We start from the raw sequence: 114,753 nt of genomic DNA, 5'->3' as shown, positions 1-114,753 counted from the left end.
GGCCCCGATCACCGCGACGATCGTGAGACTGGTGGAGCTGAGCGTGAGCATCCGTCCTCCTTGACGACTGCTGGACCGGGGTCACCGGCTGGCCCTCCGGCACCCCCGGAGGATGCGCCCGAGTCTAGCCATGTGTGGCGTGCGTCACGAGACGTCGTGCGCGACGTCGCGGAGCGGGCGTCGAGCCGTCTCGTCGTGGGCTCGCACGTGACGTAGCATGTGGAGACGTTCCAAGATTGGAATCCTTCAACTTTAGCCCGGAGCGCGACGTGACCGACCTGATCGACACCACCGAGATGTATCTGAAGACGATCTATGAGCTGGACGAGGAGGGGATCGTCCCTCTGCGTGCGCGGATCGCGGAGCGGTTGGGTCATTCGGGTCCGACGGTCTCGCAGACGGTGGCGCGCATGGAGCGTGATGGTCTGGTCGTGGTGACGGGGGATCGTCATCTGGAGCTCACTGCTGAGGGTCATGCGAAGGCGCAGCGGGTGATGCGTAAGCACCGGTTGGCGGAGCGGTTGCTGACGGACGTGATCAAGCTCGACTGGGAGTTCGTGCACGTCGAGGCGTGCCGGTGGGAGCACGTGATGAGCGAGCTCGTGGAGAAGCGGTTGATCGGTCTGCTGGACCACCCGCACCACGACCCGTACGGCAACCCGATCCCGGGCCTGTCGGAGCTGGGCGAGGACATCGTGGAGATCGAGTACCTCGACGGGGTCGTGTCGCTGCCCGCGTACGTGGCCGCGGCCGACCGTGCCGGGCGCGCCCCCGGGGCGCTGCGCGTGGTCGTGCAGCGCATCGCCGAGCCCCTGCAGACCGACACGGACCTGCTCGCGCGCCTGGCGGCCGCGGGCATCCTGCCCCGCCAGGAGGTCACGATCACCCCCGAGGCCGGGTCGTACACGGTTTCCGCGCAGGGCGCCGAGACCGTCCTGGACCTGCCCGACGACGTCGCGCGCCACCTCTTCGTCACCGCCCCCTGACCACCACCCACCCCAGCACACCCCCACCGCCCCGCACCCCCCACCCGGGATGCGGGGCGACGTGCGTCACGCGCCGGACTTCACCCCCAACGATCCACGCGCACCACGCGTCATGATCAGTGACACCGCCCACCAAGGGCGGTCGGGCTGAGGACGAAGGGGGAACGGTGGCCGACTGGGACGACGAGCTCACCGCGCTGACCAGACAGCGTGGGACCGCGCTCGTGGGGTACGCCTACCTGCTCTGCGGGAACAGGCGCGACGCGGAGGACGTGGTGCAGGACGCACTCGTCAAGGTGTTCTCGAGGCTCCGCGGGAGGGGCGCGACGACGGAGGGGCGGACCGCTCCTGCCACACCTCCGGGCGGGACCCGGCTCTTCACGCTCGACGACACGGCTGCGCAGGGGGCCGACCGCCCCGTCGCCCACCTCGAGGGGTACGTGCGCCGCGCGATCCTCACGCTCTACCTCGACGGGTACCGCCGTCGACGGCACTGGCTCGGACTGCGCCATCTCGTCGGGCAGCGCGAGGGCGTGGCCGGACCGGAAGCCCCCGCCTCGGCCCGCGCCGACACGGCCAGGGCGCTCGCCGGCCTGACGCCGCGGCAGCGTGCGTGCGTCGTGCTCCGGTACTACGAGGACCTGACGGTGCCCCGCATCGCCGAGGAGCTCGGGTGCGCCGAAGGGACCGTCAAGCGTCACCTGTCCGACGCGATGACCGTCATGCAGCAGACCCTGGGCGCCGCTTCCCCGATCGCAGGGTCCACCGCGACGACAGCGACATCCCCCGCACCCACCGCCGGGCCCACCACCGACCCGGCGCCACCAGCCAAGGCGCCGCACACGACGAACGGGAGGAACATCGCGTGAGCACCATCGACAACGGACCCTCGAACCACGAGGACGACCTGGGCCGCGCGCTGCGAGACCTGGTCGACGACGCGTCCCTGCCCGGCCTCGACGCCCACCTCGACGTCGTCCGCGGACGGACGCGACGCCGTCGGGCAGCAAAGAAGGTCGCCCTCGGAGCGACGACCCTGTGCGTCGCCGGGGCCCTCGGCGTCGCCGCGCTCTCGATCCCGCAGGACGTGCGGCCCGAGCCGATCGCGCCTGCGGAGTCCCCGTCGCCGACGGCGACCCCCTCGCCGACACCCGAGCCGCCGCCGACGTTCCCGGCCGCGATCACCGCCACCGCCCTCGCCTGCCAGCAGCCCGCCCCGACCCCGACAGGTGACGACCTGCCCGCCCGTCTGAGCATCGACATCCCCGACCTTGCGACTCAGACCCCAGGTTCGGCGACCGCGCCGGTCCTCATGACGTTCGACGACAAGGTGCGGCTCCGCTACGACGACTCGGCCACGGGGGCCTACGTGGTCGTTCAGGACGGGGTCGTCGTGAGCTCCTCGCTCCCCGCTGCGGAGACCACGGGCGAGGCCACGCCTACCCCGGGGTCGTCGGCCGGCTGGGAGATGGAGGTCACGACGGTCCCGACGTGCGGTGCAGCCAGCGGTCAGCTCTCACGACTGCCGGCAGGAAGCTACGAGGTCTTCGCACTGCACCGGTTCCCCCTCACCGGCTACTCGGCCCAGCGACCGGACGGGACCTGGGGCGACGAGGCGACCGGGACGCTCTTCGACGGATGGCTCGTCTCGGAACCCGTCCCGTTGACGATCACGCCGGAGCCCCGGCCCGACCCGGTCGAGGTACGCGACGCGCTCTGGGACGACACGTCCATGGTCCTCGAGGCGCTCCGTAGAGCCTCGCGCACCGGGGCTCCGGCCGTGGTCGACCTCACCTTCGAGTCCGACAACTTCCAGGAGATCCAGATCGTCACCACGGGCGACGGGAAGCGGACGCTCACCGTGCACAAGAATTCTGACGTCGCACCTCGAGAACGGACCGCGAGCGACGACGGCTGGAGGCTCGAGCTCGAGGGCGGGGCCGTCTTCACCGACGCCGGCTTCTCGCGACTCATGGGGACCTACGCGGTCACCGAGAACTCCTCGGGGCAGGTGCCGACCTTCGCCCTTCGCGTCCTGGACGGTGGAACTCCGAAGGCGGCGCCCGCGACGACCGACCGGGAGACGTGCCGAGCCTTCAGGTCGACCGAGGACACGACGACGAGCGTGTACGAAGCCTTCAGCACGGACATCTACGCACTCGCGGCCGACCTGCGACCAGCCGTCTCGTCGCCGGAGTACCAGGAGATCCGGTCCAGGTGGCTCGACGCCCCTCGCTTCTGGTGGGCCGTCCAGGCGCACGGAAAGCTCGTCCGAGACAGTGAGCTGGGCGGAGACTTCGTCAACGGGGCGTGCGGCGAGTATTGGGAGTAGCCCCTCGGCGACGCCGAGCCCGCACCCACACGCCGACGGCCTGGGGCCTCGATCGCCAGGTGGTGATCGAGGCCCCAGGCCGTCGGCGCCTCGCCGCGGGTGTCCTGAGAACGGCCGCCGCCCGACGAGGACGTCGCTCTACCCCAACGTTTCGCCGCTGGTGTTCGTTGAGAGCGGTGACACGGCACGCTGATCGACGCAGGAGGACTTCATGGCCCGTTGGGAACAGGTGCTGGACGAGATCGTCCGCACCCGTCGGAGAGCGCTCGTGGGGTACGCGTACCTGCTGTGCGGCGATCTGCGGGAGGCCGAGGACCTCGTCCAGGAAGGACTCGTACGAACGTTCCGGCGCGGGCGTGCCGCGACCGACTTCCAGCTCGCCGAGAGCTACGTCCGCAAGGCGATCCTCACGACCTACCTCGACGGGTTCCGGCGACGACGCCACTGGGAGAACGTCCGGCACCTGCTCCACGACCCCGGCGGGACCGGAGAGACGGGACCGGGCACCCCGGCCGCCACGGACGACCGCGTCGACGTGCAGAAGGCACTCATGACGCTCTCGCCCCGTGAGCGTGCGTGCGTCGTCCTGCGCTTCTACTCCGACCTCACGGTCCGGCAGGTCGCCGACCAGCTCTCGCTCGGCGAAGGCACGGTCAAGCGCTACCTGAGCGATGCCAACAGCAAGCTCGCCGCCTGCCTCGGGCCGATCGACACCCCGTCCGACGACCTCGACGTCACTCCCCTGGGAGGAGCCCGATGAACGACAAGCAGCAGCCCTCGACTCCCCTGCACCTGGACGCCGCCTTCTCCGACATCGCCGCGAGCGCGGGCGCCGCCGCCACCGACGGAACCACCGGGACCGTCGAGGTCCACCGTCTCGTCAAGAGATCCCGACGCCGGCGCGCGGCCGCCTTCGGTACGGGCGGCTTCGTCCTCCTGGGCGTCGCGGGCATCGGGCTCTCCGGGCTCCTCGCCCCCGCGCCCGTCGAGATCCTGCCGGCTCCCCCGGTCCCGACGCCGACGCCGACCTCCGACGTCGTCGAGCCGCTCGGCGGCACGTTCGCCCCCGTCTGCGGGGACGACCTCTCGGAGCTCCTCGCGACGACCACCCCCCTGACGCTCGGCCCTGACCCGTCCGACGTCGCAGGTGAGACACCGCTCAAGGTCACGAACACCGGTGACGCCTCCCTCACCACGTCGTCGACGGGCTTCGTCGCCGTCTACCTGCTCGACGCCGAGGGTCAGGTGGTGTCGTCCTCGACGACCGGCGAGCCCCCTACCGAGGGCGCGAGGACGTCGCTCGACCTCGCTCCCGGTGAGTCCGGCCCGCTCGGGCTCGCGGGCATCGGGCGCTGCGGCGACGCCCCGCTTCCCACGGCTGGGACGTACACGGCCGTCGGGACGCTCGCGACCGAGCTCACGCCTGTCGGTGGCACGGCGGCCGCGAGCACCGTCGTCGGGGGCCCGTGGACCGTGGCGATCGACGACCAGGGGAGGGTCACCAGCCTCGACGGCCACGCGGTCGCCCTGCCCGTCGAGCCGGAGACGCCCCCCGAGGCCCCGGAGCCGCCGACCTTCCTGCCCGGCGCCTTCGACGGTGAGAAGGTCACCTTCCCCGCACCGCAGACGATGGACGTCACCTTCCAGTGCGGACAGCCCGCACCGGCGGCAACGGGCGACGAGCTGCTCGCGCGGCTCGAGGTCGTCGGTCCCGTGCCGGTGCTGGACGCCTCGTCCCGACCTGCGATCCCCGGGAGGGTCACGGTCAGCCCGCACGCCCGGCCCGACGTGGTCGACTTCTTCTTCCTCTACGAGTACGTGATCTCGCAGGACGGCGTGATCGTCTCGAGCCCCCAGACCCCTACCGACTCGTACGGCAACGTGGAGCTGGAACCAGGCAGGACGCTGGACAACCAGATCTCGCTGGTCCCGACCGCGACGTGCGGGAACGGTCCTGGCACCCCGGAACCGTTGGCCCCCGGCACGTACCAGCTGCACGCGACCCTCCCCTGGATGATCAACTCGTACGCGCTGCAGCAGACCGACGGCACGTGGGGAGGCACCCAGCAGGCGACCGGGGGACATCTGTTCAAGGGGACGCTCGTGTCCGCACCCGTCACGTTCACGGTGCAGTAGCGGTCTCCCCGCACCGTGCGCGGGTCCGCCCGACGAGTCGTCGGGACGACCCGCGCACGGCACGCGCCTGCGCGCACCCGCCGTGTTCCCCCGTCGTAAACCCCGCTCCTGCGCTTGAATGGTGGCACCGCCTGCCTCGAGGAGCACGTATGCCCCGCTCGACCTCCCTCTCTCGCACCTCCGCCCCACCCTGGGCGGAGACCGTCGCCTCGTGGGCGGGGAGGATCGTGCAGGCCGTGGCCTTCTGGCTCGTGCTCGCCCTGGTCCTGCTGCTGTTCGCCCCGGGCTTCGTCCGGACGGTGAGCGACTGGTTGGCGGTCCTGAACATCCCCACGTTCCCGAGCGTGTTCTCGGTGGTCCTGGTCGGCGTGATCGCGAGCGGCCTGCTGCGGCGCCAGCGCGCGGCGCTGTGGTTCGTGGTGGTGGTGTGGCAGTTCCCGGTCGCGGTGCTGGGGCTCGCCGTGGGCCTGCTGTGGGTCTTCGACGAGGACAAGCAGGCGCTGCGCGCGGACGGGCTGGTCCTGTCCCCCCTCGAGATCGCGTCGTGGGTCGTGGCCGTCGTGGCGGTGGTCCTGCTGATCGCGGCCCGGTCCGCGTTCCCGGCCCGGGTCAGCAAGGGTGCGTGGTGGCGGGCGATCCTCGTGCTCGTGGGCGGCGTGGCCGTCTCGGCGTTCCTCACGCTCCTGCTGCTCGAGGTCGTGCCGAACTCCCTGCACGGGATCCGCAACCGGGTGAACTGGAGCCTGTCCGTCGCGCTGGGTCTCAAGCCCAGCGACTACCCGTTGCACGCCGACGGCTCCGGTCCCGGGTGGCTCGCGCTCGTCGCGGGCCTGGTCTCGGCGCTCGCCCTGGTGCTCGCGATCGCGGTCTTCATGCGTTCGGCCCCGCACGACGCCAAGGTCGAGGCAGCCGACGAGCTCGCGGTGCGCAAGCTCCTGCTCGAGCACCCGAGCGACGACTCGCTCGAGTACTTCGCGACGCGCTGGGACCGGAGCGCGATCTTCTCCCAGGACCAGCGGGCGGCCGTGTCCTACCGGGTGATCTCCGGCGTGTGCCTCGCGGCGGGCGACCCGATCGGCGACAAGGCGAGCTGGCCCGACGCGATCGAGCAGTGGCGCGCGCACGCCCGCCGGTTCGGCTGGGTGCCTGCGGTCCTGTCGACGAGCGAGCTGGGGGCCAAGGCCTTCCAGGCCGTGGACCTGCACCCGATCGCCCTGGGCGACGAGGCCATCATCAACACGCGGACGTTCACGCTCGACGGCCCGGCGATGCGCTCGGTGCGGCACGCGGTCGCACGCCCCGAGCGCGAGGGCTACCGGGTCCTGGTGCGCCGCCAGGCCGAGATCCCGGCCGACGAGCTCGCTGCTCTGGTCGCCGCGGCCGACGAGTGGCGGCACGGCGAGGAGCGGGGCTTCTCGATGTCGTTGAGCCGCCTCGGGGACGCCGCCGACCCGCGCGAGATGATCGTCTCCGCGCACGACGCCGAGGGGAACCCCCGCGGGCTCCTGTCGTTCGTGCCGTGGGGCCGCCGCGGCCTGTCGCTCGACGTCATGCGCCGCCACCCGCAGGCCGTCAGCGGCGTCACCGAGCTCATGGTGACCGAGCTCGTCAAGGCCGGCCGCGGGGCGGGCGTCGACCGGATCTCGATGAACTTCGCGATGTTCCGCGGCTCGTTCGAGCAGGGCGCGCGCATCGGCGCGACCCCGATCCAGCGTTTCAACCGCCGGGTGCTGCTCATCGCGTCGCGGTTCTGGCAGCTCGACTCGCTGTACAAGTCGAACGAGAAGTACCTGCCGGACTGGAAGCCGCGACTGCTGTGCTTCCAGAACGCGGGCCAGCTCACGCAGGTCATCTTCGCGGTGGGCCAGGCCGAGGGCTTCCTGCCGAACACCCCGAACCTGTTCCACCGCCGCGACCGCTCGCCGGACCTGCACCGGCCCGAGGTCTCCGCGGCCTTCGCCGAGGCGGTGCGCGCCCAGGAGACCGCGCTGCTCACGGTCTCCGCCCCCACGCGTCGCCTGACCGAGCAGCAGGCCACGCGCCACGCGAAGCTCGGCGTGCTGCGCGCGGCGGGCATGGAGCCCTACCCCGTCTCCGTCCCGCGCACCGTCTCGATCGGCGAGGCGGTGCGCCGGGGCCACTCGATCGGGCAGACGCAGGGCGCGCCGGTGCCCGACGGCGCGGCACCGGCCGGGACGAGCACGTCGCCGGGCGACGTGGCCCCCCAGGGCGACGTGTCCGTCGTCGGGCGTGTGGTGCGCCTGCGCGACCACGGCGGCGTGATCTTCGCGGACCTGCGCGAGGGGACCGACGAGATCCAGGTCATGTTCACGGCCGACCGCCCCGGTCCCGACCTGGGGCTCTGGCGGCGCGCGGTCGACCTGGGCGACCAGGTGAGCGTCACGGGCGACCTGACCCGCAGCCGCCGCGGCGAGCTGTCGCTGCACGCGAGCGCGTGGCAGATGGCGTCCAAGGCCCTGACCTCGCCGCCCGACAAGCACCGCGGCCTCGCCGACGCCGAGGCCAAGGTCAGGCTCAAGCACATGGAGCTGGCCCTCGACACCCGGACCGCGCAGATCCTGCGCGGACGCAGCAAGGCCGTGAAGTCTCTGCGCGACTCGCTCGCGGCCCGCGACTTCATCGAGGTCGAGACCCCGATCCTGCAGCGCGTGCACGGCGGTGCGAACGCCCGACCCTTCACGACGCACATCAACGCGTACGACCTCGACCTGTACCTGCGCATCGCGCCCGAGCTGTTCCTCAAGCGGCTCGCGATCGGCGGCGTCGGTCGGGTCTTCGAGCTGGGCCGCAACTTCCGCAACGAGGGTGTCGACGCGACCCACAACCCCGAGTTCACGTCGCTCGAGGCGTACCAGGCGTACGGCGACTACACGACGATGCGCGAGCTCACACGCGACCTCATCGTCGAGGCCGCGGTCGCCGTGCACGGCGAACCGGTCTCCCGCCGGGCGGACGGGACCGTGGTCCGGCTCGACGGCGAGTGGCCCGTCCGTACCGTGCACGGGGCCGTGTCCCGTGCCGTGGGCCAGGAGGTCACGCCGGACACCCCGATGGCCACGCTCCAGGCGATCTGCGAGGAGAAGGGCGTCCACTTCACGCCCGACATGACGCACGGAGCGATCGTGACCGAGCTCTACGACGCGTTCGTCGAGGGGCAGACGGTCGAGCCGACCTTCTACACCGACTTCCCGCTCGAGACCTCTCCCCTGACCCGCACGCACCGCCGCGACCCGCGGCTCGCCGAGCGGTGGGACCTCGTGGCGTTCGGCGCCGAGCTGGGCACCGCCTACTCGGAGCTCATCGACCCCGTGGACCAGCGCAACCGGCTCACGCAGCAGTCGCTGCTCGCCGCGGCGGGCGACCCCGAGGCCATGGAGGTCGACGAGGAGTTCCTGTCCGCCCTCGAGTTCGCGATGCCGCCCACGGGCGGGCTCGGGATCGGGGTGGACCGCGTCTACATGATGCTCATCGGGGCGAGCATCCGCGAGACGCTCGCGTTCCCGTTCGTCCGCCCGTCGGGGCGGGGCTGACAGGCCGTGGGGCCGGCCGCCCGACCGGGCGACGGTCGACCCGCGCCAACCCTGACGTACCGGACACCCGTCGGCCGGCCGCGGAAGAGTACGCGGGCGGGATCGGACGAGTTTTCCGCACCATCGTGCGGCCCCGGTCACATCGGGGCCCGACGGGGTTCCGCGCATCGATAACGAACGAGTAACGTAGGCCGCGATCGGGTGCACGACGGACGGCAACGACCACTGGCTCCCGCACCACGAAGTCAGTACCGACCTCCTGCCGGAGGCCGTCCCAGAGCACAGGAGTCACGTCAGGTGGAAACGTCCGCACCGGTCCAGCAGCGCCCGCACGGCGCGGCGCCGACCCCCACGCGGCGTCAACGTCAGGCCGAGCTTCGCGCGCGAGAGCTCGCCGCGGCCGGACGCGAAGGACGCCCTCCCGCCGACCACCTGCAGGTCGAGCACCGGCACACCGCCATGACGCGTCCCGCGACGTTCGCCGTGCCGCAGGCCGCGCCCCACCCGGCCCCTCTCGTACCGTTCCCCGTGCCGACCGCAGCCACCCCGGTCGCCCCCGCTCCGCAGGTCGCCGTCACGGTAGCGCCTCGGACCGCTCCGTTCCCGCCGACCGGCATCCGGCGCGCGGCCCCTGAGGCCGTGGCACCGCTCCAGACCCCCTCGGGCGAGATCCCCGTCGTCATGGTCCCCGCGCCGACCCCTCTGCGCTCGGCTCCGACGCCGGTCGTCGCCGCCGGACCGGCAGACGCCTCCACGACGCCGGCGCTCGACGGCCCGGTCTTCCCGCCGCTGAGCCGGCGCGAGCGCAAGTCGGGTGCCCCCGCGACCGCGGCCACACCGGTGGCTCCCGCGACGCCGGCACGCGGCACGTTGTTCGGCTCGCGTCTCGTGGCGCGCGCCGCGACGGGCGCGGCGTTCGTCGGCGCCCTGGCGTGCGTGCCCATGATCATCCCCGGCACGGCGTCGGGCGACCTGGCCCCCGGCGGGCAGCAGGCGGACCTCGCCGACGACGAGGGGACGAACACCACGACCCTCGCTGCCGACGACGACATGATCGCCAAGGCGGAGGCTCTGCTGGCTCGCGCCGAGGCCTCCTCGACCCCCACCCATGAGCTCGAGACGGCGCGTGCCGAGCTCGTCGCGCTCAAGGAGTCGATCCTCGCCGAGCGCAGCGAGGGTTCGCAGCGGGCGTCGCGCTCGACCGAGCGCGCGTCGCTCGCGGACAGCGTCGAGGTCGCCGACACGACGGTCGCACAGGACGAGGTGGCGACAGGTCCGGTCACGACCGCAGACCTCGGCCAGGCGATGGACAAGATGGCCATGCAGCTCAACGACTTCGGCGAGACGTCCAAGTCGGTCGTCACCCCGGCCCCCGCGACCCCGGCAGAGCTCGCGGCCGAGCGCCGCGTCCGTGCGGCCACGCTGCTCGACCAGTGCGGCTCCGCCAACTTCGCGAACGGCAAGATCCCGGCGTCCGCACTCACGTCGTTGTCGTTCGCCCCGAGGCACTCGCTGCGCTGCGACGCGGCCGCGATGCTCGAGGAGCTGTCCGCCGCGTACGCGCAGCGGTTCGGTGCGGCCATCCCCATGACGGACTCGTACCGCTCCTTCTCGGAGCAGGTCTCGACCCGCGCCGCCAAGCCCGGCCTGGCGGCCGTCCCGGGGACGTCCAACCACGGCTGGGGTCTGGCGATCGACCTCGCCGCTCCGGCGTCGAGCCCGGGATCGGCACAGTACAAGTGGCTGCGCGCGAACGCCCCGCTGTACGGGTGGGACAACCCGGCGTGGGCTCGTCCCAACGGGTCGAAGCCCGAGCCCTGGCACTTCGAGTACGCGGCCGGCTGGTAGCCGCCCGCTCTACCGGAAGGCGGCGTCCGCGTCGGGTGCGAGCGCCCCGTCGGGGACCTCTCCACGCAGGACCTGCGCGACGACGTCGGGCCTCGTGAGCGGGAACAGGTGCCCCTCCCCCGGGAGGCCGTAGACCTGCGCGCCCAGGCGCGCCCCGAGCTCGCGCTCCTCCCGCAGGAACGGGCCCTGCCCGCGCGTCCCCCACCCGACGAGCTGGACGGGGCGTACCGCGAGCAGGTCGAGCGCGTCGGAGCGGTCGGCGAACAGCTCGGTGACACGCTCGGCCTGCGACCAGCTCTGCTCGTACTGCCCCACCAGCAGGCGCCAGGCCTCCGGCGTGCCGTAGCGGCGGGCGGCCTCGTCGTCGGGCATGGGGTCGGGGCGGTGCGTGCCGTCGTACCAGGCCCGACGGCGCAGCGCAGGCCCGCGCCTCGTCACCGCCCCGCAACGCGAGAGCAGGGTGCCGCCCGCGTGGACGAGCCTCTCGGCGAGCAGCGTCGCGCCGACCGGGGCGGGCCGCTCGGGACGTCGCGGCAGGAACGGAGCCGTCGGGTCGAGCAGGACCACGGCCCCGAGCTCCTCGGGGAACGACAGCGCCCACTCGATCGCGGCGAGACCGCCGACGCTGTGCCCCACGAGGCCGATGCTCGCGGACGCATGCCGACCGGCCAGGCCGAGCGACGCCCGGATCGCGGCGACGGGCGCGGTGACGGCGGTCTCCCACGAGTCGAGCACGAGCACGGTCGCGGCCGGGAACTGGTCCCGCACCACGCGCGCGAGCGGCTCCATGTCGGAGGGGGCCAGCAGGAGGCCGGGCAGGATGACCCACGTGGCGGGGGGCGGGGTCGCCGTCGTCATGGGGCCCAGTCCATCACGCGTCCCTGGGACCCGCCTCGGAGGAGGCTGTGGATGAGGCTGCGGGGATCCGCAGGACCTGCACCGCGAGGACCAGGACGACCGAGAACGCGACGATCTGGATGCGCTGCGCGATGCCCGTGCCGAGGGGCAGCGGGCTGCCGAACATGCCGATCGTGCCGGTCACGACGCCCAGGACGGGCCCCAGGGCGCCGGCGAGGCGGGCCGTGAACCCGAGGAGGGTGCGCCGTCGGGAACGCGCGAGCCACACGACGCCTGCGCTCGCGACGAACGAGCCGATCCCCGACGCGACGCTCGAGAACGTGTGCGCCTGGTGGGCCGGGCTCAGGACCCCTGCGTCCTCGCGCGCGGCGCAGCTCCCGACCGACAGGGCACAGTCGAGCGGCAGCAGGGCGTCGGCCATGGTGGCGAGCCCGAACACCACGAGCGCCCAGGCCGTCACCCGCTGCAGGAGGGTCGCCGCCGGGTGTCCGGCCGCACGCCGACGCCGGTACGCGACGCCCAGGACCGCGAGGCCCGTCACCACGAGGGCCCCGGCGGCGAGGTCGGTGCCCCGGAACAGCGCGGACGTCGGCTGGTCGAGCGCGGCGAGCTCGGACAGGTAGGAGCGGGCCGGGTCGAGGGGCCACCCGGCGGCAGCCTCCAGGACGACCCCGACGTAGAGGATCCCCGCGAGGGTCAGGAGGACCTGGGCGACCGTGACGAGCGGGCTGGTGCGTCCGGTCCGGAGGGCCTGCGCGGACCTCACGCGACCAGTGCCTGCACGCCCGCGACGATGCGGTCGATCCCGAACTCCAGCTCCGCCTCGGCCGAGTAGGCGGACTGCTGCGCCTCGCCGACCGTGGCACCCACCCTCCCGGCGACGGCGAACGTGCTCATCTCGCTGATCCGTTCGAGGAGCGGGGCGTTCACGGCCCACCACTCGTCGTCGGTCTGCCCGCTCTCCTCGTGCGCGAGCCGGGCCGCGCGCGCCCGCCGCGCCGCGGTGGTCGCCTGCCCGACGACGAGCGTCACGGTCGCGTCCATCGCGACGTCGTCGAGCCCGATGCCGTCGATCGCCCGCAGCTCGACGTCGTACTTGCGGGTCTCGCCCGGGCCGAGGACGGGGCGCGCGAGGTCGATGTCGAGGAGCCACGGGTGCCGCGCGAACAGGTCCCAGTTGGCGCGTGCCACCGAGCGCAGGCGATCCTGCCAGGTCGCTCCCGGGGCCTCCCCGTGCGGGTAGAGCTCGCCGTACGCACGGTCGACCACGAGGTCGACGAGGTCGTCCTTGTTCTGGACGTACGTGTAGAGGGACATGGTGCCGATCCCCAGCTCGGCGGCCACCTTGCGCATGGACAGGCCGGTGAGCGCCCCCTCGGCGTCCGCGAGCCCGACGGCGGCGCTCGCCACCTCGTCGGGCGTCCGGGACTGCTGGGGTCCGCGCGCGCCACGGTCCGCGTGCAGGCCCCACAGGAGGGCGAGGGTGCGCGCGGGGTCGCGCGGGGTCGTGGCGGGCGGTGCGGGAGCCGTCGGGGTCGGCACGGGCTGCCTCCTCGTGAGCGATCGGGGATCATCGAGGGGACCCGACGGATGCCCGACCTGTCGGGAATGATCTGCGTACATCGTACGTTGATCGCTCGGAAGACTGCCGTACGACGCACCAGGAAAGAGGTCCTGTGCCGCGACCAGCGCCACACCCGACCACCGGCTCGACCTCGGGCGGCGGGCACCCACCACGCGTCGACGCCCTGCTCGACGCCTGGGCGGCGGGAGACGGCAGCCCCGCCGAGGTGTTCTGGGGAGCAGTGTGCGCCGAGGCCCTGGGACACGTCGCGGCCGGTCGCCTCGTGCCCGCGGTCGCCGCAGGCTCCGCAGGGTGGCGGGTGGCCCCGCTCGACGGTGCCGCCCTCGACCGCGTGGACGCCCTTGCGGATGCCATGCCCGAGGGAGCCGAAGGGGCGCTGGTGGGCGAGATCGCCCCTCGCGCCGACCATGACGTCGACGGGTTCGTGCTCTGGGAAGGCTCCGACCGGGCGACGCGCGCCGACACCGTGCGGCGGATCATGGACGTGGTCGCGAGCACCTGGGTCCGACGCGCTGCGACGGCCGTCGGCGTGCCGCCGGGCCCGGCTGGGCAGCTGGTCGAGGCCGCCCCTGACGACCGACCTGCCGCGGAGGACGAGGCGCAGGACGGCCTCGCCGCCTGGGCCCGTGACGTCGCCGCGCTGCTCGACCCGCGGGTCACGGTGAGCCTCCGGCTCGACCCCCTGTCGAGCGACCGGCCCACCGCCGACGGCGACCTCGCGAGGAGCGACTGGCTCGCGACCGTCGTCACGCACGGTCGTGACGGTGCACGGACGGCCGACGAGCTGTGGACCGCCGCCCGCACGGACCCCGGCGCGCGCGACGCGCTCGGCGACGTCCTGGTCCGGCTGCGCGCGGGAGCCCATGCCTGGCCCCCGCTCGACGGGCTGCTCGACCAGCCCGTCCCCGGCGACCTCGTCCTCGCCCCGGCCGACGTGCGCGAGCTCCTCGCCGGGGGCGCTGCGGCACTCGCCGCGACGGGGATCGGCGTCGAGTGGCCCGCGAGCCTCGCCGGCCAGGTCCGGTCCGTCGCGGTCTTCTCGCCGACCGAGGCCCCCGACGCGGCCGGCGCCCTCCCCGCCCTGCTGCGTGCCGGGCCCGTCACGGACCGGTCAGGGGTCGCGTCGAGCCCCATGATGCTCACGCACGAGCTGACGCTCGACGGGGTCCGCCTCACTGCGGCCGAGCGCGAGCACCTGGCGCGCGTCCATGCCGAGGGGCGCTCCGCCGTCGTGCGCCTGCGGGGGCGGTGGGTCCTCGCCGACCCGGCCGCGGCGCACGCCGCGACGCGGCGCGCGGCCCAGCCCGTCTCAGCGCTCGACGCCGTCGCGGCAGCGCTCACGGGCGTGGCCCGCGTGGGAGAGCAGGACCTGGCCGTGACACCGACGCCGTGGCTCGACCGGCTCCGCGCCGAGCTCGAGGACCCGGCCCCGGCGCGCGACGTCGTCGTGCCGGACGGGCTGGACGCCTCGCTGCGCGACTACCAGCTCGACGGCCTGCGCTGGCTCGCGCGGCTGACCGGTCTGGGGCTCGGCGCGTGCCTCGCCGACGACATGGGCCTCGGCAAGACGATCACGCTCATCGCGCTGCACCTGCACCGCGCCCGGCCCGACGACGCCGCACCGCCGCAGGTGGGCGGCGCGGGCACGGGACCCACCCTGGTCGTGTGCCCGGCCTCCCTCCTGGGCAACTGGGAGCAGGAGATCCGCCGGTTCGCGCCCGGCGTCGCGGTGCGCCGATTCCACGGGGCGTCGCGCGACCTGCGTGGGGTCGACGACGGGTTCGTGCTGACGACCTACGGGACCGTCCTGTCCGACGCCTCCCGCACCACGCCCGTGCTGGGTGCGCACCGGTGGGGGCTCCTCGTCGCGGACGAGGCGCAGCACGTCAAGAACCCCGGGTCCGGCACCGCGAAGGCACTGCGCACGATCCCCGCCGAGGCGCGCGTCGCGCTGTCCGGGACCCCGGTGGAGAACAACCTCACCGAGCTGTGGGCCGTCATGGACTGGCTCAACCCGGGGCTCCTGGGCACGCGCGGGCAGTTCCGGCGACGTTGGGCAGACCCGATCGAGAGGACCCGCGACCCGGTCCTCGCCGAACGCCTCTCGCGCCTGGTGCGGCCGTTCCTGCTGCGGCGGCGCAAGTCCGACCCGGGGATCGCGCCCGAGCTGCCGCCCAAGACCGTGACCGACCAGGTGGTGCCGCTCACGGCCGAGCAGGTCGGGCTCTACGAGGGCGCGGTCCGGTCGGCCCTCGAGGAGATCGACCGGGCCGAGGGCATGGGGCGCCGCGCCATGATCGGCGGCCTGCTCACGCACCTCAAGCAGATCTGCAACCATCCGGCGCAGTACCTGCACGAGAAGGATCCCCGGTTGTCGGGGAGGTCGGGCAAGCTCGACGCGTTCATCGAGCTCGTCACGACGATCCGGGCCGAGGAGGGCGCGGTCCTCGTGTTCACGCAGTACGTCGCGATGGCCCGGCTGCTCGAGACGTACCTCGGCCGGCGCGGCGTGCCGACCATGCTGCTGCACGGCGGGACACCCGTGGCGCAGCGCGAGCAGATGGTCGCGCGCTTCCAGGCGACCGAGGAGATGCCGCCCGTGTTCCTGCTCTCGCTCAAGGCCGCCGGGACCGGTCTCAACCTCACCCGGGCCGACCACGTCATCCACTTCGACCGCTGGTGGAACCCCGCCGTCGAGGAGCAGGCGACCGACCGTGCCTACCGGATCGGGCAGACGCGACCCGTCCAGATGCACCGCCTGACCAGCGAGGGAACCATCGAGGAGCACATCGCCCGCATGATCGAGTCCAAGAGGGAGCTCGCCGACGCCGTGCTGGGCGCCGGGGGTGTCGAGGGAGCGATCTCGGAGCTCAGCACCGCGGCGCTCGCCGAGCTGGTGTCGCTGCGGAGCGACGAGAGGAGGCGCCCGTGAGCGCCGTGGGCTTCCCCGCGTTCCCTCCGACGGGTACTGCGGCCAAGGGTGCAGTCCGTCGGGGCCAGTCCTGGTGGGCGCGCGCCTGGGTCCGGGCGATGGAGGAGTTCGCCCTCGACGCGGGGCCGCTCAAGAAGGGTCGGGCCTACGCGCGGACGGGTCGCGTGGGTCCGATCACGGTCGGCCCGGGAGCCGTCCAGGCTCGCGTACAAGATGACGACGGCGAGATGTACCACACGGTCGTCTCGCTCGAACCGTTGACCGACGACGAGTGGGACCGGTTCCTGCACGCCCTCGCGTCCCGCTCGGGTCGGCTCGCGGCGCTGCTCGCGGGCGAGATGCCCCGCGACGTCGTCGCCGCCGCCGTCGACGCCGACGTCTCGCTGCTCCCCGGGATCGGCGACCTCGAACCCGAGTGCGACTGCCCCACCTGGGACCTGCCCTGCCTGCACGCGGCGGCGCTCAGCTACCAGGCGGGCTGGCTGCTCGACGCCGACCCGTTCGTGCTCTTCCTGCTGCGCGGGCGGACCCGCGAGCAGATCCTCGACGCGCTGCGCGACCTCTCGTCGCCGGGCCACGCGGCCGAGCAGGAGGCCATACGGGTCGACGCACCACCCGACCCGGCCGACACCCCGGCGAGCAGCACGAGGACGGGGCAAGCGCCGTCGGGCCCGCGGGTCGTCGGAGAGCTGCCCCCACCGCCCGACGTCCCCGAGCCCCTGGCCGCCGCCGACCTGCTCCCCGGCGTGCCGGACGAGACGGGCGACGGGACGCCCGTCGACCTCGCCGGCCTGCGGACCGTGCTCGCCGCCGCGGCCCGGTCCGCGGCCGAACGACTCACCGCGCTGGACCGCTGAGGGTGCGCTCGAGCAGGACCATGACCTCGTAGTGCGTGGTCTGCGGGAACATGTCCAGGACGCGGCCCCGCACGGGCCGCAGCGACGGCATGGCCGCGAGGTCGCGGGCCAGCGACACCGCGTTGCAGCTCGAGTAGACGACCTGCTGCACGGTCGAGGACTCGAGCCAGCCCGCGAGGTCGGCGCCGATCCCGCGCCGCGGCGGGTTCACGATCACGAGGTCGGGGACGCGCTGGGCCGCCAGGGCGAACGCCGTGGCGTCCCCGGCCCGGAAGGTCACGTCGTCGAGCCCCGCCTGGGCCGCGCTGCGCTCGGCGCTCACGATCGCCTCGCGGCTCGACTCGATCCCGACCACCTCTCGACCCGGCGTCGCGCAGTGGAGCGCGAAGCCGCCCACACCGCAGTACAGGTCCCAGACGCTGCCCGGCGCGGCCTCGTCGACCCATTCGCGGCCCTGGCGATACAGGGCCGCGGCGACCTCGGTGTTGGTCTGGAAGAAGCTCTGCTGGCGCAGGTGCATCTCGATGCCGTTGACGCGCATGGTCAGCGTGTCGGCCTCGGTCAGCAGGATCTCCTGCTCGCCCTCGAGCGCGGCCTTGTGCTCGGGCAGGATGTTGACCGACACCACGCGGGCCCGCGGCAGCGCGTCGAGCAGGGCCGGCAGGTGCTTGCGCAGGCGCGAGACCGGCTCCTGCGAGCGCAGCACGAAACGCACCATGAGCTCGCCGTCCGGGGACTGCGTGACCAGCACGTTCTTGAGCTCGCCGCGCCGTGTCGTCACGTCGTAGGGCGTGAGGCGTGCCCGGGTGACGAAGTGCGCGAGGACGGGGAAGACGGCCTGGAGGTCGGCCGGGTAGAGGCCGCAGTCCTGGAGGTCGACGCCGCGTCCGCCAGCGTCGAGGATGCCGAGCGTCGGGCGCTCGACCGTGCCGCCCACGACCATCTTGGCCTTGTTGCGGAAGCCCGACTCGCGGCTCGCGACCGGTCGCTCCCACCGCAGGTCGGTGTGTGCCGCGAGGAGCTCGCCCGCGTGCCGCTGCTTGTCGGCGAGCTGCGCGGCGTAGCCCTGGCCCATGAGGGTGCACGAACGGCACTCGTGGGCGTCGAAGTGGGGGCACTGCATTCCCCCGATCCTACGGGGCGGTCCTGCGAGGGACGGCCCCGCTCCGGGTGCTACGGCTTCTCGCCGATCACGACCGTCGCCCCGAGCTCGTCGTCGGTCTCGACGCGCGCGACGAGGCCCTCGCGTTCGAAGAGGCCGACCGCGACGGGCGCCTGCCGCTCGCTCGTCTCGATCAGGAGGTGGCCACCGGGGGCCAGCCAGCCCGCGGCCTCGGCGGCGACCCGTCGGTGCACGTCGAGGCCGTCGTGGCCGCCGTCGAGCGCGACGCGGGCCTCGTGGATCCTCGCCTCGGGCGGCATGGTCTCGATCGCGCCGGTCGGGACGTAGGGCGCGTTGACGACGAGGACGTCCACGATCCCGCGCAGGCGGGCCGGCAGGGCGTTGTACAAGTCCCCCTCATGCACCTGGCCATCGAGGTTCCGGCGGGCGCAGCGCACCGCGGCGGGGTCGACGTCCGCGGCGTGCAGGTCGATGCCCGGGTGCGCCGCGACCAGCACCGCACCCAGCGCGCCCGTACCGCAGCACAGGTCGACGACCGTCGCACGCTCCCCCGTGAGCCCGCTCGCGAGCGACGCGAGGAGCGCCGTGCGACGTCGCGGCACGAACACCGTGGGATCGACCAGGATGCGCAGCCCGCAGAACTCGGCCCACCCGACGACCTGCTCGAGGGGCAGCCCCGCCACCCGGCTCGCCACCATGGCGTCCAGCTCGGCCGGGGACGTCGCGGCCGCACGGAGGAGGTCCGCCTCCTCCTCGGCGAACACGCATCCCGCTGCGCGCAGGGTGGACACGACGTCTGACGGGCTCATGGCGGGACTCACGCTACTACCCGGCCCCGCGCACGGGCGGATAATGGACACGTGCCCGACGACGCAGCCCCCGCCCCCGCCCGTCCCACCACCCTCGTGGCCGCCACCCCACGGGGCCCGTCCCCGCAGGGGCGAGCCCACGCAGAGGACCTCGCGCGATTCGTCGAGGCCTCGCCCTCGTCGTTCCACGCGGCCCACGAGGTCGCGCGCCGCGCCGTCGAGGCAGGCTTCACGCTGCTCGACGAGGCCGACGCCTGGCCGCGCACGACCGCCGGAGGGCGCTACGTCGTCGTGCGGGACGGCGCCGTCATCGCGTGGGTCACGCCCGCCGGGGCGAGCCCCACGACGCCCTTCGCGATCCTCGGCGCGCACACCGACTCACCCGGCTTCAAGCTCAAGCCCCGGCCGACCACGGGCCGCGAAGGCTGGTGGCAGGCAGGCGTCGAGGTCTACGGCGGCCCGCTGCTCAACTCGTGGCTCGACCGCGAGCTCGAGCTCGCAGGACGGCTCGTGACGCTCGACGGCCGCAGCCACCTCGTGCGGACCGGACCCCTGCTGCGCATCCCGCAGCTCGCGATCCACCTCGACCGTGCCGCGAACGACGGCCTCACGCTCGACAAGCAGCGCCACACCCAGCCCGTGTGGGGCCTCGGCACGCTCGGTGCCCCCGACGCCGACCTGCTCGCGCTCCTCGCCGAGCACGCGGGCGTCCGGGCAGCGGAGGTCGGGGGGTACGACCTCGTCGTGGCCGACACGCAGGCGCCGCGGATCTTCGGCGCGCACGAAGAGCTGCTCGCCTCGGGACGGCTCGACAACCTGCTGTCGGTGCACGCCGGTCTCGTCGCGCTGCTGGAGGCGGCGGCCGGGACCCCGAGCGGCGAGACGCCGATCGCGGTCCTCGCGGCGTTCGACCACGAGGAGATCGGCAGCGAGACACGCTCGGGGGCCAGCGGCCCGTTCCTCGCGGACGTCCTGTCGCGCATCAGCGGCGGGCTCGGGGCGAGCGACGAGGACCGGCACCGCGCGCTCGCGGGGTCCCTGTGCGTGTCGAGCGACGTCGGGCACTCGGTCCACCCCAACTACCCGGAGCGCCACGACCCGGCGAACCGCCCCGTGGCGGGCGGCGGTCCGATCCTCAAGATCAACGCCAACCAGCGGTACGCGACCGACGCCCACGGTGCGGCGACCTGGGCCGCGGCCTGCGCGGCCGCCGGGGTGCCGAGCCAGGAGTTCGTCTCGGAGAACACCGTGCCGTGCGGGTCCACGATCGGGCCGTTGACCGCTACCCGCCTCGGCATCCGGACGGTCGACGTCGGCGCGCCCATCCTCTCGATGCACTCGGCGCGCGAGCTCACGGCCGTCGCGGACCCGTACTACCTGTCGCGCGCGATCGGGCAGGTCTTCGCGGGCTGAGACCGGCAGGCGTCCGTCACCAGGTCACCTGGTCACCTGGTCACCTGGTCACCGAGGTAGGACGTAGTGCGCGAGGTAGAACCCCTCGCGCACTACGTCGCGCAGAACGTTCTACCTCGCCGGCCGCAGGGGTAGCGCCCGCTCGACGGTTCGGCGCCCGCAAGCACCAGGTGGGAGACTCTGAGACGTGCCCAGCCCGTCGCGAACCCCGGAACCGGACGCCGCGTCGGACGACACGGCGGGCGTCGGCCGTCCGGGTGCGAGTCCCAGCGGCCAGCCCTTCTCCGACCGACCAGGCGCCCTCCTCGACGTCCTGCTCGCGGGCGGCCGCCGCACCGACCGGCTGACGCACGTCGAGCACCTGCCCGGTCGCCCCGGCCAGCAGGCGGACTGGCCAGGCTGGGCCGACGCGTCGCTCGTCGCGGGCTACCGCTCGCTGGGCGTCGAGCGCCCCTGGGCACACCAGGTCGAGGCCGCCGAGGCCGCCTGGTCGGGGCGGCACGTCGCGCTCGCGACGTCGACCGGCTCAGGAAAGTCCCTGGCGTTCTGGCTGCCCGCGCTCACCGCGGTGCGCGCCGACCGCGCCGCCGAGACCCTGGCCCCGGGCCGGATCGAGAGTGCCCGCACGCGCGGCACGGTCCTCTACCTGAGCCCGACCAAGGCCCTCGCGGCCGACCAGGTCAACGGCCTCCAACGCCTCCTCGACGCCTCGCGCGCGGGCGACGTCAAGGTCTCGACGTGCGACGGCGACACGTCGTTCGAGGAGCGCAAGTGGGTGCAGGAGTACGCGGACGTCGTGCTCACCAACCCCGACTTCCTGCACTTCGCGCTCATGCCCAACCACCGGCGCTGGGCGCGGTTCCTGCGCAACCTGCGCTACGTCGTCGTCGACGAGGGGCACTCCTACCGGGGGGTGTTCGGGGCGCACGTCGCGCTGGTGCTCCGGCGCCTCGCGCGGCTCGCGGCGCACTACGCGCCGGCGACACAGACGTCTCCCGGTGGGCTGTCAGACCCAGGGAGCCCTCAAGGTCACGCTGCGTCTGACAGCGCTGCGCCACGGAGGGGCCTCACGTTCGTCGTCGCGTCGGCCACCACGGCCGACCCTTCCGTGAGCGCAGGCCGTCTCATCGGGGTCCCGCCCGAGCAGATCGTCACGGTCGACGCCGACACGAGCCCCGCCGGGCGCAAGACGTTCGCGCTGTGGCAGCCGCCCGAGGTCCTGGGCTACGAGGCCGCGCAGGCCCGCGCCGCGGCAGCGAACGACCCGGCGGCAGATGCGGCCCTCGCGGAGTCCCTCCTGATCGACCCCACGGCCCACGACGAGCTGGGCCTGACGAGCGACCCCGACGAGCCCGCGACCCCGGGCGACTCCCCCGAGCGCCCGCGCCGGTCCGCGACGGCCGAGGCCGCGGACCTCCTCGCCGACCTCACGGCGGCAGGCGCGCGGACCCTCGCGTTCACGCGCTCGCGCCGCGGCGCCGAGGCCGTCGCGACCCAGACCCAGGACCACCTGCGCGTCGTCTCGCCCCAGCTCGCGCGCCGGGTCGCGGCCTACCGCGGCGGCTACCTCCCCGAGGAGCGCCGGGAGCTCGAGCAGGCGCTGCGCAGCGGCGCGATCCGGGCCCTCGCGACGACCAACGCGCTCGAGCTCGGGGTCGACATCTCGGGTCTCGACGCGGTGCTCATCGCGGGCTGGCCGGGCACCCGCATGTCGGTCTGGCAGCAGGCCGGGCGGGCGGGGCGGGCGGGCGCCGACGGCCTGGTCGCGTTCGTCGCACGCGAGGACCCGCTCGACACCTACCTCGTGCACCACCCCGAGGCGATCTTCGCGGCCCCCCTGGAGGCCACGGTCTTCGACCCCGCCAACCCGTACGTCCTCGCGCCGCACCTGTGCGCTGCGGCCGCCGAGGTCCCGCTCCGGCAGTCCGACCTGCCGCAGTTCGGCGACCCCGCCGCGGTGACCGAGCTCCTGGGCGTGCTGGTCGCGCGGGGTGCGCTGCGCCGTCGGGCCTCCGGGTGGTACTGGACGCACGCCCAGTCCGCGGCCGCGATGACGGACCTGCGCGGCTCGGGCGGTTCGCCCGTGCGCGTCGTGGAGGCGGGCACAGGACGCCTGCTCGGCACGGTCGACGCGGCGTCGGCCGACGGCTCGGTCCACGACGGCGCGGTCTACGTCCACCAAGGAGTGAGCTACGTCGTGGAGTCGCTCGACCTGCGCGACGGCGTCGCGCTCGTCGCACGCCGGGACGTCGACTTCGGGACGTGGTCGCGCTCCGTCACGGAGATCGCGATCCACGGCGTCCGTGACGAGGAGCCGGGCGCGGTCCCGGTGACGGTCCCCAACGACGCCACGCACCCAGCGATCCAGCGCTGGTGGGGGCCGATCGGTTGGGGGTTCGGGCCGGTCGAGGTCACGAGCCAGGTCGTGAGCTTCCAGCGCCGACGCCTGCCGGACCTGCAGATCCTGGGCACCGAGCCGCTCGACCTGCCCGAGCACACGCTCCCGACGACCGCCGTGTGGTGGACCGTCCCGGCCGAGGTCCTCGAGGCCGCCGGAATCGACGCCGACACCGCGCCGGGAGCGCTGCACGCGGCCGAGCACGCGTCGATCGGGCTCCTGCCGCTGCTCGCGACGTGCGACCGCTGGGACCTGGGCGGGGTCTCGACCGCGATGCACGTCGACACCGAGCAGGCGACGGTCTTCGTGTATGACGCGTACCCCGGCGGTGCGGGCTTCGCCGAGCGGGGGTTCCACCTGGGCGCGACGTGGCTCCGCGCGACGCGGGCAGCGATCTCGCGCTGCCCGTGCGCGGACGGCTGCCCCGCGTGCGTGCAGTCACCCAAGTGCGGCAACTTCAACAACCCGCTCGACAAGGCCGCGGCGGTCCGTCTGCTCGACGCGGTGCTCGCGTTCGCGCCGTCCGACTGACGGCTCGCCCCCTCACCGCGCCGACGCCGGTCCCGCGCGGGCTGCGGCCCGCGCGGTGCCCAGCACCCCGGCCCACCCCGTCGCCTCGCGCGTGACGTCGACCCGGACGACACCGGCCCCCTGCTCGTCGCAGGCCACGACCACGGCGCCGTTGCGCTCCGCGGTCTCCCGCGCCGTCGGGCAGGCGTCCCACCCTCGCTGGAGGGCGGTCGCCGCGGCGAGCGCTGCGAGGTCGGCCGCTGCCTGCGCCCGCCCACGGGCCCCCTGGGCCGAGGCGAGCGCCGCGAGGGCGAGCCCCAGCACCAGGGCGACCGCGATGAGGCCGAGCGCCAGCACGGTTCCGGAGCCGTGGTCACGGGGGCTCACGGCTCGCTCCACGCGACCGCCGCCCCGCGTGCCTGGAGCGGCGAGCGCGACAACCAGCCGCCGACCACGGGGTGGGAGACGCGCACCTCGACCCACGGGTCGCCGCGCGTGACGGTCACCGTGGCGTCGGGCCCGGCCACCCGCCCGACGACGGCACGCACCGCCGCGTCGTCCTCTCCGATCGCGACGGCCCGGGCCGCGGCGCGCGCGGCGTCGGCGGCCTGGAGCTGTGCGTTCGCCGCCGCAGCGAGCGTGAGGACGGCCACCAGCACGAGGACGACCGCGGGCAGCGCGAGCGCGAGCTCGGCGGTCACGGTGCCGCGCTCACGGTCGCGGAACCTGCGCCCGGGCCGCCACCGCGCGCTGGTGGCCGTCTCGCTCATCCGATCAACAGGGCGCGCTGGATGATGCCGAGCAGCATCTCGCGCACCTCGCCGCTCTTGAGGATCGCGATGAGCAGCCCGGCGAACCCGACCGCCGCGATGGTCGCCACCGCGTACTCGGCGGTCGCGAGACCGGCTTCCGGGTCTTCGCCGCGGACCCGGGCGAGCAGCCCCGCCCATCCCGCTCTCGCTCCGTGCACAGCCTTCATGGGTGTCTCCTCCTGGTCCGTGGCCCGCCCGTCGCGCGCCGTGCCGCCCACTGTGGCGGGCCGGAGCCCCGGTGCGCGGGGCCGAGGGACATCGCTGTGGAGCGAGGTCGCCGTGGGCGACCTGTGCACGGCCCCGTCCGGCGGGCCACGAACCGTCAGGTGGCGTCCTGCTGTTCCAGCCAGGCGAGGATCACTCGGTTCGTCTCCTCCGGCAGCTCCTGCTGGATCCAGTGACCGCAGTCCAGGTCGACCACGTCCACGCCGGGCACGAACTCCGCGAGCCGCTCCGACCGCGCGACCATGTCCCGTGCGCCGTAGATCATGAGGGCGGGCTGCTTGACGACCGGGTCCGCGTCCGCCAGCAGGTGCCAGTTGCGGTCGAGGTTCCGGTACCAGTTGATGCTGCCCGTGAACCCGGTCGACTCGAAGGCGGAGACGAGGACGGCCAGCTCACCGTCGCTCAGGACGGGGTCACCGAGCGGCGTCGTCGCTCTGGCGAGATCGATGAGCGCCATGCCCGGCCGGGGCTCGGCGGGGGGCTCGTTCTTCCGGTACAGGTTGCGCAGGAACTGGTGGGGGTTCTCGTCGAACACGGCGTCCGCGACGCCTGGGCGGCGGTTGAAGTGGACGAAGTAGAAGTCGGCGCCCAGCGCCGCCTCCATGCCCTCGATCCAGGGCCTCTCGCCGCGCTCCTGGTAGGGCAGGCTCAGGTTGATCACCCTGCTGACGCGCTCGGGGTGCAGCAGGGTCAGTCCCCAGACGACGAAGGCCCCCCAGTCGTGGCCGACGAACGTGGCGTCCTCGTAGCCGTAGTGGTCGAGGAGCCCGACGAGGTCGCCCGACAGGTGCTCGATGTCGTACTCCGTCACGTCGGTCGGCCGCGAGGAGCCGCCATAGCCGCGCTGGTTCGGGACGATGACGTGGTAGCCCGCTGCCGCCAGGGCGGACATCTGGTGGCGCCAGGAGATGGCGTGACCTGGCCAGCCGTGGCACAGCACGACGGGCCGCCCCGCGTTGTGCCTGCCTGCTTCGAAGACTTCGAGCTCCACGCCGTTGACGGCTACCAGGGTGGGCTCGGGGAAGTCGGGGGCACTGGGACGCATCGGTGGGTTCATGTCGCCATGATGCGCACCGGTACCGGTCAGCCCGTGGCCGGTTCTCCTCGCGTCCGCCACCTCTTCCCGTGAAACTGGTCGGCAGCGGCTGTCGATTCCGTCGGTGGTCACGCGTCATCGTGATGAAGGACCCACCACCCACTCATCTGGAGGAATCATGAGCACCGAGTACGCGATCCTCATCCACGCCCCGGAGGACGGCACGCCTGCCATGCGTCCGGACCTGGCCGCGGAGATCATGGCCCAGCACGACGAGTTCACGCGCCGCGTCGTCGCCGAGGGGCACCGCATCACGGGCGGCGTAGAGCTCGAAGCCGCCGGGACGGCGACCCTGGTCCGCCCGGGCGTCGGGACGACCGAGGGCCCGTTCACCGAGCTCGCCGAGCAGATCGGCGGCCTCTACCTGGTCGTGAGCGACGACCTGCCCGGGCTCGCGACGATCATCGACGAGGTGTTCGCGGGCGACGGCTGCACGTACGAGATCCGCCCCACGGTCGACCACGGCGGGACCGGCGACGCGACCGACCCCGAGGCTGCCGTCGCGTCGACCGCCGGCGCGGGGGCCTGACCCGTGAAGGTCATGTTCCTGCTGTACGAGGACGAGCAGGTCTGGGCCGCGGCCTCCGCCGACGAGCGGTCGCGGTACATGGTGCAGCACGACGAGTTCGCGGCGTTCCTGCGCGAGCGCGGGAGGTTGGAGGCCGCCGAGGCGTTGAGCACGGTCTCGGCGGCGACCACGGTCCGGCGCCGCGACGGCGACGTCGTCGTGACCGAGGGACCGTACGCCGAACTCACCGAGCAGCTCGGCGGGTTCTATCTCGCGGACCTGCCGAGCATCGACACCGCGATCGAGGCCGTCGCCCTCCTGCCGCAGTACACGGTCGAGCTCCGTCCGGTCGTGGACGTGGACGACCTATGACCTGGCGCCCCGGAGGCCACGGGTGACCGAGGCGGACGACGCGCTCTCGGCCGCCTGGCGGGAGCACTGGGCGCGGTTGCTCGCGATGCTCGTCGCGCGCTACCGCCGCCCGGACCTCGCGGAGGACGCGCTCGCGGACGCGTTCGCCGCTGCGGCCCGTACCTGGCCCGAGGACGGCGTGCCCGACTCCCCCGCCGCCTGGCTGCGCACCGCGGCCGGGCGGCGGGTCCTCGACCGCCTGCGCGCGGAGGCGGTCGCCGTCCAGAAGGTCCCGCTCATGATCGTGGAGGCACGGTCGGCGGCGGACGCCTCGGACGCGGTGCCCGGCCCGCCCGACGACGGCGCGCACCTGCCCGACGAACGGCTCCGGCTCGTCTTCTCGTGCTGCCACCCGGCGCTGTCGGTCGAGGCGCGCACGGCGCTGACGCTGCGGTTCGTCGCAGGTCTGCCGGTCGCGGACATCGCGCGCCTCTTCCTGGTCCAGGACTCGACCATGGCTGCTCGCCTGACGCGTGCGAAGAAGCGCTTGGTCGCGGCAGGCATCCCGTTCGAGGTCCCGCCGCCCGAGCGGCTGGGCGGACGGCTCGACGACGTCGCCTCGGTCCTGTACCTGATCTTCACCGCGGGCTATGCGCCGGGCACGGGGTCGGACGTCCTGCGGGTCGAGCTCGCGGGCGAGGCGATCCGCCTGGGGCGCCTGCTCGACGAGCTGGTGCCGGGGCGCCCGGTCGTGCGCGCGCTGCTGGCGCTCATGGTGCTCCAGCACTCGCGCCGGGACGCGCGGACGGCGGCGGACGGGTCGCTCGTGCTGCTCGCGGACCAGGACAGGTCGCGGTGGCACGGTGAGGAGATCGCGGCGGGCCTCGCGCTGCTCGCGTCCGTGCCCGACGACGTCACGGGCCTCGCGGACGAGTACCGCCTCCAGGCGTCGATCGCCGCCGCACACGCCGTCGCGGGACGCGCCACCGACACCGACTGGGGCGCGATCGCCGACCTGTACGCGGACCTGGAGGCGGCCACGGGCTCGGCGATGGTGCGCCTCGCGAGGTCGGTCGCGGTCGCCGAGGCCCGGGGGCCGCTCGCCGCCCTGGCCCTGATCGACGAGTTCGAAGGGATCGACGAGATCCTGCGGACGAACCATCGGCTGCCCGCGACGCGTGCCGAGCTGCTGTCGCGCGCCGACCGGCCGACGGAGGCCGCGGCGTCGTTCGAGGAGGCCGTGCGTCGCTGCGGGAACGCGGCCGAGCGAGAGCACCTGACGCGGCGGCTGGTCGAGGTGCGCGCTGCCGCGCGGCGGTGAGCTCCTTCGGCACGGCCGCCCAGCGGCTCAGTCCCCCAGCACCCCGCCGCCCAGCGACAGCAGGACGGGCAGCAGACCGATGAGGACGAAGGCCGGCAGGAAGCACACGCCGAGCGGCAGCACGAGGTGCACCGCGAGCCGCGCCGCGGCCTGGCGCGCGGCCGCCTGCTGGTCGCTGCGGAGCTGCTCGCCCGCCGCGCGCAGCGCCTCCCCGGGCGCGGCGCCCTGCTCCCACGCGAGACCCAGCGCCGACTGCACCACGGCCAACCGGGGCGGCGCACCGGCCCACGCCTCGACCCACCCGGCCCCGAGCACGACCGCAGCCCCTGCGCGGTGGAGCGCGGCGCCGTCGGGCCCTCCGATCGCCTGCCCCACGGCCTCGAGCGCACGCGGGACGCTCGTCCCCGCGCGGACCGCGGCCCCGAGCAGCTCGAGCAGGACACCGATCTCCACCGGTCCGACCGCCCCCGCCCCGCTCGCGACACGCACGCCTCGCGTGAGCCCGGCGAGCCGGGCACGCACCCCGGCCCGCGCGACCCACCACGGGCTCGTCGCGACGAGAGCCCCGCACGCGACGACGACGACCACGGACCAGTCGACACCCGTGGACCAGTCGCTCACGGCGGCGCCCCCACCGCGCGGGCTCGTGCCACGAGCCGCCCCGACCAGCGGCGACCGACCAGCAGGAGCACCGCACCGGCGAGCAGCCCGGCCGACCCCGCTCCCCCGCCGAGCGCCGTCGCGACCGGGTCCACCCCCAGCGCGACGCCGAGCAGCACCCCGACGAGCGGCAGCCACAGCAGCACGCGCGCCGTCGCGGCGGGCCCCGCGAGGGACGCCTCACGGTCGGCCCGGGCCTCGGACTCGGCCGCGAGCGCCCGCGCGATCGACTCCAGGACCTCGCCGAGCGGCGCGCCGACGTCGGCGGCCAGGCGGCTCGCCGCGACGACCGCCGCGACCTGCCCCTCGGCCTCGAGCGACCCGCGAGCACTCACCACGGCGAGCAGGTCGCCGCGGTCGGGCACCCCCTGCTGGTCGACGCGCACCCCGGCGGCCGAGACCCAGGCGGTGCCCGGCGCAGCACCGGCGCGCAGCAGCGAGGCGACGTGCGCGACGACCAGCCGCACCGAGGACCCCGTGCCCGTGCGCCGCCACGCGAGCAGCCGGACTCCTGGGGACCTGCGAGCCGGACGCCGCCCGGCGAGCTCCCTCGCCGGGCGCCCGGACGGCGCGACCGCACCCCACACCACGCACGCGACGAGCAGGCCGAGGATCACGCCCCGCCCCACCGGTCCACGAACGCGTCCCACCCGGCGCCGTAGACCGGGTCCTGCCCCCGGTCCCACGTCGCGACGGGGTCGACCACGAGCTCTCCGCGGGCGTCGCGCCGCACGACCCCGATCTCGGCGAGGTACCGCACGCGTCCGGACCGCCGCAGGTGGAGGACCACGTCGAGGGCCCCGGCGGCCTGGGCAGCGACGGCCTCGCGCGGCATGCCCGCGAGCGCGGCGAGCGCCTCCAGGCGGGCGGGGACCACGGCCGCCGCGTTGGCGTGGATGGTGGCGAGGCCGCCGTCGTGGCCCGTGTTGAGCGCCATGAGCACCTCGCGGACCTCCGCACCGCGGCACTCGCCCAGGACGATCCGGTCGGGCCGCATGCGCAGCGCGTTGCGGACGAGGTCCGCGAGGTCGACGGCCCCGGCCCCCTCGACGTTGGCGCGCCGCGCCGTGAGGGGCACGACGTGCGGGTGGTCGGGCACGAGCTCGCGGGCCTCCTCGACGCACACGACGCGCTCGTGCCCGGGGACGAGGGACAGGAGCGCGGCGAGCAGGGTCGTCTTGCCCGTCCCGGTGCCGCCCGAGACGAGCATGTTGGCGCGTTCGGCGACGAGGCGACGCAGCACGGGCGCCCAGCACCCGTGCAGGGCTCCCGTCTCGACGAGCTCGTCGAGCGTGAAGGCCCGGGACCGGAGCACGCGCAGCGAGATGACGGCGCCGGACTCGCACACGGGGGCGATCGCGGCGTGCAGGCGCGTGCCGTCGGGCAGCCTGGCGTCGACGAGCGGGCTCGCGTCGTCGAGCCGCTGCCCGCCCGCCGCGGCCAGCCGGACGGCGAGCGCCCGCACCTGCGCGGGGCTCCCCAGGTGCAGGGGGACCCGTTCGAGCCCGACGCCTCGGTCGACCCACACCTCCGCGGGAGAGTTGACCAGGACGTCGGTCACCTCGGGGTCGTCGAGCAGCGGTTGGAGCGGGCCCGCACCGTAGAGCTCGGCGCGGGCGCGCCGGGTCAGGTCCGCGAGCGCGTCGCTGCCGAGCACCCGGCCCGAGCCGCGCAGGGCGGCGTGGAGCTGGGCGTCGTCTGCCGGGGCGCCGCCGACGAGCTGCCCGCGCACCTCGGCGAGCAGCGCGTCGTCGAGCGCGTCGCCGCTCATGCTGCGCCCCGCGAGGCGGCCCCGGCGCCACCGACCGCGACGGCCAGCTCGGTCCCGGCGCGCCCGAGGGGGCGCCGGGGACGGACGTCCGGCCCTTGCCCGCGCTCGACGCGCGCGGCGTGCCCACGGTCCCAGGCGACGACCCCGGCGAGCGGCAGCCCGACGACGTCGCTCACGTCCCACGGGTCGAGGCGACCTGGTGCGGGTCGCCGCGCTACGAGTCGCAGGGCTCCGCCGGCGCCGTGCCGGGTCGCGAGCGCGGCGGTCGCGACGGCCCCGGCGACCGAGGGCAGGTCGAGCGGGGTCACGAGGAGGAGCGTGTCGCAGGCCCCCACGAGCGCGACGTGCTCCGTGCCACCGGAGCCGGCACGCTCGCCCGTGCTCTCCAGCACCGAGCGCGGCAGGTCGAGGACCAGGACGTCGCACGCGTCGGCGAGGGCCGAGCAGACGTCCACGACCACGCCGTCGTCGAGGGTCACGGGGTCGCTGCGGTGCGCGCTGAGGACCGGCACGTGCCGCCAGGCGGGCAGGAGCCCGGCGAGCGCGCGCCCGTCGACGGCGCCGCGCGCGTCGCGCAGGTCGGACCAGCGTGGTCCGTCCCGGTGGTCGACGCCTAGCAGCACGTCGATCCCGCCGCCTCGGGTCTCGAGGTCGACGAGCACCGTACGGCGTCCGGCCCGCCTCAACCCGTCCGCGAGCACGGCCGCGACCGTGCTCGTCCCTGCTCCGCCGCGTGCGCCGATCGCACCCACGACGGCTGCCACTGCCCTGCCCATGGACGTCCCCCCGTCTCCGGCCCGGGTCCGGGCCGGGTCCATCATGGGGCGAGATGCGAGCGCGCGGGGGCCTCGCCGTCGGGCCTGTGGAGAACCGGTGCCGCACCGCGCCTGTGGACGACGGCCGAGGGCGGTCCGGCCTCAGGGAGCGAGCGCGAGGTACTGGTGCGCGTACGCGATGACCATCCCGCCCTCGCCGACCCCCGCCGCGACCCGCTTGACCGAGCCCGAGCGCACGTCGCCGATCGCGAAGACGCCCGGCACGCTCGTCTCGAGCGCGAACGGCCGCCGGTCGGCCGTCCACCCTGGCGTGGCCGCCGCGTCCCCGCCCGTGAGGACGAACCCGTGCGCGTCCCGCGCGATCTCGGGCGCGAGCCAGCCCGTCACCGCGTCCGCGCCGATCATGACGAACACGACGGGCAGCGCACGCCGGGTCGTGGCCCCCGTCGAGGTGTCGAGCACGTCGAGGGACTCGAGCGCCCCGTCGCCGTGCAGGTCGGAGATCTGATGGCGCGTCTCGACGCGGATCCCGGGGTTCGCACCGATCTGGTCGATCAGGTATCGCGACATGCTCGCCCCGAGGGACGGCCCGCGCACCAGCATCGTGACCGACCGGGCGTGCCGCGAGAAGAAGATCGCGGCCTGCCCCGCGGAGTTGCCCGCGCCGACGATGCAGACGTCCTGCCCCTGCGCGAGCGCGGCGTCGCTGCGCGCGGCCCCGTAGTACAGGCCGTTGCCGAGGAAGCGGTCGACCGCGGGCAGCGCGAGCGAGCGCCACTCGACACCCGTCGCGACGATCACGACGGGAGCTCGCACCGTGTCGCCGCCGTCGAGCACGACCCGGTGCGCGCCCGGGTCGATCGCGCCGACCGTGCGCGTCACGACGATCTCCGCCCCCAGGCGCTGGGCCTGCGTGAGGGCGCGGCTCGCGAGGTCGTCCCCCGAGATGCCGTACGGGAAGCCCGTGTAGTTCTCGATGCGGGTCGAGGTCCCGGCCTGGCCGCCCGGCGCGAGGCTCTCGACGACGAGCGTGCGCAGCCCCTCCGCGGCCGCGTTGACCGCCGCGGTCAGCCCCGCGGGACCGGCCCCCAGGACGACGACGTCGTACTCGTCGTGCGCCGGTTCCACCGCGAGCCCCACCGCGCGGGCGACGTCCCGCATCGCGGGGTCGGCGAGCCGGGACCCGTCGCGGAGCTCGAGCACGGGGTGCACGACGTCAGCCGCGCCGTCGGGCTCGTCCTCCGGCTCGACCACGACCCGGTCGAACGGGACGTGGTTGCGCGTCAGGAACGTGGCGAGGTCCCGGACCCTCGCGTCGAACCGTGGGCCGATCACGCACGCCTGCGCGACGGGCTTCTCCGACGCGTGCGCCTGGAGCGCGTCGAGGTACGAGCGGGCGAGGCTCGCGACGTGGTCCGGCACGGAAGGGGCCATGGCCGCGAGCGTGTAGAACACGGGGGCCTCGAGCTTGATGACGCGCGACACCTCGGTCGCGCGACCGCTCGCCGGGAACGCAGTGCTCAACGTCATGGGGACCTCGCCGAAGAACGTGCCGGGCGTGCGCACCCCGATCACGCGTTCGGTGCCGGCCACCATCTTGGTGATCTCGGCCCGACCCTCGATCACGACGAAGAACGCGCGCTCGTCGCCCTCGTGCGCGAAGTACTCCCCCGGCAGGAGGCGGATGTCCTCGACGGCGCCCACGAGGAACTCGAGAGGCTCGGGCGGCAGGGGCTCGAACATCGCGACGGCGCGGAGCTCGGCGAGCGTGATCATGCGTGCCTCCAGCGGGCGGGCCACGGCGACGAAGGTCCGCGACCCCGGTGCCGCGGCGCTGTCCCCCGGTGAACGTACCGCGCGCGCGTGATCTCGACATCCGCTCGCGCGGGACCTCCCTGGAACCAGGACATACCGCCCCGCTGTCCGCCCGCAGCGGCTAGGCTCGCCGGGTGACCCATTCCCAGGACTCACCGCAGACCGGCCCTCGCCCCACGACCGGAGCCCGCGACGGGCGCCCGCGGAAGGTCGCCGCGTTCTTCGACCTGGACAAGACGATCATCGCGACGTCGTCGACCGCGGCCTTCTCCAAGCCCTTCTACGCGGGCGGCCTCATCAGCCGTGGCGACGTGCTGCGCAGCGCGTACGCGCACTTCCTCTACATGGTGGGCGGCGCGGACGCGGACCAGACCGAGCGCATGCGCGCGCACCTGAGCGCGCTCGTGACGGGCTGGGACGTGCGGACCGTGTCGCAGATCGTCGAGGAGACGTTGCACGAGTACATCGACCCGGTCGTCTACGCCGAGGCGGTCGACCTCATCGTGAGCCACCACGACCGGGGGCACGACGTCGTGATCGTGTCGGCGTCGGGGTCCGAGGTCGTCGAGCCCATCGCCGCGGTCCTGGGCGCCGACCACTACGTCGCGACCCGCATGGAGATCGTCGACGGACGGTACACGGGCGCGATCGACTTCTACGCGTACGGCGAGAACAAGGCGATCGCGATCCGCGAGCTCGCCGAGACCCACGGCTACGACCTCGACGCGTCCTACGCCTACTCGGACTCGATCACGGACGCCCCGATGCTCGCCGAGGTGGGCCACGGCTTCGCGGTCAACCCCGACCGGACGTTGCGGCGGCTGGCGGGCGAGAGCGGCTGGGGCACGCTGACGTTCACGCGCCCGGTCACGCTGCGCACGCAGCTCTCCCCTCCCCGGACCGCGGCCGTGGTCGGGGGGGCCGTGACGGTCGCGGTCGTCGCGTGGCTCGTGTGGCGGGCCGTGCGCCGGCGCACGGGCGGTGGGTCGCAGGAGGGCACCGCCGCGTAGCACGGCGCCCCTGGTCCGAGGGCGTCGGCGTTCGAACCGAGTCCTCGTTGTCCGGGTCCTCCCGGGTCGGGATCGAACACCCCGTGGAGGTTCGCGCGTTCGGCTCCCCACCCCTTGCGCCGCACCTGGGACAGGCGTATCACAGAGGGACAACAGCACCAGGGGCGGGCGGAACCCACGCGCGAGAAGTCCACGCATAGGACTGGCTGACCGGGCTTGACCCGTTGCAGCACTACCCTCGCAGCACGCCTGCTAACCCTCGCCCCGCTGGCGGGCACGGCGTCCCCCCGGGGGCGCCGTTCCCGTGTCCGGGCACGTGTGCATCGGCCCGGGGCCCGGGCGACCGCCCCGCCCGCCCGCGTGCAGCGGACGGTCCCTCGCGCCGAATACGCTGGCTCCATGACCTCAGCGCCGAGCGTGTCCTCGTCCATCACCGTCCGCCTCCAGGTCGAGGCCAGGCCCACCGCGGTCAGCGAGCTCACGACCGCGATCGAGCAGACCGGCGGGATCGTCTCGGCGCTCGACGTCACCGCGTCGGGCCACGAGCGCATCACGGTCGACGTCACGGTCGCGACGCGCGGCGAGTCGCACGCCGAGGAGATCGTCGCGGCGCTGCGCGCCCTGCACGGCGTGACGGTGGACCGGGTCTCGGACCGCACGTTCCTGCTGCACCTGGGCGGCAAGCTCCAGATCGAGTCCAAGGTCCCCATCCGCAACCGCGACGACCTGTCGATGATCTACACGCCGGGCGTCGCGCGGGTCTGCGAGGCCATCGCGGCCCACCCCGAGGACGCGCGCCGCCTGACGATCAAGCGCAACACGATCGCGGTCGTCACGGACGGGTCGGCGGTGCTGGGTCTCGGGGACATCGGTCCGCTCGCGTCCCTGCCCGTCATGGAGGGAAAGGCCGCGCTGTTCAAGCGGTTCGCGGACATCGACGCGTTCCCCATCGCGCTCGACACGCAGGACACCGACGAGATCGTGCGCACGGTCAAGGCCATCGCGCCCGTCTTCGCCGGGATCAACCTCGAGGACATCTCGGCACCGCGCTGCTTCGAGATCGAGCGTCGGCTGCGCGCCGAGCTCGACATCCCCGTGTTCCACGACGACCAGCACGGTACGGCGATCGTCGCGCTCGCCGCGCTGACGAACGCGCTCAAGGTCGTGGGCAAGGACCTGGCCGAGGTGCGGATCGTGCTGTCCGGGGCGGGGGCCGCGGGGACGGCGGTCCTCAAGCTGCTCCTGGCGGCGGGCGCGCACGACGTCGTGGTCGCCGACGTCGACGGCGTGGTCCACCCCGACCGCCCGGGCCTGTCGCCCGCGCTCGCGTGGACCGCGATCAGCACCAACCCGCGGCGCGTGAGCGGCACGCTCGTCGCGGCGCTCGTCGGGGCCGACGTCTTCATCGGCGTCTCCGCCCCGGACATCCTCACGGGCGACGACATCGCGACCATGGCGCCGGACTCGATCGTCTTCGCGATGGCCAACCCCACGCCCGAGGTGGACCCGGTCGAGGCCGCGCAGCACGCCGCGATCGTCGGCACCGGCCGCAGCGACTTCGCGAACCAGATCAACAACGTGCTCGCGTTCCCCGGGGTGTTCCGCGGTCTGCTCGACGCCCAGTCGCACAAGATCACCGACACCATGCTGCTCGCGGCGGCCCGCGCGCTCGCGTCGACGATCCACGAGGACCAGCTCAACCCGACGTACATCGTGCCGAGCGTGTTCAACCCCGAGGTCACGACCGTCGTGGCGGCTGCGGTCGAGGCCGCGGCCCGCGCGGAGGAGGCCACCGCGTCGTCCACCGTCTGAGCGGCGGCCTGCCTGGCTGGACCTCTCGACGAGGCGAGCTGCCCGACGGCGCCGCGCACCGCCGTCGGGCAGCGTGCGTCTTCCCTGGGGCCGGCCGGGCGGAGAGCCGGGGTTCAGCGCGGCGCCGGCGCCCGTCGCAGGTCCGCGAGCGCGTCGACCCGCGAGCAACACGCGGCGAGCAGCTCCTCGTCGTGGCTGATGAGGAGCACCCCCACACCCTGGCCGGCGGCCTCGGCCTCGACGAGGCGCACGAGCGTCGCGGTCGTCGCGGCGTCGAGCATCGCGGTCGCCTCGTCGCAGATCAGGTAGCGGGGCTGCTGCGCGAGCGCCCGGGCGAGGCACGCTCGCTGGAGCTGGCCGTCGGAGACCTGGTGGGGTCTGCGCACGAGGAGGTCCGGGGTCAGCCCCACGCGCGCGGCGACCCCCTCGACGTCGATCGGACGCCCGAGCACCTCGGCGGGCTGGGCGATGATCGAGCGCAACGTCAGCCGCGGGTCGGTCGACGCGCGGGGCGACTGGAACAGCATCGCCACGGACCCCCGCAGCTCCCGCTGGACCGCGAACCGCGTGCCCGTCGCGACCCGGTCGTCGATGCTCACGGTCCCCGCGCGCGGGGCGTCGAGCAGCGCCAGGACCCGCGCGAGCGTCGTCTTGCCCGTGCCCGAGGGGCCCGCCAGGCCCACGATCGTGCCCGCCGGGACGCTGATCGACACGTCCACGAGGACCGGGGGCTTGCGCCGGTAGCCGGCCACGACGCCGCGCGCCTCGAGGCTCATCAGGCCACCTCGTCGCGCAGCGTGCGGTACGAGCGGTCGCCGACCCGGACGAGGGTCGTCGGGCCGCCCGACTGCCGTGTCCCGGGGCGACGCAGGTGATAGACGCAGTCGTCGGGCAGGTCGGTGAGCTGCGGCGGCGACCCTGGCAGCGGGTGCAGCCCGCGCGAGGGCAGGGCGTCCAGGAGGTCGCGCGTGTAGTCGTGCCACGGGTCGTCGAACACCTCGGGCGCCGGACCCGTCTCCATGAGGCGCGAGGCGTACATGACCGCGAGCCGGTCGGCGACGCCCGTGCGGACCAGGGACGCGAGGTCGTGCGTGATGAGCAGGACCGCGGCGCCGTCGTCGGCGCACTCGCGCAGCAGCCCCAGGACCCTGTCAGTCAGCGCGCGGTCGAGGCTCGCGGTGGGCTCGTCCGCGACGATCACCGACGGGTCCCCCGCGAGCGCCCCGGCCACGGCGACGCGCTGCGCCATGCCGCCCGAGAGCTCGTGCGGGTAGCAGTCCAGGGCCGAGGGGTCGAGGCCCACGCGCACGGCCAGCTCGTCGCTGGTGCGCGCCGAGCCGAGTGCCGCGATCGTCTCGTCGAGCTGCGAGCGCGCGGTGCGCACAGGGGTCAGGTGCGTGGCCGCCGACTGCGGGACGAGGGCCGCGTGCCTCCCCCGGAAGGGTTCGCCCGCGAACACGTCGATGACCCCGTGCGGGGTGGTGACCCTAATCTCGCCGGTCCGGCGGGCCCCCACCGGGAGCTGGTCCATGACCGCCGAGGCCAGGATCGACTTGCCGCAGCCCGACTCCCCCACGAGCGCCGTGACGGTGCCGCGCGGGACGTCGAGGCTCACGTCGCTCGCGGCATGGACCACCGACCCGGACGGCAGCGGCAGGCGGACGGTGAGGTGCTCGACGCGCAGGCTCGAAGTGCTCGCAGTGCTCGAAGTGCTCATAGTCTCAGCTCCGAGGGCTGGGGCGGGGTGACGACCTTGCGCAGCGCCTGGCCCGCGAACGCGACCGCGAGCGTCACGACCACGAGCACCGCCGCCGGGAAGACGAGCGTCCACCACCCGCCCAGGAGCAGGGAGCTGCGCGCCTCCTCGAGGAGCGTGCCGAGGCTCGGCTCGTGCGGCGGGAGGCCGAAGCCCAGGAAGGACAGGGTGGACTCGTGCCACACCGCGTGCGGCAGCAGCAGCACGACCGCGATCAGCGCCTGCGGGGCCGTGGCCGGCACGAGGTGGCGCACCGCGACCTGTCGGCGGTTCGCTCCCGCCAGGACCGCGGCGTCGACGAACGGGCGCTGGCGCAGGCTGAGGATCTCCGAACGGACGATCCGCGCGACCTGCGTCCAGTGGGTCAGCGCGATCGACAGGACGATGGCCAGGAGACTCCCGCGGAACATCGCCACGATCACGATGCCGAGCAGCAGGTGCGGCAGGGCGTTGACCGCGTCGGTGCCCCGCATGATGATCCGGTCCGGCCACCCGCCCCAGAACCCGGCGGCCGTGCCGACCACGACCCCGATCACGGTCGCGAGCAGCGCGCACAGCAGCGCCACCAGGAGCGAGGTCCGGATGCCCGACGCGATGCGCACGAACAGGTCGCGGCCCGCCGAGTCGGTACCGAACAGGTGCTCGGACGACGGCGCCTGGCGGGCCTGCGCGAAGTCCGTGACCCGGTCGTCGACACCCGCGAGCCACGGGACCAGGACCGCGTAGAGCACCACGACCGCCAGGACCGCGCCCGCGACCACCAGGTGGCGCCTAGCCATCGGTGCTCACCCGGGGGTCCATCAGCGCGACGACCACGTCCGCGAGGAGGGACCCGAGCATGACGACGACCGTGGTCCCGATCGTCAGGAACGCCAGGAGCGCCATGTCGAGGTCCCGGGCCGACGTCACGATCGCGCCCGCCACCCCTGGCCAGCTGAAGACCTCCTCGACGAGGACCGCACCCACCACGAGCTCGGGCAGCCGCACCCCCACGATGTTGACGAACGGCGCGAGCGAGGTCGGCACGATGTGGCGGCGCGTGACCGCGCGCGTCGGGATGCCGCGCGAGACGGCCCCCGCGACGAAGTCCTCGCCCTTCGACGTCACGACGGACTCGCGCACCGCGAGCAGCAGCCACGGCACCTGCGCGACCGCGAGGACCACGACCGGCAGGACCAGGTGCCGCAGGACGCCACCGGCGGTGGGGTCGGCACCCGCGTCCGTGAGCCCCGCCGCGGGCAACCACCCCAGCGTGAGCGCGAAGACCGCGATCGCGGCGAGCGACAGGACGAACGGCGGCAACCCCTGCACCACGACGCACAGCGCCGTGACCGCCCGGTCCACGACCCCGCCGCTGCGCACGCCCGCCGTGATCCCCAGCAGGAGCGCGACCACGACCGCGAGCGCGAGCGCGGTACCCGCGAGCAGCAGCGTCCACGGCAGGCGTTCCGCGACGACCTGCGCGACCGGCTGGTTGAACGACCGCGACAGGCCCAGGTCCCCGCCGAACAGGTCCTGCAACCACCCCCAGTACGTCGAGTACCAGGGTCGGTCGAACCCGAGCTGCTCCGAGATGATCGCCTTGTCGGCCTCGGTCGTGGTCATGTACCGGGTGCCGAGGTAGCCGACGAGCGGGTCGAACGGCGAGTACTTCGCCGCCGCGAACAGGCCCGCGGAGACGGCCGCCGTGACGGGCAGGATGAACAGCAGGCGGCGCCCCACCATGGCCCAGACGTCGCGGTGGCGCCCGCGGCGCAGGTCCCGGACCGAGGGTGCGGCGTCCTCCCCGGGGCGGGAGGCGCCGTCGGGCTCGGCCGGCTCGGCCGGACGCTCCCCGCGCCCTGCCTGGACCGTGGTCACCGGTCTCTCGTCCAGGACTGCAGCGACCACCACGGTCCCCACGTCACGCCGTGCGCGTGCGGTTCGAGGACCGGGCCGGACATCGTCCACCCCGCGTCCTTCGAGACGTACGTGTGGTCGAGGAACACGAGGTACACGTAGCCCGGGTCGTCGATGTACGCGTCCTGGACCTGGCGGTAGGCCGCGTCGCGCTCGGCCTGGTCGAGGCTGCGGCGCCCTACCTCCAGTGCGGCGTCGACCGTCGCGTCCTGGTAGTCGCTGGGATTGTCGTAGATGCTGCCGACGTCGGGCTGGACGAACACCGAGCTCAGGGCGCCGTACGCCTGCGTGTCGGGGTCGAACGGCTCGTCACCGCCGCCCAGGAGCGTCGAGTCGGTGTTGATGCGCGGGTCGATCCGGTCCCAGGACAGCGCCTCGAGGTTCACCTCGACGCCGACCGCGAGCGCGTCGGACGCGAAGGCCTGCGCCAGGTCGCGGCGCACCGTGTCGACCGAGTTGTACATGAGCGCGATCTGCGCGCGCTGCCCGTCCTTGACGCGGATCCCGTCCGGGCCCACGACCCAGCCGGCCTCGGTGAGGATCTGCTCGGCCCGCGCCGGGTCGTACGCGAAGACCGCGCCGGGCTCGTACGCGTCGCCGTACACCTCGGGGATGGGGGTGGCGGCCACGCGCCCGTGGCCGCCCAGGACGTCGTCGATCATCGACTGCCGGTTCGCGGCCAGGTTGAGGGCCATGCGGACCGCGGGGTCGCCCGAGACGGGGTTGTCGGTGGGCAGGGACAGGCCGCGCCAGTCGGCCGAGGTGTGCGCGGTGACCGTCGTGCCGTCCTTGCCCTCGAACGTGTTCGCGAGCAGCGGCGGCAGGTTGGTGCCGTCGATCTCGCCCGAGGCCATGCGCTGCGCGCGCGTGTTGTCGTCGGGGACGTAGAGCAGCGTGAGCCTCTTGACCTCGGGCGCACCGTCCCAGTAGTCCTCGTTGGCCTCGAGGACCGCGCGGTCGGGGGACAGGTCGACGAGCGTGTACGGCCCGGTCCCGACCGGCGCGGTGTTGAGCGCGGAGTCGGCCGCGAGGCCGGGGGTCGCGACGGCCTCCGACGGCACGATGCCGATGAGCATCTTCGTCAGGAGCGGCGCGTACGAGTAGGCGAGGTGGAGCTCGACCGTGTCGTCGCCCACCTGGACGACCTCCTCGATCATGTCGAACGACGAGCGTGCCTCGGACGCGGACGCGGGGTCCAGGATGGCCTCGTACGTCGCGACGACGTCCTCGGGGCCGAACGTGCTGCCGTCGGAGAACGTGACGCCCGGGCGGATCTTCACGGTCCACACGGTCGCGTCCTCGTTGGCCGTGGGCAGCTCGGCGGCGAGCGCGGGCTCGAACCCCGGCATGCCCTCGCCCCCGGTGAGGCGGACCAGGCCGTCGTACATCTTGGCCTCGCCCGCGGCCCCGAAGCCCGCGACGGGGTTGTACCCCCCGAGCTCGTACCCGTCGGCGAGCACGATGCCCTCGGTGCTCCCGCCCGGGCTCGTGCCGTCAGCGCTCCCTCCCGGCGCGGTGCACGCGACCAGGGCCAGGACGCCGCTCAGGGCGACCACCGGAAGCACAGGACGTACTGCTCGAGACAGCGCCACGACGTTCCCTTCGCAGTGCGCAGCGCTGCGCACCTGGGTCAGTAGTTCGGGTTCCCGCCATCGTGGCACCGTTGCGACCGTGTCGCATGAGGAACCGGCCCGACGACGGCGCGCACCGTTTTGTCAGCACCCTCGCCATTTTCGAGAAGCAGTGACGCCGGTCACCCGTTGGGGTCTAGACTCGCCCAGTCGGGGCAGGACAGGCCCCGTCGCTCGACGTGTCTCGCACCCCTCCCACCACCTCGCGGGCGGAGGGGATCTCACGTCACGAGCCCCGCACCAGAGTCGATGCGCACCGGAGGTAAGAGTGCCTGAGAATGTGACCACCACGGAGAACCAGGTCGACGGGCAGCCCGAGTCGCCGGGTCTGGAGAACCTTCTCCACGAGGAGCGCAGCTTCCCGCCCAGCCCTGAGTTCGCCGCTCAGGCCAACGCCCAGCCGGCCCTGTACGAGGAGGCCAAGGCCGACCGTCTCGCGTTCTGGGCGCGTCAGGCCACCGAGCTTGTCTCGTGGCGGACGCCGTTCACCGAGACGCTCGACTGGTCGAACGCGCCCGTCGCGCGCTGGTTCGCCGACGGCACGCTCAACGCGGCGTACAACGCGGTGGACCGTCACGTCGAGGCGGGCAACGGCGACCGCGTCGCGATCCACTTCGAGGGCGAGCCGGGCGACACGCGCACCGTCACCTACGCGGACCTGCAGCGCGAGGTCTCGCGCGCGGCCAACGCACTGAACGCGCTCGGCGTGACCACGGGCGACCGCGTCGTCATCTACCTGCCCATGATCGTCGAGGCCGTCGTCGCGATGCTGGCCTGCGCCCGCATCGGTGCCCCGCACTCCGTGGTGTTCGGCGGGTTCTCGGCCGACGCGCTGCGCAGCCGCATCGCGGACGCCGAGGCCAAGGTCGTCATCACCGCGGACGGCGGCTACCGCCGTGGGTCCGCGTCGGCGCTCAAGCCCGCGGTCGACGAGGCCCTCGCTCCCAAGGAGGGTGCCGAGGCCACGACGGTCGAGCACGTCCTCGTGGTGCGACGCACCGGGCAGGACGTGGAGTGGACGCAGGGGCGCGACGTCTGGTGGCACGACGCCCTCGAGGCGGCCGACGTCCAGCACACGCCCGTGTGGGTCGAGGCCGAGCACCCGCTGTTCATCCTCTACACGTCGGGCACCACCGGGAAGCCCAAGGGCATCCTGCACACGACGGGCGGCTACCTGACGCAGGCGTCGTACACGCACAAGAACGTGTTCGACCTCAAGGCCGAGACCGACGTCTACTGGTGCACCGCGGACATCGGGTGGGTCACGGGCCACTCCTACGTGACGTACGGTCCGCTGCTCAACGGCGCGACGCAGGTCATCTACGAGGGCACGCCCGACTCCCCGCACCAGGGCCGCTGGTGGGAGATCATCGAGAAGTACAAGGTCTCGATCTTCTACACGGCGCCCACCGCGATCCGCGCGTGCATGAAGTGGGGCGAGGAGATCCCGAACAAGTTCGACCTCACGAGCCTGCGCGTCCTGGGCTCGGTCGGTGAGTCCATCAACCCCGAGGCGTGGATGTGGTACCGCCGCGTCATCGGCGGCGACAAGGCACCCATCGTCGACACGTGGTGGCAGACCGAGACGGGCGCGATCATGATCTCGCCCCTGCCGGGCGTGACCGCGACCAAGCCGGGCTCGGCCCAGGTGCCGCTGCCGGGCATCGTCGCGGACGTGGTCGACGACAACGCGCAGCCGGTGCCGAACGGAGGAGGCGGCTACCTCGTCCTGTCGGAGCCGTGGCCGTCCATGCTGCGCGGCATCTGGGGCGACCTCGAGCGCTTCAAGGACACCTACTGGTCCCGCTTCCCGGGCATCTACTTCGCGGGTGACGGCGCCAAGAAGGACGAGGACGGCGACATCTGGCTGCTCGGGCGCGTCGACGACGTCATGAACGTCTCGGGCCACCGCCTGTCGACCACGGAGATCGAGTCCGCGCTGGTGTCGAACCCGCTCGTGGCCGAGGCCGCGGTCGTGGGCGCCACGGACGAGCTGACCGGCCAGGCCGTGGTCGCGTTCGTCATCCTGCGCGGCGAGCACGCGGCCCGCGCGGCTGACCCGGAGGGGGCCGCGGCCGTCGAGCTCGAGCTGCGCAACCACGTGGCCAAGGAGATCGGGCCCATCGCGAAGCCCCGCAAGATCCTCGTGGTCCCCGAGCTGCCCAAGACGCGCTCGGGCAAGATCATGCGCCGCCTGCTGCGCGACGTGGCCGAGAACCGCACCGTCGGGGACGCGACGACCCTCGCGGACTCGTCCGTCATGACGCTCATCGCGTCGGGGCTGGCGAAGCCGGCGGGCTCGGAGGACTGAGGCGGGCCCGGCGCGCCGAGCTGTTCGGTGCGCCGGGCGACCGGCACCCGAGGCCCGACAGGCCTCGGGTGCGGACGCCGCACGTGGCGCGCTCCGCCGTCGGGCCTCGTGGCTTCCCCGGCCTGCCGGGGGGGCGCCCTACGCCGGCTCGGGAGCGGCGTCCTTCGACGGCCCGACGCCGTCGCTCGCCTCCCCCGCCTCGGCCGCCTCGTTCGCAGGGCTCGTCGCGAGGACCACGCAGCCCGCGAGCGCGACGAGCGCCGCGACGGCGACCGCCGGGTCCCAGCCCGAGCGGATCGTGTCACCCAGGACGGCGATGCCCACGGCCCCCGGGACGACGACCTCGACGACCGACAGGATCGCGGCGTTCGTCCCGACCTTGCCGTGCTCGAGCGAGCGCAGGTAGGCGAGCGCACCCACGACCCCGAACACGACGATCGCGATCGCGAGCGGCTGGAAGATCGTGTCCCAGATGTCCCCCGAGGCGTGCGCGCCTCGGGCTGCGACGGCCGCCCCCGAGTACCCGAGCGCCCCGATCAGCGCGAGCAGCACAGGGGTCCCGGCCTTGTAGAACACCAGCGCCAGGACCGCGAGCCCCACGGCCACCCCGATGAGCACGGGCGTGAACCAGTCCGGCGGGACAGGTGCGGGCTGCTCACCGCCCGCGATCCCGAGCACCACGAGCGCTGCCACAATGGCCGTCATGGCCGCGACGTCGATCCGCCGCATGGGCACGGACAAGAACATCCTGGCGAGCAGCACCGTGACGACGAGCGAGCTCGCGAGCACGGCCTGGACCACGAACAGCGGCAGGTGGTCGAGCGCGACGAGCGAGAACAGCCACGCGACGAGGTCGACCGTGAACGCGAGGATCACGAGCGGCTGCCGCACCACGGCGAGCCCCTGCGCGCGGCGGGCCGCGACGGCCTGCATGACGGTGCTGACGCCGTAGCCGATCGCGGCGGCGACGGCGGCGAGCAGGCTGAGGAGCACGGGACCAGTCTCCCCGGTGGGAGCGGGCGGCGCGCGGCGACGCGCCCCGGCCGGGTCGCCGCGACCAGCGAGGTCCAGGGGCCGCGCTCGCTCTGACCCGTCCGGGTGCGGGTTCTGTCACACGAGCCTCCCCTGCCGTTCACGGGGTCGAAACGCACCGTGGCTACGGTGACGGCCATGCGCATCGAACCCCTCACCTTCCCCGCGCCCGGTGGCGGCGCGCTCACCTCCCCGTCCCGCCACGGCGGGGCTACGGTCCGGTCGGGCCGTCCGGGGGGATCCGGCAGGCCCGGCCAGGACGGCCGCTCCGCCCCGGGCCGCCCGGGGCCGGCGAGCGCCCCGGCCGGGCTCTCGCTGCTCGACAGCCTCGCCGCCAGGACGGCCGACCTGTCGCACCTCGCCGACGTGCTGGTCGACTGCGTCCAGGGCGGCGCGAGCGTCGGCTGGGTCGAGGCACCGACCAAGGAGGCTGCGACGGCCTGGTGGTCCGCGTTCCTCGCAGACCCTGACCACCGCACGTGGGTCGGTCGTGACGAGTCGGGGAGGATCGTCGCGACCGCCTCGCTCGCCCTGACCTCGAAGGCCAACGGCACGCACCGCGCCGAGGTCGTCAAGCTCCTGGTCCACCGTCAGGCGCGCGGTCACAGGTTCGCACCGGGGCTCATGGCGACGATCGAACGCTTCGCACGCGCCGAGGGGCTCACGCTGCTGACGCTCGACACCGAGACGGGCAGCCTGGCCGAGTCCCTGTACCGGCGCTGGGGGTGGACAGAGGTCGGCGCCGTCCCCGGGTTCGCGAAGGTCGCGGGGGGCGCGCTCGTGTCGACGACGATCTTCTACAAGCTGCTCGGCGGACGCTGACGGCACACGCCCGGACGCCGCACACCGGACTCGCGCTACCCCTCCGCGAGGACCTCCAGGATCGCGGCGCCGTACCGCTCGCGCTTGGCGGCGCCGATCCCGCTGACGTCGGACAGGTCGTCGATCGAGGCGGGGTGGCGCTGCGCGAGCGCCCGCAGGGTCGCGTCGTGGAAGACGACGTAGGCCGGTACCCCGCTCTCCTTCGCGGTCGCGCTCCGCCAGGCGCGCAGCTTCTCCATGCGCGCCGCGGCGTCGGGGGTCAGCTCCGCGTCGGCGGCAGCGGCCGCGGGCTTGCGGGTGCGCGAGGCCTTGGTCCGCACGTCCCGGCGCAGCCGGACCTCCTGCGCGCCTCCGAGCACCGGGTCCGCGGCCTCGGTCAGGCTCAGGGTCCCGTAGCCCTCGCTGTCGACGCCGAGCAGGCCCTGCGCGAGGATCTGCCGGACGACCGTGCGCCACTCGGTGGCGCTGAGGTCCGCGCCGACCCCGAAGACGGGCAGCTGGTCGTGCCCGAGCGAGGTGACCCGCGGCGTCGACTTCCCGGTGAGGATGTCGACGACGTGCCCGGCGCCGTAGCGCTGCCCCTGACGTTCCAGGCGCAGGACGGTCGACAGGACCTTCTGCGCGGCGACGGTCCCGTCCCACGACTCGGGTGGGGTGAGGCACGTGTCGCAGTTCCCGCACGCGGGCCCGTCCTGGCCGAAGTACGCGAGGAGCTGGACCCTGCGGCACGTGACGGTCTCGCACAGGGCGAGCATCGCGTCGAGGTTCGCGCCCATCCGACGCTTGTGCGCCGCGTCGCCGTCGGACGTGTCGATCATGCGCCGCTGCTGGACGACGTCCTGGAGCCCGTACGCGAGCCACGCGGTCGAGGGCAGGCCGTCTCGTCCGGCGCGGCCCGTCTCCTGGTAGTAGCCCTCGACCGACTTGGGCAGGTCGAGGTGCGCGACGAACCGCACGTCGGGCTTGTCGATGCCCATGCCGAACGCGATGGTCGCGACCATGACGATGCCGTCCTCGCGCAGGAACCTCGACTGGTTGGCTGCGCGCAGGGTGGCGGGCATGCCCGCGTGGTAGGGCAGCGCCGGGATCCCGTGCGCGTTCAGGTGCTCGGCGGTGGTCTCGACCGAGGCGCGCGAGAGGCAGTAGACGATGCCCGCGTCCCCGGCGTGCTCGGCCCGGATCAGGTCGACGAGCTGGGTGCGCGGGGAGTCCTTGGGCGCGATGCGGTAGGTGATGTTGGGGCGGTCGAAGCTCGAGACGAAGGTGCGCGCGTCGTGCAGCTCGAGCCGTCGGACGATCTCGTCGGCCGTCTGCCGGGTCGCGGTCGCGGTGAGCGCGATCCTCGGGACGTCGGGCCACGTCTCGGCGAGCACCGTCAGCCGCAGGTAGTCGGGTCGGAAGTCGTGGCCCCAGGCCGAGACGCAGTGGGCCTCGTCGATCGCGAACAGGGACACCTTCCCCGCCTGCAGGAGACGCACGGTCTCGGGCACCCCGAGGCGTTCGGGGGCCAGGTACAGCAGGTCGAGCTCTCCGGCGAGGAAGGCCTCCTCGACCGCGCGGCGCTCGGGCAGCGACTGGGTCGAGTTGAGGAACCCGGCGCGTCCCCCGAGGGCGGACAGCGCGTCCACCTGGTCCTGCATGAGGGCGATGAGGGGCGAGACGACCACGCCTGTCCCTGGCCGCAGGAGCGCGGGGATCTGGTAGCACAGCGACTTGCCCCCACCTGTGGGCATGAGGACGAGCGCGTCCTGCCCGCGCAGGACGGTGTCGATGATCTCCGCCTGGTCGCCCCGGAAGCGGTCGTACCCGAAGACGGTCGTCAGGACGTCGAGCGCGGTGCGCGTCTCGGGCAGGGCGGATGCTGTCACGGGGTGGGTGCTTCCTTCACGCTCGGGTCGGCCGGTGTCCGGGGGATCGCGGCCCATCCTTCCTCAGGAGGCTGCCCGCGACCAGCACGAGGTAGGCGACGAGCAGCGCTGCGGCGCCCCAGGACAGCGCGGCGTAGGACGAGACCGCGATGACGATCCCGGCGAGCACCCCGCCGACTGCTCCGCCGAGGTTCATCGCGAAGTCGGACAGTCCCTGGACCTGGGTCCGGTCGGTCGCGGGCGTCGCGTCGATGAGCAGCGCCGACCCGGCCACGAGCCCGCACGACCAGCCCACGCCGAGCAGCACGAGCCCGACGGTCAGCCGCGCCGAGTCGTCGCTCGGCGCCCCGGCGACGATCACGGCCGAGGCGAGCAGGATCGCGCCGCCCACCACGAGCACGCGGGAGTGGCCGACCTTGTCCGCGGCCCACCCGATCACGGGGCTGAGCACGTACATGCCCGCGATGTGCGCGCTGATGACGATCCCGATGATCTGCAGGCTCGCTCCGCCGTGCCCCATGTGCACGGGCGTCATGGACATGAGCCCGACCATCACGAGGTGGCTCACGACGATCGCCGCGAGCGCGAGCTGCGCGGCGGCGGACGCGCGGATCACGGCCCACCCGGCGGCGAGCCCGGCGCGGAAGCCCGGGCGCGGCGGCGCCGGGGTGCCGGTGGGGCTCGGCACGTCCACGAGGCCCGACGGCGCCGCGTCGGCGGGTGCGCGGGCGGCGGTCCGGCTCGTGCCCGCCACCGCACGGGCCGCGGCCACGTGGAGCGGGTCGGGGCGCAGGAGCAGCCAGACGGAGGCTGCGGCCGCGGCGAACGCGAGGGAGGCGACGAGCAGCGGTGCGGCGGACGTGCCGTGCGCACCGTGCTCCCCGGCCGGGCCGGGCAGGAGGCCGAGCTTCTCGGTCGCTCCGGCGAGGTTCGGTCCGAGGACCGACCCGATGGTCGTCGCCCAGATCACGACCGAGAGGTCGGTGGCGCGGCGTTCGGGGCGGGCGAGGTCGGTCGCGGTGAAGCGGGACGCGAGGCCGGTCGCGGACCCTGCCCCGAACAGGAGCATCCCGGCGAGCAGGAGGGGCCAGGTCTGGAGGAGGGTCGCGGTCGCCGCAAGGAGCGCTCCCAGGAACGCGACGACGTACCCGGTGGTGAGCGACCGGCGTCGGCCGTGGCGTTCGGCGAGGCGTGAGAGCGGCAGGGCGACGATCGCAGCGCCGACGACGGCCGTGGTCTGGGCGAGGCCCGCGACGGCGTCGGAGCCCGAGAGCTCGGACGCGATGAGCGAGCTCACCGAGATACCGGTCGCGACCCCGATCCCACCGAAGACCTGGCTTGCGGCGAGGACGGAGACGGTCCGCCGCTGGACGCGGTCGACGGGCTGGTCGACGGTCGGGTCGGCAGGCTCGGGCAGGGGTTCGGGGGTCACCTCGGCAGCCTAGTGGCGGGCGCCACCACCGAGCTGTCAGTGCGAGCGTGACCTGGGTCCCTCGCTGGTACCGACATCTCCGTGTCGAGGACCCGCAGCACGGCCCGCACCGCCTCCCGCCCGGCCCGGTTCGCCCCGATGGTCGACGCGCTCGGCCCGTACCCGACGAGCTGGACGCGGCGGTCGGCGACCACGGTCGGCCCGTCCATCACGATCCCGCCCCCGGGGCCGCGCAGCCCCAGCGGCCCGAGGTGGTCGAGCGCGGCGCGGAAGCCCGTGGCCCACAGGATCACGTCCGCGCCCTGGTGCGTCACGCCGTCGGGACGGACGCCGGGGTCCCACGCGACGCCGTCGGGCACGACGCGGGAGAACATCGGCAGGCGCCGCAGGACGCCCGACGCGATGCCCGCCTCGTACGCGGGCGTGAGCGGCAGGCCCGTGACCGACACGACGCTCTCCGGCGCGAGACCCGCGCGCGTCCGCTCGTCGACGAGGGCCACGGCGTCGCGCCCCCGGTTCTCGTCGAACGGGCCACCGACCCACACGGGCTCGCGGCGCGTGACCCACGTGGTCGAGGACGCGTGGGGAGCGATCTGGAGCAGGAACTGGGTCGCGGACGCGCCGCCGCCCACGACGACCACGCGCTTGCCCGCGAAGTCCTCGGCGGCACCGAAGTCGTGCGTGTGGAGCTGCGTGCCCGCGAACGTCTCACGGCCCGGGTACCAGGGCCAGAACGGCTTGGTCCACGTCCCGGTCGCGTTGACGAGCGTCCGGGCGCGCCAGGCCACGGGCCCGTCGGGCGTGGTCGCCTCGACGAGCAGCGCCCCCGACGCGTCGTCGCGCACCTCGCGCACCGCGACGGGCCGCAGCACCCGCAGGTCGTTGACCTGCTCGTACGCGCCGAAGTACCGCCCGACGGCGGTGCTCGCGCTCTCCTGCGGGTCGCCCGCGTCGAGGGCCAGGCCGGGCAGGTCGTGCACCGCGTGCGTCTGCGCCATCGTGAGCGACGGCCAGCGGAACTGCCACGCACCCCCCGGGGCGGGCGAGGAGTCGAGCACCACGAAGGTGCGCGGGGCTCCCGCGGCCGCACCGTCGTCGGGTGCGCTCGACGGACGGCCGTCACGCCCGAGCGGGACGAAGCCCCGCCGCCGCAGGTGGAACGCGGCCGAGAGGCCGGCCTGTCCGGCGCCCACCACGAGGACGTCGACGTCGAAGGGCTGTGCCTGGGCGGACGAGGTGCTCACTCCCGTTCCAACCCCGCGCGCGCCGGGACTCATCCGGGACCGCCCGTGACGCGCCGCACAGCGGGCCGGGCATGCGCGCGCACCGCGGGGACGGCCCGTGAACGTCCGGTGGACCTTGGCGGCCGCCTGGGTGTCCGCCCGGTGCGACCTGTGCGCAGCGGGCACCCTGGAGGGGTGACCCCGTTCGACGTCCTTCCCGGCGCGCCCCTGCCGGGCGCCTCGCTGCTGTCCTCGTCCGTGCCGCTCCCCGAGCCCGAGACCGGCACGACCCTGCCCCCCGCGGTGCTGCGCGAGCTCGCGGGACGCAGCGACTGGGTGTCGTCGTGGTGGACGGTCGGGCTGCTCGCGGCTGCGGCGGTCCTGGTCGCGGTCCTCGTCGCGTGGGACCGGCGGCGGCGCGCTGCGGCGCGCCGCGCGGACCCCGGCGACGGCGCGGACGGCGGCGCCGACGGCGGCGCTCGCGGGCGCGGGCGCGGCGCGTGGCGCACCTGGGTGGGGACCGTCGCGTCGGGGCTCCTCGTGATCCTGGCGGTCACGGCCGCGGTCAACGCGTACGCGGGCTACGTGCCCAACGTCGCGGCCTTCCGGACCACGATGGCCGGGTGGGGGCTCGTCGACCCGCCGCCCAGCCACCGGGACGAGCCGTCGGAGCGCGCCGGTTCGTCGAAGGCGGGGTCGGTGACCTCGACCCCTGTCACGGCCCCCGACCTGCGCATGGCCGACGGCACGACCTGGGTCTACACGCCGCCCGGCTTCGACCCTGCGGCGGCCACGCGCTACCCCGTCGTCTACCTCTTCCACGGCAGCCCGGGGCAGCCGAGCGACTGGTTCGCCGCGGCCGACAGCGCGAACGTCATGGACACGCTGCTGGAGGCCCGCCTGGTCGAGCCCATGATCCTCGTCGCGGTCGACGTCAACGGGCAGGGCCCCTCGGCGCGGGACACCGAGTGCCTCGACTCGACCACGGGCGGCGCCCAGGTCGAGACGTACGTGACGGACGTGGTGATCCCCTGGGTCGACGAGAACTTCCCGACCGTGCCCGACCGCGCGCACCGCGCGATCGGCGGGATGTCCTCGGGCGGTTTCTGCGCGCTCAACCTGGGACTGCGACACCTCGACACGTTCGGCGCGATCATGGCGCTCGAACCGTACGGCGACCCGGGTGACGGCGGCCGCAAGATGCTCGCGACGCGGCAGGAGTTCGACGCCAACTCCCCCAGCCACTACCTCCCCACCATGGACTTCCCCGAGCCCGTCGCGGTGTTCCTCGACGGCGGCACCGAGTCGCCCCGCAAGGACCGCGAGGCCAACCGCCGGCTCGCCGCGGTGCTCACCGAACGCGGCCAGACCGTCGAGCTGCGCGAGGAGAAGGGCCAGGGGCACACGTGGGCCATGGTCCACGTGGGCCTGCCGTACGGGTTGATGTTCCTCTCCGAGCACCTGGCGCAGCCCTGAACCGGACGCTCGACGACCCGCCGACGACTCGGTGACCGCGCGCCCGACGTGATGGGATGGAGCCATGCGCTCCCCCCTCGAGATCGGCCCGCTCGACCCGGCCACCGCGGACGAGGTCCGCGCCCTGGCCGCGGCCGCCCAGCAGTCCGACGGCGTCGCCCCCCTCTCCGAGCAGCCCCTCCTGCGCCTGGGCGTCGACGACGAGGACCTCACGCACGTCGTCGCGTACGACGACGAGGGAACGGTCACCGGATACGCCCAGGTCGACCGCGGCGGCGACGTCGCGAGCGCCGAGCTCGTGGTGCACCCGGCCGCGCGCCGCCGTCGGACCGGGCGCATGCTGCTGCGCACCGCGCAGCGCGACGCGACCCTGCCCGCGCGCTCGGGCGAGCCGGGCCAGCACGGCGGCGTCCTGCACGTGTGGGCGCACGGCGACCTCCCCGCCGCGCGGGCGTTCGCAGCCGACGCGGGGCTCGTCGTCGTGCGCGAGCTGTGGAAGATGGGGCTCGACCTGCGGTCCGGGACGTGGGAGCGCCCCGAGGTGCCCGCGGGCCTGAGCCTGCGCACGTTCCGCCCCGGTCCCGACGACGCAGCGTGGCTCCGCGTCAACGCGCGCGCCTTCGCGCACCACCCCGAGCAGGGCCGCCTCGACCAGGCCGACCTCGACGCCCGCGTCGCCGAGGACTGGTTCGACCCCGAGGGCTTCTTCCTCCTCGAGCGCGCGGACGGCTCGCTCGCCGGTTCGCTGTGGACCAAGGTGCCCACCGACCAGACCGGAGACGTGCGCGAGGGCGAGATCTACGTCGTCGGCGTCGACCCCGACGCCCAGGGCCAGGGGCTCGGGAAGGTGCTGACCGCCGTGGGGCTCGCGCACCTCGCCGCGCGCGGGCTCGACCGCGCCGTCCTCTACGTCGACGGCGACAACGCCGCCGCGACGAGGACCTACCTCGGGGCGGGGTTCGGCAAGGACACGGTCGACGTCCAGTACGGCCCGCCGGCAGTGAATCCCGTCACCCAAAGTTCACCGAGTGATGCCACCATGAAGTCATGACCGACTCCACCGTCCGTCCCGGCGTCCGCACCCCCGCGCGCCCGGACCAGCAGCCGGAAGCCGTCCGGGCGTCCAGCCCGCGAGCCGTCCTCGACCCCGAGCTCGCGGCGCACATCGCCGAGCACATCGCCGAGGAGGAACCGGTCACGGGCACGATCGACGTGGAGGTGCTCGACGCCGCGCCCCTGCCTGCCGACCGCTTCGCCGATCGCGAGCTGAGCTGGCTCTCGTTCAACCAGCGCGTGCTCGAGCTCGCGGAGGACGAGTCGCAGCCGCTGCTGGAACGCGTGCGGTACCTCGCGATCTTCGCGTCGAACCTCGACGAGTTCTTCATGGTCCGCGTCGCAGGCCTCAAGCGACGCATCGCGACGGGCCTCGCGGTCACGGCCGCGTCCGGGCTGACCCCGCGCCAGGTCCTCGACGCGATCAGCGAGCGCGCGCACGAGCTCATGTCCCGCCACGCCGCGGTGTTCTCCGACCAGGTGCAGCCCGCGCTCGCGACCGAGGGCATCTCGCTGCTGCGCTGGGAAGAGCTCGACACGCGCGAGCAGGAGCGCCTGCACAAGTTCTTCCGCAAGCAGATCTTTCCCGTCCTCACGCCGCTCGCGGTGGACCCCGCGCACCCCTTCCCGTACATCTCGGGGCTCTCGCTCAACCTCGCGGTCGTCGTGGTCAACCCGACGACGGGCAAGGAGCACTTCGCGCGCGTCAAGGTGCCGCCGCTGCTGCCGCGCTTCATCGCGGTCGACTCGCGCGGGCGCCCGTCCGCACCCAGCTCGCAGGCCGCCGACCCGGACAAGGGCCCCACGTCGTTCGTGCCGCTCGAGGACGTCATCTCGCAGCACCTCGACCACCTGTTCCCCGGCATGGAGGTGCGCGAGCACCACACGTTCCGCGTGACGCGCAACGAGGACGTCGAGGTCGAGGAGGACGACGCCGAGAACCTGCTCCAGGCCATGGAGAAGGAGCTGCTGCGCCGCCGGTTCGGCCCGCCCGTGCGCCTCGAGATCGCCGACGGGATCAGCCCTCGCATCCGTCAGCTCCTCGTGCGAGAGCTCGACGTCGCCGACGACGAGGTCTTCAAGCTCACCGCGCCGCTCGACCTCACGGGGCTCAACCTCATCGCGGACCTCGACCGCGCGGACCTGCACTACCCGCGCTTCGTGCCGACGACGCACCGCTTCCTCGCGGAGGTCGAGAGCGCGAGCCCGACCGACGTGTTCGCCGCGATCCGCGACCGCGACATCCTGCTGCACCACCCGTACGACTCGTTCTCGACGTCGGTCCAGACGTTCCTGCAGCAGGCCGCGGCCGACCCGAACGTGCTCGCGATCAAGCAGACGCTGTACCGGACGTCGGGCGACTCGCCCATCGTCGACGCCCTGATCGACGCGGCCGAGGCCGGCAAGCAGGTCCTCGCGCTCGTCGAGATCAAGGCCCGCTTCGACGAGCAGGCCAACATCTCCTGGGCCCGCAAGCTCGAGCAGGCGGGCGTGCACGTCGTGTACGGGATCGTCGGGCTCAAGACCCACTGCAAGCTCTCGCTCGTGGTCCGCCAGGAGCCCGAGGGCCTCGTGCGCTACTGCCACGTCGGCACGGGCAACTACAACCCCAAGACCGCACGCCTGTACACGGACCTCGGGCTGCTCACCGCGGACCCCGAGGTCGGCCAGGACCTCACGCGGCTGTTCAACCAGCTCTCCGGCTACGCACCCCAGTCCCGGTTCCACCGGCTCCTCGTCGCGCCCCGCTCGGTGCGCTCGGGGCTCGTCGAGCGGATCGAGCGCGAAGCCGTCGCGGCTCGCGAGGGGCGCGACGCGTGGGTCAAGTTCAAGGTCAACTCGGTCGTCGACGAGACCATCATCGACGCCCTGTACCGGGCCTCGCAGGCCGGTGTGAAGGTCGACCTCGTGGTGCGCGGGATCTGCGCGATCCGCCCCGGGGTCCCCGGACTGAGCGAGAACATCCGGGTCCGGTCCATCCTGGGCCGGTTCCTGGAGCACTCGCGGATCTTCGCGTTCGCCAACTCGGGCGGGCCCGCGATCGCTGACGGCCCCGAGTCCGGGCCCGAGGTCTTCATCGGGTCGGCCGACCTGATGCACCGCAACCTCGACCGCCGCGTCGAGACCCTGGTGCGGCTCGTGGACCCCCAGCAGGTCTCGGACCTGATCGACCTCATCGACGTCTCGATGGACGACGGCACGGCCTCGTGGCACCTGCAGAGCGACGGGTCGTGGGAGCGGCACGCGGTCGGCCCCGACGGTCCGCTCATGGACATCCAGTCGACCCTGATCACCCGACAACGCCGGCGGCTGGGCATGGGTCGATGAGCTCGTCCTCGTTCGCCCCGCTCGTGGACATGCTCGGCCCCACGCACGTCCCCCACGCCCCCGTGATCGAGTCCGCGGGCGGGCTCGTGTGGCGGGTGCGCGACGGTGAGCTCCAGGTCAAGCTGGTGCACCGGCCGCGCTACGACGACTGGTCGTGGCCCAAGGGCAAGCTCGACCCGGGCGAGGCCTTCCAGACGGCCGCGGTGCGCGAGGTCGCGGAAGAGACGGGCAGGCCCGTCGTCCTCGGCGTACCGCTGCCGGGGCTCCAGTACCTCACGCCCGAGGGCCGTGTGAAGCGCGTGCACTACTGGGCCGCGCGGCAGGCCAAGCGGGTCCGCGACGCGGGCCCCCTCGCCGCGCGTGCGCCCGTGCCCCCGGTGTCCGTCGACGAGATCGACGACTCCGTGTGGCTCGGCGTCGAGGACGCGGCCCGGCGCGTGACCCGCAAGGCGGACCGCGGGCCGCTCGCGGCGCTGGCCGAGGAGTTCGCCCAGGACCGGCTCGCGACCCGCGTGGTCGTGATCGCCCGCCACGGCAAGGCCGTGACCCGCGCGGCGTGGCACGGCGCCGAGGAGGACCGGCCCCTCACGCCCGCGGGGCACGCGCAGTCGGCCGCCCTGGTGCCCGTGCTCGCGGCGTACGGCGTCAATGCCGTGGTCACGAGCCGGTGGAACCGCTGCGAGCAGACCATCTCTCCGTACGCCGAGGCCGCGCGCCTGGACCGGATCTCGATCGACCACCTGTCCGAGGCCCAGCACGAGCGGTCGCCGTCGCGCGTCGCACGCACGGTGCGCGAGCTCCTCGAGTCCGAGCGGTCGACCGTGCTGTGCACCCACCGGCCCGTGCTGCCCACGGTGCTCGACGTCCTGGGCCAGCACTCGCGACGACCGGTCGCGAACGCGCTGCCGAGCAGGGACCCGTTCCTGGAGCCGGGCGAGATGCTGGTCGCGCACGTCGCGGACACGGCCAAGGGCCCGAGGGTGCTCGCGGCGGAGAAGGTCGCACCGCCGCTGCACTGACGTGGCGGGTGCCAGAGCGGGCCGACAACCGTCGTCACGCGCCGCGCAGGGCCTGCGTCGGCGAGAGCTTGGCCGCACGCGACGCCGGGTAGGCGCCGGCTGCTGCACCGACGAGCACCGCCAGGACGATCCCCACCACGCCCGCCCACAGGTCGACCTTCGGCGACATGCCGGTGGCGATCCCGTAGCCGAGCGTCACGAGCACACCGATCACCGACCCCGCCACACCGCCGACCAACCCGAGCAGCGCCGCCTCGACGACGAACTGGAGCCGCACCTGCCCGGACCGGGCGCCGACGGCGCGGCGCAGGCCGATCTCTCCGCGCCGCTCGAGCACGGCGATGACCATCGTGTTCACGATGCCGATCGCGCCGACCAGGAGCGCGATGGTCGCGAGCCCGAGCGCGAGCGCCCGATACGAGCCGTCGACAGCGGTCTGCGCCTTCTCCAGCCGGGACGGCGCCCCCACCTTCACGGCGAACGGTGCGGCGGGGTTCGCCGTGGCGGGGATCACGGGTCGGACCGTGGTCGCCTCACCGCTGCGCGTGCGGACGTAGATCGTGGTGATCGCCGCCTCGTCGACGTTGGCCAGGGCCCACCGGTCACCGATCAGGGCCTTCGTGTCGAGCTGGGGCGCGAGCTGCGAGGGCGAGAGGATCCCCAGCACCCCGTACCAGGCGTCGCCGATCCAGACCCGCTGCCCGATGCTGGACACCCCGAGCAGTCGGGCGGTCGAGGACCCGAGGACGACGGCCGGCAGCGCCGAGGTCGACTCGTCGAACCACCTGCCGTCGGCAACAGTCAGGTCCATCGTGACCGCGAGCTCCGGCTCGACGGCCGCGACCGTGAGCCCGTTGCCCATGGTCCCGGGGACGAGGTCCGTACGGTACGCGTGCAGGCCTTTGAGGTCCCGGGTCGCTGCGGCGCCCTCGACGGGTCCGATCCGGCGGATCATCTCCGAGGCGGTGTCGGGGAGCGGGACGACCCCGTCCGGGCCGTCGCCGGGCGCGACCTCGAGCACGTTGGACCCGAGGGCCTCGAGCTGTGCCCGCGTGTGCGCCTGGTTGGTTCCGGCGATTCCCATGACCGCGACGAGCGTGGCGATCCCGATCCCGATCCCGAGGATCGACAGGAGGGCTCGCAGGGGACGCGACCTCGGGCCGAGCGTCGCTGTGCCGACCATGTCGGCGAAGGACAGGCGCGTCGTCATGCGAGCGTCCCCTGGCGGACGTCCTGCTCGATCCGCCCGTCGCGCACGCGGACGAGCCGGGGCAACGACGCGGCGATCGTCTCGTCGTGCGTGATGACGACGAGCGCCGTCCCGCTGAGGCCCCGCAGGAGCTCCATGACGGACGCCCCCGTCGCCTGGTCAAGGGCGCCGGTCGGCTCGTCGGCGAACACCACCTGTGGGTCGTGCGCGAGTGCTCGGGCCACGGCCACACGCTGCTGCTCACCGCCCGAGAGCTGCCCCGGTCGGTGGTCGGTGCGGGAGCCGAGCCCCACGCGATCGAGGGCGTGCCGTGCTCGTTCGTGACGTTCCTTGGGCGCGAACCCGGCGTACAGCAGGCCCAGCTCGACGTTCCGGGTGGCGTTCACGTGTCCGATGAGGTGGAACTGCTGGAAGACGAACCCGAAGGCCCGCGACCGCAGGGCCGCCTTGTCGCCGTCTGTCATCGTCGCGGTCGATCGACCGCCCACGACGACGTCTCCCGTGGTCGGGCTCTCGAGGGTGCCCATGATGGACAGGAGCGTCGACTTCCCGGACCCCGACGGCCCGACGACCGCGACGTGCTCGGACGGGCCGATCTCGAGGTCGATCCCGTGGAGCACACGCAAGGTTCCGCCCCCTGTGGGGAACTCCTTGGTGACGTCACGGATCGCGATGGCCGGGGCGCCGTCCGTCGTCACGGGATCTGCACCCGGTCGCCCGCCTCGAGCGCGTCCGAGGAGACCTGGACCCGTGCCTCCGCGATGAGCCCGAGCTCCACGGCGACGAGCTCCACACGATCGCCTTTCGTCACGCGCTCGACGGCGTAGCCCCCTTCGGCGAGCGCGAGCAACGCGGTCACCGGGACGATGAGCGCGTCCTCCGCGACGTCGGTCGACACCTCGATCGTGACCGCGGACCCCGCGAGCGGGGCAGCTGCCGCCTGGTCGGCGATGTCCACCCGCAGGACCGTCTTGCCCCCTGCGCCGTCCCCGCCCGTCCCCGCTGCGCCTCCACCGCCGTCGCCCTCCTCGCCGTCACCGGCGTCGGCGTCCGCCGAGGCACCGGGCGCCGAGCCTACGGCCGCGATGGTCCCCTCGAGGACGTCTCCGGAGGGGACACGGACCTGGACGACGCCGCCGATCGAGAGCGCGGCCTGCTGGGACGCCGTCACGGGCGCCTCGACGAAGGTCGTCATGCCCGTCCACTGCGCGATCTCGGCGTTGGCCGCCCCTCCGAGGCGGCCCGCGACCTTCTCGACCCGGATGGAGGGAGAGCTCAGCACGGTCACCTGGCCAGGCCCCACCGACTGCGCACGAGCGACCGCGAGCGTGTTCTTCGCTGCCACGACCTGCTGCTCGGCGTCCTTGACGGCTTGCTTCTGCCCGGTCAGGTCGGGCGGCGCGTCGAGTGCCTTGCGCGCCTTCTTCGCGGCATCGAGCTGCGCCTGCGGGAGCGTGGTGCTCGCGCCGCTCGCGGCCGCCTCGTCGAGCGCCGTCGCGGCGTCTGCCACAGCGGCGTCCGCCTGGGCGATGGTGAGCGCATCAGGCCGGACGTCCCCGGCGAAGAGCGCCTTCTTCGCGGTCACGACCCCCTGGTTGGCGGCGACCAGTCCGGCCTGCGCGTCATCGACGGACTTCTTGCCCTCGCTCGTCTCCGAGGGTGGCGTCTTGCCGGCGGCACGGTAGAGGGCCGCGACGGCGTCCGAGGTCTTGGTGTCGTAGACGTCGGAGGAGGCATCGCCGACGTCGTGGCCGAGGGCCGCGAGCGAGGACTTGAGGATGAGCACGTCCGGGCCGGCGTCCCCGAGCTTGAGCGCCCGCCACAGGGGGGTCGTCCCGGTCAGGAGGAAGACCGGCCTCCCGTCCACCTCGTAGAGCACCTGCCCGGCCGCGATCTCCGCCCCGGCCGCGGGGAGGGCCGTGAGGACGCCCTCCCCGGAGCCGGACAGCTGCGTGACCGCCCCGCGGGTCAGGTTCCCCGTCAGCCGCATGCCCGCCGAGAGCGCACCGCGTTCGACGACGGCGGTGCGCACCTCGGTCGACGCCTTCTTCTCGTCCTCGTCCGCCCCGGCGAGCCACGTCCCGCCGAGCGTCGCCGCGCCGATCACGCCGAGCGTGCTGAAGGCGATGACGAGCTTGGCGATCCGCTTCACGGGGCCTCCGTGCCGCCGTCGGACGGCGCTCCCCCGCTCGGAGGTCCCCCACTCGTGACGTTCGCGTAGATCGGTCCCTCGATCGCCTTCATGTACGGTGCGATGTCCAGCCCGCCGCCCTCGACCTTCACGGCGGCCTGGTAGTCGAAGTGGGGCGTGGGGTCGCCCGCGTCGGCGATCGGCTTCGAGCACGCGCTGCCGAGCTGCTGCGCCTGCTCGACCGTGAGCCCCTCGGGGATGACCACCATGTCCACGACGGGGTCGGCGATCATCGCGAACCCGGCGTCGCGGGCACACTGTGCCCACGCCCGGCTCGCCGCGGCCACGTCGTCGTCGACGAGCGTGTCCTCGACGGGGAGGTCGACCGTGGTGGACGCGTCGAGCAGGTCCTTGGCGCCGGAGAACTCGGCACGGCACTTCTTGATGTCCGCGTCCCGGTCCTCCCCGTCGACTCCGATCGGCGAGGTGTCCGTGTCTCCGAGGATCTGGGCTCCCTCGATCACGAGGAACCCCTTGAACGAGCCCTCGGTCTCGGCGTGCACGCTCAACCCGACGTCCGTCAGGCAGTCCGCGTAGTCCGCCGTCTTCTCGTCGGCGTACCCCCCGCGCACGGCGCCGCCGCCCTCTTCCTCCAACGAGGCGACCCCGTCCGAGGTCGAGGAGCAGGCGCTCAGCAGCAGCACGAGCCCCAGGGTCCCGACGAGGCCCGACCGGGCCGCGGCACGACCGCGCGCGCCCGCCCTCACTTCTGCCCCTCGAGCACGTAGTGGTCAATCGCCAGCTGGATCTCGTTCATCGAGTCCTCCACCCCTTCGAGTACTTCTCCATGCTCGGTGACGAGGCGTTCCTGCGCCTCACCGACGGCCGAGAAGAACGCCTTGTCATAACCTGACTGCTGCCTGCACCCCACGTCGATCCTCGCCGCCTCGACCTCGTCGACGGGCGCCGGCCGCATGTGGGAGTCACCGGTTCCCGCCCAGCCCTCACGGGCGTCCACGGTCTTCAGCACCGAGACCCGAAAGTCGAGGGGCGTGCCGCCCGCGTCGCCGACCGGCGGATCCGCCTTCACGACGCACTCACGCCACCGCTCGACGCTCGTCGTGATGCGGATGCGCTGGTCCTCCAGGGCCATGTCCTGACTCTTGGCGTTGAGCTGCAGCAGCACGTTGGCGGGGGACGCGATGTCCGGCACGGGCCCGCGGGACTCCTCCGTGCACGCCTGCTGTGCTTTCGCGTATCTCTCTTCCTCACCGGGTGGAATGCTCCCGGAAAGATCAGCCGGCGGCTCGATCAAACGCGGGTCCCTCGGCGCCCGATAGCCGAATTCTTCGACAACGTCCCGCTCGAGGTTCGGATATCCCAGAGCGCTGAACGCGTGCACCGCGGGCTGATTCACGTCCCATGTCCCCACCGTGTATTCCAGCCCGGACTCCGCCATGCATTCAGCCATGAATGCGTCGACCGCAGCACCGTAGAGCGCGAGGTCGACGAAACGACTCTCGAGCGGGAGGGCGAAGGGTGAGTCGAACCGGCCGGACGCGGCCTCGCCGCCTGCCGCCGCTCCGGAGCACCCGGAGAGCAGCAGGACGGCGAGGGCGCACCCGGCCGTGAGTCGCACAGACCTCACGGAACCGTCGCGTCTCAGATAAACCGTGCCGACGTGATCGAGTCCTGGAGCCACGAGCCGGCCAGGTCCGACGACACGTAGCCACGGTTCAGGACCCAGGTCCTACCGGTGTAGTTGAGGTCCTGGGACCAGGCGGCGTTGGACGTGCGTCCACTGTTCTTGAGCGAGCTGGCCATGTCGTCGAACCCGAAGTTCCGCATGTCGGGGATCCCGTACTGGAACGACACCTTCTTGCCGACGTTGCCCGGGTTGTAGTTCGCGTGCTCCCATGCACACGCATACCCGGCGGCACAGTCGGACGAGGCCGAGGCGGGCGCGGCGGCGACGACGCCACCCCCTCCGATGGCGGCAGCGACTGCTGCTGCGGCCACGAGCTTGCTGATCTTGCGCATACGATATCCCCCAAATGTATCGAGTGAACAAAAGATCTCCGAGAGCGATCCGGCACGTCAACTGTGCCGGCGGGCGTTCGGAGAAGTCCCAATAATGACCGACCGGTAGTTAAGTTTCGGAGCCATTCGTTGGCGACCTCGGGAAGCCTATTGGGCCCCTTCAGAGCGTGTCAAGACACATTCTGCTTCACTTCGTCACGGAGAAACTCGCACCTACCACGAGCATGGTCCGGAGCAAGAAGAATTGCCGTCCGACCACCTGGGACACGGCGACGAGCGGAAGAGGGCGTCGCACGGCGCGGCCCGCGGGCCCCGCGGCGCGGCGACGGGGGGGGCACGACGGGGCATTCGGGCGGCACGGCGCGACACCGGGCGACACCGCTGCCCAGGGGGCTCTTTACGGGGAGACACGTCCCGGGCGTGCCCTCGGCTCGCGATACGGGAAGGGTGCACGCCGACGTGAGCGACGCGCGGCCGGGCCGGGCCCTGCGTCCGGCGTCGTCGTTCAGGGGCGGCCGCTCTGGACCTGGTCGCCGAGCGTCGCGCTCCCGGTCGCGCGGACCGCGACGCACCGCCCGGCGACCTGGTCGGTTCAGAGCAGGATCGGCGACAGGATCCAGTACATGATCGCGGCCACGAGCGCGGCGGCGGGGATCGTCAGGACCCACGCGATGCCGATGTTCTTGGCGACGCCCCACCGCACGGCCGACAGGCGCTTGGTCGCGCCGACGCCCATGATCGCGGACGTGATGGTGTGCGTCGTGGAGACCGGGGCGTGCAGCGCGAACGCGTTGACGTAGAGCACGATCGCGGAGACGGACTCGGCGACGAACCCGCGCGCCGGGTCCAGCTCGATGATCTTGCGGCCGAGGGTCCGCATGATGCGCCAGCCGCCCGAGTAGGTCCCGGCGGAGATCGCGGCGGCCGCGGCGAGCTTGACCCACAGCGGGATGCCCTCGTCGGGGCTCGCCCAGCCGACCGTCAGGAGCGCCATGAAGATGACGCCCATGGTCTTCTGCGCGTCCTGCAGGCCGTGGCCCAGGGCCATGGCCGCGGCGGACACGGTCTGCGCGAGGCGGAAGCGGCGCGTGGTCTTGGAGGGGGCCGCGCGGCGGAACGCCCACAGCAGGCCGACCATGACGATGAACGCGAGGCCGAAGCCCACGAGCGGGGAGAAGATCATCGGCAGGACGACCTTGTCGACGATCGAGGCGCCGTAGATCGCGAGCCCGCCCGCGAGCCCGGCGCCCACGAGGCCGCCGATGAGCGCGTGCGTCGAGGACGACGGGAGCCCGAACCACCACGTGATGAGGTTCCACACGATCGCGCCGACCAGGGCGCACAGCACCACGACGAGTGCCGTGTGCGGTGGCACGTCCTCGAGGTCGACGATCGAGGTCGCGATGGTCTCGGCGACCTCGGTCCCCAGGAGTGCGCCGGCGAAGTTCATGACTGCCGCCATGATGAGCGCGGCGCGCGGCGTGAGGGCCCTCGTCGAGACGGATGTGGCGATCGCGTTGGCCGCGTCGTGGAATCCGTTCGTGTAGTCGAAGCTCAGCGCGAGCGCGACGACGAGGACGACCAGAGCGAATTCCACGGGGCTCAGGACTCCTTGAGCGCGATGGTCTCGACCATGTTCGCGACCTTCTCGAACGCGTCGGCGGCCTGCTCGAGGATCTCGATGACCTCCTTGAGCTTGATGAGGAGGATCGGGTCGGAGACGTTGTCGAAGAGCTCGGCGAGGAGCTTGCGGTGGATCTTGTCGGCCTGGTTCTCGAGGCGGTTGACCTCGACCCAGTACTCGGCGAGGTCGTTGAGCGAGCGCAGGCGCGGCATCGCCTCGGCGGTCAGCTCGGCCGCGCGCTGCAGGACCTGGACCTGCTCGCCGACGCGGGCGGGCAGCTCCTCGATCTTGTACAGGACGATGAGGTCCGCGGCCTCTTCCATGTAGTCCATGCAGTCGTCGAGCGCGGAGGCCAGCCCGTAGATGTCGTCGCGGTCGAACGGCGTGACGAAGGTCTGGTTGAGGCGTCGCATGATGGTGTGCGTCGCGTCGTCGGCCAGGTGCTCGGTCTCCGCGAGCTTCTTGGCGAGCTCCTTGCGGGTCGGGCGGTCTGCGCCGAGCAGCTCGGCCAGGAGGTTCGCCCCGGTGACCAGGTGCTGAGCGGAGTCGGCGAGGAGGTCGAAGAACGAGGTATCGCGCGGGGTGAGGCGCAAGCGCACGGGAGGCTCCGAAAGGGCTGGACGCTGGTGGGTTTTCACAGGCAGATGACGACCGCACGAAGCGATCGTCACCCGGATGTCACAGGTGTTCTGTTGGAAGGTGACGCTGTGGTGAGTTGCGCCGAGAGGGCGCGTTAACGCATCTCTAACGCTCGTCAAATGTAACCGAACTGTCGCCTGAACGTTCAATCGCTCGCGGCGACCGGCGGGAGCCGCCGAGGGCCTCGAAAGGGCAGGCCGGACGGTGCTCACGTCGTGGTGGGAGCGACGCCGGGCCGGGAGCGCCTGTCGGCGCGAAGGCCGCTCGAAGCGGCTGATGTTGGAGCCCGGGGCTACCGCGACCCGACGTCGTGAACCATCGTACGCCCGCGTCCCGGAGGCTTCGAACCCGCAGGTCACAGGGCCCGTCGAGCCGTGGAGCGGACCTCGGGGTCCCGACGCTCGGGGAACGCGGAGCAGCCCGACGGCGCCGCGTCAGTCGAGCTTGTCGGCCCGCCACAGCGCGGCGGAGTGCTCGAGCTCCTCGGCCGTGCGCAGCAGCGACGAGGCGCCGCGCGTCATGCGCAGCGCGGAGTCGGGGTCGCCGGCCTCGCGCGCGTCGGCGTCGAACGCGGCGCCCGTGGCGAGGATGCGGCAGAACGCGGCGGCTCGTTCGAGGGCCACGGCGAGGTCGCCGGCGAAGACGCCCGAGAGCACGGCGTCGGCGAGGTCGCGCACGTCCTCGGGTCCGGGCGGGCTGACGACGCCGGCGACGACCTCCTGGACGGGGGCCGCGTCGACGCCGAGACGGTAGCGCAGCGCCACGGTCTGCGGGTCACGGCGCACCCACTCGCGCAGGACGTACAGGCGCCAGAGCGCGCCGGGGAGGGTCGCGGGGGCCGAGTCGGCCCAGAGGCCGGACACGACGTCGAGGCCTTCGGTCTCGACGAGGCGGATGAGGCGGTCGACGACCCGGGGGTCCTCGGCGGCGCGCGCGCCGTGCACGATCGCGGCGGCGGTCGTGTGGGCGATCTGGTCCCGCAGCGCGGGGTCGAGGTCGCCGGGGAGCTCGTCGGCCTCGCGCGGGTCGAGCATCGCGGGGCGGCGCGGACGGTGACTGGGTGTCGGTTGTTCGCTCACCTCTCGATCGTACGCAGGGTGCCCGACGGCGGAGCGCGGGGCGGGTGCGCAGGTGACTGGTCGTCGCCGGGCCGTGGTCGACGGCCGACCCGACCCTCGCTCCGGTACAAGCGTCCCAACAACATGCTCGCTGCAACTATTGCCTTCAGCAACCATCTGGGTTTATGGTTGCTTGCAGCAACTAAGGAGATCTCTCGCGTGCCCCTCTCCCCCACCCCCTCCCTCGACACCCCCGCCGCCCTGACGGCCGACCCCTCGACGGCCCCGAGCGCCCCCCACAGCCACGTCCTCGACCTGCCCGTCAAGGAGCTCACGGTCGCCCTCGAGGAGCTCAACCGCGCCCAGCGCGAGGTCTCGGCCCGCCTCGCGCGCGAGCTGGACTTCCCCCGGGCGTCGCTCGGTGCGCTGCGCCTCCTGCAGCGCTGCGGCCCCCTCCAGGTCACCGAGCTCGCGCACCACCTCAAGGTCGACCTGTCGGTCGCGAGCCGACAGGTGACGCACCTCGTCGACGCAGGACTGGTCGAGCGGACGGCGTGCGACGACGACCGACGTGCCCGCAGCGTGACGCTCACGCCCGAGGGCAGGGAGAAGGTCGACGAGACGTTCCGCCTCCTCATGAGCCGCACGGCCGAGACGTTCGCCGGCTGGACCGCCGAGGACCTGCGCGCCTCGATCGACCAGCTCGGACGCCTCACCGAGGCGCTCTCGCGCGCCTGACGACCCGCCCCCTCGCGCCTCGCGCCCCAGAACTACCGCCCAGGGCGACCCGCCCACCCGTCCCGGCCTCCGCCGTCGGGCACCGCTATGACGTCTCGACGACAAAGCACGACCTATGAATGTGAGTCCCGTATGAGCGCAACCACCACCATGACCCGCAGAGAGGTGCTGGAATCACTGTCCGGCATCCTCCTCGGGATGTTCGTCTCGATCCTCGCGACCTCCGTGGTCTCGAGCTCGCTGCCCAAGATCATCAACGACCTGAACGGGTCGCAGTCGTCGTTCACCTGGGTCGTCACCGCGACCCTGCTGACGACCACCATCTCGACCCCCATCTGGGGCAAGCTCGCCGACCTGACGAACCGCAAGGTCCTCATCCAGCTCGCGCTGGTCGTCTCGGTCGTCGCGTCGGCCCTCGCGGGCCTGTCGCAGAACGTCGGCACCCTCATCGCGTTCCGCGCCCTCCAGGGCATCGGTGCCGGTGGGCTCATGGCGCTCGCCATGGTCCTCATCTCCGACATCATCTCCCCGCGCGAGCGCGGCAAGTACATGGGCCTCATGGGCGCGATCATGGCCGTGAGCCAGATCGGCGGCCCCCTCCTCGGCGGTGTCCTGACCGACACCGTGAGCTGGCGCCTCAACTTCTTCGTGGGCCTGCCGTTCGCGATCGCCGCGATCGTCGTGCTGCAGCGCACGCTGCACCTGCCGCCCATCCCCCGCCGCGTCGTGAAGATCGACTACTGGGGTGCGCTGCTCATCAGCGTCGGCGTCTCGACCCTGCTGCTGTGGGTCACGTTCGCGGGCAACAACTTCGAGTGGGTCTCGTGGCAGAGCGCCGTCATGGTGATCGGGTCGCTGCTCGCCCTGGTCGCGGCCGTCCTCGTCGAGAAGAGCGCGGTCGAGCCCATCATCCCGCTGCACCTGTTCAAGAACCGCACGTTCGTCCTCGCGGTCCTCGCGAGCGTCGCGGTCGGCGTCGCGATGTTCGGCACCGCGGTCTTCCTCAGCCAGTACATGCAGGTCGCGCGCGGCAAGACGGCGACCGAGTCGGGTCTGCTGACCATCCCGATGATCGTCGGGACGTTCATCGCCTCGACCCTGATCGGGCAGCTCATCACGCGCACCGGCCGCTACAAGGCCTTCATGGTCACGGGCGGCGTGCTGCTCGTCGGGTCGCTGTTCGCGCTGTCGACGATCGACTACCACACGAGCTTCGTGCTCATCAGCGTCTACCTGTTCTTCCTGGGCGCGAGCATGGGCATGCTCATGCAGAACCTCGTGCTCGCGGTCCAGAACACCCTGGACGTCTCGGAGATGGGCGCCGGCACCTCGACCGTCGCGTTCTTCCGCACGCTCGGCGGAGCGATCGGCGTTTCCGTCCTGGGTGCGGTCCTCGCGAGCAAGGTCACGAGCTCCATCCAGGAGGGCCTGGCCAAGATGGGCGTGCCGAGCGACGGGACGGGCGGCACCGTGCCGGACGTCTCGACGCTCCCCGCCCCGATGCGCGACCTCGTCGAGCGCTCGTACGGCGAGGGCATCGCGGAGATCTTCCTCGTGGCCGTGCCCCTCGCGGTCATCGGCCTGATCTGCGTGCTGTTCCTCAAGGAGGTCCCGCTCGGCACCAAGTCCGGTCTCGACGAGCGCCTCGAGCGCGAGCTCGCGGCCGGCCTGCCCGACCTGACCGACGAGATCGAGCAGGAGCACGAGGGCGACTTCGCGGCCGCCGAGGGCTCGGTCCTCACGGGGGCCGGGGACAGCCCCGCTCGTGGGGGCAGCACCTCGCGCTGACCTCCTTCTCGCAGGACCTCACCCGGGGCCGTCGTGGATGCGTGTTCCACGGCGGCCCCGCCGCACGCCATGATGGGGCGTGTGATCCCGCCCTCGCCGACCGACCAGCCGGAGCCGACTGTGTCCTCAACGCCCACCCCGCCCCCCGCCGACGAGTCGCCGCTCTACGCGCTCGAACGCGAGCTCCGCGTCCTGACGCGCCGAGCGGGCTCGTCCGCGAACGCGATGGCCAAGCGCATCCACCCCGACCTCGACGCGAGCGCGTACCCGCTGCTCGCCCACATCTGGGCCAACCCGGGCGTGCGCGGGTCGGACCTCGCGCAGCAGTTCGGGGTGGGGCGCGCGACGATCTCGCGGCAGCTCGCCCGGCTCGAGTCGGTCGGGATGGTGGACCGCGAGGTCGACCCCGAGGACTCCCGCGGCCAGATCATCACGCTCACCGAGGCCGGGGAGACGCTGCTGCGGACCACGCACGAGCGTCGCGTCGACTCGATCTCCCAGGCCCTGAGCGACTGGTCGCCCGACGACGTCGCGGCCCTCGCCGCCCTGCTCCACCGGTACTCGGAGGACGTCGTGCGCTGGCAGGCGTCGCGCTGACATGACGTCGGGTGACGCGCCGACGGGGCGGCCGGGCGTCGCGCCCCCGGCGTGGTCTGCCCGACGGCGCAGCCGCCTGCGCGTCCTGGCCGTCCTCGCGGCCGTGGTCGCGCTGGGCCTCGTGGTGACGAAGCAGGTCCCCGACCCCGTCGGTGACGTGGTCGGGGACCTGCTGTACGCCGTCGCGGTCTATGTGGCGCTCGTGCTCGTGGCCCCTCGGCTGCGGCCGTGGGTGGCCGGGACCGTGGCGCTCGCGTGGTGCTGGCTCGTCGAGGTCCTGCAGGCGACGCCTGTCGTGGCGGCCGTGCTGGACGTCGTGCCCGCGGCCGCGTGGGTGCTCGGGAGCACCTTCAACGCGCGCGACCTGGTGCTCTACCTCGTGGGCGTGCTGCTCGCGGTCGGCCTCGACACCCTCGTAGGTGTCAGGACGTCGGAGGTGTCAGAACGAGCGTGACCTCGAGGTCACGCTCGTTCTGACAGGTGCTGCAGTGCCGCGGGCTCAGGCGCCGGCGTCCTCGAACGTCAGGCTGAGGCTGTTCATGCAGAACCGGTCGCCCGTCGGGGTCTGCGGCGCGTCGTCGAACACGTGACCCAGGTGCGAGCCGCAGTTGGCGCACCGCACCTCGGTACGGACCATGCCGTGGCTCCGGTCCTGGATCAGCTCGACCGCGTCCGACTCCTTGGGCGCGTAGAAGCTCGGCCACCCGCAGTGCGAGTCGAACTTGGTGTCCGACCGGAACAGCTCGTGCCCGCAGGCCCGGCACCGGTAGACGCCCTCGCGCTTCTCGTCGAGGAGTTCGCCGGTCCAGGGGCGCTCGGTGCCGGCCTGCCGGAGCACCGCGTACTCGTCAGGAGCCAGCTCCTCTCGCCACTGGGCGTCGGGCTTGGCCACCGGATACACCTTCTGCGAGAACAGGCTTCCGGTCGTGTCGTGGGTCTCGTTGGTCATGCTCCACCTCCGACAGCGACAACCGTGCCGGGTCTCCGGCTGTTCCCGGACGGTCCTGCCGCCGAGGGTGACGGGGCGCTTCCGCCGGGACGCAGAGGACCCCGGTGATGATCCGAAGATCACCACCGGGGTCCTCAAGCACGTCGTCACCCTCGGCGACGGAACCCGTCACGCTCGGCGGGCGAGCGGACGAGCGCGTCCGTCAGTACGACGACGACGAGTACACCGTCGCCGAGCCGCCACCGCGCTGCGCGCGACCGCGACCGCCACGACGACGAGCCTGCGCACCAGCGCCTCCCTCGCCGCCCTGCGCCGACTGGCCGCGACCACCCTGGGCGCGCTGCGCCGTCGGGCCTGCGGACTTGGCCGGGGCCGACGTCCGCGTCGCACGCGTCCCACCGTTGCGCGACGGCGTGCCACGACGGGCCTGCGTCTGCGGCGGCGTGATGTCCGCGGGGCGCACGTACTCGGCGACCTCGCCGACGAGCGACGTGATCGCCGCGTCACCGGGGGCGACGGGCTGCGGCTGCGCCGTGATCTTCGCCTTGCGGGTCAGGTCCTTCACGTCGCTGCGCTGCTCGGGGAGCATGACGGTCACGACGACGCCCTCGGAGCCGGCGCGAGCCGTACGGCCCGAGCGGTGCAGGTACGCCTTGTGCTCGGCCGGCGGGTCGACGTGCACGACCAGCTCGATCTCGTCGACGTGGATGCCGCGCGCCGCGATGTCGGTCGCGACGAGCACGCGGACGGACCCGTTCGAGAACGCCTCGAGGTTGCGCTCACGCGCGCCCTGGCCGAGGTTCCCGTGCAGGTCGACCGACGGGATGCCCTGGGCCGTGAGCTGCTTCGCGAGCTTCTTCGCCTGGTGCTTGGTGCGCGTGAACAGGACACGACGGCCCGTGCCCGACGCGAGCTGCTGCACGACGTCCTTCTTCGCGTCCGCGTCACGGACCGCGAAGATGTGGTGCGTCATGTTGGAGACGGGCGACTCGGCCGAGTCGACCGAGTGGCTCACCGGGTTGCTCAGGTACCGCTTGACGAGCTGGTCCACGCCGTTGTCGAGCGTCGCGGAGAACAGCAGGCGCTGGCCGCGCGTCGGGGTCTTGTCCATGATGCGCTTGACGCCGGGCAGGAAGCCCAGGTCGGCCATGTGGTCGGCCTCGTCGAGGACCGTGATCTCGATGCCGTCGAGCGACAGGACGCGCTGGTTGAGGAGGTCCTCGAGGCGGCCCGGGCACGCGATGACGATGTCGACGCCCGCGTTCAGGGCGCTGACCTGGCGGCTCTGCGCGACGCCACCGAAGATGGTCGTCGTGTTCAGGCCCAGGGCCTTCGCGAGCGGCTCCATCGTGGCGTTGATCTGGTTGGCGAGCTCACGCGTCGGGCACAGGACCAGGGCGCGGGGGCGACGAGCGGCACGGCGCGTGTCCGACTGGGACAGGCGCGTGACGACGGGCAGCGAGAACGCGAGGGTCTTGCCCGAGCCCGTGCGGCCACGGCCCAGGACGTCGCGGCCCTTGAGCGTGTCCGGCAGCGAGGCCACCTGGATGGGGAACGGCGACTCGATGCCCTGGCTCGAGAGCTCACGGACCACCGTGGTCGGGATCGCGAAGTCGGCGAACGTCAGGCCCTCGGGCACGACGGTCGGGACCGACGAACGCTCCACGGCGGGACGCTGCTCGCGCTGCTCGCGGGGAGCGCGCTGCTCACGGTTGCCACCGGCAGGGCGGCCCTGGCCGGCGCCGCGGCCGTCGCGCGAGTCGCGCTCACGGACCGGGCGACCGTCACGGGTCACCTTGGCGGGACGCGAGTCGCGGTTGTCGCGCTCGTCGCGGGAGTCGCGGGCCGGACGGGCCCGGTCGTCGCGAGCGGGGCGGTTGGTGTCGCGGGACTGCTGTCCCTGCGACGCGTTGGTACGGGGGGCTGCGGCGTTCGGGCGCACGGCAGCACGAATGGGGTTGTTCAAGGGTTTGCCTCTCGGGCGTAGGGTCGGGGTTCGCCGCAAGAAATCCAGGGAACTCCACGACGCTGGGCGCGCAGAGATGCGCAGCCACGGTCCCCACTCTCTCACGACTGGGGCGCACGTGCGTCGATGGTGATCGACGTCTCCACATCCCTCACCGATCCCTCACCTCCCCGGCGGCTCGCCCAGGAGCTCGCCCGGACCTCGCACGTCCCGCCCATGCGGGCGTGGTGGAATGTCGCCCGTGGACTTCATGAGCTCCGTGGGCGACGTCATCGGTCAGATCTGGTCGGCGGCCACGACCCCCGTGCCCGCACCGGCCTCCGCGGTCGTGCTGTCGATGTCGCTCGTCGCGCTGATCGTCGTGGTGTTCACGCCCGTGTGGCGGGTCGCCCGGCACGTCGTGACGATCGCGCACGAGGGTGCGCACGCCATCGCGGCCCTGCTCACCGGAAGGCGGTTGACGGGTATCCGCCTGCACTCCGACACATCGGGCCTGACGGTCTCCTACGGCAAGCCGCGCGGCTTCGGCATGGTCCTCACGGCCTTCATGGGCTACGTCGGCCCGGGCCTCGTGGGGCTCGGGGCGGCCGCGCTGCTGCGGGCGGGCTACGCCGTCGGGCTCCTGTGGCTCCTCGTGCTGCTGCTGACCCTGATGCTGCTGCAGATCCGCAACTGGTTCGGCCTGTGGTCCGTGCTGGTGAGCGGCGTGGCGCTCGTCGTCGTGTCGTGGGCCGCGACGCCGCCCGTGCAGAGCGCCGTCGCGTACGCCGTGACGTGGTTCCTGCTGCTGGGCGCGATCCGGCCCGTCCTGGAGCTGCAGATCTCCCGCAGCCGCGGCAAGGCCCGCCAGTCCGACGCCGACATGCTCGCGCGGCTCACCGGCATCCCCGGGCTCGTGTGGGTCGGGGTGTTCCTGCTCGTGACCGTCGGAGCCGCTGTGCTGGGCGGGTACTGGATCGTGTCGCCGGCGGCCCCGTGAGCCTGCCGGCCCACCGCAGCGGGTGACGGCCCCAGGGCGAGCCTCACCCACCCTGCCTAGCATCGGGACATGGCTCTCTCCCCCGCGTCCTCCGCCGTCTCGCTCGCGGCACTGCTCGGCTCGTCCGGCGTCGTGCACCTGGTGCGTCCGCAGGTCTTTGAGCCCCTGATCCCCGACGCTCTCGGGGACCCGCGCCCGTGGGTCACGTGGAGCGGCGTGGCCGAGCTGGCGTGCGCGACGGCGCTGCTCGTCCCGGCCACGCGTCGCGCCGGGGGCCTCGCGAGCGCCGCGCTGCTGGTGGGCGTCTTCCCCGGGAACGTGAAGATGGCGCTCGACTCGCACCCCGGCGCCCGGTCGTGGGCCCGCAGGCCCGTGGTGGCGTGGGGACGCCTGCCGGTCCAGGTGCCGCTCGTGGCGTGGGCGCTGGGGGTCGCGCGGCACGGCTGAGCGACCTTCGCCGTCGACGTCGTCAGAGCGCACGACGACGGGCCGCCCGCTGTTCGCGGACGGCCCGTCGTGGTGATCGGGTGCGTAGCCCTGGCCGGGCCGGGAACCTTCCGAGGAGGAGGGGGGTCGGCTCCCGGGACGGGCGGGCCGCGCAACCGGTCGAGACGTGGTGCGGGCTGTCAGGCCCCGCAGGTGGTGCCGGGCCGGTCAGGCCTGCGGCGTGAGGACGAACCCGGGGCCCTCGGTCGCACGAGGGTCCGTGTCCAGCGTGAGGTTCGCGAGCGCGATCGAGGTGGTCGGCTCGACGAAGACTCGTGCGTCGCCGCTCTCGACGACCGTGTCGTCGGGCTGCGGGCTCGGGACGAGGGCCAGCTCGAAGTCGCCGGACTGCGGCGCCGACTCGGCGATCCGGAGTCCGCCACCGTCGGGCACTCCGGCCCGCGTGGTGAGGTCCTGGACTGCATCGCGGGCGTTGTCGGTCAGGGTGAGCATGGAAGCTCCTCTCGGTTGCCTGGGGACGCACGGGCAGTCTTGCGACGAACCCTCGGCGTGCGCCTTTCGGTTGCCTCCAACCAAACAAGGATCGGGCCCGATCGCAAGGCCAGGGACTGATTCACGGCGTGTCTCTCAAAAAATGGGATCGGGCGCGACAAGCCCTCGCGGATCGGGTTAGGGTCCGCGCCCGCGGGAGGCGCGGGCCCCCCGCGGCCGCCGCCGCTGGGCCCGCCACCGGCCGCCGCTGGAACGCCGTTGAGTGCGGAGTAGTTGTCGTGCATCGTGCCGTTTCACGACAACTACTCCGCACTCAACCCCGGCCGGCAGGCGCCGGTGGGAGCATGGCGCCCATGACCGCGCTTCACTCACCGGACCACTGGGCCGTCTACAACGCCGCCCAGCCGGGCCGCGGCGTCCGGGCTCTGTGCCGCGAGGTGCTGGCGCTCGCAGGCCCGGGAGCGGGCAGGCAGGCGGTCGACCTGGGGTGCGGCGCGGGCGTCGAGTCCGCCGCGCTGCTGGCTGCGGGGTGGCGTGTCCACGCGGTCGACGGCGAACCGGCCACCCCGTCGCTCGTGCGGGCCACCGCGGGCGGCGAGGGGGGAGACGCGCTGAGCGTCGCCGTCGTGCCGTTCGCCGACCTGGTGCTGCCACCCGCCGACCTCCTCTATGCCGGGTACTCGCTGCCGTACGCGTCGCCCGACGACTTCCCACGCGTCTGGACCGAGATCCGCCGCGCGCTGCGCCCTGGCGCGTGGCTGGCGATGAACCTGTTCGACGTGCACGACTCGTTCGCGGGGACGATCGACGGGACCTTCCTGACGCGCCCCGAGGCCGAGGCCCTGTTCGACGGGCTCGACGTCGTCGAGGTCCGCGAGGAGGACGAGGACGGCGAGTCGTTCAGCGGCCCCAAGCACTGGCACGTCTTCGACGTCCTCGCGCGCGTCCCGCGCTGAGGCTCCGCCGGGGCTTCCCCGGCCCGACGACGCCGCCCACCACCCGTGGTCGGGTCGCCGTGGGCAGGGGCTCGGCGCGTAGACTCTGCGCGGGCCTTGGTGCCGCCTCGGACGAGGCGCGCGCACGGTGCCCGGGCCTCTAGCTCAATGGCAGAGCTGCGGACTTTTAATCCGTAGGTTGTGGGTTCGAGTCCCACGGGGCCCACCGTCCTGATCTCACCGCACGGGCCGCTTCCCCTCGAAGAACCGGTCGAGGTCGGCCCGCCGCATCGCGCCCTCGTCCCCGCCGACGGTGAGCTCGGCGACGAGCCGCCGGGACAGGTCGCGCAGCGGTTCGTTGTTCACGCTCGAGTGGTGGCACATGAGGTCGAACGCCTCGTCGGCGGGCAGCCCGTAGATCGCCATGACGGCACCCTTGGCCTGCTCGATCGTCGAGCGGCTCGCGGAGGACGCCCGGATCGCGGCCGTGGCCTCGCGCTGGGCGAGCTCGCGCTGTGTCGTCGTGAGGTCGATGAAGTAGCCCGAGACGTGCGTCGTCTCGCCCGTGCGGCGGTCGAGGCGCCCGCGCCCCACCACGCCGAGCGTCCGGGTGCGTCCCAGCGCGTCGACGATGCGGTGGACCGAGCTGAAGGGGTCACCGGTGGTGACGGCGGCGAGCAGGACGTCCTCGACCCGTTCGCGGTCCTCGGGGTGCTTGTGCGCGAGCATGAGCGCGGTCGTGGGCATGATCTCGCCGGGCCGGAAGCCGTGCATGGCGTACAGCTCGTCGGACCACCACCAGCTCTGGTCGGACAGGTCGAGGATGAACTGGCCGACGATCTGCGGTGCGCCGCGCAGCAGGGCCTCGGCGAGCTCGGGGTCGAACCGGCGAGACGGGTTGTACGAAGTGGTCAAGTAGGCCCCCAGGGCATGGGAAAGGAGCGGGCCTACTTCCAGACTCCTCGGTGATACTAGCCCGGATCCGTTGCCTCACCAGCGAGGACAGCGCCCCGACGGCGGAGCGCCCGCGCGTGGGCCGGCTCGCGGTCGTGCGGGTCGGGGAACGACGAAGCCCCCGTCGGCCGGGGCCGGACGGGGGCTTCGTGAACGTTAGGTGGTGGCGCGATGCAGGGGGTACTTCGCGCCACCGAGGAAGACATTACCCCCAACCGGCGCGGGTTGACGAACCGCGTTCGGATGGCGGGCGATCGGACGCACTCCTGCCGATCTCACCCGCTCCCCGCTCCCCGCTCACCGCTCAACCGGGCAGGCAGCCCGGCTCTCCTGCCGTCGCCTAGGGCAGCACGATCTCGAACGAGGGGTCGACGGTGTCGAGGAATCCGAGGAGCCGACCCCATGCCCCCGCGTCACCGTCGACCTCGACGGTCCCCGCAGCCGTCAGGTCACCCAACGTCTGTGGCGCGACGACGGCCTGGAGGAAGCCCGGCTTGGCGGCCGTGAACGTCGCCTCGGGGGCCGTCGCGTCCTCCGCGCCCGGGACCTGGTGCGTGAGCACACCGTTCGCGAGGCGCACGCGGTGCCGCTCACCGTCGACCACCCAGTCCAGGAGCACCGTCGCGTCCCACGCGCGCGGCCCGTCGATCCGGATCGCGATCGAGTCGAGCGCCTGCTCGACGGAGAGCGCCGCCAGGATGTCGGGCGCGGCCGACGCGGTGGGCGTCCCGAAGTTCCCGTCCCGGAGCTCGACGGCCCCGGAGAGGAAGAAGTTGCGCCAGGTGCCGTTCTCGCTGCCGTACCCGAGCTGTGTGTAGGCCTGCACCTGGAGCTCGCGCGCCTCGGTGTGCGCCGGGTCTGCGAACAGGACGTGGTTGAGGACGGTGACGACCCAGCGCAGGTCGCCGGCCTCGAACGACTCGCGCGCCTTCGCGACCGTCGCGTCCGCGCCACCCATGAACTCGACGTAGCGCCGCGCCTCCTCGACGGGCGGGTGCTCCCAGAGGTGCGCGGGGTTGCCGTCGAACCACCCCATGTACCGCTGGTAGACCGCCTTGACGTTGTGGCTCACGCTGCCGTAGTAACCGCGGGCGTTCCACGCGCGCTCGAGAGCGGGCGGAAGGACGATCTGCTCGGCGATCTCCTTGCCCACGAGGCCCTGGTTGAGCAGGCGAAGCGTCTGGTCGTGCAGGTAGGCGTAGAGGTCCCTCTGGGTCGAGAGGAAGCCGACGAGCTCGTCCCGACCCCACGTGGGCCAGTGGTGCGAGGCGAACACGACGTCGGAGCGGTGCCCGAACAGGCGGATCGCCTCGGTGAGGTACTCGGCCCACACGTGCGGGTCGCGCACGAGCGCTCCTCGCAGCGTGAGCGTGTTGTGGAGCGTGTGGGTCGCGTTCTCCGCCATGCACAGGGCCGAGCGCTCGGGGAAGAAGAAGTTCATCTCGCTGGGGGCCTCGGTGCCGGGCGTGAGCTGGAAGTCGATCGTGACGCCGTCGACCACCTCGCGCTGCCCCGTCTCGGTGACGTAGAGCGAGGGGAGGATGAGCGAGACCGTGCCCGTGCTCGTCGTCTGCCCCAGACCGGCCCCCACCTGGCCGCTCGGACCCTTGGCGAGCGCCGCCCCGTACATGTACCCGGCGCGCCGTGCCATGGCGGTGCCCGCGTAGACGTTCTCGGACACGGCGTGCTCGACGAAGCCCGACGGCGCGATGACCGGCACGGTCCCCGCGTCGACGTCCTCCTGCGTGGTGACGCCCTTGACGCCGCCGAAGTGGTCGACGTGCGAGTGCGAGTAGATCACCGCGGTCACGGGGCGCTCGCCCCGTTCGCCGCGGTAGAGGGCGAGGGCGGCCGCTGCCGTCTCGGTCGAGATGAGCGGGTCGATCACGATGACACCGCGGTCCCCCTCGACGAAGGTGATGTTCGACAGGTCGAAGCCTCGGACCTGGTAGATCCCCGGCACGACCTCGAAGAGCCCTGCCTTCGCGACGAGCCCGCTCTGCCGCCACAGGCTGGGATGGACCGTGCCCGGGGCCGGCCCGTCGAGGAACCCGTACCCGGTGGTGTCCCAGACGACCCGACCGGCGTCGTCGAGCACCTGCGGCCGGGAGGACTCGGCCAGCAGGCCACGCGCCGCCGCCTCGACGTCGCGCGTGTCGTCGAACGGCAGGGTCTCCTGGGCGGTACGGAACGACGCCGCGACGCTCTCGACGACAGGATCGGACATGGAGGCTCCTCGGACGACGCGGGGCCGCTCCCCGTCGAGCGGCATCTCCCACGCTAGGCCCGAGGCGCGAGGGGCGCGCGGGCTGGTCCCGGACAGGCGCCGTGCGCGTGTGACGACTGACCTGCACGTCCCATGCATAGACGTGGTGTCGTCCCACTCAGTGAGCGCCGCCAGCATTCCCAGGATCGACACCTAGGGTTTGAACGACGGCCCGCCCCCTGTGTGGCAGAAAACACCACGTACCAGGAGGTTCTTCGAATTGCGGGCAGCGGCCTCCTACATGCAGAGTGGGACAATGGTATGGGTTACGGTAGGGCTGGTTCTCGTGGTGCTCGGCGTGCTCCTCGCCGCCCGCGCCGCGTGGGCCGTGCGTGCCGGTGAGCAGCGCGGGCGTCCTAGCACCGGCGGTCACGGCATGGGCATCGCCCTCGGCGCAGGCATCGCCTTCTGGGGAGCGGTGATCACCACGATCGCCCTCATCGTCGGCTGACCTCAGAATCAGCTGACCACGCCCTGCCCCCACCTGTCAGGATCGGACGCATGAAGCGATCCTTCGACGACCTCGTCTCCGAAGCGGCCACCGTCTCCGTCGACGGCTGGGACTTCTCCTGGCTCGACGGTCGTGCGACCGAGCAGCGGCCCTCCTGGGGCTACGCCCGTTCGATGGGCGAACGGATGGCTACGGCGAGCGCAGCCCTCGACCTCCAGACGGGCGGCGGCGAGGTCCTCGCCTCGGTCCCCCGGCTCCCGCGGCTGACCGTGGCGACCGAGGGCTGGCCCCCGAACGTCACCAAGGCCACGCGGCTCCTGCACCCGCTCGGCGTCGCGGTCGTCGCCGATGCGGACGAGCCACCCCTGCCGTTCGCGGACGAGGCCTTCGACCTCGTGGTCAGCCGCCACCCGGTGAAGCCGTGGTGGTCGGAGATCGCACGCGTCCTCGCCCCCGGCGGCACGTACTTCGCGCAGCACGTGGGCCCGTACAGCGTCTTCGAGCTCGTCGAGCACTTCCTGGGCCCGCAGCCCGAGGAGGTCCGCAACGGCCGCCACCCCGACGCCGACCGCGCCGCGGCCGAGGCTGCCGGGCTCGAGGTCGTCGACCTGCGGTTCGAGGAGCTGCGTACCGAGTTCTTCGACATCGGCGCGGTCGTCTACTTCTTGCGCAAGGTCGTGTGGATGGTCCCCGGGTTCACGGTCGAGGAGTACCGCCCGCAGCTCGCCGCGCTGCACGAGCAGATCGAGGCCGAGGGGCCCTTCGTCGCGACGACGACGCGCTTCCTGGTCGACGCACGCAAGCCGGGCTGAGCGCCCGGACGGTCGCGGCGCCGTCGGGCACGGGGGGAGGTGTCTCCGTTGACACCCCGGCCGAGCCGCCGGCGTCGGCGCCGACGCGGCCGAGCGGGTCTCAGCCGCCGAGCCCAGCATGCCCCCGCGTGAGGTCACCGAGGGCTGCGAGCGCCCGGCGCTTGCGGTCCGCGGGGTCGATCGTGCGTTCGTCCCCCGGGTTGGCGCGGCGCACGGGCTTGCCCGCCCGGTCGGCGGACTCCACGACGCGAGGCATGCCGGGGGCGCCTGCCGCCCGTGTCGACCGGGAGCGCCGGTGCGGGGTGCTCGGGGCGAGGAAGTAGGGGCGTTGCGTGCTCATGGGCTCTCCTCCGGTCGTCGCCGCCCCGCTGCCGGGGCCGTCAGGTCGATCGTGAAGCACTGTCGTTTCGTCCGTGTTGCGGGCGCAGGACGTCGACGTGTCGTCCGTGGGTTCGTGCGGCACACCCGGTGCCTACCGACCAGTAGCCTCCTCGCATGACGACGCACGAGCGCGAGATCACGTCCCCGGTCGACCTGTGCCTGCCGGACGGCCGGCTGAACCCGGACGCGGTCGGGTGGACGCGCACCGCGCTGCACCGTGCGAACCTGCGCGGCTGGGGGCGGACCAAGCGCTGGGAGTACTGGGGCGTGGTCACGCCGACCCACGTGGTCGGGATCGTCGCGTCCTCGATCGACTACGCGGGAGTCCACGGCCTGTACGTCCTGGACCGGACGACGGGCGAGGAGACGGTGACCGACGTCGTCGTGCCCCTGGCCCGGGGCGTGGTCATGCCCGAGCGCAGCGGATCCGGTCGCGTCGAGGCGCGCGCGAAGAGGCTCGCGATCGTGATCGACCAGGCCCCCGAGGCCACCCGCATCCGGGCGGCCTCGCGCGACGTGAGCCTCGACCTGACCGTCCCGCTCCCGCCGGGGCACGAGTCGCTGGGGGTCGTCGTCCCGTGGGGCGACCGGCTGTTCCAGTACACGGTCAAGGACGTGGCCCGCCCTGTCCACGGCTCGCTCACGGTGCGCGGCACCCGGCACGAGGTCAGCGCCGACGACTCGTTCGCGGTGCTGGACCACGGGCGCGGCCGGTGGCCCTACGCCATGACGTGGAACTGGGCCGCGGGCAGCGGGCACGGCCGCGGCATCCAGCTCGGCGGCGGATGGACGGACGGCACGGGCTCGACCGAGAACGCGCTCCTGGTGGACGGGCGGATCCACAAGATCGGTACGGAGCTGGACTGGACGTACGACCGCACGGACTGGCTCGCGCCGTGGCGCGTCTCGGGGGACGGGGTCGAGGCGCTGTTCACGCCCTTCCACGAGCGGGTCGCGCGCACCGAGCTGCTCGTCGTGGGCAGCGAGACGCACCAGTGCTTCGGCACGTGGTCGGGCCGCGCCCGCACGGACGAGGGCGCGTGGGTGGACCTGGACGGCATGGTCGGCTGGGCCGAGGAGGCACGGCAGCGCTGGTAGCCGCGCCGTTCTCAGCAGGCCCGACGGCGCCGCTCGTCTCACATACGGACCGCGCCTCGGCGCGGCGCGCTCCCGGTGCCAGACTGCCGCCCATGGCGACCGTCCACGACGAGATCACTCCCCGGCTCTCCCGCTTCGTGCTGTCCCAGCCCGTGTTCTTCGTGGGCACGGCCCCCCTCGCGGGGGACGGGCACGTCAACGTCTCCCCCAAGGGCATGGGAGGCACGTTCGTCGTGCTCGACCCGCACCGGGTCGCCTACCTCGACTACACGGGCTCGGGGGCGGAGGTCGCGGCACACCTGCAGGAGAACGGGCGCATCGTGGTCATGTTCTGCGCGTTCGAGGGGCCGCCGAACATCGTGCGCTTCCACGGCCGGGGCCGGTACGTCCTCGCCCGCACCCCCGAGTTCGACGCGCTGCGTCCGCTGTTCGCCAAGGAGCGCGAGTCGGGTCAGCGCGGCATCGTCGTGGTCGAGGTGGACCGGGTCTCGGACTCGTGCGGGTTCTCGGTGCCGCTCATGGACTTCGTGGCGGACCGTGACGTCCTGGACCGCGCGCACGACCGGCGAGAGCCCGAGTACTTCGACGCGTACTGGCAGAAGAAGAACGCGACGAGCATCGACGGACTGCCGGGCGTGGACATCGCGCCGCTGGGCTGAGGGGCGCGAGCGCTACGTCGCGTCGAGGTACGCCCGACCGCGCGGCGAGATGCGGTAGCCCACGGCCAGGCTCTCGGTGAGGCCGAGCTCCTTGAGCCGCCGGACCCGGATCTTGAAGTAGTCGCGCTCGACGCCGATCGAGGTCGCGAGCTCGCGTGCCACGACCTCGGGCCGGGCGACGATCAGGTCGAGGTAGTCCCGTGTCCACGGCGCGGGCGCCGCCCGGTCCATGCGGGCGAGCCGTGCGCGGAGCGCCTCGACCTCCTCGGCGGACAGGTCGGCGTCCTGCCGCAGCGCGACGCGCGGGTCCTCCCCCACGCGCCGCAGCCCGATCCGGTACAGGTCTCCCTCGCCCTTGGCGGCGACCCAGGCGAGCGCCGCGTCGGCCGAGCGGAACCCGGCGGCGCGCGCGTCGTCGTCGGGCAGGTCGGGGACCCCGTCCACCTCCGGGACCCGGTCGATCGACGTGACCTCCACGACCCCGATCCGCGTCCTCATCCGGCTGCCTGCCCGCACGCGCGGCGCGAGCCAGCGGCGGTACGCGAGGGACACCGTGCCGTCCTCGAGCCCGCTGAGCGTCTGCCGGGTGAGCAGCATGTCCCCAGCGTACGAAGGCACGTCCGACGGCGCAGCACCGCTCCCCGGCCCTCGCCCCGACGATCGGGGAACGCCGTGCCGTCAGGTGGGCTCGGCGTCCGGCCCCTTCGGCCGACGCGTCCCGGCCGGGGCCGCCCCGCGCAGGAGCTCGACGCGCACGACCGCTCCCCCGCCGGGCCGGGCCACGACCAGCAGCCTGCCGCGGTGCGCCTCGACGATCTTGGCCACGATCGCGAGCCCCAGGCCGTTGCTGCTGCGGTCGGGCCGCGCGTCGTGCTGGGCGGTCCGCGCGTGCGCGAGCCGGTCCACCTGCCGGGCGAACGGTTCGAGCGCGATGCGCAGGCCGTCCTCGGTGAGCGGGCGACCGCTGTTCTCGACGGTCAGGACGACGGGCGCGGTGTCCTCGAGACGGATCGTGACCCAGCCGCCGTGCGGCAGGTTGTGCCGGATCGCGTTGCGCAGGAGGTTGTCGACGACCCGGGCCAGGAGGATCTCGTCGCCCGGCACGATCGCGGGCGTGCTCTCGACCGCGATCCGGACCCCGCGGTCGGTGGCCTCGCGCGCGACGTCGTCGACCGCGTCCTCGACCACGACGTCGAGATCGACCGGCGCACGGGCGACCGGTGCCCGGTCGAGGGCCGCGAGCTGCAGGAGGGCCGCGACGAGGTCGCTCGCCCTCCTGTTGGTCACGTCGAGGCGTTCGAGCAGGCGCGGGAGGTCGACGGCGTCGGGGTCGGCTCGCGCGACGTCGAGCATGGTCTGGGTGACCGCGAGCGGCGTCCGCAGCTCGTGCGACGCGTTGGCCGCGAACCGCTGCTGGGCCGCGAACGACCGCTCGAGGCGTTCGAGCATCGTGTCGAACGTGTCGGCCAGGTCGGTGAACTCGTCCCGCCCCCGCCTCGTGTCGCGGGCCGAGATGCGGTGCGACAGGTCGCCCGACGCCGCGACCTGCGCCGCGGTGTTGAGGTCCGCGAGGGGGCGCAGCACCCTCCCGGCGACGAGCCATCCACCCGCCGTCCCGACAACGGCGAGCACGCCCATCGCCACGGTGCAGGCCTGGATCAACGCGTCGAGGATCTGCCCCCGCGACGCGATGAACAGGTGGGCGTCCGACGGGTTCGCCGCCGTAAGCGGGTAGTTCGGCACGAAGCGCATGACGGCGTACACGATGACGGACATCGCGAGCCCGGCGGCGAGCAGGAACGCCACGTAGCTCAGGGTCAGGCGGAGCCGGGCGGTCTGGCGCAGGATCCTCACTGCGTCTCGACGCTCGGCGCCCCGACGCGGTAGCCCACGCCCGGCACGGTGTGCACGACCCAGGGGTCGCCCAGGCGCTTGCGGAGCGTCGAGACGGTCACCCTGACGGCGTTGGTGAAGGGGTCGGCGTTCGCGTCCCACGCGCGTTCGAGCAGGTCCTCGGTGCTCACCACGCCACCGTCGGCCGCCAGCAGGACCTCCAGCACCGCGAACTGCTTGCGGCTCAGGCGCACGTGCTCACCGTCGCGGTACACCTCCCGGCGGAACGGGTCCAGCCGCACCCCGGCAGCCTCCAGCACGGGTGGGAGCGGGGCCGGGCGGCGTCCCAGGGCCCGCACGCGCAGGATCAGCTCGGGCAGCAGGAACGGCTTGGTCAGGTAGTCGTCGGCGCCGATCCCGAAGCCACGGGTCTTGTCGTCGAGCGTGCCCGCCGCGGTGAGCATGAGGACCCGGGTCGGCAGGCCTCGGGCCACGATCGACCGGCACACCTCGTCGCCGTGGACCCCGGGCAGGTCGCGGTCGAGCACCACGACGTCGTACGCGGTGTGGCTCAGGTTCTCGAGCGCCTGCTCTCCGTCGAGCGCGACGTCGGCCGCGACGGCCTCGCGCCGCAGCCCGGTCTGCACGGCCTCGGCCAGGAACGGCTCGTCCTCGACGACCAGCACCCGCATCGATCCTCCACCCGCTCGTCGGCCCGGCCCCTCCGACGGCGGGCCTGCCCCGCCAGTCTAGGAACGAGGAGGTGTCGAAAACGTCTGCAAAAAGTGAGACGTCCGCACAACATCCTCCTGGGTTCAGTGGACCGCATGGAAACACGCAACCCACCGACGACCTTCTCCCCCGTACCGCCCCCGGTCGCTCCCGCAGGGGGCCCGCGCAGGCGCGCGAGAAGACGACGGACCGTCGCACTCGTCGCGGCCGCCGCGATCCTGGTCGCCCTCGCATGGGCGTTCCTGCCGAGCGCCGACCGCGGCCTGCGGACCGTGGTCACGGAGACGTTCGGCGACGAGGCGTCGACCTCGGAGGTGGCTGCTGGCGGCACGTCGGACCTCCCCGCGCAGGACGACCCGCGCCAGGAGGACGACACGATCGACCCGTTCGACGAGACCCACCCCGCGATCTCGGGCCTCGACGACGACCTGCGCGCCGCGCTCCAGGCCGCCGCGCAGGACGCCCGGGCCGCAGGCGTCGACTTCTGGGTCACCTCCGGGTGGCGCAGCACCGGCTACCAGCAGAGCCTGCTCGACCGGGCGGTCGACCGCTACGGCTCGCTCGACGAGGCCCGCAGGTTCGTCAAGACGCCCGAGACGTCGGAGCACGTCTCCGGCCAGGCCGTCGACATCGGTCCGACCGACGGCGCCGACTGGACGATCCGCAAGGGTGCGCGCTACGGCCTGTGCCAGACGTTCGCCAACGAGATGTGGCACTTCGAGCTGGCGACCTCGCCCGGTGGCGAGTGCCCGCAGCCGCTCCCGGACGCGGCGGGCTGACCGGGCTCAGCCCAGCCGCAGCTCGGCGTTGACCGCCCGCACCAGGTCGGCAGGGAGCTTCGCGACCTCCCGGTCGTACGTCAGCAGCCCGTTGGTCTCGTCCTCGACGTCGGAGAGCTGGGTGTAGACGGTCGCGGACAGTCCGCGGGCGATCGCGGGCACGACCTGCTCGCGGTGCAGCGCCTCGAACGCGGCGCCGAGCGCGCCTGGGTCGGCGTACGTCGCGTACCCGAAGTCCTTCTCCCCGGCGACGTGCCCCTCGACCCGCAGGCTGTAGCCGCCGTACTCGGAGAGCACGAGCGCCCGCCGGTCACGCCGCGACGGCACGCGGAACGGCTTGAAGTACACGTGCAGGCTCCGCAGGTTCCCTGCGCCCTGGTCGTGCCAGCCGCTCGCGTGGTCCACCGACCGCGTGGGGTCGAGAGCCTTGACGCGGGCCGCGACCTTGACCGCGTCGAACTGACCCCAGGCCTCGTTGAACGGCACCCAGACCGCGAGGCTCACGACGTCGCGCAGGTGCTCGACCGTCGCGTCGACCTCGCGGAGGAACTCCTCGCGCCCCTCGGCGTCGCCCCGGCCGAACAGGGCGTGGAACCGGTCGCTCAGGCGCAGCGGCAGGAGCACGGGCGCCTTGACGACCGCGGGACGGTACGGGCCGCCCCCGTTGACCATGTCCTGCCACACGAGCATCCCGAGCCGGTCGCAGTGGTGGTACCAGCGCAGGGGCTCGATCTTGATGTGCTTGCGCAGCATCGTGAACCCGAGGTCCTTCATGGTCGCGATGTCGTGGACCATGGCCTCGTCCGACGGCGCGGTGAGCAGCCCGTCGGACCAGTACCCCTGGTCCAGGACCCCGGCGTGGAAGTACGGCTCGCCGTTGAGCAGCAGGCGCGGCACCCCCTGCGCGTCGGGTCCGACGCCGAACGACCGGAGCCCCGCGTAGCTGTGCACCTCGTCGTCGCCGAGGGTCACGGTCACGTCGTACAGGTGCGGGTCCTCGGGCGTCCACAGGTGCGGGTCGGGCACGGGGACGCGGGCGACCACGCCCACGGGCGCGTCGACCTGCGCGACGAGCGTGGCGCCGTCGTGCACCTGGATGCACGCCACGGGCGCGTCCTGCCCGACGGCGCCGCTCGCCCCCGCGGACCCCTCGCCCGCGTGGACGGTCACGTCGAGGCGGCTGCCCGGGAGGTCGGGCACGAGCGTGAGCCGGGCGACGTGCAGGGCGGGCACGGCCTCGACCCACACCGTCTGCCAGATGCCCGACTGCGCCGTGTACCAGATGCCGCCCCGCGCGAGGTTCTGCTTGCCGCGCGCGTGGAAGCTGGTGTCGCTGACGTCGGTGACCTCTACGAGGAGCTCGTGCGCCTCGCCGGGCGCACCGGCGAGGGCGTCCGTGACGTCGCACGCGAACGGCAGGTAGCCGCCGGTGTGCCGCCCCACCTCGACGCCGTCGACCAGGACGCGGCACGACTGGTCGACCGCGCCGAAGTGCAGCAGGACGCGGCCGCCGCCGGGCACGAACCCGTCCGGGAGCGACAGGTCGCGGCGGTACCAGAGCGCCTCGTCGGGCTGGACCTGGCGCCCCACCCCGGACAGCGGCGACTCGGGTGAGAACGGCACGACGATCTCGCCGTCGAACACCTCGGGCGCGGTGCCGCCCAGCGAGCCCACCGGACCGGGACACTGCGCCGTGACGGCGTACTCCCAGACCCCGTTGAGGTTCAGGTAGCTGTCGCGGGCGAGCTGCGGGCGCGGGTACTCGGGCAGCGGCGCGGCACGGTCGAGCGTGGCGGTCCAGCGCGTGGGCAGGGTCGCGCCCCCGCCGCTACCCCCGGCCACGGGCCGCGTCCAGCACGGGCCGGCGCGCGACCGTCAGCACGTGCGTGTCGGGCCACTCGACCGTCTCGCCCGTCGCGGCGTCCGTCAGCGTCGCCACGGGCGCGAACGAGTGCTCGACGAGCCACTCGTTGCGCCACGCACCGCTCTCGGGCCCCAGCTCGAAGCCGGCCCCCGCCAGCAGGTCGGCCCACGCGTCGCCGTCCAGGTCGCAGAACCGCTCGTGGCACTCGGACAGCCAGTTGTCGGCGTAGTCCTTGGTCGTGAGGAACTCCATGGCGTCGCGCAGCGTGAGCCGGAACGTCGCGGGCGCGACCTCCTCGACCGCGAACGACGCACCGGACAGGCGCGGGAAGTCGTGCGCGAACTGGCGCATGCGCGAGGCCGTCGACAGCCCGCGGACGTGCGCGGCGACGTCGGGCCGCGCCCACGCGTCGAGGTCCGTCACGACGCCCGGGCGCGCGCCGTCGTCGTCCCGGAGGGTCAGGTGCACCACGCGGTCGCCGTCCGCCGGACCGCACACGTCGCTGTTGATCCACACCCCACCCGGGCGGGTGTGGACGAACGTGCGCTGGGCGAACCGTCCGACGTCGGGGACGCCCTCGCCGTACGAGGAGATCTCGTGCGTGAGCGCGATCGTGACGGTCGTGTCGACGCTGCGCTCGGGCATGACCTCACCGCGCAGGATGTTGGCCTGCACGAACCACACGTTGGGGTTCGCGAACACGCCCTGCGTCTTCTTGTGCTCGGCCTCGGCCACGAGGTGGCGTGCGACGTCGACCCCGAACAGGTCCGACTCGTGCAGGCGCGGCTCGGCCGCGACGAGCTCGAGCAGGCCGCCCGTCGCGCACCCGATGTCGACGATCCGCCCGGGGAGCACGTACGGGCGCACCTGCTCCCACTTGCGGCGCGAGGCGTCCTCGAACGCCGCGGCGTACGTCCGGTAGTCGCGCGTCGCGGTCAGGTCGCCGTCGCCCGAGACGACGGGGTCGGCGAAGACCTGGGCGATCTGCGCCTCGAGCCCGTAGCGCCGGAAGAAGCCCGGCACGACGGGGTGCGCGACGTCGGTCCACGTCGGGTCGCCCGCAGCCAGGCGCCCGACGGCGTCCCACGGGCGGGCCGGGCCGTCGCCCTGGGCGTCGGTCGCGTCGAGCTCGACACCCACGACGCGGTACCCGAGCTCCTGGTAGGCCGCGATGACCTCCGGGGTCGAGCAGGCCACGACCGTGTCGTGCGGGTCGAGCGTCACGGCGTGACCGGTCGCCGTCTCGACCGTGGTCGCCACGAGGTGCGCGAACCGCGGGTGCGGCGCCACGTCCGGCACCGGGACCACGAGGCTCGGCAGGTGCTCGACCGCCGTCACGTGCTCGATGAGCGCCTCGCGCCGGTGCCCCGGGACCGGGTTGCGGCGCGTGCCCGCGTGGTTCGCGGACGTCACGGCCCACACGACCACCGCGTCCGGGGAGCAGCGGACGGGGACGCCGTCGAGGTCGCTCACCAGCCCGGCGCGCAGCGCCCGCAGGTAGTCGACCTGGAAGCGGGTCACGAGGTGGTGGCGCCCCGGGAAGAGGACATGACGGACGAGCGGGGCTGAAGGCACCCGCGTACCTTCGCTCGCCGACGGGGTCCATCGCAAGCGGGACGCCTCCCCTCGTCACCGTCGGCGTTCCGTGCCATCGTGGAAGTGGCGCCGACGACGCCACCCCCTGTGGATCTGCCGTGGACAAGGAGCACCCGATGGTCTCGACGACGAACGCATTCAGCAGCTTCTCGGTGAACGACCTGGACGCCGCGCGGGCGTTCTACGCCGACGTCGTGGGCGTCGAGGTCGACCAGACCCCCATGGGCCTCGACCTGCGCCTCGGGTCGGGCGGGCACGTGTTCGTCTACCCCAAGAAGAACCACGTCGCGGCATCGTTCACGGTGCTCAACTTCGGGGTCGACGACGTCGAGGCCGCGGTCGACGAGCTCATCGCGAAGGGCGTCGAGTTCGAGCGCTACGTCGGGTTCGACCAAGATGCCAAGGGCATCGCCCGCGGTCCCGAGGGACCGGCGATCGCCTGGTTCAAGGACCCGGCGCGCAACGTCCTCGCGATCCTGAGCAACCCGTGAGCACCGCGGTCTCGTCGCACGAGCACCTCCTGGCGGCGCACGGCGACGCCATCGGGGCGTTCGACCACCTGGTCCGGCGGGTCCAGGACGACCAGTGGGACCTGCCCACGCCCGACGACGAGTGGAGCGTCCACGACCTCGTCAACCACCTGGTCTCCGAGCAGCTCTGGGCTCCCGAGCTGCTCGCGGGCCGGACGGTCGCCGACGTCGGCACGGTCTTCGACGGCGACGTCCTGGGGGACGACCCGGTCGACGCGTGGATCGACGCGTCGACCCAGTCGCGCGAGGCGTTCCTGGCCCCCGGCGCCCTGGACCGTGCGGTGCACCTGTCGTACGGCGACGCCCCGGCGACCGAGTACGCGCACCAGATGACGTTCGACCTCACGGTCCACGCGTGGGACCTCGCGCAGGGCATCGGCCTCGACGCGGACCTCGGCCCGCAGCTCGTGTCGTTCGTCCTGGGCTACGCCCAGCGTCGCAAGGGCATGTTCGCGGCGAGCCGTCTGTTCGCGGGCCCGCTCCCCGTGCCCGACGACGCACCCGACCTCACGAGGCTGCTCGCCCTGGCCGGACGTCAGGCCTGAGAGTCGCCGGCCGCCTCGGTGCTGGTGGCCGCCACGGTGCTGGTGGCTTCCTCGGTCTGGCGGCGGGCGATGCGGATCATGTCCTCGCGGGGCACGACCTTGATACGCTCGCGCCCGTGCGGCTCCCCGAGGGTGCGCTCGTGGGCGTCCAGGACCTCCCAGTCGGCCCACTGGACGAGGTCGACGCCGCGCTCGGTCAGGAACTCGACGACGCTCTCCGGCTCGGGGTGGGCGGCCGTGCGGGAGTCGGCGAGGTCCTCGACGAGGTGGCGGACGGTCTCGGACGCGTCGGACTTGGTGTGCCCGATCAGCCCGACCGGGCCACGCTTGATCCACCCCGTGGCATACACCCCCGGGATCTGCGCACCATCGATGTCGATGACCCGACCCTCACGGTTGGGAATCACACCCTTGAGGTCGTCGAACGGGATCTCGGGCAACGGCGACCCGAAGTACCCCACCGCCCGATACACCGCCTGCACCGGCCACTCGAAGAACTCCCCCGTCCCGCTGACCGTCCCGTCCCCGTTCAACCGGGTCCGCTCGGTACGCAACCCCTCGACCCTGCCCTCGCCCAGCACCGCGACCGGCGCATGCAAGAAATGCAGGTGCAACCGCCGCGAAGCCGTGAACTGCGACGGGTCCTTGAGCGTCCAGTCCGTCAACGTCTTGACGACCTGCTTGGTCTGGTTCGAGGAATTGATCGCGGCCATCGACCCCTCGTCGAACTCGAAGTCCTCCGGATACACGATCACGTCCACATCCGGCACGTGCCCCAGCTCACGCAGCTCCAACGGGGAGAACTTCGCCTGCGCCGGACCACGACGCGCGAACACGTGCACGTCCGTCACCGGCGACTCCTTCAACCCCTGGTACACGTTCTCCGGGATCTCCGTGGGCAACAAGTCGTCCGCATGCTTGGCCAGCACCCGCGCCACGTCCAGCGCCACGTTCCCCGCCCCCAGCACCGCGACCTGCTCGGCCTCCAACGGCCACGTGCGCGCCACATCCGGATGCCCGTCGTACCACGACACGAAATCCGCCGCACCGAACGACCCCGGCAGATCGATCCCCTCGATCGCCAACGCCGCATCCCGGATCGAACCCGTCGAGAAGATCACCGCGTCATAGAACTGCCGCAGATCATCCAGCTTCAGATCCACCCCGTACTCCACATTGGCGAGCAGGCGCACATCACCCCGGGCCAACACCTTGTGCAACGCCACGATGATCGCCTTGATCCGCGGATGATCCGGCGCCACCCCGTACCGCACCAACCCGAACGGCGCCGGAAGACGCTCGAACAAGTCGATACTCACCTCGACGCCCGTCTTCGACAGAATGTCCGCCGCATAGATACCAGCAGGACCAGCGCCAACAATGGCGACACGCAACGGACGAGAGCTGCTCACAGGAAAGAACGCCTTCCGGTCGAGGAGGGGAGGTGCGGTCCACGCCGGGGTCGGCAGCCGCACGCTTCGACGGTACGTCCTCAACCACGGTTGAGGTCAAGGTGCACGGTGGAGGCGGCGGGGAAGCCCCTGGACTGTCAGGGCTCGTAGCCCTCGACGAAGCCTCGGATCTCCTTGCGCAGCACGTCCTCGCCCAAGGGCTGCCGGGTCGACGTCGCGATCGTGAACCCGTAGCCATCGATCGGACCGTTCGTCCAGGAGAAGTCGTACACCCCCGGGTCGTGGGGCCTGTCGACGACCGTGAAGGCCTGACCGTCGACCGTCATGTGCCACACCTGATTGGCCCTCTGCGGTGCAGCGCTGACCCGGCTCTGCAGCCGCTCGATCCGCGGTCTCAGGAGCGTGTCCATCGCCGCCGGGTCCTCCCACGTCTCGACGCTCACGAGCATCCGGTGCGGGCCGAGGTCCCGGTGCCACGCGCCGCCCACGGGAACGAGCTCGACGTCGTAGACCACCGGGACGTCCGGGTCGCCGATCGGCTCCGGGACGTAGCCAGGGGGAAGATCGGCCTCCGAGAAGAAGAAGTTCGGTCGCACCATCTGCTCGGCCCACGACCGGGCCTCGTCCACGAGGGCGTCGACCACCGTCGCCAGCCTCTCCGACGCGGGCCTGACGTCGCGCCCGGTGGGCACCTCGGTCAATCGGTCCCACCACGCGCGCCACCCGTCCGCGAGCGCCGCGGCCTCGTCGCCCGGCAGGGCCTCGACGGCGAGGCGGGGGACCAGCGCCGGGACGTCGTCAGCCACGGGCAGCGCCAGACGGTCGCGGACGAACAGGGCCACCGTGAAGCCGGTGCCGCGCCCCACGTTGATGTTCCGCAGGTCCTGTCGTTCGTGCGTCATCGCTCACCTCGTCGTCGGGCCCGGCAGGAGTGCTGGCCGGACCGCCCATGCTAGGCCGTCATCGACGCGCCGACCTGGCCTCGGGGGCGAGGTGCGGTCGCCTGCGGCTTCGGCTTCGCACGCCGCACGTGCGCCCCGCAGATGACCTCCCGGCATCCCCGATGACCTCGCGCCGAGGCCCCGATGAACGCCTCGGGAACGTTCGGGGAACGGAGCCGCTGAGGCCACTTCTCGGACACTTCGCCCTCCTAGGGTGACGGCGTCCACCCGCTCGTGACTGGAGCCCCACCCCATGACCTCCGTGTCAGCCCCCGTGCGCCCCGCGCCACCCGCACGCCCTCGGACGATCCCCGGGCGGGCCCCGACGGCCCGGTCCCGCTTCACGCGCCCCACCCCGCGCGCCCTGCGCACCTGGCTCGCGTTCCTGCTGCTCGCGGGGCCCAACGTGGTCCTGCTGCTCGTGTTCGTCTACCGCCCGCTGCTGCAGAGCTTCTACTACTCGACCCTGCAGTGGAACATGGGCTCCCCCACGGCCCGCTCGGTCGGACTCGGCAACTACGTCGAGTGGTTCCAGGACCCGACGACGGCCGACGTCATGGTCACGACGGGCGTCTTCACGGTCGCGACCGTGGGCGGCTCGCTGGTCCTGGGACTCGGCCTGGCCCTGCTGCTGAACCGGCGCCTCAAGGGTCGCGGGCTCGCGCGGACCGTCGCGTTCGCTCCCTACGTCCTGTCGGGCGTCGCGGTCGGCATGCTGTGGCTGTTCATCTTCGACCCCCGCTACGGCCTGCTCTCGGCGGGCCTGCGCGCGATCGGGCTCGAGTCCCCCGACTGGTACACGACCTCACCCTGGGCGCTCGTCATGATCATCGTCGTCTACCTGTGGAAGAACGTCGGGTACGTCGCCCTGATCTTCCTGGCCGGCCTCCAGGCCGTCCCGCAGGAGCTCAAGCAGGCCGCCGCCCTCGACGGAGCGTCCTCGGCCCGCACGTTCCGCTCGATCGTCCTGCCGCTGCTCGCGCCCACGACCTTCTTCCTCACGGTCACGACGCTCCTGAGCTCGCTCCAGTCGTTCGACATCATCCAGGCCATGACCAAGGGCGGCCCCCTGGGCTCGACCACGACCCTCATGTACCAGATCTACGAGGAGGGCTTCGTGACCGGCCGCGCCGGCTACGCGTCGGCCGTCGCGACGATCCTCTTCCTCCTGCTGCTGGTCGTCACGGTCGTCCAGCTGCGCTTCGTCGAGAAGAAGGTGCACTACGCATGAGCGTCCAGAACCCGGTCCGGGACGTCCCCACCACCGCACCTCGCACGACCTCGGGCGCGCCCAGCGCTCAGCACCCCGGGTCACCCGTGGACGCACCACCGGCCCCCGGCGGTGCGAGCCACCGCCCGAGCGGCGCCCGGGCGCCGGAGCGCGCGCGCCGTCGTCGGCCTCTGCACCTGGGCTCGTACGCGACCCTGCTGGTCGCGACCGTCGTCATGGCGCTGCCGCTCGTGTGGATGGTGCTCGCGAGCTTCAAGCGCCCTGACGAGCTGTACTCGATCCCGCTCCAGTGGCTCCCACAGGACCTCGACCTCGCGAACTACGTCCAGACGACGCAGAGCATCCCCGTCGGGCAGCTCTTCCTCAACAGCGTGGGCCTGACGGTCGTCGGCTCGACGCTCAAGCTGCTGCTGGGCCTGTGCTGCGCGTACGCGCTCGTGTTCCTGGACTTCCCGTTCAAGCGCGCGCTGTTCGTCCTGGTCCTGTTCACGCTGCTCATCCCGCAGCAGATCACGATCATCCCCAACTACACGTTCGTCGCACAGCTCGGGTGGCTCAACACCTACCAGGGCATCCTCGTGCCGGGCCTGGCGAGCGCGTTCGGGACCTTCCTGTTCCGCCAGCACTTCCTGTCGCTGCCGATCTCGATCCTCGAGGCCGCCGAGCTCGACGGTGCGGGCCACTGGCGCAAGCTGTGGCGGTTCGTCGTGCCGCTGTCCTACCCCACGATCGCGGCCGTGGCGCTCGTGTCCGTCGTCGCCGAGTGGAACGACTACCTGTGGCCGTTCCTCGTGACCGACGACGCCGAGAAGATGACGCTCCCCGTGGGACTCACGCTCCTGCAGAGCGTCGACGGCATGAACAACTGGGGCGTCCTCATGGCCGCGACCGTGCTCGTGACCCTCCCGATCCTCGTCGTCTTCCTGCTCCTCCAGCGCCGGCTCGTCGCCGGGCTCACCGCCGGAGCCGTGACCGGCTGACGTGCCGGTCTCCCCCTGTCCCCCGGCACCTGCCGGATCGCTGTTCCCCACCCCAAGGAGCATCACGTGAACCAGCCCCTGCCCGCCCAGTGGACCCCGTCGCGACGCGACGTGCTGCGCCTCGGCGGCCTCGGCGCCCTCGCCCTCTCCCTCGCCGCGTGCGCGGGACCCACCGTCGGCGGCGGCACGTCCGCCCCGTCCGCCTCCGCGGGCACCGACTGGACCACGATCAAGCCCGCCTCGCAGATCACGTGGTGGAGCAACCACCCCGGCGCCTCAAAGGCCATCGAGGAGGAGCTGATCCGCCGCTTCAACACGAAGCACCCCGACATCGCGGTCAAGCTCGTGACCGCGGGCGCCGGGTACGACGAGGTCGCGCAGCGCTTCCAGGCCGCGTCGTCGTCGAACAACCTCCCCGACCTCGTCATCGCGAGCGACGTGTGGTGGTTCCGCTACTACCTCAACGGCCAGGTCATGCCGCTCGACGACGTGTTCGCGCACCTCGACGTCGACGTCACCGACTACAACCCGACGCTGTACGGCGACTACGCGTACGACACCCGGCACTGGGCGGTGCCGTACGCGCGCTCGACGCCGCTCTTCTACTACAACAAGACCATGTGGGCCGCAGCCGGCCTGCCCGACCGCGGGCCCGCGACGTGGGCAGAGCTCGCCGAGTGGGCCCCCGCGCTGCGCGCCCAGGTCCCGGCCGACGGCGCCCCGCTGGGCCTCGCGACCGGCACCTCGTGGGCCGCGTGGTGGTTCGAGAACATGCTGTGGGGCCAGGGTGGGCAGTACAGCGACGAGTTCACCGTCACGCTCGACACCCCGCAGGCCCTGGCCGCGGGCGACTTCCTGCACGACCTGTTCCACGGGTCCAAGGTCGCGGGCGTCGGGACCGACGCCGGGGCCGACTTCGCCGCCGGCATCTTCGCCTCGACCATCGGGTCCACGGGCAGCCTCACGGGGCTCCTCGACGCCGCGTCGTTCGAGCTCGGCACGGCCTACCTGCCCGACGGCCCGAGCGGCTCCGGGACGCCCACTGGTGGCACGGGTCTGGCCATCCCGGCCTCGCGCACGCCCGAGCAGCAGCTCGCCGCCGCGATGTTCCTCGCCTTCATCACGGACCCGGAGAACACCGCATACTTCTCCCAGAACACCGGGTACATGCCGGTGCGTACGTCCGCGGTCGAGGGAGAGACCATGAGCAGCATCTACGCGGCCACGCCGCAGTTCCGCACGGCGGTCGACCAGCTCGCCGAGAAGTCCCGCTCGCAGGACTGGGTCCGGGTCTTCGTGCCTGGTGGCGACCAGATCCTCACCGACGGGATCGAGCAGATCGTCCTCAAGGGCACGCCCGCCGCCGAGGCGTTCGCGTCGATCACGCCGCGCCTCGAGAAGGCGTACCAGGAGAACGTGGAGCCGTACCTGTGACGGGCGCGTTCCGGGTCGTCGCGCACCGGGGGAACTCGTCGGTGGCCCCGCAGAACACGCTCGCGGCGTTCGAGGCCGCGTGGCGCGCGGGCGCGGACAGCATCGAGCTCGACGTGCAGCTCACCGCGGACGGCGAGGTGGTCGTGATCCACGACGACACCCTCGACGCCACGACCGACGCGACCGGTCGCGTCGACGCGCTCCCGCTCGCGGAGGTCCGCGCCGTGGACGCGGGTTCGTGGTTCGCCCCCGCCTACGCCGGGCAGCGGGTCCCGACGTTCACGGAGCTCGTGGACTTCCTCGTGACGCACCCAGGCATCGACCTCCTGCTGGAGATCAAGGGCGACTGGGGGCCCGACGACGTCCGCAGGGTCACCGAGCCCGTCCTGCGCGCCGGGCTCGCCGACCGCGTGATCGGGCAGAGCTTCTGGACCTCGACGGTCGCGGCCCTGGCGAAGGTGGCCCCGGACCTGCGCCGCGGGCTGCTGATCGGCGAGCTGTCCGACGACCTGCTCGCGACGTGCGCCGACCTGGGCGTCATGACGTGCAACCCGGCGGGGCACCTGCTCGTCGAGCGGCCCGGTCTGGTCGACGAGCTGCACGCGGCGGGGCTCGAGGTCATGGTGTGGACCTTGAACGAGCCCGCGCAGTGGACCCTGGCCCGGTTGGCCGGTGTCGACGCGGTCATCACCGACCGTCCTGACCGGCTGCGAGGGTGGCTCGCGGGACGCTGATCCCGCCCGCTGCCCCGCGCGCCCCGCCGAGAAGTGAGTAGATGCCCCGGGATCCCGCGATCCTGGGGCATCTACTCACTTCTCGGCGGGGCGTGAGGCTCCCCTCGGCCCGGTTGCCGGTTCTCCGACATCGGCCGACGATGGCGTATCGGCCACTGGCGACCGCAGGCGACGTATCGGGGGCGGGCATGCGCACAGCGTTGGACGGACGGGACGGCGCTCGCCGGTGGCGGCGCGCCGCTGCGGCGATCGGCGTCGCCGCCCTGCTCGGCGCGGGTGTGGTCACGGTCGCCCCCGTGACCGCTCCCGCGCAGGCCGCCTCGCCGCCCGACACCGTCGACACCGGTGACCCCGCACCGCCCGCCGACCCGACGACGCCGGGCGGCCTCGAGGAGCCGGCGCCCGTGCCGGACGAGACCGTCGTCGAGGTGACCCCGACGGCCCCCGGCGTCGTGCCGAACGCCAACACCCTGCCGGTGGCCTGGGTCGGCACGCCGGACCAGCGCCCGGGCACCCCCGCCCTGCTCACGCTCCAGGCGGCGATCAACGCCGCCCCGGCCGGCGGGACCGTCTCGTTCGACCAGAACGACTACGCGTTCACCGGCACGATCACCGTCCCTCGGGCCGTGACCCTCGACGCCAGCGGCCCCTCGACGCTCTACACCCGGTTCACGGTCAGCGGAGGGGGCCTGACGCTCGACGACGACGTGACGATCGGTGCGGCCAACACGGGCGCGATCGTCTCGGTCACCGCGTCGGACGTCGTGCTGTCCAACCTCACGATCCGCAACCCGACCCCGGTGGCCCGCCCCACGGGGGTACAGCTCGGCGCGAACCTCACGGGCGTCGTGATCGACGGGCTCGACATGGACGGCGCGGGCGAGGCTTCGTCGTACGGGGTCAACCTCACGACGGGGGCCGCGACGATCACCAGTCCCGCCATCTCGGGCGTCGCCACGGGCATCACCGCGGCCGCGGCCTCGACCGCCGGGGGCGTCGTGATCTCCGGCGGCACGATCAGCGCCGCGACGTCGGGCATCTCGCTGGGCACGACGACCACGCCCAGCGTGTCGGGCGTCAGCGTGACCAGCGCACAGACCAGCACGGGCACCGGGATCGACCTGTCGAGCTCGTCCGGTGCCCGGGTCGACGCGGTCACCGTGACCGGCTTCGCGCGCGGGATCGGCACGGCGCCTGCGAACCCTCGCACCGGCCCCACGATCACGGGCGCGGTCGTCACGGGCAGCTCCCGGGAGGGCATCTCGCTCGGCGCGACGACCGGTGCGAGAGTCTCGGACGCCCGGATCACGCTGGCGGGAGCCAACCAGACGACGGGCATCCTCACGCTGCTCGCCACCGGCGTCGTGATCGAGCGGCCGACGATCAGGGGCGCCATGTACGGGATCACCACGAGCGCGGCCAACACGGGCACGGGTCCGACGATCACCAGCCCCGTGATCACCGCGTTCGGCGGCATCACCCTGGGCTCGACCCAGAACGCCGTGGTCACGGGCGCGGTGCTCGACGCCGGCACGTGGGGGCCCGCCGGCACCGGCATCAACCTCGTCAACGCCGGGCGCGTCACGGTCTCGGACGTGTCCGCCACCGGGTTCCTCTACGCGATCGGCGCGCAGTCCAACTTCGACGAAGACACCTCGGACCGCGTCGACATCTCGATCTCGGACATCGACGTGGTCGGAGCGCCCGACGCGTCGAGCGGCGTGTACCTGCTGGGCGCGCGCAACGCGACGATCTCCCGCGTCACCGCGAACCTCACGGGCGCCGCGCTCGTCATCCACCAGTCGATCGGGGTCACGGCCCAGGACATCACCGTGACGGGGAACGAGGGGCCGACCTCGGTCACGGGAGCCGCGATCCTGCGCGCCTACGGGTCGCAGGACGTCGACGTCGACCGCTCCTCGATCGACGCCGGGTCGTACGGGTTCTTCTACTCCGCGACCGACGGGTCGACCGTGACCAATGCGACCGTCGCGAACCTCGTCGAGTACGGGGTGTACGGGCGCAGCGTCGCGAACCTCGACGTCAGCGCGACGACGTTCACGGGCAACTCCGGGGTCGGCCTGTTCGTCGTCACGACTCCCGCGAACGGGATCAGCCACGACATCGCCGTGCACGACAGCACCATGACCGACAACGACGGCGGGATCCGTGCGCTCCAGGGCACGACCGGCGTGCAGGTCGTGCGCAACACCGTGAGCGGCCAGCCCGACGTCGTGTCCGCGGGGCCGGCCCACGACCTCCTCGTCGCCGACAACACGATCTCCCAGACGGGCGGCGACGGGCTCGCCGCGATCAGCGTCGCCCCGTCGTGGGCCGACGGCGCGCTCCCGGACTCGTACTCGTCGTCCGACGTCCGGGTCACGGGCAACGCCTTCACGGGCGGGGGCACCTGGATCCAGGTCGGTACGGCAGACCCCACGTCGCCCGAGGCCGCCCGGCGCACGCTGCGCGACGACGTGCTCGTCACGGGCAACTCCTTCCCGGCGGCCAGCGCGGCGATCCGCACGTACGCGAACGCGGTCGTCGGCGAGGACTCCGCGCCCGCCCTCGCCCGCGCGCTGCCGGTCGACGGCCCGGTCGCCGTGGACGCCCGGGACCACGGCACCCCCAACGACTGGGGGTCGGCGTGCCGGGCGACGGGCTTCCTCGACGGCATCCCGTACTACGACGGCGGCGGCGCCGAGGTGCACGAGCTCACCGAGGCCCCCGTGCTCTACCCGATGAGCTGCATCGACCTGTCCCTCAAGCAGACGCTCGCCGTGGACCCCGACGACCCCCAGCGCGCCGGGGACCTGGTCTCCTGGACGCTGACCCCGCACAACGACGGCCCGCGCGTCGCCCCGGCCGGGTGGACGATCACCCAGCTCCTGCCCGACGGCGCCACGCTCGTCTCGATGGCGGGCGACGGCTACACGGTCGACGGCGCCACGGCGACCTCCACGGGCGACCTCCCCCTGGGCGCAGACGGTCCGCCGCTGACCGTGACCGCGCGCGTGGTCTCCCCCGCCCCCGGTGCGGGCAGCATGCGCGACGTCGCCTACGTGGCCCCGGCCCCGGACACCGACCTCGACGAGGACGGCTTCGTGGACCCGGTCGTAGAACGGTTCAGCCCTCTCGTCGTGCCCACGATCGACACAGACACCGACGCCTCCCCGACCGACAACGACGCCCAGGGCGTGTGGTCGACCGTGGGCGACACCGTGCCCGGACGAGGCGGCGCAAGCACGCTCCCCACCACCGGGGCGGACGCGGCCCTCGCTGCTCTCGCCGCGCTCCTCCTGCTCGGCACCGGAATCGCTGTCACGACCCTGTCGCGCCGGCCGCAGCGCCTCGCCGAGAAGTGAGTACACGCCCCTGCATCTCGTGATTCAGGGGCGTGTACTCACTTCTCGGCGTTCGGGTCCGTCGGGCTCAGCTCCGCGCGTCGACCATCCGGGCCCCCGACACGACCCCCGACACCCCGCGCCGGTCGCGCGTGAACAGGACCGAGACGACCGCCACGAAGGCGACGAGAGAACCGAGGGGCGCTGCGACGTCGGGCAGGAGACCACCACCCGGGACCTCCGCCAGGACCAGGCACACCCCCCAGAGGCCGCCCGACACGAAGCCACGCACCACGCGACGCACCGTGGTCCCACGCCCCAGGCCGTCCGCACCGACCGGGCCCTGCGCGACGTCGGCCGTCCAGCGCGGCTCGAGCCACATGGCCCGCTGCCCCCACGACGCCCCGCTCCCCAGGAACGGCGGCACGAACAGGACCAGGACCACGGGCACGACCGAGCCGAGCACGACGTCGACCGCGCCCGCCTCGACCGGGACGTCCTGCCCCAGCGCGACGAGCGTCACCCGGTAGAACAGGACCAGCACCGTCCCGGTCACCGACACCAGGAACGCGTCGAGCAACATCCCCAGCCACCGCCGCCACACCGTGACCGGGCGCGGCACGCCCCGCTCGGTCGCGAGGTCCGTCGAGCGCGGCATCCACCGCAGGACCACCGGCGCGATCAGCGCACCGATCAACCCGCCCAGGGTGTTCGTCAGGAGGTCGTCGACGTCGGCCAGCCGGTACGAGCACGGGATGAGACCGAAGATCCCCGTGCCCTGCGTCGTCTCGATGAGCAGCGACGCCGCGAACGCCGACAGCACCGTGAGCGGTAGCCGCCACCCGAAGAAGCGCCGCACCAGGACGCCCCACGGGACGAAGAGCACCACGTTGAACACCGTCTGGAGCACCGCCGGGCTCCGCAGCCGAGCCGCCGCGCTCATGCCCGCGGTGTCGCGGCGGATGTCCTCGACGAACTGGAACGGGTTCAGCTGCGGCCCCGAGAACCCGTGCTGCGCGCACCACAGCGCGAGGTCGCCCGAGGGCAGCGGCAGGAGCGTGTACGCCACGAGCGCGACACCGTAGACCGCGACCGCCGCCGACCCGAGCAGGCGCAGCCAGCTCAGTCGCCCGTACCGGCGGTACTGCCAGACCACGATCGGCAGCAGGAACATCACGAAGACGACGACCCCGCCGATCACGCCCACGTACGCGGGCCAGGTCCACCTGCTCACGACGAGACCCTAACCAGGGGCGGGCGTCGCGGCGCGGCGGACGCGGGTCGGGTGCGTCACGTCGGGGCTGACGGGACCATCACCGTCGGCATCAGGCGTCAGGCGTCAGGCGTCACCGTCGTGGCCGCCGTCGCCCTGCGACTCACCGCGCCCCAGGTCGCGGTCGCCCGGGCGCTCCCTGTCGCCGGGGCGCGCAGCCTCGCGGTCCCGCTCGTCGTCGTCCGGCGAGGCCGGCGCGTCGCGTTCGTCCTCGACCCGGTTCCGCTCGGCCGTCTCCTCGCGCTCGTCGATGACCTCCTGGCCCGGGCCCGCGAAGGCCTGCGCCCGCTCGACTCCCTCGGCCGTACCACTGAAGAAGGCAGACTCGGCCGCGCCGCCGGGCAGGTCCTCCGGAGCGACCTCTGCCTCGCGCCCTACCGCTACGGCTACCTCGACGGGGTCCATGACCCGCGTCTCGACGACGTCCGGTGGTGCGCTGACCGACCCGATGACCCTCGCCTTGTCGCGCACCGACAGGCGCCGGGTCGCCTGGCGGGTCGAGAGCGGCGGCTGCCCCGGGATTCCTGGCCCCACGGGGATGGAGGGCGGGAGGTGGACCTCGCGCTCGGGGATCGCGGGGTGTGCCGCCGCGCCCTTCTCCTGCGTGCGACCCGGCGCGACGTCGGGCTCCTCGTTGATGCGTCCTTCCTCGACGCCCTCGAAGCGCGTGCGGGGCAACGAGTCGGCGCTCGACCGCTGGAGCCACTCGACGAGCCCCTCGCGCACGAAGCACCGGAGGTCGAACAGCGTCGGGGCGTCGCGGGCGCTCACGAGCGCTCGCACCCGGACCACGCCGTTGATCGCGTCGGTCACCTGCAGGATGCCCACGCGCTGGTCCCACAGGTCGGTGTGCGCGAGGAGCCGCTTGAGCTCGGCACGCATGGCGCCGAACGGCACCCGGAAGTCCAGGTCGAGCTCGACCGTGCCGAGCAGGTCCGCGGCCCGCCGCGTCCAGTTCTGGAAGGGCGTCGTCGTGAAGTAGGTGCACGGCATGATGAGGCGCCGGTCGTCCCACAGGTGCACCACGACGTACGTCATGGTGATCTCCTCGATCCGCCCCCACTCCCCCTCGAGCACCACGACGTCGTCGACCCGGATGCCGTCCGTGAACGCGATCTGCATGCCCGCGAACACGTTCGCGAGCGACGTCTGCGCCGCGAGGCCCGCGACGATCGAGATGACACCGGCCGACGCGAGGATGCTCGCGCCCGCGGCCCGCGCCGCGGGGAACGTCAGGAGCACCGCGGCGATCGCGCAGATCACGATGATCGCGACCGTCAGGCGTCGCACCACGATGATCTGCGTGCGGATGCGCCGGGCGTGCCGGTTGTCGACGACGTCGACCCGGAAGCGCTTGAGCGCGCTGTCCTCCAGGACGAACGCGAGCGCCCCCACCCACCACGCACCGGCGGCGATGAGCGCGACGAGCAGCGCGTGCTCGACCGCGGGCCGCCACGCGACCGACGCGTCCGTCGTGACCCGCACCGCGATCCACACCGCGACGACCATCAGCACCGCACGGTCGGGGCGGCGCAGCCGCTTCGAGATGTCCCGCGCGAGCTCGCTGCGCCGCCCGAGGCGGTTCGTGATCGCCGAGATGATCGTGCCCAGCACGAACGCGGCCACGAGCGCTCCCGCGACGGCGGCCAGGGTCAGGGCGACGTCGGTCGCGCTCTCGATCTCTTCGTCCATCCGTCCACGCTAGGTGCGCGGGGCGGGCGACGCCCGGACAGGCACCGAATGAGACGGTCCTCACAGGCCAGGGAGCACGCGCTCGACCGGGGCGTGACGGGCCACGCGCGCCTCAGCGCGCCAACCACGGTGCCAGACGGCCGGTCACCCACGGCAGCACCGCGTACGTCATGATCGGGGTCAGCACGAGCGTCGTCACGAGCACCCTCGGGACCACGGGCAGCTCGCCGAAGCTCGGGACCGCCCAGGACATGAGCAGCGTGAACGCGAGGTTCACCGGGAAGAACCCCAGCCAGATGCTCACCGACTGCTTCCAGCGGGCCGGCGCCCGGTCGGCGCTGATCTGCGGCTCCTCGACGCGGGCGGGCGCGTCGAACCACCCCTCGATGCCCGTCCTGCGCTCGACGCGCTGCTCCTCGACGAGCCCCTGCCCCTCCTGGAGCCACGCGACCCGCTCGGGCGAGGAGTCCCAGGCGTCGAGCGTCGCCTCGTCGGCGAAGCGGTAGAGCATGTGCCAGTCGTGCGAGTCCTTCGCGGCGCGCACCCAGCCCGACCCGAGGAAGCCCGGGTACGTGTTGGCTATGTTGACGCCGGCCTGGACCCAGCGCGTCGCGTCCGGGACCAGGTCAGGGTGGATGCGGCGGTGGATGGAGACGGTGACGGGTCGGTCCGGGGATCGCCCGGCCGTGCACGTGGGAGGAACGGTCATGAGGGCGAGTACACGACGCCGACGTTTCGTGGGTGTGACACCCGGCGACCGTGGGACGACACGTCCCGACAGGTGGGCGCGCTCGAGGGGTCGCCGGGCCTCGCCCGGCCCGAGCCCGCGCTACGCCGAGGCCCCGTACTGGTCGAGCAGGTGCCGCGAGACCGTCTCGATCACGCCGTACGGGATCGGTTCCGAGAGCATGAACTTGAGCGTCCCCTTGGAGGCCCGGTAGGGGGCGACGAGCCGCTCGAAGTCCTCGTCGCCGTCGGGCACGGGGTACAGGCTCACGTGGTGCTTCCACCCCGCGAAGTACACGATGACCCGACCCTGCGCCGTGACGGCCGGGATCTGGTAGCTGATCTTCTCGCCGGCGTCGGGCACGACCCGGTGGATCGTGCGCCGCATCTCCTGCAGGACCGCCTGGGTCTCGGGCGGGAACGAGCCGATGTAGTCGTCGACGGTCGCGAACGTCCCGGTCATGCCGACCTCCCCGTGCTGGGGGCCCCGCGGGCTGCGGGAGTCCTTCCCCTACTGTCTCGCGCGAGCGGGTGAAGGGCCTGCGGGAGCGTCGCCCTCGGTGGGACGTGGCGTCACCCTCGGCTGTTCCGGACGCCACCTCCAGGGGGCACGGTCCGGCCCGCCCGACCATACTGGCCAGATGATCTCCTGGGACCTGGCCCTCGCCCTGCGCGAGGCCGGGGTGCGCTGGCACCCCGAGTCCGGCGACCGCTTCCGGCTCCTGGCCACCGGCCCCACGGGCGACCTCTTCACCGTGAGCGACATGACCATCGAGCCCCACGAGTTCGACACCGGCGTGATCCTCGGCTTCAACGGCACGACCGAGTGGGCGCTCGACTCCGTGGCCCTCGAGGACGCGCTCTGGCACCCGCTCGAGCCACAGCTCCGCGCCCTGCTGGGCGGCACCTTCCGCTGGCTCCAACGATTCGTCGAGGACGACGACGTCCCCGCCTACCTCGTCGAGATCGAGCTCGGCGGGCACCCGCTCACGTTCCGCGGCTACGACCCGGCCGACGCCTACGGCGAGGCTCTCCTGCACCTGGTCGCGGCGTCGTCGGGTCCGCCCTCGGTGCGCCCGTCAGCGGCCCCCGGCCCGGCGGACGGACGCGGGGTGGCGACCTGAACGCCGAGGGCCCTCCCGCGGACGCGCCACCGGAACAGGTGACGCCGCCCGACGACGCCCCCGCGGCCGACCCCCGGGACACCTCGCCGCACGCCACGGAGACCGACCCCTCCTCCGCCGAGGACCCCGACCCCGCGCCCCGGCCCCGGCACCGGCTCCCCCTGCTCGCCGGGCTCCGCCACGCCCCCTCGACCTTCCGGCGCGTCCTGCAGGCGCTCGGCAACGAGGCCACCCCCGACGACGAGCCCGACGTCCCGGAGATCTCGCCCGACCTGGTCCCCCTGCTCCGCACGCTCGGACGGGCGATGCTCGACTCAGGGCAGTCGGTCAACGACGCCCAGGACGTCCTCAAGCAGGTCGCCGACCTGCACGGCGCGCACACCGTGCAGACCCTGGTGCTGCCGACGTGCGTCTTCATCCGCGTGCAGACCGCCTCCGGAGTCGTCACGGACTTCACCGACGCCGCGGGCAGCGGGCTGGACCTCGACCAGATCGGCGCGCTCTACGCGGTCATCCGCAAGCTGCGCTCCCAGACGATCGACCTCGCCGACGCGCGCACCGAGCTGCGCGCGATCCGGCGCCAGCCGGCCCGGTTCGGTGCCGTGCTCACGATCGTCGGGCACGCGATCCTGACGCTGGGCTTCGGGCTGATCCTCAACCCGACCCTGGATCTGCTGCCCGTCTTCCTGGTGCTCGGGCTCGGCGTCGGGGTGCTGCGGTGGCTCGCCGCACGCTGGCCCACGCTCAGTACGGCCCTGCCCGTCGTCGCGGCCTTCCTCGTGACGGTCCTGGCGATCCAGGTGGTGCACCCCTGGCTCGGCGACAGCCCGCTGCAGGTCCTGGTCCCGCCGCTCATCAGCTTCCTGCCAGGGTCGGTCCTGACCGTCGCGGCGATCGAGCTCACGAGCAACCAGATCGTCTCGGGTGCGAGCAGGCTCCTCTACGGGGTCGCCCAGCTGCTGCTGCTCGTGTTCGGCGTCGTGGCCGGTGCAGCGGTCGCCGGTGACCTGGTCGCCGGGCACGGCGGCGAGCGGATGGGGTGGTGGGCCCCGTGGATCGGGGTCGTGCTCGTGGGCGTCGGGCAGATGTTCTTCTCCTCCACCCCGCGCCGGAGCCTGCCCTGGGTGCTCGTGGTCCTGTTCGCGGCGTACGCGGCCCAGCTCGTGGGGTCCTACATCGCCCCGGAGATCTCCGGCTTCTTCGGCGCGCTCGTGATCGTGCCGCTCGCGACGCTCGTCGAACGGACCCGCACCGGTCCCCCGGCCATCATCACGACGCTCCCGGCCTTCTGGCTCCTGGTGCCGGGCGCCCTGAGCTTCCTGGGGCTGTCGGAGCTCGTGGCGGGGGACACGGGTTCTGTGTCCGACATCGCGAACGCCGTCGTCGCCGTCTTCGCGATCGCGTTGGGCATGCTCGTGGGTACGGCGCTGACTCGCGACGCGAGACGCGTCGGTCGTACCTTCTTCACCGAATAGGCCCGGACCCGGCACACCATCGCCAGCGGATCCTTGCTCGACAAGGCCAGACCGCTCACAAACGTAGTTGAAGATGGAACGAGTTGGCAGGCACCGAGGACCGTCCTCGCATCCCATCTGCCGGCGCACGCGGCTCCCACGTCATCCGGACGCGCCGCGACTCAGGCTGCTGAGGCTCCAAGAACGACTCCCGTCACCGCGACGGCACGGTACGGCGTCGAGCTCCCGCTCGACAGCCGCAGTGCGCACGCGGTCCCGGCCTCGGCCCGACGAACGGAACATCCGAACACCGTGACAACTGCACCGCTCAGCTTCGCCGCGCCTGCAGGGCGCCGCCCGCTCCCGGGCGCCGACGACCGCACGACCTCCCCCTTCGGCACCGCTCTCCTCGACACCGCTCCCCTCGGCGCAGCCGACGGGCCGGGCCTGCGCGCGAGAGGGGGCCGTTGATGGGGAAGCACTCCCAGCGTCGCTTCGCCGCGACCCTCCCCGGGCGTTCCCTGCGCCGCCGCTCCCCCTTCGCGATCGCGGCAGCCCTCGCCACGGTCGCCGTGACCACCACGGCAGGTGCGGCCAGCATGACCACGTCTCCCGACGGCTCCCAGGCCGCGACCGCATCGGCGTCCGCACCGGTCACGAGTGCCGCCGGACCCGTCGCGACGACCCCCGAGGAGAAGTCGGCGCTCGACGCGGCCAGCACCCAGCTCGTCCGCGCCGAGTACCTGGCGAGCGAGGGCACGTCCTCCTTGACACCCGAGCAGCTCGCCCAGGTCACTGCGACCCGCGACCAGCTCCGCCAGCTCCTGGACGTCACGCGCACGTCCGAGACGGCGGCGCGTGGGACGACCACGATCGGGTCGGCGACCGACCCCACGCTCGCCGCGAGCACCGCCCTCGAGACGGGCGCGGCTCTCGACACGAGCGCGTCCCTGGACGACGCCACGACCCTCGCCGCCGGCACCGCCGACGGGACGAGCGCCGACGAGACCCTCGACGGCCGCGACACGTTCCGCGCGAGCCGTGCCGGAGCCGACGGTCGCGAGCCCCTCACGACCGACGGCACGGCCGAGGCCCCTGAGGCCTCGACCGACACCGCGACCACCTCCCCGGAGGAGGCGGCGCAGACGACGACGGACCAGGCGACCACCGGTGCGGTGACCGCCGGCACCACGGCCGACCCGGTGATCGACCATGCGCAGGTCGCGCCGACGACCACGGAGATCGGGGCTGCGACCGAGGCGCTGCGCACGGTGCTCGACGCCGCTGCCGTCGCGGTCTCGGTCCAGCCGGCACCGACGGCCGAGGAGATCGCGGCCCAGCAGGCTGCGGAGGAGGCCGCCCAGCGTGCCGCGATGGCGGCACAGCTCGCGGCCTGGGCGAACAGCACCGCTGGCTACTCGAACGGCACCATCCCCGAGAGCCTCTTGTGCTCGCCGAGCTTCGCGCCCGGCCAGCTCGTGCGCTGCGACGCGGCCTACCAGCTCGAGCAGCTCAACGTGGCCTACCGGGCGGCGTTCGGCACCGACATCTCGGTGACGTCGTCCTACCGCTCGTTCGGCTCGCAGGTCGCGGTCAAGGCGTCGAAGGGCTACCTCGCGGCGGCCCCGGGGACGTCGAACCACGGCATGGCGCAGGCGCTCGACCTCGGCGGCGGCATCAGCAGCTTCGGCAGCGCCCAGTACGCCTGGATGCGCGCGAACGCCCCGGCCTACGGCTGGGACAACCCCGAGTGGGCACGCCAGGGCGGCTCCAAGCCCGAGGCGTGGCACTGGGAGTACGGCACCACGTACTGACCTGGGTCTGCCACGAGCACGACGGCCGCCGTTCCGCGAGGAACGGCGGCCGTCGTCGTCCGCGGGACCTCGACCCAGGGGTCGGACCCAGGCGTCAGCCCCAGGTGGCGGCGATGAGCAGCATCGTCACGAGGAACCCTGTCACCAGGTTGAGCCAGAGGAAGCGACGCCAGCCCGCGTTCGCCCGCTCGCAGTCGTCGTCGCGCACCGTCCAGAAGGACGCCACGTTGACGAGGTAGGGCAGCGGCAGGACCGCGGCGAGCCACCCCGGCCACGGGAGCAGCGCGAGCAGCCCCGCGGCCACGAGGTAGGCGGTCGCCGCGACGACGACCGTCCGGTGCGCCCCGATCACGGTCGCGACCGAGCCGATCCCGCCCTCCCGGTCGGCCCGCACGTCCTGCACCGCGCCGAACGCGTGCGACGCGGCCCCCCACAGCACGAACGCCACGAGCACGGGCCACACGGTCCGTGCTCCGAGGTCCGTCCCGACGAGCACGAGCGCGTAGAGCAGGGGCCCCACGAAGTGCATGGCCGAGGTGAACGAGTCGAGGAACGGACGCTCCTTGAAGCGCAGCACGGGCGCCGAGTAGGCCACGACGAGGAAGACCACGACGGCGAGCGTCAGGTTCGCGGCGACGTCGCCCTGGAGGAGCAACCATGCGAGGAACGGCGCGTTCGCGACGACGCACGCCCACAGGATGCGCCGGTGGGTGGTCCGTGCGGTCGCGGGGTCCGCGAGCGCTCCCTCGATCCCGCCCTTGCGCGGGTTGCGCAGGTCGGACGCGTAGTCGAACACGTCGTTGATCCCGTACATCAGCAGGTTGTACGGGATCAGGAAGTAGAGCGTCCCGACGACGAGCGTGGCGTCGACCCGTCCCCCGGTGGCGACCAGGTAGCCCGCCGCGAAGGGGTACGCGGTGTTGATCCAGGAGAACGGGCGCGAGGCGGCGACGATCTCCCGGAGCGCGACGAGCGGCCCCGGCGCAGCCCCCGGCTCGACCGCGACCCCGGTCACGACTGCCCTCCCGCGTGCCGACGGCGTCGACCGTCCCCGACCCAGTTCCATACCGCGGGCAGCAGCAGCACCGCGGCCAGCGGGTAGGCGAAGTCCTCGAGCGGCGCCCCGGCGAGGTAGATCCCGAGGATCTTGTCGGGAGCGTAGGTGTACAGCCCGACGGCGATCATGATCGTGTCGAACACCAGCGTCAGGACCACCATGACCGCTGCCGTCCACAGGAGCGGCCCCGCCCGGTGGCGCCGGAGCGTCCACACCGTGACGACCGCGACGAGCGCGATCACGACGAGGTTCAGGACGATGTTGGTCATGCGCCCGCTCCCGTCGTCGGACCGTCCGCGGCGCGCGCGGGTGCCTCGTCCGCTCTCCTGGCACCACCGTCCGTCCGCCGGGCTGCGCGCTCCCGCGCACGCAGGTCGAGGAACCGCCAGACGAGCAGGGTGTTGTAGCACAGGAGCGTGAGGAAGACGGCCTCCTCGACGGGCAGCTCGGGGGCGAGCTGGAGCCCGGTCATGTGGGGCGAGTCGCCGCGCGCGAAGATCCCGAGGGCGAGCCCCGCGACGTCCCACGCGAGGAAGAACAGCACGCCGGCCACGAGCGTGATCGCCGTCCGGGCCGGGTCAGCCCAGAACGCGAGGCGGAACCGACGGTCGAGCACGGCGAGACCGCCGAGCGAGACGAGGAGCGCAGCGAGGTACGCGAAGCCGATCACGCGCCACCGCCCCGCAGTCGCTCGGGACGGCGGCTCGCCGCGAGGTAGCCGGGGCGCAGCGGGGACGGCAGGGGCCGGGAGGACGTCTCGCCCAGGAGCCGCTTGGCGACGAGCTCGGCGCTGATGAGGCACATCGGCAGCCCGACGCCAGGGGCCGTGCCCGCTCCCGCGTAGTAGAGGTTGGTGACCTTGCGCGAGGCGCCCGGCGGGCGGAACATCGCGCTCTGCGCGAGCGTGTGCTCCATCCCGAGGGCCGTCCCTCGCCAGGACGAGAACTCGGTCGCGAAGTGCGCGGGGCCCAGGACCCGCCGGGTCACGACCCGCCCGCGCAGGTCGTCGATCCCGGCCCAGGCGCCGACCTGGTCGAGGTACCCGTCGGCGAGCTCCTCGAGCTCGGCCTGCGACGCGGCCGAGCCACCGAGCGCCGGGTCCGCGGGGAACGGCACCAGGACGAAGAGGTTCTCGTGGCCGGGAGGCGCAGCGGGGTGGTCGATCGTCGCGTCGTCGGTCGCCGACGTCCTCGAGACGTAGAGGGAGGCGGGGGACGGGACCCGCAACGAGTCCACGGGGCTGTCGGCCGCGTCGCCCAGGACGTCGGCGAAGTTCCCCCGCCAGTCCTCGGTGAAGAAGAGCGAGTGGTGGGCCAGCTCGGGCAGCTCGCCACGGACGCCGGCGAGGATCAGCAGCGCCGAGATCCCGGGTCCGCGGTCGTCCCACGCTGGCGCGGGCAGGTCGGCGTACGCGGGGGGCACGAGCGCGGTCTGGGTGTGGTGCAGGTCGGCGGCCGACACCACGACGTCCGCAGGCACGACCTCGCCCGTGCTCAGCCGCACCCCGGTCGCGACGCCTCGCGCGCGTCGCCCGGGCCTGCCGGTCCGCGCGCGGGGCGAGGCTCCGCCGTCGGGCATGGGAGCGTGCGGCGCGACCTCGATCCCGACGACGTCGCTCGCCGTGCGGATCGTCACGCCCTGCGAGCGGGCGATCTTCTCCATGGCCTCGATGATCGTGTACATCCCACCGCGCGGGAACCGTACGCCCTCGACCAGGTCGAGGTGGCTCATGAGCGAGTACAGCGCGGGCACCCGGTAGGGCGAGCTGCCGAGGAAGACCGCGTGGTAGCCGAGGACCTGGCGCAGGCGCGGGTCGTGCACGCGGCGTTCGACGCGGTCCGCGAGCGAGCGTCCCAGCAGGGCCGCGAGCCGCGGGAGCCGGCGCAGCACGGCGCCGTCGACGGCCCGGTCGGGACGCTCGAACGTCGTGTAGAGGAAGTGGTCCAGGGCGAGGCGGTAGGCCTCGCTCGACTCCTCGGCGTAGGCCCGCATGCGCTCGCCGTCGCCCGGCGAGAGCGCGTCGAAGCGAGCCCAGTTGACCTCCGGGTCGCGGGTGACGTCGAGGACGGTGCGAGCCGGGGGGAGGTTCGTGGCGCCGTCGGGCTGCTCGCTGGACGAGGCCCGCTCGAAGAAGACACGGTACGACGGGTCGAGCGGGACCAGGTCGAGGTGGTCCTCGGCGCGCTCGCCCAGGAGCGCGAACCAGTGCTCGAAGACCTCGGGCATGAAGTACCAGGACGGTCCGGTGTCGAACCGGAACCCGTCGAGGTCGAGCGTCCCGGCCCGCCCCCCGACCCGCTCGTGGCGTTCGAGCAGGGTCACCCGGGCGCCGCCCCGGGCCAGGAGCGCGGCGGTGGCGAGGCCGCCGATCCCTCCCCCCACGACCACGACGTGCGGCATCTCGGGTGGGGCGACGTTCACAGGGCTCCTCTGGTGTCGGTGAACCTGGTCGACCGGCGGGACATGGCGTGCACGTCGCGTCGCAGCGACTCACGCGCCACGGCACGCGCCGCGACGACGATCTTGACCGGGTCCGGGACCCGCACGCGTGCCCGGAGCAGGTCCTGCGGAGCCGTCGAGGCGAGCCGTCCCAGCAGCGAGTCGTAGAGCGCGAGGGTCGCGGCGACCGCCATCCGTGCGCGACGCGGGAGGGACGGGAGCGCGGCGCGCGCGGCGTCGAGGTCGCTGCCGATCTCCGCGAGGATCGCGTCGACGTCCTCCTGCGTGAGGTCGGCCGGCGTGATCCCGGGGAAGTAGCTGCGCCCCAGCTCCTCGTGGTCGGTGCGCAGGTCGCGCAGGAAGTTGATCTTCTGGAACGCGGCGCCCAGACCCTGCGCACCGCGCAGCACGGCGGCGTCGGCGCGGACCACGGGATCCCCGGGCCGACGGTCCGCGTTGAGGAACACCGCGAGGCACATGAGCCCCACGACCTCGGCCGAGCCGTGGACGTACTGCTCGTAGCTCGCCTTGTCGTGCACCTGGACCGTGAGGTCCATGCGCATCGACGCGAAGAACGGGTCGATCTCCGGGTGCCCGATCCCGGTGCGCCGGGCAGTGCGGGCGAACGAGTGGACGACGAGGTTGGTCGAGTACCCGCTCGCGAGCGCGCGCGCCGTCTCCTCCTCGAGCCCGGTCAGCAGCGCGTCGGCGCCCTCGCCCCTGCGCGTGTCGACGACCTCGTCGGCCACGCGGACCAGGCCGTAGACCGCGTCGATGTCGCGACGCGCCACGCTCCCCAGGAGCCGGGACCCGAGCCCGAAGGACGTCGAGTACCCGGTCAGGACCGCCCGGCTCGCGCGGGCGGCGGTGCGGTCGTACAGCATCTGCGACACGTTGGCCTCCCTGGCCATGGTCTCGGACGTCGTGCTCGTCGGCATCTCAGGCGACCCTCTCCGCGAACGAGTCGGCCAGGTCGGTCAGATATCGCGCGAGAGGAGCAGGCAGCCGGGAAGCCGCCGCCCGGGCCTCGTCGAGGTGGCGGGTCACGGTCTCCCGGACCGCTCCGGGGGCTCCGGAGCGCTGCATGGCCTCCCGCACGACGTCGGCCTCCGCCTCGGTGAGGTCGGCCCGCCCCACGTACCGGTCCAGCAGCGCGACGTCCGCGGGCGTGGCCCGACGGTAGGCGCAGGCGAGGAGCAGGGTGCGCTTGCCCTCGCGCAGGTCGGAGAGCGTCGACTTCCCCGTGACCCGCGGGTCGCCGAACACCCCGAGCAGGTCGTCGACGAGCTGGAAGGCGATCCCCAGCGCGCGGCCGCAGGTCTCCAGGTCCGACCGCACAGCACGGTCCGCGCCGGCGAGCGTGGCGCCCGACAGGAGCGGGACGACGCACGTGTAGGTCGCCGTCTTGAGCTCCGCGACGAGCAGGGGGGCGACGTCGAGGGGGGAGCGGAGCTGTCCCGACACGTCGAGCACCTCGCCCGCGACGGCCGTCTGGACCGCGCGCACGAGCTGTCGGGTGACCTCGAGCCGGACGGGCGGTGGGGCGGTCGACGTCAGCACGAGGTCGAAGGCTCCGCTGATCGCGAGGTCCCCGGCGAGGAGGGAGGCGGCCTGGACGAGCTCGTCGGCGTGGGCTGCATCGACGCCCGTCCCCGCGAGGCGCGCACGTGTGGTGCCCGCGAGGTTGGGGCGGCCGCGACGCGACTCGTCGTGGTCGAGGAGGTCGTCGTGCACGAGCATCGCGGTGTGCAGGACCTCCTGTGCAGCGGCGACGGGCACCGCCGCCCCGAGGTCCCGGCCGCCGAGGCCGAGATAGGCCGCGAGGACCAGGCGCGGGCGGACGAGCTTTCCCCCGGTCTGGTCGGCCAGGTCCTTCCAGAGATCGACGACCCGGGGGTCGGTCGCCCGCGACGCCGCCGTGGCGAAGTACTCGGCGAGCGCGCGACGTGTGGCTGTGAGAGCGTGGTCGAGGTCGACGGCGAGCCGGACGTCCCGCGTCGACGCGGCGAGCCCGGGCTCGGTCCCGGGCCGGGGCTCGGCCCCAGCAGATGCTGCACGGACTGCGCCCGTCGACGACCGCTCGGCGACGTCGTCGATGGTCGTGCTCGTTGCGGACATGGCACACCCCTTCATCCTCAGCGTGCTGAGTAATTTTGCTCAGCATACTGAGGATCTGACGGGATGTCAGCGCCGGACGCGCAGAAGGGCCCCCTCGCGCGAGGCGAGAGAGCCCTTCCGTCACGCCGTGGTCAGACGTCGATGCGGCGCGGCCCTGCCTGCCACGCCTCCCAGGCCGACGAGATGATCTCCTCGAGCCCGTGCGACCCTCTCCACTCGAGCACCGTGTTGATGCGCTCGGGCGAGGCGACGAGCTGCGGCGGGTCGCCGGGACGGCGCGGGAAGACGTCCGGGGTGGCGTCGAGGCCCGACACCCTGCCGATCTCGTCGATGACCTCGCGCACCGAGGCCCCCACGCCCGTCCCCACGTTGAACACGTCGTAGTCCCGCTCGTCCTCGTCCAGGTAGGAGAGCGCTACGAGGTGCGCCTCGGCGAGGTCCATGACGTGCAGGTAGTCACGGATGCAGGTGCCGTCGGGCGTCGGGTAGTCGTCGCCGAAGACCCGGGGCCGCTCGCCCCGTGCCAGGCGGTCGAACACCATCGGGACGAGGTTGAGGAGCGTCTGGTCACCCAGGTCCGGCCACCCCGCACCGGCGACGTTGAAGTAGCGCAGCGCCACGAACCGCAGCCCCCACGACCGGCCGGCCGCCCGCCCGAGCCACTCTCCGACGAGCTTCGTCTCGCCGTAGGGGTTGATGGGGTCGGCGTGCAGCTTCTCCTCGACGAGCGCGACCGAGGGCATGCCGTAGGTCGCCGCCGAGGACGAGAAGACGAGACGGTCGACCCCGGCGGCCTCCATCGCGGCGACGAGGTTCGTGAACCCGCCCACGTTCTGCTGGTAGTACCAGACGGGCTTCTCGACCGACTCGCCGATCTGCTTGCGGGCCGCGAAGTGCACCACGGCGCTGACCTCGTGCTCGACCATGGTCCGGGTCAGCACGTCGACCGCCTCGGCGCTCGACACGTCGAGGTGCACGAGCGGCGCCCCCCCGACGCGCTTCTCCTGCCCGGTGCTCAGGTCGTCCACGACGACGACCTGGTCTCCTCTCTCCTGCAGCAGGCGCACCACGTGCGCACCGATGAACCCCGCTCCGCCTGTCACCAGAATCGTCATGGGAGGAGCGTAGAACGCCCGGCGAGCCACCTTCGACGACACCCTCGCCCGCGAGACGCCCGCCGGTCAGTGGTGGACCGAATCCTCGGTCGCCTGCATCGAGGGCGGCTCGATCTGGAACGTGCAGTGGTCGACGTCGAAGTGCCCGCCCAGGCACTCCTTGAGCCGTCGCAGCACCTCCGTCCCCCCTCCGCTCGCCAGGACCTCGTCCTCGACGACCACGTGTGCCGACATGACGGGTACGCCCGAGGTGATGGTCCAGGCGTGCAGGTCGTGCACGCCCACCACTCCCGGGGTGCCCTCCATGTGGGTGCGCACCTTCTCGAGGTCCACGCCGGCGGGGGTCGACTCGAGGAGCACCGCCGCGACCTCGCGCAGGAGCATGAAGGCGCGCGGCAGGATCAGCAGCCCGATCGCGACGGACGCGAGACCGTCGGCCCCCGGGAACCCGACCGCGACGAGGACGCCGGCGACGATCACCGCGACCGACCCGAGCAGGTCGCCGAGCACCTCGAGGTAGGCCCCGCGGACGTTGAGGCTCTCGGCCTGGCCCGCCGACAGCAGGCGCAGCCCGATCGCGTTCGCGACGAGACCGACGACCGCCACCCCGATCATCAGCCCGGCCTGGATCTCGGGGTCCGGCGCGCGGAACCGCGAGACGCCCTCGATGATCGCGAGCACGGCGACCGTGCCGAGGATCAGCGCGTTGGTCAGCGCGGCGAGGATCTCGGCGCGCTGCCACCCGAAGGTCCGCGTCGGGGAAGCCGGACGCGTCGCGAGCCAGCTCGCGAAGAGTGCGATCCCGATCCCGCTGGCGTCGGTCAGCATGTGCCCGGCGTCGGCGAGGAGCGCGAGCGACCCGGAGACCAGGGCGCCCACGACCTCCAGCATCATCACGCCGAGCGTGATGCACAGGACGATCACGAGCCGACGGCGGTGCGCGCCCGTCGCGGTCGACGCGCCGTGGGAGTGCGAGTGCGAGTGGCCGCTCATCGGGAACCCCTCGTGGCGTCGACGATCCGCTCGGCGTCGGCCAGGATGTGCGCGACCTCGGGGCGCGCGAGGCGGTACCAGGACGAACGACCCTCTCGGCGGGTCTCGACGAGTCCCGCGTCGCGGAGCGTCGCCAGGTGGGCGGACACGGTGGACTGCGCGAGCCCCAGCTCGCGGGTCAGGTCGACCACGCGGTGCTCGGCGACCGCGAGGAGGTGCACCACGGAGAGTCGGTGCGGCTCGGCGAGGGCGTGCAGGAGCCGCGCGACTGCGGTGTGGTCGTGCCCGACGACGGGCGGGGTGCACGGTTGCTGCGGATGCTCGGCCGCCGGCTGCTCGACGAGACCGTCGGTCGCGGTGCGCCGCGCCCGCAGGTGCGTGCGGGTGCTCGTCTCCCTTTTCATCGTCATATAACGATGTTATCGCCCTTCGGCGATGAATGCTAGGCCCATCCGAGCTCGTGCAGCCTGTCGTCGTCGATCCCGAAGTGGTGCGCGATCTCGTGGACGACCGTGACCACGACCTCCTCGACGACCTCCTCCCGCGTCTCGCAGATCGCGAGCGTGGGGTTGCGGAAGATCGTGATCCTGTCCGGGAGCGCACCCGCCGCCCACATGAGGTCGCGCTCTGTCAGCGGGACCCCCTCGTACAGCCCCAGCAGCTCGGGGTCGTCGACGGGCGCGTCGTCCTCGACCAGGACGACCACGTTGTCCATCTGCTCCGCCAGCTCCTCCGGGATCTCGTCCAGCGCATCGCGCACCGCGTCCTCGAAGTCCTCGCGCGTCATCTCCACCACGGGACCATCCTCCCCCGCCCTCCTACGGGGCACCGACAGCCGCGAGCCGCACGCGCGCACCGTTTTGCACGCCGACCTTGCTTCCCCGTATGCTGACGGAGGTCTCTCGGCGACTCGTGCCCCGCAGGCGGTGCGGGTTGTCCAGGAAACTAGGCCCCCATCGTTTAGCGGCCTAGGACGCCGCCCTTTCACGGCGGTAGCACGGGTTCGAATCCCGTTGGGGGTACTCGGAAGGATCCGATTAACGGATTCGCCCGGCAGTGAGATACGATTCTCGAGGTTCGAACGGCCCAGGCCGGGAGAAACTCACGCAAGGCCCTGTAGCGCAGTTGGTTAGCGCGCCGCCCTGTCACGGCGGAGGTCGCGGGTTCAAGTCCCGTCAGGGTCGCTCGACAGCGACTGCCCGGTCATCACGACCGGGCTTTCGTGTCAAGGCTCTGTAGCTCAGTTGGTAGAGCGTTCGACTGAAAATCGAAAGGTCACCGGATCGACGCCGGTCGGAGCCACTTCCACGAAGCCCCGCCTCGTTTCCCACGAGGCGGGGCTTCGTCGTACCCGCCGGTCCCGCCCGCTGGGCCGCCCGCTCTCTGCGCAGCACACCGGACGGACACTCGCACGCCCGGCGCGCGGAATTGCCC

The 114,753-nt window shown here is 73.0% G+C and carries 105 protein-coding genes and 4 tRNA genes (1 of these 109 cut by a window edge); 49 read left to right on the top strand and 60 right to left on the bottom strand.

The window, feature by feature from the left end; genetic code table 11:
• Positions 1-51: the start of a sodium-translocating pyrophosphatase gene (locus JOD48_RS03850; RefSeq protein ID WP_204807503.1), read on the bottom strand. 2,253 nt of this gene lie to the left of the window's left edge; only the first 51 of its 2,304 coding nucleotides appear in the window; its start codon is at positions 49-51; the stop codon falls past the left edge of the window.
• 218 nt (positions 52-269) lie between these two features.
• On the opposite strand from JOD48_RS03850, the gene JOD48_RS03845 reads away from it, so the two are divergent.
• From JOD48_RS03845 to JOD48_RS20060, 7 genes are all read left to right on the top strand, one after another.
• Positions 270-986 (top strand): iron-dependent transcriptional repressor DtxR, encoded by a 717-nt coding sequence (locus JOD48_RS03845; RefSeq protein ID WP_204807500.1) that lies wholly within the window; start codon positions 270-272, stop codon positions 984-986.
• A gap of 167 nt (positions 987-1,153) precedes the next feature.
• Entirely contained in the window at positions 1,154-1,855 is a 702-nt protein-coding gene (locus tag JOD48_RS03840; protein ID WP_204807498.1) for an RNA polymerase sigma factor, read from the top strand.
• On the top strand, positions 1,852-3,318 hold the full coding sequence (locus JOD48_RS03835; protein ID WP_204807496.1) for a hypothetical protein: 1,467 nt from the start codon (positions 1,852-1,854) through the stop codon (positions 3,316-3,318). The genes JOD48_RS03840 and JOD48_RS03835 overlap by 4 nt, the downstream gene beginning before the upstream one ends.
• Before the next feature lie 211 nt (positions 3,319-3,529).
• Positions 3,530-4,078, top strand: a complete 549-nt coding sequence (locus tag JOD48_RS03830; RefSeq protein ID WP_191792163.1) for a sigma-70 family RNA polymerase sigma factor — start codon at positions 3,530-3,532, stop codon at positions 4,076-4,078.
• A complete protein-coding gene (locus JOD48_RS03825) occupies positions 4,075-5,454 on the top strand; it encodes a hypothetical protein (protein WP_204807494.1) in 1,380 nt (459 codons plus the stop codon). Before JOD48_RS03830 ends, JOD48_RS03825 begins: the two co-directional genes overlap by 4 nt.
• A gap of 149 nt (positions 5,455-5,603) precedes the next feature.
• Positions 5,604-9,005: a bifunctional lysylphosphatidylglycerol synthetase/lysine--tRNA ligase LysX gene (gene lysX / locus JOD48_RS03820; RefSeq protein WP_191792161.1), complete on the top strand. Its 3,402-nt coding sequence runs from the start codon at positions 5,604-5,606 to the stop codon at positions 9,003-9,005.
• Between the two features lie 297 nt (positions 9,006-9,302).
• A complete protein-coding gene (locus tag JOD48_RS20060; RefSeq protein WP_204807491.1) occupies positions 9,303-10,853 on the top strand; it encodes a M15 family metallopeptidase in 1,551 nt (516 codons plus the stop codon).
• Between the two features lie 9 nt (positions 10,854-10,862).
• Here the strand turns inward: JOD48_RS20060 and JOD48_RS03810 are convergent, their stop codons facing one another.
• The 3 genes from JOD48_RS03810 to JOD48_RS03800 are packed head-to-tail and all read right to left on the bottom strand — an operon-like array spanning position 10,863 to position 13,253.
• A complete protein-coding gene (locus JOD48_RS03810) occupies positions 10,863-11,711 on the bottom strand; it encodes an alpha/beta fold hydrolase (protein ID WP_204807489.1) in 849 nt (282 codons plus the stop codon).
• A gap of 13 nt (positions 11,712-11,724) precedes the next feature.
• Positions 11,725-12,477, bottom strand: coding sequence for a DUF998 domain-containing protein (locus JOD48_RS03805; RefSeq protein WP_204807486.1), 753 nt, complete (start codon positions 12,475-12,477; stop codon positions 11,725-11,727).
• Entirely contained in the window at positions 12,474-13,253 is a 780-nt protein-coding gene (locus JOD48_RS03800) for a TetR/AcrR family transcriptional regulator (protein ID WP_307823957.1), read from the bottom strand. The genes JOD48_RS03805 and JOD48_RS03800 overlap by 4 nt, the downstream gene beginning before the upstream one ends.
• Positions 13,254-13,387: 134 nt before the next feature.
• On the opposite strand from JOD48_RS03800, the gene JOD48_RS03795 reads away from it, so the two are divergent.
• Together JOD48_RS03795 and JOD48_RS03790 are read left to right on the top strand one after the other, a co-directional pair.
• Positions 13,388-16,228, top strand: coding sequence for a DEAD/DEAH box helicase (locus JOD48_RS03795; protein ID WP_204807480.1), 2,841 nt, complete (start codon positions 13,388-13,390; stop codon positions 16,226-16,228).
• The gene (locus tag JOD48_RS03790) at positions 16,225-17,085 is read left to right on the top strand and encodes an SWIM zinc finger family protein (protein ID WP_204807477.1); all 861 of its coding nucleotides are present in this window, start codon (positions 16,225-16,227) and stop codon (positions 17,083-17,085) included. Before JOD48_RS03795 ends, JOD48_RS03790 begins: the two co-directional genes overlap by 4 nt.
• On the opposite strand, the gene rlmC is transcribed toward JOD48_RS03790, so the two are convergent.
• Together rlmC and JOD48_RS03780 are read right to left on the bottom strand one after the other, a co-directional pair.
• Entirely contained in the window at positions 17,066-18,208 is a 1,143-nt protein-coding gene (rlmC, locus tag JOD48_RS03785; protein WP_204807474.1) for a 23S rRNA (uracil(747)-C(5))-methyltransferase RlmC, read from the bottom strand. The genes JOD48_RS03790 and rlmC overlap by 20 nt on opposite strands.
• Positions 18,209-18,258: 50 nt before the next feature.
• Positions 18,259-19,017, bottom strand: coding sequence for a putative protein N(5)-glutamine methyltransferase (locus JOD48_RS03780; RefSeq protein WP_204807472.1), 759 nt, complete (start codon positions 19,015-19,017; stop codon positions 18,259-18,261).
• 96 nt (positions 19,018-19,113) lie between these two features.
• Here JOD48_RS03780 and JOD48_RS03775 point away from each other — a divergent pair, with 96 nt between their 5' ends.
• Positions 19,114-20,430, top strand: a complete 1,317-nt coding sequence (locus tag JOD48_RS03775) for a M18 family aminopeptidase (RefSeq protein ID WP_204810334.1) — start codon at positions 19,114-19,116, stop codon at positions 20,428-20,430.
• Between the two features lie 313 nt (positions 20,431-20,743).
• The gene (sftH, locus tag JOD48_RS03770) at positions 20,744-23,359 is read left to right on the top strand and encodes a DEAD/DEAH box helicase (protein WP_239527594.1); all 2,616 of its coding nucleotides are present in this window, start codon (positions 20,744-20,746) and stop codon (positions 23,357-23,359) included.
• 12 nt (positions 23,360-23,371) lie between these two features.
• On the opposite strand, the gene JOD48_RS03765 is transcribed toward sftH, so the two are convergent.
• The 4 genes from JOD48_RS03765 to JOD48_RS03750 all read right to left on the bottom strand — a co-directional run bounded on the left by JOD48_RS03765 (position 23,372) and on the right by JOD48_RS03750 (position 25,432).
• Entirely contained in the window at positions 23,372-23,725 is a 354-nt protein-coding gene (locus JOD48_RS03765) for an Rv3654c family TadE-like protein (RefSeq protein ID WP_307823956.1), read from the bottom strand.
• On the bottom strand, positions 23,722-24,108 hold the full coding sequence (locus JOD48_RS03760) for a TadE family type IV pilus minor pilin (protein WP_204807465.1): 387 nt from the start codon (positions 24,106-24,108) through the stop codon (positions 23,722-23,724). Before JOD48_RS03760 ends, JOD48_RS03765 begins: the two co-directional genes overlap by 4 nt.
• Positions 24,105-24,317 (bottom strand): DUF4244 domain-containing protein, encoded by a 213-nt coding sequence (locus JOD48_RS03755; protein ID WP_204807461.1) that lies wholly within the window; start codon positions 24,315-24,317, stop codon positions 24,105-24,107. The genes JOD48_RS03760 and JOD48_RS03755 overlap by 4 nt, the downstream gene beginning before the upstream one ends.
• A gap of 155 nt (positions 24,318-24,472) precedes the next feature.
• A complete protein-coding gene (locus JOD48_RS03750; RefSeq protein ID WP_239527325.1) occupies positions 24,473-25,432 on the bottom strand; it encodes an alpha/beta fold hydrolase in 960 nt (319 codons plus the stop codon).
• A gap of 157 nt (positions 25,433-25,589) precedes the next feature.
• Between JOD48_RS03750 and JOD48_RS03745 the strand changes: the two genes are divergently transcribed.
• From JOD48_RS03745 to JOD48_RS03735, 3 genes are read left to right on the top strand one after another with little or no spacing between them, the layout of a single operon-like run.
• Positions 25,590-26,000 carry a YciI family protein gene (locus JOD48_RS03745; protein WP_191792149.1) on the top strand — a complete coding sequence of 137 codons (411 nt, stop codon included), beginning with the start codon at positions 25,590-25,592 and terminating at the stop codon, positions 25,998-26,000.
• 12 nt (positions 26,001-26,012) lie between these two features.
• A complete protein-coding gene (locus JOD48_RS03740; protein ID WP_191792148.1) occupies positions 26,013-26,351 on the top strand; it encodes a YciI family protein in 339 nt (112 codons plus the stop codon).
• Between the two features lie 22 nt (positions 26,352-26,373).
• On the top strand, positions 26,374-27,651 hold the full coding sequence (locus JOD48_RS03735; RefSeq protein ID WP_204807458.1) for an RNA polymerase sigma factor: 1,278 nt from the start codon (positions 26,374-26,376) through the stop codon (positions 27,649-27,651).
• Positions 27,652-27,678: 27 nt separating this feature from the next.
• Here JOD48_RS03735 and JOD48_RS03730 read toward each other — a convergent pair whose 3' ends face one another.
• From JOD48_RS03730 to JOD48_RS03710, 5 genes are all read right to left on the bottom strand, one after another.
• The gene (locus JOD48_RS03730; RefSeq protein WP_204807455.1) at positions 27,679-28,272 is read right to left on the bottom strand and encodes a type II secretion system F family protein; all 594 of its coding nucleotides are present in this window, start codon (positions 28,270-28,272) and stop codon (positions 27,679-27,681) included.
• Positions 28,269-28,928, bottom strand: a complete 660-nt coding sequence (locus JOD48_RS03725) for a hypothetical protein (protein ID WP_307823955.1) — start codon at positions 28,926-28,928, stop codon at positions 28,269-28,271. The genes JOD48_RS03730 and JOD48_RS03725 overlap by 4 nt, the downstream gene beginning before the upstream one ends.
• A complete protein-coding gene (locus tag JOD48_RS03720; protein WP_204807451.1) occupies positions 28,925-30,082 on the bottom strand; it encodes a TadA family conjugal transfer-associated ATPase in 1,158 nt (385 codons plus the stop codon). The genes JOD48_RS03725 and JOD48_RS03720 overlap by 4 nt, the downstream gene beginning before the upstream one ends.
• On the bottom strand, positions 30,079-30,858 hold the full coding sequence (gene ssd, locus JOD48_RS03715; protein ID WP_239527324.1) for a septum site-determining protein Ssd: 780 nt from the start codon (positions 30,856-30,858) through the stop codon (positions 30,079-30,081). Before ssd ends, JOD48_RS03720 begins: the two co-directional genes overlap by 4 nt.
• Before the next feature lie 141 nt (positions 30,859-30,999).
• Positions 31,000-32,658 carry an FAD-dependent oxidoreductase gene (locus JOD48_RS03710; RefSeq protein ID WP_307823954.1) on the bottom strand — a complete coding sequence of 553 codons (1,659 nt, stop codon included), beginning with the start codon at positions 32,656-32,658 and terminating at the stop codon, positions 31,000-31,002.
• A gap of 149 nt (positions 32,659-32,807) precedes the next feature.
• Here JOD48_RS03710 and JOD48_RS03705 point away from each other — a divergent pair, with 149 nt between their 5' ends.
• Positions 32,808-33,683, top strand: coding sequence for an HAD family hydrolase (locus JOD48_RS03705; RefSeq protein WP_204807449.1), 876 nt, complete (start codon positions 32,808-32,810; stop codon positions 33,681-33,683).
• A 399-nt stretch (positions 33,684-34,082) separates the two neighbouring features.
• The gene (locus tag JOD48_RS03700) at positions 34,083-35,495 is read left to right on the top strand and encodes an NAD-dependent malic enzyme (protein ID WP_204807447.1); all 1,413 of its coding nucleotides are present in this window, start codon (positions 34,083-34,085) and stop codon (positions 35,493-35,495) included.
• A gap of 113 nt (positions 35,496-35,608) precedes the next feature.
• Here JOD48_RS03700 and JOD48_RS03695 read toward each other — a convergent pair whose 3' ends face one another.
• Genes JOD48_RS03695 through JOD48_RS03675 form a run of 5 tightly spaced genes read right to left on the bottom strand, consistent with a single transcriptional unit; the run spans position 35,609 to position 40,706 of the window.
• The gene (locus JOD48_RS03695; protein WP_204807445.1) at positions 35,609-36,271 is read right to left on the bottom strand and encodes an ABC transporter ATP-binding protein; all 663 of its coding nucleotides are present in this window, start codon (positions 36,269-36,271) and stop codon (positions 35,609-35,611) included.
• Positions 36,271-37,212 carry an ATP-binding cassette domain-containing protein gene (locus JOD48_RS03690; RefSeq protein ID WP_204807443.1) on the bottom strand — a complete coding sequence of 314 codons (942 nt, stop codon included), beginning with the start codon at positions 37,210-37,212 and terminating at the stop codon, positions 36,271-36,273. The genes JOD48_RS03695 and JOD48_RS03690 overlap by 1 nt, the downstream gene beginning before the upstream one ends.
• Complete coding sequence (locus JOD48_RS03685; RefSeq protein ID WP_204807440.1) at positions 37,209-38,030, bottom strand: ABC transporter permease; 822 nt, start codon at positions 38,028-38,030, stop codon at positions 37,209-37,211. Before JOD48_RS03685 ends, JOD48_RS03690 begins: the two co-directional genes overlap by 4 nt.
• On the bottom strand, positions 38,023-39,111 hold the full coding sequence (locus tag JOD48_RS03680; RefSeq protein ID WP_307823953.1) for an ABC transporter permease: 1,089 nt from the start codon (positions 39,109-39,111) through the stop codon (positions 38,023-38,025). Before JOD48_RS03680 ends, JOD48_RS03685 begins: the two co-directional genes overlap by 8 nt.
• Positions 39,108-40,706 (bottom strand): ABC transporter substrate-binding protein, encoded by a 1,599-nt coding sequence (locus JOD48_RS03675; protein WP_204807439.1) that lies wholly within the window; start codon positions 40,704-40,706, stop codon positions 39,108-39,110. Before JOD48_RS03675 ends, JOD48_RS03680 begins: the two co-directional genes overlap by 4 nt.
• Before the next feature lie 355 nt (positions 40,707-41,061).
• Here JOD48_RS03675 and acs point away from each other — a divergent pair, with 355 nt between their 5' ends.
• On the top strand, positions 41,062-43,092 hold the full coding sequence (gene acs / locus JOD48_RS03670) for an acetate--CoA ligase (protein ID WP_191792138.1): 2,031 nt from the start codon (positions 41,062-41,064) through the stop codon (positions 43,090-43,092).
• Between the two features lie 138 nt (positions 43,093-43,230).
• Here the strand turns inward: acs and JOD48_RS03665 are convergent, their stop codons facing one another.
• On the bottom strand, positions 43,231-44,085 hold the full coding sequence (locus tag JOD48_RS03665; protein WP_204807437.1) for a hypothetical protein: 855 nt from the start codon (positions 44,083-44,085) through the stop codon (positions 43,231-43,233).
• Between the two features lie 177 nt (positions 44,086-44,262).
• On the opposite strand from JOD48_RS03665, the gene JOD48_RS03660 reads away from it, so the two are divergent.
• Positions 44,263-44,946: a GNAT family N-acetyltransferase gene (locus JOD48_RS03660; RefSeq protein WP_204807435.1), complete on the top strand. Its 684-nt coding sequence runs from the start codon at positions 44,263-44,265 to the stop codon at positions 44,944-44,946.
• Between the two features lie 35 nt (positions 44,947-44,981).
• On the opposite strand, the gene recQ is transcribed toward JOD48_RS03660, so the two are convergent.
• The 3 genes from recQ to JOD48_RS03645 are packed head-to-tail and all read right to left on the bottom strand — an operon-like array spanning position 44,982 to position 49,490.
• Positions 44,982-46,871: a DNA helicase RecQ gene (recQ, locus tag JOD48_RS03655; protein WP_204807432.1), complete on the bottom strand. Its 1,890-nt coding sequence runs from the start codon at positions 46,869-46,871 to the stop codon at positions 44,982-44,984.
• Positions 46,831-48,246, bottom strand: coding sequence for an MFS transporter (locus JOD48_RS03650; RefSeq protein WP_204807431.1), 1,416 nt, complete (start codon positions 48,244-48,246; stop codon positions 46,831-46,833). The genes recQ and JOD48_RS03650 overlap by 41 nt, the downstream gene beginning before the upstream one ends.
• The gene (locus JOD48_RS03645; RefSeq protein WP_307823951.1) at positions 48,243-49,490 is read right to left on the bottom strand and encodes an NAD(P)-binding domain-containing protein; all 1,248 of its coding nucleotides are present in this window, start codon (positions 49,488-49,490) and stop codon (positions 48,243-48,245) included. Before JOD48_RS03645 ends, JOD48_RS03650 begins: the two co-directional genes overlap by 4 nt.
• Positions 49,491-49,664: 174 nt before the next feature.
• On the opposite strand from JOD48_RS03645, the gene JOD48_RS20055 reads away from it, so the two are divergent.
• The 4 genes from JOD48_RS20055 (at position 49,665) to JOD48_RS03625 (ending at position 55,345) form a co-directional block, all read left to right on the top strand.
• Positions 49,665-50,945 (top strand): alpha/beta hydrolase, encoded by a 1,281-nt coding sequence (locus JOD48_RS20055; RefSeq protein ID WP_204807427.1) that lies wholly within the window; start codon positions 49,665-49,667, stop codon positions 50,943-50,945.
• Between the two features lie 64 nt (positions 50,946-51,009).
• Positions 51,010-51,996 (top strand): mycothiol synthase, encoded by a 987-nt coding sequence (mshD, locus tag JOD48_RS03635; protein WP_204807424.1) that lies wholly within the window; start codon positions 51,010-51,012, stop codon positions 51,994-51,996.
• Positions 51,993-54,326: an RNA degradosome polyphosphate kinase gene (locus tag JOD48_RS03630; RefSeq protein WP_239527323.1), complete on the top strand. Its 2,334-nt coding sequence runs from the start codon at positions 51,993-51,995 to the stop codon at positions 54,324-54,326. The genes mshD and JOD48_RS03630 overlap by 4 nt, the downstream gene beginning before the upstream one ends.
• The gene (locus tag JOD48_RS03625) at positions 54,323-55,345 is read left to right on the top strand and encodes an NUDIX hydrolase (RefSeq protein ID WP_239527322.1); all 1,023 of its coding nucleotides are present in this window, start codon (positions 54,323-54,325) and stop codon (positions 55,343-55,345) included. Before JOD48_RS03630 ends, JOD48_RS03625 begins: the two co-directional genes overlap by 4 nt.
• 34 nt (positions 55,346-55,379) lie before the next feature.
• On the opposite strand, the gene JOD48_RS03620 is transcribed toward JOD48_RS03625, so the two are convergent.
• From JOD48_RS03620 to JOD48_RS03580, 9 genes are all read right to left on the bottom strand, one after another.
• Positions 55,380-56,555, bottom strand: coding sequence for an ABC transporter permease (locus JOD48_RS03620; protein WP_204807422.1), 1,176 nt, complete (start codon positions 56,553-56,555; stop codon positions 55,380-55,382).
• The gene (locus tag JOD48_RS03615) at positions 56,552-57,253 is read right to left on the bottom strand and encodes an ABC transporter ATP-binding protein (protein WP_191792130.1); all 702 of its coding nucleotides are present in this window, start codon (positions 57,251-57,253) and stop codon (positions 56,552-56,554) included. Before JOD48_RS03615 ends, JOD48_RS03620 begins: the two co-directional genes overlap by 4 nt.
• Complete coding sequence (locus tag JOD48_RS03610; RefSeq protein ID WP_204807419.1) at positions 57,250-58,707, bottom strand: efflux RND transporter periplasmic adaptor subunit; 1,458 nt, start codon at positions 58,705-58,707, stop codon at positions 57,250-57,252. The genes JOD48_RS03615 and JOD48_RS03610 overlap by 4 nt, the downstream gene beginning before the upstream one ends.
• Positions 58,704-59,453 (bottom strand): hypothetical protein, encoded by a 750-nt coding sequence (locus JOD48_RS03605; RefSeq protein WP_191792128.1) that lies wholly within the window; start codon positions 59,451-59,453, stop codon positions 58,704-58,706. The genes JOD48_RS03610 and JOD48_RS03605 overlap by 4 nt, the downstream gene beginning before the upstream one ends.
• Complete coding sequence (locus JOD48_RS03600; protein ID WP_204807418.1) at positions 59,450-60,325, bottom strand: hypothetical protein; 876 nt, start codon at positions 60,323-60,325, stop codon at positions 59,450-59,452. The genes JOD48_RS03605 and JOD48_RS03600 overlap by 4 nt, the downstream gene beginning before the upstream one ends.
• Before the next feature lie 23 nt (positions 60,326-60,348).
• The gene (locus JOD48_RS03595) at positions 60,349-60,726 is read right to left on the bottom strand and encodes a peptidase inhibitor family I36 protein (RefSeq protein ID WP_204807416.1); all 378 of its coding nucleotides are present in this window, start codon (positions 60,724-60,726) and stop codon (positions 60,349-60,351) included.
• Between the two features lie 592 nt (positions 60,727-61,318).
• The gene (locus JOD48_RS03590; protein ID WP_138826192.1) at positions 61,319-62,323 is read right to left on the bottom strand and encodes an inorganic phosphate transporter; all 1,005 of its coding nucleotides are present in this window, start codon (positions 62,321-62,323) and stop codon (positions 61,319-61,321) included.
• A gap of 5 nt (positions 62,324-62,328) precedes the next feature.
• Positions 62,329-62,949, bottom strand: a complete 621-nt coding sequence (locus tag JOD48_RS03585) for a DUF47 domain-containing protein (protein ID WP_030151734.1) — start codon at positions 62,947-62,949, stop codon at positions 62,329-62,331.
• 474 nt (positions 62,950-63,423) lie between these two features.
• A complete protein-coding gene (locus JOD48_RS03580; protein WP_204810312.1) occupies positions 63,424-64,023 on the bottom strand; it encodes a hypothetical protein in 600 nt (199 codons plus the stop codon).
• A gap of 243 nt (positions 64,024-64,266) precedes the next feature.
• On the opposite strand from JOD48_RS03580, the gene JOD48_RS03575 reads away from it, so the two are divergent.
• The 4 genes from JOD48_RS03575 to JOD48_RS03560 all read left to right on the top strand — a co-directional run bounded on the left by JOD48_RS03575 (position 64,267) and on the right by JOD48_RS03560 (position 67,624).
• Entirely contained in the window at positions 64,267-64,785 is a 519-nt protein-coding gene (locus tag JOD48_RS03575; RefSeq protein WP_204807414.1) for a MarR family winged helix-turn-helix transcriptional regulator, read from the top strand.
• A gap of 132 nt (positions 64,786-64,917) precedes the next feature.
• Positions 64,918-66,573, top strand: coding sequence for an MDR family MFS transporter (locus JOD48_RS03570; RefSeq protein WP_225227435.1), 1,656 nt, complete (start codon positions 64,918-64,920; stop codon positions 66,571-66,573).
• Between the two features lie 120 nt (positions 66,574-66,693).
• Positions 66,694-67,170 carry a MarR family winged helix-turn-helix transcriptional regulator gene (locus JOD48_RS03565; RefSeq protein WP_307823948.1) on the top strand — a complete coding sequence of 159 codons (477 nt, stop codon included), beginning with the start codon at positions 66,694-66,696 and terminating at the stop codon, positions 67,168-67,170.
• Between the two features lies 1 nt (position 67,171).
• Positions 67,172-67,624 (top strand): DUF2809 domain-containing protein, encoded by a 453-nt coding sequence (locus tag JOD48_RS03560; RefSeq protein ID WP_204807410.1) that lies wholly within the window; start codon positions 67,172-67,174, stop codon positions 67,622-67,624.
• Positions 67,625-67,669: 45 nt separating this feature from the next.
• On the opposite strand, the gene msrB is transcribed toward JOD48_RS03560, so the two are convergent.
• Positions 67,670-68,119 (bottom strand): peptide-methionine (R)-S-oxide reductase MsrB, encoded by a 450-nt coding sequence (msrB, locus tag JOD48_RS03555; protein WP_051703022.1) that lies wholly within the window; start codon positions 68,117-68,119, stop codon positions 67,670-67,672.
• Between the two features lie 202 nt (positions 68,120-68,321).
• Entirely contained in the window at positions 68,322-69,746 is a 1,425-nt protein-coding gene (locus JOD48_RS03550) for a DEAD/DEAH box helicase (protein ID WP_204810308.1), read from the bottom strand.
• A 571-nt stretch (positions 69,747-70,317) separates the two neighbouring features.
• On the opposite strand from JOD48_RS03550, the gene JOD48_RS03545 reads away from it, so the two are divergent.
• Complete coding sequence (locus JOD48_RS03545) at positions 70,318-71,064, top strand: M50 family metallopeptidase (RefSeq protein WP_204807408.1); 747 nt, start codon at positions 70,318-70,320, stop codon at positions 71,062-71,064.
• A gap of 69 nt (positions 71,065-71,133) precedes the next feature.
• On the top strand, positions 71,134-71,511 hold the full coding sequence (locus JOD48_RS03540) for a DoxX family protein (RefSeq protein ID WP_204807406.1): 378 nt from the start codon (positions 71,134-71,136) through the stop codon (positions 71,509-71,511).
• A 207-nt stretch (positions 71,512-71,718) separates the two neighbouring features.
• On the opposite strand, the gene JOD48_RS03535 is transcribed toward JOD48_RS03540, so the two are convergent.
• On the bottom strand, positions 71,719-72,003 hold the full coding sequence (locus tag JOD48_RS03535; RefSeq protein ID WP_191792120.1) for an iron-sulfur cluster biosynthesis family protein: 285 nt from the start codon (positions 72,001-72,003) through the stop codon (positions 71,719-71,721).
• Positions 72,004-72,356: 353 nt separating this feature from the next.
• Between JOD48_RS03535 and JOD48_RS03530 the strand changes: the two genes are divergently transcribed.
• On the top strand, positions 72,357-72,959 hold the full coding sequence (locus tag JOD48_RS03530) for a class I SAM-dependent methyltransferase (protein WP_204807404.1): 603 nt from the start codon (positions 72,357-72,359) through the stop codon (positions 72,957-72,959).
• Positions 72,960-73,092: 133 nt separating this feature from the next.
• Positions 73,093-73,164, top strand: a tRNA-Lys gene (locus JOD48_RS03525).
• An 11-nt stretch (positions 73,165-73,175) separates the two neighbouring features.
• On the opposite strand, the gene JOD48_RS03520 is transcribed toward JOD48_RS03525, so the two are convergent.
• Together JOD48_RS03520 and JOD48_RS03515 are read right to left on the bottom strand one after the other, a co-directional pair.
• Complete coding sequence (locus JOD48_RS03520) at positions 73,176-73,853, bottom strand: PAS and ANTAR domain-containing protein (protein ID WP_204807402.1); 678 nt, start codon at positions 73,851-73,853, stop codon at positions 73,176-73,178.
• Between the two features lie 379 nt (positions 73,854-74,232).
• Positions 74,233-76,119, bottom strand: a complete 1,887-nt coding sequence (locus JOD48_RS03515; RefSeq protein WP_204807400.1) for an alkyl/aryl-sulfatase — start codon at positions 76,117-76,119, stop codon at positions 74,233-74,235.
• A 325-nt stretch (positions 76,120-76,444) separates the two neighbouring features.
• Between JOD48_RS03515 and JOD48_RS03510 the strand changes: the two genes are divergently transcribed.
• Both JOD48_RS03510 and JOD48_RS03505 read left to right on the top strand, forming a co-directional pair.
• Complete coding sequence (locus JOD48_RS03510) at positions 76,445-76,609, top strand: hypothetical protein (RefSeq protein WP_204807397.1); 165 nt, start codon at positions 76,445-76,447, stop codon at positions 76,607-76,609.
• Positions 76,610-76,659: 50 nt separating this feature from the next.
• A complete protein-coding gene (locus JOD48_RS03505; RefSeq protein WP_204807395.1) occupies positions 76,660-77,421 on the top strand; it encodes a class I SAM-dependent methyltransferase in 762 nt (253 codons plus the stop codon).
• A gap of 100 nt (positions 77,422-77,521) precedes the next feature.
• Here the strand turns inward: JOD48_RS03505 and JOD48_RS03500 are convergent, their stop codons facing one another.
• Positions 77,522-77,761, bottom strand: a complete 240-nt coding sequence (locus JOD48_RS03500) for a hypothetical protein (RefSeq protein ID WP_191792115.1) — start codon at positions 77,759-77,761, stop codon at positions 77,522-77,524.
• Positions 77,762-77,916: 155 nt separating this feature from the next.
• Between JOD48_RS03500 and JOD48_RS03495 the strand changes: the two genes are divergently transcribed.
• Entirely contained in the window at positions 77,917-78,900 is a 984-nt protein-coding gene (locus tag JOD48_RS03495) for a DUF2804 domain-containing protein (protein ID WP_204807393.1), read from the top strand.
• Between the two features lie 92 nt (positions 78,901-78,992).
• Positions 78,993-79,559: a pyridoxamine 5'-phosphate oxidase family protein gene (locus JOD48_RS03490; protein ID WP_204807391.1), complete on the top strand. Its 567-nt coding sequence runs from the start codon at positions 78,993-78,995 to the stop codon at positions 79,557-79,559.
• Between the two features lie 12 nt (positions 79,560-79,571).
• On the opposite strand, the gene JOD48_RS03485 is transcribed toward JOD48_RS03490, so the two are convergent.
• The 3 genes from JOD48_RS03485 to JOD48_RS03475 all read right to left on the bottom strand — a co-directional run bounded on the left by JOD48_RS03485 (position 79,572) and on the right by JOD48_RS03475 (position 82,084).
• Complete coding sequence (locus JOD48_RS03485) at positions 79,572-80,156, bottom strand: hypothetical protein (protein ID WP_204807388.1); 585 nt, start codon at positions 80,154-80,156, stop codon at positions 79,572-79,574.
• Positions 80,157-80,237: 81 nt separating this feature from the next.
• Positions 80,238-81,413: a sensor histidine kinase gene (locus JOD48_RS03480; RefSeq protein WP_204807386.1), complete on the bottom strand. Its 1,176-nt coding sequence runs from the start codon at positions 81,411-81,413 to the stop codon at positions 80,238-80,240.
• Positions 81,410-82,084: a response regulator transcription factor gene (locus JOD48_RS03475; RefSeq protein WP_204807384.1), complete on the bottom strand. Its 675-nt coding sequence runs from the start codon at positions 82,082-82,084 to the stop codon at positions 81,410-81,412. The genes JOD48_RS03480 and JOD48_RS03475 overlap by 4 nt, the downstream gene beginning before the upstream one ends.
• A gap of 135 nt (positions 82,085-82,219) precedes the next feature.
• On the opposite strand from JOD48_RS03475, the gene JOD48_RS03470 reads away from it, so the two are divergent.
• Entirely contained in the window at positions 82,220-82,903 is a 684-nt protein-coding gene (locus JOD48_RS03470; RefSeq protein ID WP_204807382.1) for a M15 family metallopeptidase, read from the top strand.
• 6 nt (positions 82,904-82,909) lie between these two features.
• On the opposite strand, the gene JOD48_RS03465 is transcribed toward JOD48_RS03470, so the two are convergent.
• Both JOD48_RS03465 and JOD48_RS03460 read right to left on the bottom strand, forming a co-directional pair.
• A complete protein-coding gene (locus JOD48_RS03465) occupies positions 82,910-84,745 on the bottom strand; it encodes a glycoside hydrolase family 2 protein (RefSeq protein ID WP_204807380.1) in 1,836 nt (611 codons plus the stop codon).
• Positions 84,732-86,342, bottom strand: coding sequence for a methyltransferase domain-containing protein (locus tag JOD48_RS03460; protein ID WP_204807378.1), 1,611 nt, complete (start codon positions 86,340-86,342; stop codon positions 84,732-84,734). Before JOD48_RS03460 ends, JOD48_RS03465 begins: the two co-directional genes overlap by 14 nt.
• A 137-nt stretch (positions 86,343-86,479) precedes the next feature.
• Between JOD48_RS03460 and JOD48_RS03455 the strand changes: the two genes are divergently transcribed.
• Together JOD48_RS03455 and JOD48_RS03450 are read left to right on the top strand one after the other, a co-directional pair.
• The gene (locus JOD48_RS03455; protein ID WP_191792107.1) at positions 86,480-86,854 is read left to right on the top strand and encodes a VOC family protein; all 375 of its coding nucleotides are present in this window, start codon (positions 86,480-86,482) and stop codon (positions 86,852-86,854) included.
• A complete protein-coding gene (locus JOD48_RS03450) occupies positions 86,851-87,438 on the top strand; it encodes a TIGR03086 family metal-binding protein (RefSeq protein WP_191792106.1) in 588 nt (195 codons plus the stop codon). Before JOD48_RS03455 ends, JOD48_RS03450 begins: the two co-directional genes overlap by 4 nt.
• Here JOD48_RS03450 and JOD48_RS03445 read toward each other — a convergent pair.
• Positions 87,429-88,850 (bottom strand): FAD-dependent oxidoreductase, encoded by a 1,422-nt coding sequence (locus tag JOD48_RS03445; RefSeq protein ID WP_204810306.1) that lies wholly within the window; start codon positions 88,848-88,850, stop codon positions 87,429-87,431. The two genes, JOD48_RS03450 and JOD48_RS03445, sit on opposite strands and share 10 nt — an antisense overlap.
• 137 nt (positions 88,851-88,987) lie before the next feature.
• Positions 88,988-89,752, bottom strand: a complete 765-nt coding sequence (locus JOD48_RS03440) for a hypothetical protein (protein WP_204807376.1) — start codon at positions 89,750-89,752, stop codon at positions 88,988-88,990.
• Between the two features lie 292 nt (positions 89,753-90,044).
• Here JOD48_RS03440 and JOD48_RS03435 point away from each other — a divergent pair, with 292 nt between their 5' ends.
• The 5 genes from JOD48_RS03435 to JOD48_RS03415 all read left to right on the top strand — a co-directional run bounded on the left by JOD48_RS03435 (position 90,045) and on the right by JOD48_RS03415 (position 97,535).
• Positions 90,045-91,022 (top strand): carbohydrate ABC transporter permease, encoded by a 978-nt coding sequence (locus tag JOD48_RS03435; RefSeq protein WP_191791901.1) that lies wholly within the window; start codon positions 90,045-90,047, stop codon positions 91,020-91,022.
• On the top strand, positions 91,019-92,002 hold the full coding sequence (locus JOD48_RS03430; RefSeq protein WP_204807374.1) for a carbohydrate ABC transporter permease: 984 nt from the start codon (positions 91,019-91,021) through the stop codon (positions 92,000-92,002). The genes JOD48_RS03435 and JOD48_RS03430 overlap by 4 nt, the downstream gene beginning before the upstream one ends.
• A 66-nt stretch (positions 92,003-92,068) precedes the next feature.
• Positions 92,069-93,436, top strand: a complete 1,368-nt coding sequence (locus tag JOD48_RS03425; RefSeq protein ID WP_307823947.1) for an ABC transporter substrate-binding protein — start codon at positions 92,069-92,071, stop codon at positions 93,434-93,436.
• Positions 93,433-94,170 carry a glycerophosphodiester phosphodiesterase gene (locus JOD48_RS03420; RefSeq protein WP_204807372.1) on the top strand — a complete coding sequence of 246 codons (738 nt, stop codon included), beginning with the start codon at positions 93,433-93,435 and terminating at the stop codon, positions 94,168-94,170. Before JOD48_RS03425 ends, JOD48_RS03420 begins: the two co-directional genes overlap by 4 nt.
• A gap of 188 nt (positions 94,171-94,358) precedes the next feature.
• Complete coding sequence (locus JOD48_RS03415; RefSeq protein WP_204807370.1) at positions 94,359-97,535, top strand: right-handed parallel beta-helix repeat-containing protein; 3,177 nt, start codon at positions 94,359-94,361, stop codon at positions 97,533-97,535.
• A gap of 67 nt (positions 97,536-97,602) precedes the next feature.
• Here JOD48_RS03415 and JOD48_RS03410 read toward each other — a convergent pair whose 3' ends face one another.
• From JOD48_RS03410 to JOD48_RS03395, 4 genes are all read right to left on the bottom strand, one after another.
• Positions 97,603-98,748: a VanZ family protein gene (locus tag JOD48_RS03410; RefSeq protein WP_204807368.1), complete on the bottom strand. Its 1,146-nt coding sequence runs from the start codon at positions 98,746-98,748 to the stop codon at positions 97,603-97,605.
• A 105-nt stretch (positions 98,749-98,853) separates the two neighbouring features.
• Positions 98,854-100,479 carry a mechanosensitive ion channel family protein gene (locus JOD48_RS03405; RefSeq protein WP_204807365.1) on the bottom strand — a complete coding sequence of 542 codons (1,626 nt, stop codon included), beginning with the start codon at positions 100,477-100,479 and terminating at the stop codon, positions 98,854-98,856.
• A gap of 112 nt (positions 100,480-100,591) precedes the next feature.
• Positions 100,592-101,188, bottom strand: a complete 597-nt coding sequence (locus tag JOD48_RS03400) for an antibiotic biosynthesis monooxygenase (protein ID WP_204807362.1) — start codon at positions 101,186-101,188, stop codon at positions 100,592-100,594.
• Between the two features lie 120 nt (positions 101,189-101,308).
• Positions 101,309-101,668 (bottom strand): iron chaperone, encoded by a 360-nt coding sequence (locus JOD48_RS03395; protein WP_204807360.1) that lies wholly within the window; start codon positions 101,666-101,668, stop codon positions 101,309-101,311.
• 178 nt (positions 101,669-101,846) lie between these two features.
• On the opposite strand from JOD48_RS03395, the gene JOD48_RS03390 reads away from it, so the two are divergent.
• The 4 genes from JOD48_RS03390 to JOD48_RS19410 all read left to right on the top strand — a co-directional run bounded on the left by JOD48_RS03390 (position 101,847) and on the right by JOD48_RS19410 (position 105,597).
• Positions 101,847-102,329 (top strand): pilus assembly protein CpaE, encoded by a 483-nt coding sequence (locus JOD48_RS03390; protein WP_204807358.1) that lies wholly within the window; start codon positions 101,847-101,849, stop codon positions 102,327-102,329.
• A 38-nt stretch (positions 102,330-102,367) separates the two neighbouring features.
• A complete protein-coding gene (locus JOD48_RS03385) occupies positions 102,368-103,804 on the top strand; it encodes a threonine/serine exporter family protein (protein WP_204807356.1) in 1,437 nt (478 codons plus the stop codon).
• 291 nt (positions 103,805-104,095) lie between these two features.
• Complete coding sequence (locus JOD48_RS03380; protein WP_204807354.1) at positions 104,096-104,254, top strand: hypothetical protein; 159 nt, start codon at positions 104,096-104,098, stop codon at positions 104,252-104,254.
• Positions 104,254-105,597, top strand: a complete 1,344-nt coding sequence (locus tag JOD48_RS19410) for a M15 family metallopeptidase (RefSeq protein WP_225227380.1) — start codon at positions 104,254-104,256, stop codon at positions 105,595-105,597. The genes JOD48_RS03380 and JOD48_RS19410 overlap by 1 nt, the downstream gene beginning before the upstream one ends.
• Before the next feature lie 94 nt (positions 105,598-105,691).
• Here the strand turns inward: JOD48_RS19410 and JOD48_RS03370 are convergent, their stop codons facing one another.
• From JOD48_RS03370 to JOD48_RS03325, 10 genes are all read right to left on the bottom strand, one after another.
• Positions 105,692-106,612, bottom strand: coding sequence for a prenyltransferase (locus JOD48_RS03370; protein ID WP_307823946.1), 921 nt, complete (start codon positions 106,610-106,612; stop codon positions 105,692-105,694).
• A complete protein-coding gene (locus tag JOD48_RS03365; RefSeq protein WP_204807349.1) occupies positions 106,609-106,923 on the bottom strand; it encodes a lycopene cyclase domain-containing protein in 315 nt (104 codons plus the stop codon). Before JOD48_RS03365 ends, JOD48_RS03370 begins: the two co-directional genes overlap by 4 nt.
• Entirely contained in the window at positions 106,920-107,324 is a 405-nt protein-coding gene (locus JOD48_RS03360; RefSeq protein ID WP_307823945.1) for a lycopene cyclase domain-containing protein, read from the bottom strand. Before JOD48_RS03360 ends, JOD48_RS03365 begins: the two co-directional genes overlap by 4 nt.
• Positions 107,321-109,054, bottom strand: a complete 1,734-nt coding sequence (gene crtI / locus JOD48_RS03355) for a phytoene desaturase family protein (protein WP_204810299.1) — start codon at positions 109,052-109,054, stop codon at positions 107,321-107,323. The genes JOD48_RS03360 and crtI overlap by 4 nt, the downstream gene beginning before the upstream one ends.
• A 17-nt stretch (positions 109,055-109,071) precedes the next feature.
• Positions 109,072-110,031: a phytoene/squalene synthase family protein gene (locus JOD48_RS03350; RefSeq protein ID WP_191791912.1), complete on the bottom strand. Its 960-nt coding sequence runs from the start codon at positions 110,029-110,031 to the stop codon at positions 109,072-109,074.
• 1 nt (position 110,032) lies between these two features.
• Positions 110,033-111,211 carry a polyprenyl synthetase family protein gene (locus JOD48_RS03345; protein WP_204807347.1) on the bottom strand — a complete coding sequence of 393 codons (1,179 nt, stop codon included), beginning with the start codon at positions 111,209-111,211 and terminating at the stop codon, positions 110,033-110,035.
• A 131-nt stretch (positions 111,212-111,342) separates the two neighbouring features.
• Positions 111,343-112,326, bottom strand: a complete 984-nt coding sequence (galE, locus tag JOD48_RS03340; protein WP_191791914.1) for a UDP-glucose 4-epimerase GalE — start codon at positions 112,324-112,326, stop codon at positions 111,343-111,345.
• Between the two features lie 66 nt (positions 112,327-112,392).
• A complete protein-coding gene (locus JOD48_RS03335; protein ID WP_191791915.1) occupies positions 112,393-113,319 on the bottom strand; it encodes a cation diffusion facilitator family transporter in 927 nt (308 codons plus the stop codon).
• Positions 113,316-113,729 (bottom strand): ArsR/SmtB family transcription factor, encoded by a 414-nt coding sequence (locus JOD48_RS03330; RefSeq protein ID WP_225227381.1) that lies wholly within the window; start codon positions 113,727-113,729, stop codon positions 113,316-113,318. The genes JOD48_RS03335 and JOD48_RS03330 overlap by 4 nt, the downstream gene beginning before the upstream one ends.
• Before the next feature lie 32 nt (positions 113,730-113,761).
• Complete coding sequence (locus tag JOD48_RS03325) at positions 113,762-114,106, bottom strand: metallopeptidase family protein (protein WP_191792004.1); 345 nt, start codon at positions 114,104-114,106, stop codon at positions 113,762-113,764.
• Between the two features lie 162 nt (positions 114,107-114,268).
• Between JOD48_RS03325 and JOD48_RS03320 the strand changes: the two genes are divergently transcribed.
• From JOD48_RS03320 to JOD48_RS03310, 3 genes are all read left to right on the top strand, one after another.
• Positions 114,269-114,341 (top strand) — tRNA-Glu (locus JOD48_RS03320).
• Positions 114,342-114,429: 88 nt separating this feature from the next.
• Positions 114,430-114,503 (top strand) — tRNA-Asp (locus tag JOD48_RS03315).
• Between the two features lie 45 nt (positions 114,504-114,548).
• Positions 114,549-114,621: transfer RNA gene (locus JOD48_RS03310), tRNA-Phe, on the top strand.
• Positions 114,622-114,753 lie beyond the last annotated feature (132 nt).

Source organism: Oerskovia paurometabola (assembly GCF_016907365.1).
Taxonomy (GTDB): domain Bacteria; phylum Actinomycetota; class Actinomycetes; order Actinomycetales; family Cellulomonadaceae; genus Oerskovia; species Oerskovia paurometabola.
Note: the sequence above shows the minus strand (reverse complement) of the source record. Positions and strands in the feature narration are given on the sequence as shown.

Coding starts and splice junctions, on each gene's coding strand:
- JOD48_RS03830 (WP_191792163.1), top strand. CDS start 3,530: ATGGCCCGTTGGGAACAGGTGCTGGACGAGATCGTCCGCACCCGTCGG.
- JOD48_RS03825 (WP_204807494.1), top strand. CDS start 4,075: ATGAACGACAAGCAGCAGCCCTCGACTCCCCTGCACCTGGACGCCGCC.
- lysX (WP_191792161.1), top strand. CDS start 5,604: ATGCCCCGCTCGACCTCCCTCTCTCGCACCTCCGCCCCACCCTGGGCG.
- JOD48_RS03810 (WP_204807489.1), bottom strand. CDS start 11,711: ATGACGACGGCGACCCCGCCCCCCGCCACGTGGGTCATCCTGCCCGGC.
- rlmC (WP_204807474.1), bottom strand. CDS start 18,208: ATGCAGTGCCCCCACTTCGACGCCCACGAGTGCCGTTCGTGCACCCTC.
- JOD48_RS03780 (WP_204807472.1), bottom strand. CDS start 19,017: ATGAGCCCGTCAGACGTCGTGTCCACCCTGCGCGCAGCGGGATGCGTG.
- JOD48_RS03760 (WP_204807465.1), bottom strand. CDS start 24,108: ATGAGCGAGACGGCCACCAGCGCGCGGTGGCGGCCCGGGCGCAGGTTC.
- JOD48_RS03755 (WP_204807461.1), bottom strand. CDS start 24,317: ATGAAGGCTGTGCACGGAGCGAGAGCGGGATGGGCGGGGCTGCTCGCC.
- JOD48_RS03750 (WP_239527325.1), bottom strand. CDS start 25,432: ATGAACCCACCGATGCGTCCCAGTGCCCCCGACTTCCCCGAGCCCACC.
- JOD48_RS03745 (WP_191792149.1), top strand. CDS start 25,590: ATGAGCACCGAGTACGCGATCCTCATCCACGCCCCGGAGGACGGCACG.
- JOD48_RS03740 (WP_191792148.1), top strand. CDS start 26,013: ATGTTCCTGCTGTACGAGGACGAGCAGGTCTGGGCCGCGGCCTCCGCC.
- JOD48_RS03720 (WP_204807451.1), bottom strand. CDS start 30,082: ATGAGCGGCGACGCGCTCGACGACGCGCTGCTCGCCGAGGTGCGCGGG.
- ssd (WP_239527324.1), bottom strand. CDS start 30,858: ATGGGCAGGGCAGTGGCAGCCGTCGTGGGTGCGATCGGCGCACGCGGC.
- JOD48_RS03700 (WP_204807447.1), top strand. CDS start 34,083: ATGACCTCAGCGCCGAGCGTGTCCTCGTCCATCACCGTCCGCCTCCAG.
- JOD48_RS03695 (WP_204807445.1), bottom strand. CDS start 36,271: ATGAGCCTCGAGGCGCGCGGCGTCGTGGCCGGCTACCGGCGCAAGCCC.
- JOD48_RS03690 (WP_204807443.1), bottom strand. CDS start 37,212: ATGAGCACTTCGAGCACTGCGAGCACTTCGAGCCTGCGCGTCGAGCAC.
- JOD48_RS03685 (WP_204807440.1), bottom strand. CDS start 38,030: ATGGCTAGGCGCCACCTGGTGGTCGCGGGCGCGGTCCTGGCGGTCGTG.
- JOD48_RS03660 (WP_204807435.1), top strand. CDS start 44,263: ATGCGCATCGAACCCCTCACCTTCCCCGCGCCCGGTGGCGGCGCGCTC.
- recQ (WP_204807432.1), bottom strand. CDS start 46,871: ATGGGCCGCGATCCCCCGGACACCGGCCGACCCGAGCGTGAAGGAAGC.
- mshD (WP_204807424.1), top strand. CDS start 51,010: ATGCGCTCCCCCCTCGAGATCGGCCCGCTCGACCCGGCCACCGCGGAC.
- JOD48_RS03630 (WP_239527323.1), top strand. CDS start 51,993: ATGACCGACTCCACCGTCCGTCCCGGCGTCCGCACCCCCGCGCGCCCG.
- JOD48_RS03625 (WP_239527322.1), top strand. CDS start 54,323: ATGAGCTCGTCCTCGTTCGCCCCGCTCGTGGACATGCTCGGCCCCACG.
- JOD48_RS03620 (WP_204807422.1), bottom strand. CDS start 56,555: ATGACGACGCGCCTGTCCTTCGCCGACATGGTCGGCACAGCGACGCTC.
- JOD48_RS03595 (WP_204807416.1), bottom strand. CDS start 60,726: ATGCGCAAGATCAGCAAGCTCGTGGCCGCAGCAGCAGTCGCTGCCGCC.
- JOD48_RS03580 (WP_204810312.1), bottom strand. CDS start 64,023: ATGCTCGACCCGCGCGAGGCCGACGAGCTCCCCGGCGACCTCGACCCC.
- JOD48_RS03570 (WP_225227435.1), top strand. CDS start 64,918: ATGAGCGCAACCACCACCATGACCCGCAGAGAGGTGCTGGAATCACTG.
- JOD48_RS03560 (WP_204807410.1), top strand. CDS start 67,172: ATGACGTCGGGTGACGCGCCGACGGGGCGGCCGGGCGTCGCGCCCCCG.
- msrB (WP_051703022.1), bottom strand. CDS start 68,119: ATGACCAACGAGACCCACGACACGACCGGAAGCCTGTTCTCGCAGAAG.
- JOD48_RS03545 (WP_204807408.1), top strand. CDS start 70,318: ATGTCGCCCGTGGACTTCATGAGCTCCGTGGGCGACGTCATCGGTCAG.
- JOD48_RS03540 (WP_204807406.1), top strand. CDS start 71,134: ATGGCTCTCTCCCCCGCGTCCTCCGCCGTCTCGCTCGCGGCACTGCTC.
- JOD48_RS03535 (WP_191792120.1), bottom strand. CDS start 72,003: ATGCTCACCCTGACCGACAACGCCCGCGATGCAGTCCAGGACCTCACC.
- JOD48_RS03530 (WP_204807404.1), top strand. CDS start 72,357: ATGACCGCGCTTCACTCACCGGACCACTGGGCCGTCTACAACGCCGCC.
- JOD48_RS03515 (WP_204807400.1), bottom strand. CDS start 76,119: ATGTCCGATCCTGTCGTCGAGAGCGTCGCGGCGTCGTTCCGTACCGCC.
- JOD48_RS03505 (WP_204807395.1), top strand. CDS start 76,660: ATGAAGCGATCCTTCGACGACCTCGTCTCCGAAGCGGCCACCGTCTCC.
- JOD48_RS03500 (WP_191792115.1), bottom strand. CDS start 77,761: ATGAGCACGCAACGCCCCTACTTCCTCGCCCCGAGCACCCCGCACCGG.
- JOD48_RS03495 (WP_204807393.1), top strand. CDS start 77,917: ATGACGACGCACGAGCGCGAGATCACGTCCCCGGTCGACCTGTGCCTG.
- JOD48_RS03490 (WP_204807391.1), top strand. CDS start 78,993: ATGGCGACCGTCCACGACGAGATCACTCCCCGGCTCTCCCGCTTCGTG.
- JOD48_RS03485 (WP_204807388.1), bottom strand. CDS start 80,156: ATGCTGCTCACCCGGCAGACGCTCAGCGGGCTCGAGGACGGCACGGTG.
- JOD48_RS03475 (WP_204807384.1), bottom strand. CDS start 82,084: ATGCGGGTGCTGGTCGTCGAGGACGAGCCGTTCCTGGCCGAGGCCGTG.
- JOD48_RS03470 (WP_204807382.1), top strand. CDS start 82,220: ATGGAAACACGCAACCCACCGACGACCTTCTCCCCCGTACCGCCCCCG.
- JOD48_RS03455 (WP_191792107.1), top strand. CDS start 86,480: ATGGTCTCGACGACGAACGCATTCAGCAGCTTCTCGGTGAACGACCTG.
- JOD48_RS03440 (WP_204807376.1), bottom strand. CDS start 89,752: ATGACGCACGAACGACAGGACCTGCGGAACATCAACGTGGGGCGCGGC.
- JOD48_RS03435 (WP_191791901.1), top strand. CDS start 90,045: ATGACCTCCGTGTCAGCCCCCGTGCGCCCCGCGCCACCCGCACGCCCT.
- JOD48_RS03430 (WP_204807374.1), top strand. CDS start 91,019: ATGAGCGTCCAGAACCCGGTCCGGGACGTCCCCACCACCGCACCTCGC.
- JOD48_RS03415 (WP_204807370.1), top strand. CDS start 94,359: ATGCGCACAGCGTTGGACGGACGGGACGGCGCTCGCCGGTGGCGGCGC.
- JOD48_RS03405 (WP_204807365.1), bottom strand. CDS start 100,479: ATGGACGAAGAGATCGAGAGCGCGACCGACGTCGCCCTGACCCTGGCC.
- JOD48_RS03400 (WP_204807362.1), bottom strand. CDS start 101,188: ATGACCGTTCCTCCCACGTGCACGGCCGGGCGATCCCCGGACCGACCC.
- JOD48_RS03395 (WP_204807360.1), bottom strand. CDS start 101,668: ATGACCGGGACGTTCGCGACCGTCGACGACTACATCGGCTCGTTCCCG.
- JOD48_RS03390 (WP_204807358.1), top strand. CDS start 101,847: ATGATCTCCTGGGACCTGGCCCTCGCCCTGCGCGAGGCCGGGGTGCGC.
- JOD48_RS19410 (WP_225227380.1), top strand. CDS start 104,254: ATGGGGAAGCACTCCCAGCGTCGCTTCGCCGCGACCCTCCCCGGGCGT.
- JOD48_RS03365 (WP_204807349.1), bottom strand. CDS start 106,923: ATGACCAACATCGTCCTGAACCTCGTCGTGATCGCGCTCGTCGCGGTC.
- crtI (WP_204810299.1), bottom strand. CDS start 109,054: ATGCCGCACGTCGTGGTCGTGGGGGGAGGGATCGGCGGCCTCGCCACC.
- JOD48_RS03350 (WP_191791912.1), bottom strand. CDS start 110,031: ATGCCGACGAGCACGACGTCCGAGACCATGGCCAGGGAGGCCAACGTG.
- JOD48_RS03345 (WP_204807347.1), bottom strand. CDS start 111,211: ATGTCCGCAACGAGCACGACCATCGACGACGTCGCCGAGCGGTCGTCG.
- galE (WP_191791914.1), bottom strand. CDS start 112,326: ATGACGATTCTGGTGACAGGCGGAGCGGGGTTCATCGGTGCGCACGTG.
- JOD48_RS03335 (WP_191791915.1), bottom strand. CDS start 113,319: ATGAGCGGCCACTCGCACTCGCACTCCCACGGCGCGTCGACCGCGACG.
- JOD48_RS03330 (WP_225227381.1), bottom strand. CDS start 113,729: ATGACGATGAAAAGGGAGACGAGCACCCGCACGCACCTGCGGGCGCGG.
- JOD48_RS03325 (WP_191792004.1), bottom strand. CDS start 114,106: ATGACGCGCGAGGACTTCGAGGACGCGGTGCGCGATGCGCTGGACGAG.